The 111,529-nt window shown below is 64.5% G+C and carries 110 protein-coding genes, 1 tRNA gene and 4 pseudogenes (1 of these 115 cut by a window edge); 51 read left to right on the plus strand and 64 right to left on the minus strand.

Annotated elements, in window-relative coordinates; genetic code table 11:
- Positions 1-122: 122 nt before the first annotated feature.
- Positions 123-770: a methyltransferase family protein gene (locus LB553_RS16460; RefSeq protein ID WP_224514878.1), complete on the minus strand. Its 648-nt coding sequence runs from the start codon at positions 768-770 to the stop codon at positions 123-125.
- A gap of 156 nt (positions 771-926) precedes the next feature.
- Complete coding sequence (gene infC / locus LB553_RS16465; RefSeq protein WP_140757206.1) at positions 927-1,463, minus strand: translation initiation factor IF-3; 537 nt, start codon at positions 1,461-1,463, stop codon at positions 927-929.
- 214 nt (positions 1,464-1,677) lie between these two features.
- On the opposite strand from infC, the gene LB553_RS16470 reads away from it, so the two are divergent.
- From LB553_RS16470 to LB553_RS16485, 4 genes are all read left to right on the plus strand, one after another.
- Positions 1,678-2,451, plus strand: a complete 774-nt coding sequence (locus LB553_RS16470; RefSeq protein WP_224514879.1) for an alpha/beta hydrolase — start codon at positions 1,678-1,680, stop codon at positions 2,449-2,451.
- The gene (locus LB553_RS16475; protein WP_224514880.1) at positions 2,451-3,593 is read left to right on the plus strand and encodes a benzoate/H(+) symporter BenE family transporter; all 1,143 of its coding nucleotides are present in this window, start codon (positions 2,451-2,453) and stop codon (positions 3,591-3,593) included. Before LB553_RS16470 ends, LB553_RS16475 begins: the two co-directional genes overlap by 1 nt.
- A 115-nt stretch (positions 3,594-3,708) precedes the next feature.
- Positions 3,709-4,188 carry a DUF2852 domain-containing protein gene (locus LB553_RS16480; protein WP_224514881.1) on the plus strand — a complete coding sequence of 160 codons (480 nt, stop codon included), beginning with the start codon at positions 3,709-3,711 and terminating at the stop codon, positions 4,186-4,188.
- Between the two features lie 120 nt (positions 4,189-4,308).
- Positions 4,309-5,067: a M48 family metallopeptidase gene (locus tag LB553_RS16485; protein ID WP_224514882.1), complete on the plus strand. Its 759-nt coding sequence runs from the start codon at positions 4,309-4,311 to the stop codon at positions 5,065-5,067.
- Positions 5,068-5,169: 102 nt separating this feature from the next.
- Here LB553_RS16485 and LB553_RS16490 read toward each other — a convergent pair whose 3' ends face one another.
- Positions 5,170-5,385 carry a hypothetical protein gene (locus tag LB553_RS16490; protein ID WP_140686825.1) on the minus strand — a complete coding sequence of 72 codons (216 nt, stop codon included), beginning with the start codon at positions 5,383-5,385 and terminating at the stop codon, positions 5,170-5,172.
- A 109-nt stretch (positions 5,386-5,494) separates the two neighbouring features.
- Between LB553_RS16490 and LB553_RS16495 the strand changes: the two genes are divergently transcribed.
- The 6 genes from LB553_RS16495 (at position 5,495) to LB553_RS16520 (ending at position 11,345) form a co-directional block, all read left to right on the plus strand.
- Positions 5,495-6,154 carry a phosphoribosylanthranilate isomerase gene (locus tag LB553_RS16495; RefSeq protein WP_224514883.1) on the plus strand — a complete coding sequence of 220 codons (660 nt, stop codon included), beginning with the start codon at positions 5,495-5,497 and terminating at the stop codon, positions 6,152-6,154.
- A gap of 26 nt (positions 6,155-6,180) precedes the next feature.
- Positions 6,181-7,401, plus strand: a complete 1,221-nt coding sequence (gene trpB, locus LB553_RS16500; RefSeq protein WP_224514884.1) for a tryptophan synthase subunit beta — start codon at positions 6,181-6,183, stop codon at positions 7,399-7,401.
- A gap of 2 nt (positions 7,402-7,403) precedes the next feature.
- Positions 7,404-8,243, plus strand: coding sequence for a tryptophan synthase subunit alpha (trpA, locus tag LB553_RS16505; RefSeq protein WP_224514885.1), 840 nt, complete (start codon positions 7,404-7,406; stop codon positions 8,241-8,243).
- 96 nt (positions 8,244-8,339) lie between these two features.
- Positions 8,340-9,266 carry an acetyl-CoA carboxylase, carboxyltransferase subunit beta gene (gene accD, locus LB553_RS16510; protein WP_224514886.1) on the plus strand — a complete coding sequence of 309 codons (927 nt, stop codon included), beginning with the start codon at positions 8,340-8,342 and terminating at the stop codon, positions 9,264-9,266.
- Positions 9,267-9,513: 247 nt separating this feature from the next.
- A complete protein-coding gene (locus tag LB553_RS16515) occupies positions 9,514-10,839 on the plus strand; it encodes a bifunctional folylpolyglutamate synthase/dihydrofolate synthase (RefSeq protein WP_224514887.1) in 1,326 nt (441 codons plus the stop codon).
- Positions 10,840-10,892: 53 nt separating this feature from the next.
- Complete coding sequence (locus LB553_RS16520) at positions 10,893-11,345, plus strand: VOC family protein (protein WP_224514888.1); 453 nt, start codon at positions 10,893-10,895, stop codon at positions 11,343-11,345.
- 2 nt (positions 11,346-11,347) lie between these two features.
- Here LB553_RS16520 and LB553_RS16525 read toward each other — a convergent pair whose 3' ends face one another.
- From LB553_RS16525 to LB553_RS16590, 14 genes are all read right to left on the minus strand, one after another.
- Positions 11,348-12,109, minus strand: coding sequence for a TSUP family transporter (locus LB553_RS16525; RefSeq protein ID WP_224514889.1), 762 nt, complete (start codon positions 12,107-12,109; stop codon positions 11,348-11,350).
- 54 nt (positions 12,110-12,163) lie between these two features.
- The gene (locus tag LB553_RS16530) at positions 12,164-12,445 is read right to left on the minus strand and encodes a cupin domain-containing protein (RefSeq protein WP_224514890.1); all 282 of its coding nucleotides are present in this window, start codon (positions 12,443-12,445) and stop codon (positions 12,164-12,166) included.
- Between the two features lie 131 nt (positions 12,446-12,576).
- Positions 12,577-12,900 carry a thioredoxin gene (trxA, locus tag LB553_RS16535; RefSeq protein ID WP_224514891.1) on the minus strand — a complete coding sequence of 108 codons (324 nt, stop codon included), beginning with the start codon at positions 12,898-12,900 and terminating at the stop codon, positions 12,577-12,579.
- A 74-nt stretch (positions 12,901-12,974) separates the two neighbouring features.
- Positions 12,975-16,487 carry a double-strand break repair helicase AddA gene (addA, locus tag LB553_RS16540; protein ID WP_224514892.1) on the minus strand — a complete coding sequence of 1,171 codons (3,513 nt, stop codon included), beginning with the start codon at positions 16,485-16,487 and terminating at the stop codon, positions 12,975-12,977.
- On the minus strand, positions 16,484-19,618 hold the full coding sequence (addB, locus tag LB553_RS16545) for a double-strand break repair protein AddB (protein ID WP_224514893.1): 3,135 nt from the start codon (positions 19,616-19,618) through the stop codon (positions 16,484-16,486). The genes addA and addB overlap by 4 nt, the downstream gene beginning before the upstream one ends.
- The gene (locus tag LB553_RS16550) at positions 19,615-20,337 is read right to left on the minus strand and encodes a nucleotidyltransferase family protein (protein WP_224514895.1); all 723 of its coding nucleotides are present in this window, start codon (positions 20,335-20,337) and stop codon (positions 19,615-19,617) included. Before LB553_RS16550 ends, addB begins: the two co-directional genes overlap by 4 nt.
- The gene (gene tsaE, locus LB553_RS16555) at positions 20,334-21,845 is read right to left on the minus strand and encodes a tRNA (adenosine(37)-N6)-threonylcarbamoyltransferase complex ATPase subunit type 1 TsaE (RefSeq protein WP_224514897.1); all 1,512 of its coding nucleotides are present in this window, start codon (positions 21,843-21,845) and stop codon (positions 20,334-20,336) included. Before tsaE ends, LB553_RS16550 begins: the two co-directional genes overlap by 4 nt.
- 10 nt (positions 21,846-21,855) lie before the next feature.
- The gene (locus tag LB553_RS16560) at positions 21,856-24,435 is read right to left on the minus strand and encodes a sensor histidine kinase (RefSeq protein WP_224514899.1); all 2,580 of its coding nucleotides are present in this window, start codon (positions 24,433-24,435) and stop codon (positions 21,856-21,858) included.
- 189 nt (positions 24,436-24,624) lie between these two features.
- Complete coding sequence (ahcY, locus tag LB553_RS16565; RefSeq protein WP_224514901.1) at positions 24,625-26,025, minus strand: adenosylhomocysteinase; 1,401 nt, start codon at positions 26,023-26,025, stop codon at positions 24,625-24,627.
- Between the two features lie 167 nt (positions 26,026-26,192).
- Positions 26,193-26,489: an HPr family phosphocarrier protein gene (locus LB553_RS16570; RefSeq protein WP_041000039.1), complete on the minus strand. Its 297-nt coding sequence runs from the start codon at positions 26,487-26,489 to the stop codon at positions 26,193-26,195.
- Positions 26,486-26,887 carry a PTS sugar transporter subunit IIA gene (locus LB553_RS16575; protein ID WP_027166957.1) on the minus strand — a complete coding sequence of 134 codons (402 nt, stop codon included), beginning with the start codon at positions 26,885-26,887 and terminating at the stop codon, positions 26,486-26,488. Before LB553_RS16575 ends, LB553_RS16570 begins: the two co-directional genes overlap by 4 nt.
- 164 nt (positions 26,888-27,051) lie before the next feature.
- Complete coding sequence (locus LB553_RS16580) at positions 27,052-27,513, minus strand: HPr kinase/phosphorylase (protein WP_224514903.1); 462 nt, start codon at positions 27,511-27,513, stop codon at positions 27,052-27,054.
- A 14-nt stretch (positions 27,514-27,527) separates the two neighbouring features.
- Positions 27,528-29,312, minus strand: a complete 1,785-nt coding sequence (locus LB553_RS16585) for a sensor histidine kinase (RefSeq protein WP_318011505.1) — start codon at positions 29,310-29,312, stop codon at positions 27,528-27,530.
- 137 nt (positions 29,313-29,449) lie between these two features.
- Positions 29,450-30,151 carry a response regulator transcription factor gene (locus LB553_RS16590; protein WP_126063331.1) on the minus strand — a complete coding sequence of 234 codons (702 nt, stop codon included), beginning with the start codon at positions 30,149-30,151 and terminating at the stop codon, positions 29,450-29,452.
- A 340-nt stretch (positions 30,152-30,491) separates the two neighbouring features.
- Between LB553_RS16590 and LB553_RS16595 the strand changes: the two genes are divergently transcribed.
- The 4 genes from LB553_RS16595 to LB553_RS16610 all read left to right on the plus strand — a co-directional run bounded on the left by LB553_RS16595 (position 30,492) and on the right by LB553_RS16610 (position 34,714).
- Entirely contained in the window at positions 30,492-32,102 is a 1,611-nt protein-coding gene (locus LB553_RS16595; protein WP_224514905.1) for a phosphoenolpyruvate carboxykinase, read from the plus strand.
- Positions 32,103-32,185: 83 nt separating this feature from the next.
- Positions 32,186-32,623 (plus strand): alternative ribosome rescue aminoacyl-tRNA hydrolase ArfB, encoded by a 438-nt coding sequence (arfB, locus tag LB553_RS16600; protein ID WP_224514907.1) that lies wholly within the window; start codon positions 32,186-32,188, stop codon positions 32,621-32,623.
- A gap of 187 nt (positions 32,624-32,810) precedes the next feature.
- Positions 32,811-33,428, plus strand: coding sequence for an alpha-ketoglutarate-dependent dioxygenase AlkB family protein (locus LB553_RS16605; protein WP_224514909.1), 618 nt, complete (start codon positions 32,811-32,813; stop codon positions 33,426-33,428).
- A gap of 110 nt (positions 33,429-33,538) precedes the next feature.
- Entirely contained in the window at positions 33,539-34,714 is a 1,176-nt protein-coding gene (locus LB553_RS16610) for a glycosyltransferase family 87 protein (protein ID WP_224515114.1), read from the plus strand.
- A 45-nt stretch (positions 34,715-34,759) separates the two neighbouring features.
- On the opposite strand, the gene LB553_RS16615 is transcribed toward LB553_RS16610, so the two are convergent.
- The 11 genes from LB553_RS16615 to hisB form a co-directional block, all read right to left on the minus strand.
- The gene (locus tag LB553_RS16615; RefSeq protein ID WP_224514910.1) at positions 34,760-36,718 is read right to left on the minus strand and encodes a GtrA family protein; all 1,959 of its coding nucleotides are present in this window, start codon (positions 36,716-36,718) and stop codon (positions 34,760-34,762) included.
- Positions 36,696-36,932 (minus strand): hypothetical protein, encoded by a 237-nt coding sequence (locus LB553_RS16620; protein ID WP_224514911.1) that lies wholly within the window; start codon positions 36,930-36,932, stop codon positions 36,696-36,698. The genes LB553_RS16615 and LB553_RS16620 overlap by 23 nt, the downstream gene beginning before the upstream one ends.
- Before the next feature lie 73 nt (positions 36,933-37,005).
- Positions 37,006-37,965: a type I pantothenate kinase gene (coaA, locus tag LB553_RS16625; RefSeq protein ID WP_224514912.1), complete on the minus strand. Its 960-nt coding sequence runs from the start codon at positions 37,963-37,965 to the stop codon at positions 37,006-37,008.
- An 81-nt stretch (positions 37,966-38,046) separates the two neighbouring features.
- Complete coding sequence (locus LB553_RS16630; RefSeq protein WP_224514913.1) at positions 38,047-38,370, minus strand: phosphoribosyl-ATP diphosphatase; 324 nt, start codon at positions 38,368-38,370, stop codon at positions 38,047-38,049.
- A gap of 9 nt (positions 38,371-38,379) precedes the next feature.
- Positions 38,380-39,174: an imidazole glycerol phosphate synthase subunit HisF gene (hisF, locus tag LB553_RS16635; protein WP_224514914.1), complete on the minus strand. Its 795-nt coding sequence runs from the start codon at positions 39,172-39,174 to the stop codon at positions 38,380-38,382.
- The gene (locus LB553_RS16640) at positions 39,171-40,010 is read right to left on the minus strand and encodes an arginase family protein (protein ID WP_224514915.1); all 840 of its coding nucleotides are present in this window, start codon (positions 40,008-40,010) and stop codon (positions 39,171-39,173) included. The genes hisF and LB553_RS16640 overlap by 4 nt, the downstream gene beginning before the upstream one ends.
- Positions 40,007-40,753 (minus strand): 1-(5-phosphoribosyl)-5-[(5-phosphoribosylamino)methylideneamino]imidazole-4-carboxamide isomerase, encoded by a 747-nt coding sequence (gene hisA, locus LB553_RS16645; protein WP_224514916.1) that lies wholly within the window; start codon positions 40,751-40,753, stop codon positions 40,007-40,009. The genes LB553_RS16640 and hisA overlap by 4 nt, the downstream gene beginning before the upstream one ends.
- Before the next feature lie 3 nt (positions 40,754-40,756).
- Entirely contained in the window at positions 40,757-41,047 is a 291-nt protein-coding gene (locus LB553_RS16650) for a DUF1330 domain-containing protein (RefSeq protein WP_224514917.1), read from the minus strand.
- Positions 41,048-41,049: 2 nt separating this feature from the next.
- Entirely contained in the window at positions 41,050-41,700 is a 651-nt protein-coding gene (gene hisH, locus LB553_RS16655) for an imidazole glycerol phosphate synthase subunit HisH (protein WP_224514918.1), read from the minus strand.
- Between the two features lies 1 nt (position 41,701).
- Positions 41,702-42,175, minus strand: a complete 474-nt coding sequence (locus LB553_RS16660) for a DUF2628 domain-containing protein (protein WP_224514919.1) — start codon at positions 42,173-42,175, stop codon at positions 41,702-41,704.
- A gap of 4 nt (positions 42,176-42,179) precedes the next feature.
- Entirely contained in the window at positions 42,180-42,776 is a 597-nt protein-coding gene (hisB, locus tag LB553_RS16665; protein ID WP_224514921.1) for an imidazoleglycerol-phosphate dehydratase HisB, read from the minus strand.
- Positions 42,777-42,993: 217 nt separating this feature from the next.
- Between hisB and hslV the strand changes: the two genes are divergently transcribed.
- The 5 genes from hslV (at position 42,994) to LB553_RS16690 (ending at position 47,232) form a co-directional block, all read left to right on the plus strand.
- Entirely contained in the window at positions 42,994-43,545 is a 552-nt protein-coding gene (gene hslV / locus LB553_RS16670; protein ID WP_127303521.1) for an ATP-dependent protease subunit HslV, read from the plus strand.
- A gap of 66 nt (positions 43,546-43,611) precedes the next feature.
- Positions 43,612-44,136 carry a GNAT family N-acetyltransferase gene (locus tag LB553_RS16675; RefSeq protein ID WP_224514923.1) on the plus strand — a complete coding sequence of 175 codons (525 nt, stop codon included), beginning with the start codon at positions 43,612-43,614 and terminating at the stop codon, positions 44,134-44,136.
- A 4-nt stretch (positions 44,137-44,140) separates the two neighbouring features.
- Positions 44,141-44,740 (plus strand): DUF2585 domain-containing protein, encoded by a 600-nt coding sequence (locus LB553_RS16680; protein WP_224514925.1) that lies wholly within the window; start codon positions 44,141-44,143, stop codon positions 44,738-44,740.
- Between the two features lie 5 nt (positions 44,741-44,745).
- On the plus strand, positions 44,746-46,056 hold the full coding sequence (hslU, locus tag LB553_RS16685; protein ID WP_224514928.1) for an ATP-dependent protease ATPase subunit HslU: 1,311 nt from the start codon (positions 44,746-44,748) through the stop codon (positions 46,054-46,056).
- A 216-nt stretch (positions 46,057-46,272) separates the two neighbouring features.
- Positions 46,273-47,232 carry a DUF1402 family protein gene (locus tag LB553_RS16690; RefSeq protein ID WP_224514930.1) on the plus strand — a complete coding sequence of 320 codons (960 nt, stop codon included), beginning with the start codon at positions 46,273-46,275 and terminating at the stop codon, positions 47,230-47,232.
- A 9-nt stretch (positions 47,233-47,241) separates the two neighbouring features.
- On the opposite strand, the gene LB553_RS16695 is transcribed toward LB553_RS16690, so the two are convergent.
- From LB553_RS16695 to LB553_RS16705, 3 genes are read right to left on the minus strand one after another with little or no spacing between them, the layout of a single operon-like run.
- On the minus strand, positions 47,242-48,471 hold the full coding sequence (locus tag LB553_RS16695) for an NAD(P)/FAD-dependent oxidoreductase (RefSeq protein ID WP_224514933.1): 1,230 nt from the start codon (positions 48,469-48,471) through the stop codon (positions 47,242-47,244).
- Between the two features lie 4 nt (positions 48,472-48,475).
- Positions 48,476-48,790 (minus strand): MocE family 2Fe-2S type ferredoxin, encoded by a 315-nt coding sequence (locus LB553_RS16700; protein ID WP_224514935.1) that lies wholly within the window; start codon positions 48,788-48,790, stop codon positions 48,476-48,478.
- A gap of 42 nt (positions 48,791-48,832) precedes the next feature.
- The gene (locus LB553_RS16705; protein WP_224514937.1) at positions 48,833-49,939 is read right to left on the minus strand and encodes a fatty acid desaturase family protein; all 1,107 of its coding nucleotides are present in this window, start codon (positions 49,937-49,939) and stop codon (positions 48,833-48,835) included.
- Between the two features lie 172 nt (positions 49,940-50,111).
- Here LB553_RS16705 and LB553_RS16710 point away from each other — a divergent pair, with 172 nt between their 5' ends.
- The 7 genes and pseudogenes from LB553_RS16710 to LB553_RS16740 all read left to right on the plus strand — a co-directional run bounded on the left by LB553_RS16710 (position 50,112) and on the right by LB553_RS16740 (position 56,872).
- Positions 50,112-51,143: a LacI family DNA-binding transcriptional regulator gene (locus LB553_RS16710; protein ID WP_224514940.1), complete on the plus strand. Its 1,032-nt coding sequence runs from the start codon at positions 50,112-50,114 to the stop codon at positions 51,141-51,143.
- Between the two features lie 488 nt (positions 51,144-51,631).
- Positions 51,632-52,573, plus strand: a complete 942-nt coding sequence (locus LB553_RS16715) for a sugar ABC transporter substrate-binding protein (RefSeq protein ID WP_095768205.1) — start codon at positions 51,632-51,634, stop codon at positions 52,571-52,573.
- 181 nt (positions 52,574-52,754) lie between these two features.
- Positions 52,755-53,831 (plus strand): ABC transporter permease, encoded by a 1,077-nt coding sequence (locus LB553_RS16720; RefSeq protein WP_095768206.1) that lies wholly within the window; start codon positions 52,755-52,757, stop codon positions 53,829-53,831.
- A 2-nt stretch (positions 53,832-53,833) separates the two neighbouring features.
- Positions 53,834-54,604: an ATP-binding cassette domain-containing protein gene (locus tag LB553_RS16725; RefSeq protein ID WP_140858779.1), complete on the plus strand. Its 771-nt coding sequence runs from the start codon at positions 53,834-53,836 to the stop codon at positions 54,602-54,604.
- A gap of 78 nt (positions 54,605-54,682) precedes the next feature.
- The gene (gene iolG / locus LB553_RS16730) at positions 54,683-55,675 is read left to right on the plus strand and encodes an inositol 2-dehydrogenase (RefSeq protein WP_224514943.1); all 993 of its coding nucleotides are present in this window, start codon (positions 54,683-54,685) and stop codon (positions 55,673-55,675) included.
- Positions 55,676-55,704: 29 nt separating this feature from the next.
- Positions 55,705-56,499 (plus strand): SDR family oxidoreductase, encoded by a 795-nt coding sequence (locus LB553_RS16735; protein WP_224514945.1) that lies wholly within the window; start codon positions 55,705-55,707, stop codon positions 56,497-56,499.
- Positions 56,500-56,609: 110 nt separating this feature from the next.
- A pseudogene (locus tag LB553_RS16740) lies at positions 56,610-56,872 on the plus strand (type II toxin-antitoxin system prevent-host-death family antitoxin).
- Positions 56,873-57,272: 400 nt separating this feature from the next.
- Here LB553_RS16740 and LB553_RS16745 read toward each other — a convergent pair.
- On the minus strand, positions 57,273-57,437 hold the full coding sequence (locus LB553_RS16745; RefSeq protein ID WP_224515126.1) for a hypothetical protein: 165 nt from the start codon (positions 57,435-57,437) through the stop codon (positions 57,273-57,275).
- Here LB553_RS16745 and LB553_RS16750 point away from each other — a divergent pair.
- A pseudogene (locus LB553_RS16750) lies at positions 57,376-58,400 on the plus strand (3-deoxy-7-phosphoheptulonate synthase). The gene LB553_RS16745 and the pseudogene LB553_RS16750 sit on opposite strands and share 62 nt — an antisense overlap.
- A gap of 21 nt (positions 58,401-58,421) precedes the next feature.
- On the opposite strand, the gene LB553_RS16755 reads toward LB553_RS16750, so the two are convergent.
- Positions 58,422-59,057, minus strand: a complete 636-nt coding sequence (locus LB553_RS16755; protein ID WP_224514946.1) for a LysE family translocator — start codon at positions 59,055-59,057, stop codon at positions 58,422-58,424.
- Positions 59,058-59,183: 126 nt separating this feature from the next.
- On the opposite strand from LB553_RS16755, the gene LB553_RS16760 reads away from it, so the two are divergent.
- Positions 59,184-59,888: a helix-turn-helix transcriptional regulator gene (locus LB553_RS16760; protein WP_224514948.1), complete on the plus strand. Its 705-nt coding sequence runs from the start codon at positions 59,184-59,186 to the stop codon at positions 59,886-59,888.
- 20 nt (positions 59,889-59,908) lie between these two features.
- On the opposite strand, the gene LB553_RS16765 is transcribed toward LB553_RS16760, so the two are convergent.
- Positions 59,909-60,709 (minus strand): class I SAM-dependent methyltransferase, encoded by an 801-nt coding sequence (locus LB553_RS16765; protein ID WP_224514950.1) that lies wholly within the window; start codon positions 60,707-60,709, stop codon positions 59,909-59,911.
- A gap of 178 nt (positions 60,710-60,887) precedes the next feature.
- On the opposite strand from LB553_RS16765, the gene LB553_RS16770 reads away from it, so the two are divergent.
- Positions 60,888-62,291, plus strand: coding sequence for an FAD-dependent oxidoreductase (locus tag LB553_RS16770; RefSeq protein WP_224514952.1), 1,404 nt, complete (start codon positions 60,888-60,890; stop codon positions 62,289-62,291).
- Positions 62,292-62,360: 69 nt separating this feature from the next.
- Here the strand turns inward: LB553_RS16770 and LB553_RS16775 are convergent, their stop codons facing one another.
- From LB553_RS16775 to LB553_RS16795, 5 genes and pseudogenes are all read right to left on the minus strand, one after another.
- Positions 62,361-63,437: an NAD(P)H-dependent flavin oxidoreductase gene (locus tag LB553_RS16775; RefSeq protein ID WP_224514954.1), complete on the minus strand. Its 1,077-nt coding sequence runs from the start codon at positions 63,435-63,437 to the stop codon at positions 62,361-62,363.
- Positions 63,438-63,500: 63 nt separating this feature from the next.
- Positions 63,501-63,680, minus strand: a pseudogene (locus LB553_RS16780) (LacI family transcriptional regulator); the annotation flags it as partial.
- 24 nt (positions 63,681-63,704) lie between these two features.
- Complete coding sequence (locus LB553_RS16785; protein WP_224514956.1) at positions 63,705-64,241, minus strand: GNAT family N-acetyltransferase; 537 nt, start codon at positions 64,239-64,241, stop codon at positions 63,705-63,707.
- On the minus strand, positions 64,241-64,546 hold the full coding sequence (locus LB553_RS16790; protein WP_224514957.1) for a DUF1778 domain-containing protein: 306 nt from the start codon (positions 64,544-64,546) through the stop codon (positions 64,241-64,243). Before LB553_RS16790 ends, LB553_RS16785 begins: the two co-directional genes overlap by 1 nt.
- A gap of 90 nt (positions 64,547-64,636) precedes the next feature.
- Complete coding sequence (locus LB553_RS16795) at positions 64,637-65,743, minus strand: LacI family DNA-binding transcriptional regulator (RefSeq protein ID WP_224514960.1); 1,107 nt, start codon at positions 65,741-65,743, stop codon at positions 64,637-64,639.
- A 621-nt stretch (positions 65,744-66,364) separates the two neighbouring features.
- On the opposite strand from LB553_RS16795, the gene LB553_RS16800 reads away from it, so the two are divergent.
- The 7 genes from LB553_RS16800 to LB553_RS16830 all read left to right on the plus strand — a co-directional run bounded on the left by LB553_RS16800 (position 66,365) and on the right by LB553_RS16830 (position 73,433).
- Positions 66,365-67,327 (plus strand): sugar-binding protein, encoded by a 963-nt coding sequence (locus tag LB553_RS16800; protein WP_224514962.1) that lies wholly within the window; start codon positions 66,365-66,367, stop codon positions 67,325-67,327.
- Between the two features lie 122 nt (positions 67,328-67,449).
- Complete coding sequence (locus tag LB553_RS16805; RefSeq protein WP_224514964.1) at positions 67,450-69,015, plus strand: sugar ABC transporter ATP-binding protein; 1,566 nt, start codon at positions 67,450-67,452, stop codon at positions 69,013-69,015.
- The gene (locus LB553_RS16810; RefSeq protein WP_224514966.1) at positions 69,012-70,007 is read left to right on the plus strand and encodes an ABC transporter permease; all 996 of its coding nucleotides are present in this window, start codon (positions 69,012-69,014) and stop codon (positions 70,005-70,007) included. The genes LB553_RS16805 and LB553_RS16810 overlap by 4 nt, the downstream gene beginning before the upstream one ends.
- 195 nt (positions 70,008-70,202) lie before the next feature.
- Positions 70,203-71,045, plus strand: a complete 843-nt coding sequence (locus LB553_RS16815) for a transporter substrate-binding domain-containing protein (RefSeq protein ID WP_224514968.1) — start codon at positions 70,203-70,205, stop codon at positions 71,043-71,045.
- A gap of 85 nt (positions 71,046-71,130) precedes the next feature.
- A complete protein-coding gene (locus tag LB553_RS16820) occupies positions 71,131-71,877 on the plus strand; it encodes an ABC transporter permease (RefSeq protein WP_224514969.1) in 747 nt (248 codons plus the stop codon).
- A gap of 3 nt (positions 71,878-71,880) precedes the next feature.
- Positions 71,881-72,618, plus strand: coding sequence for an ABC transporter permease (locus LB553_RS16825; protein WP_224514972.1), 738 nt, complete (start codon positions 71,881-71,883; stop codon positions 72,616-72,618).
- Positions 72,618-73,433, plus strand: a complete 816-nt coding sequence (locus LB553_RS16830) for an ABC transporter ATP-binding protein (RefSeq protein ID WP_224514974.1) — start codon at positions 72,618-72,620, stop codon at positions 73,431-73,433. The genes LB553_RS16825 and LB553_RS16830 overlap by 1 nt, the downstream gene beginning before the upstream one ends.
- A gap of 202 nt (positions 73,434-73,635) precedes the next feature.
- On the opposite strand, the gene phnN is transcribed toward LB553_RS16830, so the two are convergent.
- The 9 genes from phnN to LB553_RS16875 form a co-directional block, all read right to left on the minus strand.
- Entirely contained in the window at positions 73,636-74,262 is a 627-nt protein-coding gene (phnN, locus tag LB553_RS16835; RefSeq protein ID WP_224514976.1) for a phosphonate metabolism protein/1,5-bisphosphokinase (PRPP-forming) PhnN, read from the minus strand.
- Positions 74,259-75,398, minus strand: a complete 1,140-nt coding sequence (locus tag LB553_RS16840; protein WP_224514979.1) for an alpha-D-ribose 1-methylphosphonate 5-triphosphate diphosphatase — start codon at positions 75,396-75,398, stop codon at positions 74,259-74,261. Before LB553_RS16840 ends, phnN begins: the two co-directional genes overlap by 4 nt.
- 20 nt (positions 75,399-75,418) lie before the next feature.
- Positions 75,419-76,126, minus strand: coding sequence for a DUF1045 domain-containing protein (locus LB553_RS16845; protein ID WP_224514981.1), 708 nt, complete (start codon positions 76,124-76,126; stop codon positions 75,419-75,421).
- A 239-nt stretch (positions 76,127-76,365) separates the two neighbouring features.
- Positions 76,366-77,181 (minus strand): 5-deoxy-glucuronate isomerase, encoded by an 816-nt coding sequence (gene iolB, locus LB553_RS16850; protein WP_224514983.1) that lies wholly within the window; start codon positions 77,179-77,181, stop codon positions 76,366-76,368.
- Positions 77,182-77,195: 14 nt separating this feature from the next.
- Entirely contained in the window at positions 77,196-77,408 is a 213-nt protein-coding gene (locus LB553_RS16855; RefSeq protein ID WP_224514985.1) for a DUF3329 domain-containing protein, read from the minus strand.
- A gap of 76 nt (positions 77,409-77,484) precedes the next feature.
- Positions 77,485-78,399, minus strand: a complete 915-nt coding sequence (gene iolE / locus LB553_RS16860; RefSeq protein ID WP_224514987.1) for a myo-inosose-2 dehydratase — start codon at positions 78,397-78,399, stop codon at positions 77,485-77,487.
- Positions 78,400-78,544: 145 nt separating this feature from the next.
- Positions 78,545-80,395, minus strand: coding sequence for a 3D-(3,5/4)-trihydroxycyclohexane-1,2-dione acylhydrolase (decyclizing) (iolD, locus tag LB553_RS16865; protein WP_224514989.1), 1,851 nt, complete (start codon positions 80,393-80,395; stop codon positions 78,545-78,547).
- 31 nt (positions 80,396-80,426) lie between these two features.
- Positions 80,427-82,361: a bifunctional 5-dehydro-2-deoxygluconokinase/5-dehydro-2-deoxyphosphogluconate aldolase gene (locus LB553_RS16870; RefSeq protein WP_224514990.1), complete on the minus strand. Its 1,935-nt coding sequence runs from the start codon at positions 82,359-82,361 to the stop codon at positions 80,427-80,429.
- Between the two features lie 153 nt (positions 82,362-82,514).
- On the minus strand, positions 82,515-83,360 hold the full coding sequence (locus LB553_RS16875; protein ID WP_224515115.1) for a MurR/RpiR family transcriptional regulator: 846 nt from the start codon (positions 83,358-83,360) through the stop codon (positions 82,515-82,517).
- A 158-nt stretch (positions 83,361-83,518) separates the two neighbouring features.
- Between LB553_RS16875 and LB553_RS16880 the strand changes: the two genes are divergently transcribed.
- The gene (locus tag LB553_RS16880; RefSeq protein ID WP_224514992.1) at positions 83,519-84,628 is read left to right on the plus strand and encodes a Gfo/Idh/MocA family protein; all 1,110 of its coding nucleotides are present in this window, start codon (positions 83,519-83,521) and stop codon (positions 84,626-84,628) included.
- A 69-nt stretch (positions 84,629-84,697) separates the two neighbouring features.
- On the opposite strand, the gene LB553_RS16885 is transcribed toward LB553_RS16880, so the two are convergent.
- The 7 genes from LB553_RS16885 to iolE (LB553_RS16915) form a co-directional block, all read right to left on the minus strand.
- On the minus strand, positions 84,698-85,636 hold the full coding sequence (locus LB553_RS16885; protein ID WP_224514994.1) for a sugar phosphate isomerase/epimerase family protein: 939 nt from the start codon (positions 85,634-85,636) through the stop codon (positions 84,698-84,700).
- Between the two features lie 33 nt (positions 85,637-85,669).
- Positions 85,670-86,662: an inositol 2-dehydrogenase gene (gene iolG / locus LB553_RS16890; RefSeq protein ID WP_224514996.1), complete on the minus strand. Its 993-nt coding sequence runs from the start codon at positions 86,660-86,662 to the stop codon at positions 85,670-85,672.
- A gap of 63 nt (positions 86,663-86,725) precedes the next feature.
- Positions 86,726-87,544 carry a carbohydrate ABC transporter permease gene (locus LB553_RS16895; RefSeq protein WP_224514997.1) on the minus strand — a complete coding sequence of 273 codons (819 nt, stop codon included), beginning with the start codon at positions 87,542-87,544 and terminating at the stop codon, positions 86,726-86,728.
- Positions 87,541-88,446, minus strand: coding sequence for a carbohydrate ABC transporter permease (locus LB553_RS16900; protein ID WP_224514999.1), 906 nt, complete (start codon positions 88,444-88,446; stop codon positions 87,541-87,543). The genes LB553_RS16895 and LB553_RS16900 overlap by 4 nt, the downstream gene beginning before the upstream one ends.
- Positions 88,446-89,759, minus strand: coding sequence for an extracellular solute-binding protein (locus LB553_RS16905; protein WP_224515001.1), 1,314 nt, complete (start codon positions 89,757-89,759; stop codon positions 88,446-88,448). Before LB553_RS16905 ends, LB553_RS16900 begins: the two co-directional genes overlap by 1 nt.
- On the minus strand, positions 89,756-90,853 hold the full coding sequence (locus LB553_RS16910) for an ABC transporter ATP-binding protein (protein WP_224515003.1): 1,098 nt from the start codon (positions 90,851-90,853) through the stop codon (positions 89,756-89,758). The genes LB553_RS16905 and LB553_RS16910 overlap by 4 nt, the downstream gene beginning before the upstream one ends.
- A gap of 22 nt (positions 90,854-90,875) precedes the next feature.
- A complete protein-coding gene (gene iolE, locus LB553_RS16915; RefSeq protein ID WP_224515005.1) occupies positions 90,876-91,787 on the minus strand; it encodes a myo-inosose-2 dehydratase in 912 nt (303 codons plus the stop codon).
- 552 nt (positions 91,788-92,339) lie between these two features.
- On the opposite strand from iolE (LB553_RS16915), the gene LB553_RS16920 reads away from it, so the two are divergent.
- Positions 92,340-93,812: a PLP-dependent aminotransferase family protein gene (locus LB553_RS16920; RefSeq protein WP_224515007.1), complete on the plus strand. Its 1,473-nt coding sequence runs from the start codon at positions 92,340-92,342 to the stop codon at positions 93,810-93,812.
- A gap of 299 nt (positions 93,813-94,111) precedes the next feature.
- Here the strand turns inward: LB553_RS16920 and LB553_RS16925 are convergent, their stop codons facing one another.
- The 3 genes from LB553_RS16925 to LB553_RS16935 all read right to left on the minus strand — a co-directional run bounded on the left by LB553_RS16925 (position 94,112) and on the right by LB553_RS16935 (position 95,859).
- On the minus strand, positions 94,112-94,495 hold the full coding sequence (locus LB553_RS16925; protein WP_224515116.1) for a GFA family protein: 384 nt from the start codon (positions 94,493-94,495) through the stop codon (positions 94,112-94,114).
- Positions 94,496-94,633: 138 nt separating this feature from the next.
- Positions 94,634-94,710 (minus strand) — tRNA-Arg (locus tag LB553_RS16930).
- Between the two features lie 225 nt (positions 94,711-94,935).
- Positions 94,936-95,859, minus strand: coding sequence for a DUF1003 domain-containing protein (locus tag LB553_RS16935; RefSeq protein WP_224515009.1), 924 nt, complete (start codon positions 95,857-95,859; stop codon positions 94,936-94,938).
- A 446-nt stretch (positions 95,860-96,305) separates the two neighbouring features.
- On the opposite strand from LB553_RS16935, the gene LB553_RS16940 reads away from it, so the two are divergent.
- A complete protein-coding gene (locus LB553_RS16940; RefSeq protein ID WP_224515010.1) occupies positions 96,306-96,755 on the plus strand; it encodes a universal stress protein in 450 nt (149 codons plus the stop codon).
- Positions 96,756-97,184: 429 nt separating this feature from the next.
- Here the strand turns inward: LB553_RS16940 and LB553_RS16945 are convergent.
- Positions 97,185-98,033: pseudogene (locus LB553_RS16945) on the minus strand (D-alanyl-D-alanine carboxypeptidase family protein); the annotation flags it as partial.
- A 312-nt stretch (positions 98,034-98,345) separates the two neighbouring features.
- Between LB553_RS16945 and LB553_RS16950 the strand changes: the two are divergent.
- The 4 genes from LB553_RS16950 (at position 98,346) to LB553_RS16965 (ending at position 102,832) form a co-directional block, all read left to right on the plus strand.
- Positions 98,346-100,154, plus strand: a complete 1,809-nt coding sequence (locus LB553_RS16950) for a methyl-accepting chemotaxis protein (RefSeq protein ID WP_224515014.1) — start codon at positions 98,346-98,348, stop codon at positions 100,152-100,154.
- 242 nt (positions 100,155-100,396) lie between these two features.
- Positions 100,397-101,503, plus strand: a complete 1,107-nt coding sequence (locus LB553_RS16955) for a hypothetical protein (protein WP_224515016.1) — start codon at positions 100,397-100,399, stop codon at positions 101,501-101,503.
- A 227-nt stretch (positions 101,504-101,730) separates the two neighbouring features.
- Positions 101,731-102,357 carry a nucleoside triphosphate hydrolase gene (locus tag LB553_RS16960; RefSeq protein WP_224515018.1) on the plus strand — a complete coding sequence of 209 codons (627 nt, stop codon included), beginning with the start codon at positions 101,731-101,733 and terminating at the stop codon, positions 102,355-102,357.
- Positions 102,358-102,508: 151 nt separating this feature from the next.
- Positions 102,509-102,832 carry a hypothetical protein gene (locus LB553_RS16965; RefSeq protein ID WP_224515020.1) on the plus strand — a complete coding sequence of 108 codons (324 nt, stop codon included), beginning with the start codon at positions 102,509-102,511 and terminating at the stop codon, positions 102,830-102,832.
- Between the two features lie 5 nt (positions 102,833-102,837).
- On the opposite strand, the gene LB553_RS16970 is transcribed toward LB553_RS16965, so the two are convergent.
- The 3 genes from LB553_RS16970 to LB553_RS16980 all read right to left on the minus strand — a co-directional run bounded on the left by LB553_RS16970 (position 102,838) and on the right by LB553_RS16980 (position 105,246).
- On the minus strand, positions 102,838-103,542 hold the full coding sequence (locus LB553_RS16970) for a glutathione S-transferase family protein (RefSeq protein ID WP_224515021.1): 705 nt from the start codon (positions 103,540-103,542) through the stop codon (positions 102,838-102,840).
- 236 nt (positions 103,543-103,778) lie between these two features.
- Positions 103,779-104,987, minus strand: coding sequence for a beta-ketoacyl-[acyl-carrier-protein] synthase family protein (locus tag LB553_RS16975; RefSeq protein WP_224515022.1), 1,209 nt, complete (start codon positions 104,985-104,987; stop codon positions 103,779-103,781).
- A gap of 4 nt (positions 104,988-104,991) precedes the next feature.
- Positions 104,992-105,246 (minus strand): acyl carrier protein, encoded by a 255-nt coding sequence (locus LB553_RS16980; RefSeq protein ID WP_041003067.1) that lies wholly within the window; start codon positions 105,244-105,246, stop codon positions 104,992-104,994.
- A gap of 235 nt (positions 105,247-105,481) precedes the next feature.
- Here LB553_RS16980 and LB553_RS16985 point away from each other — a divergent pair, with 235 nt between their 5' ends.
- From LB553_RS16985 to LB553_RS17005, 5 genes are read left to right on the plus strand one after another with little or no spacing between them, the layout of a single operon-like run.
- Positions 105,482-106,330 carry an urease accessory protein UreD gene (locus tag LB553_RS16985; protein WP_412033350.1) on the plus strand — a complete coding sequence of 283 codons (849 nt, stop codon included), beginning with the start codon at positions 105,482-105,484 and terminating at the stop codon, positions 106,328-106,330.
- Positions 106,331-106,351: 21 nt separating this feature from the next.
- Positions 106,352-106,654 carry an urease subunit gamma gene (locus LB553_RS16990; RefSeq protein WP_224515023.1) on the plus strand — a complete coding sequence of 101 codons (303 nt, stop codon included), beginning with the start codon at positions 106,352-106,354 and terminating at the stop codon, positions 106,652-106,654.
- 11 nt (positions 106,655-106,665) lie between these two features.
- The gene (locus LB553_RS16995; protein WP_224515024.1) at positions 106,666-106,920 is read left to right on the plus strand and encodes a DUF1272 domain-containing protein; all 255 of its coding nucleotides are present in this window, start codon (positions 106,666-106,668) and stop codon (positions 106,918-106,920) included.
- Between the two features lie 26 nt (positions 106,921-106,946).
- Positions 106,947-107,540 (plus strand): HupE/UreJ family protein, encoded by a 594-nt coding sequence (locus LB553_RS17000; protein WP_224515025.1) that lies wholly within the window; start codon positions 106,947-106,949, stop codon positions 107,538-107,540.
- Positions 107,541-107,547: 7 nt separating this feature from the next.
- Positions 107,548-107,853 (plus strand): urease subunit beta, encoded by a 306-nt coding sequence (locus LB553_RS17005; RefSeq protein ID WP_224515026.1) that lies wholly within the window; start codon positions 107,548-107,550, stop codon positions 107,851-107,853.
- 17 nt (positions 107,854-107,870) lie between these two features.
- On the opposite strand, the gene LB553_RS17010 is transcribed toward LB553_RS17005, so the two are convergent.
- Positions 107,871-108,356 (minus strand): hypothetical protein, encoded by a 486-nt coding sequence (locus LB553_RS17010; RefSeq protein WP_224515027.1) that lies wholly within the window; start codon positions 108,354-108,356, stop codon positions 107,871-107,873.
- Positions 108,357-108,473: 117 nt separating this feature from the next.
- A complete protein-coding gene (locus LB553_RS17015; RefSeq protein ID WP_224515028.1) occupies positions 108,474-108,851 on the minus strand; it encodes a hypothetical protein in 378 nt (125 codons plus the stop codon).
- Between the two features lie 182 nt (positions 108,852-109,033).
- Here LB553_RS17015 and ureC point away from each other — a divergent pair, with 182 nt between their 5' ends.
- From ureC to LB553_RS17030, 3 genes are all read left to right on the plus strand, one after another.
- The gene (gene ureC / locus LB553_RS17020) at positions 109,034-110,746 is read left to right on the plus strand and encodes an urease subunit alpha (RefSeq protein ID WP_412033349.1); all 1,713 of its coding nucleotides are present in this window, start codon (positions 109,034-109,036) and stop codon (positions 110,744-110,746) included.
- A 90-nt stretch (positions 110,747-110,836) separates the two neighbouring features.
- Positions 110,837-111,430: a hypothetical protein gene (locus LB553_RS17025; RefSeq protein ID WP_224515029.1), complete on the plus strand. Its 594-nt coding sequence runs from the start codon at positions 110,837-110,839 to the stop codon at positions 111,428-111,430.
- Between the two features lie 55 nt (positions 111,431-111,485).
- Positions 111,486-111,529, plus strand: partial view of a glutathione S-transferase family protein gene (locus LB553_RS17030; protein ID WP_224515030.1) — the 5' portion only. It continues 562 nt past the right edge of the window; the window shows 44 of its 606 coding nt (coding positions 1-44); the start codon lies at positions 111,486-111,488; the stop codon falls past the right edge of the window.

Genomic DNA, 111,529 nt, shown 5'->3' on the forward strand with positions numbered 1-111,529 from the left:
CGTGAACCGCTTCGACGCAAACTGAAGCGGACAAATGATGTGCTACCAAACCGGACAACTTGATTAGCTACCGACACACCTCAAGCGATACGACGCGCTGTCCTCGCCGTGCGCCGGCGTTCCTAAGGCAGCGTGAACCACACCGGCAGCATCCCCGACTGCTGCATGCTGTCGATCAGCTCGAAGGCCGGCAGCGCGACCAGGAACACCAGTCCGTCGAGCAGCGTGTTCAAGAGCAGGCGCGGCCTGAAGCTGCCGGTATCGCCTTCCTGGTAAAGCGCCAGGTTCGGGAAGAAGCGCGGCACCTTGGCGAGATAGGCCTGGTAGGGCGCATCGAGCACTTCTTTCAGATACCGCTCCTCGCGCAGGATGACGATGTGGAAGGCGCCGGCGCAGAGCAACGAGAACAGGATGATGCCGCTGAAGGAGCCGATCTGCGCCCCGACCCCGGCGGCAGCCACTGTCGAAAACAGATAGAGCGGGTTGCGGGTGATCGAATAAGGCCCGCCCGTGACCACTTCGGCGGATTTGCGTCCGCCTATATAGAGCGTCGACCACAGCCGTCCGACAATGCCGAGAAAGATCAGAAGCACGCCGAACATCTCGATCGACTCGTGCATCCAGGTCTCGGGTGGGAAGCTCGATTGGCCGAACAGCAGCGCGCAGAACAGCACCACGACCAGCACCGCCAGCACGATCCGGCGCATGTGCTGGTAGCCGCCGAGACCTTCTGTTTGCTCGGCGGACTGGGACTTCACTTCATCGGTCATGGCGAAACCCGATCGTCGATTTGCTCGCGATCGAGGAACTTGATCGTCGAGATTTGCAGGCGATCGGGGACCCGATCGCGAGTTTGAGAGCGATCGGATAGAAAACAGGCGCCCCGCCGATCGCCGGGACGCCTTGCACCATGATTTTGGCGGGATTTAGCGCGGCGCCAGAACCATCATCATCTGGCGGCCTTCGAGCTTGGGCTCCGCCTCGACCTTGGCGATCGCCGAGGTTTCCTCGCGCACCTTGTTCAGGAGCTGCATGCCGAGCTCCATATGCGCCATCTCGCGGCCGCGGAAGCGCAGCGTCAGCTTGACCTTGTCGCCTTCCTCGAAGAAGCGCCGCACGGCCTTCATCTTGGTCTCGTAGTCATGGCTGTCGATGTTCGGGCGCATCTTGATCTCCTTGATCTCGATGACCTTCTGGTTCTTGCGCGCTTCAGCCGCCTTCTTCTGGTTGGCGTATTTCAGCTTGCCGAGATCGAGGATCTTGACGACCGGCGGCACCGCATTGGGCGATATCTCGACCAGATCGAGCCCGGCCTCCTCGGCCAGCAGCAATGCGTCGTTGATGGAAACATCGCCTCGGTTCTGGCCGTCGGCGTCGATAAGCTGGACCCGGGGCACCCGGATGTCTCGGTTGGAGCGCGGCCCATCCTTGGTGGGTGCCGCTGCTTTGAAAGGTCTGCGAATGGTCGTGGTCTCCTCGGCCGTTTCGTTCAGGGGTTCTTTAGGTTCAAACAGGTGGACGCGCCTATGTGGTGAGCGCGCGGCCGGTGTCAATAGCATAGCCGCACCGGAAAATCACCTCCTGTCCGGCAATTGTCTGCACCAAGCAAAGAAACGCGCGAGCACTTTTCGTTGAACCCCGGCCTGTGCCAAAAAGACCGGCCGAAAGGACAAGCTCATGGCCGCCAGCGTTCCGGTTTTCATCGATGTGAATGGGTCGAACATCGCCGTCAGGCAGGCGCCCGGCGCGGCGCCCGGCGTGGTCTGGCTCGGCGGCTACAAGTCCGACATGCTGGGCACGAAGGCTGAGGCGCTTGCCGCCTGGGCCGCTCGCGAGCGCCACGCCTATCTGCGTCACGACTATTCCGGCCATGGCGAGTCGGGCGGCGAATTCGCCGAAGGCACGATCTCCAGATGGGTTGCCGAGAGCCTTGCCGTCTTCCGTCGGTTCAGCAAGGGCAAGCAGATCCTGGTCGGCTCCTCGATGGGGGCTTGGATCGCGCTGCGCATGGTGCAGGAACTGCGCAAGGTGGGCGACACGCGCGTTGCCGGCCTGGTGCTGCTCGCCCCGGCGCCGGACTTCACCGTCGAGCTGATCGAACCGGTGCTGACCGACGCGCAACGCCGCGATCTGGAGGAAAAGGGATTCTTCGCCGAGCCGTCGGACTATTCGGACGAGCCTTATATCTACACGCGCGCGCTGATCGAGGACGGCCGCGCCAACCGGGTGATGACCGGGCCGATCGACACGCATTGCCCGGTGCACATCCTGCAGGGCCTTGCCGATCCGGATGTGCCGTCCGGCCATGCGCTGAAGCTGGCCGCGATGCTGCCCGCCGACGACGTGACGCTGTCGCTGATCCCCGACGGCGACCATCGCCTGTCCCGTCCCGAGGATCTCGAAATGCTCACACGGACCGTCGGCGACATGGTCAGGCGGGCCGCCGCATAATGCGCATGTCCATCCCGATATCCGCCTTCGTCGCGGCAATCGTCGGCTTCGGCGGCACGCTGGCCCTCGTCATCGCCGCCGCCAAGGCAGTCGGCGCGACCCAGATCGAGACCGCGAGCGGTGTCACCGCGATCTGCCTGGCCATGGTCATTGAATGCCTGTGGCTGTCCTGGCGCACGAAAATGCCGGTCATCACTGCCTGGTCGACGCCTGGCCTGGCGCTGATCGGGGCCTCCAGTGGTTTCACGATGCCGCAGGCCGTCGGCGCCTTCATGGTCACCGGCGTCCTTCTGGTCGCCACCGGCCTGTTCAAGCCATTGACCAGGCTGATCGCGAAAATCCCGGCCTCGGTCGCGTCCGGCATGCTGGCCGGCATCCTGGTCAGCTTCGCCGTGAATGCGGTGAAGGCCATTCCCGCCGACCCTTGGCTGATCCTGCCGCTGATCGCCACCTTCTTCGTCATCCGCCTGTTCAACCCGGCTTTATCGGTGCTGGTGGTGCTGATCGGCGGCGGCCTCGCCGCTTTCCTCACCGGCCGCGTCGGCAGCCTGCCGGCGCCGGAACTGTCGACATTGACGTTCATTGCGCCGCAATTCACCGCCTCGGCGATTATCGGCCTTGCCTTGCCGCTCTATCTCGTCACCATGGCCTCCCAGAACCTTTCCGGCCTCGCGGTGCTGCGCGCCGCGGGCTATCATCCGGAGCCTGGTCCGCTGATCGGCGTCACCGGTCTGTTTTCGCTGCTCTCGGCGCCGTTCGGCGCCGTGACCACCAATCTTGCGGCGATCTCGGCGGCAATCTGCACCGGCCCCGATGTCCATCCCGACCCGGCCGAACGCTGGAAGACCGGGCCGTTCTATGCGCTCGCCTATCTCATCTTTGCGATCTTCGGCGCCTCGCTGGTGGCGATCTTCGCCGTCCTGCCGCAAAGCCTGATCGTGCTGGTGGCGGGGCTCGCCTTGACAGCACCCTTGGCCAACGCGCTGTCGATCGCGTTGAAGGACGAGGCCGAACGCATGCCGGCCACCGTCACCTTCGCCGTGACGGCTTCGGGGCTCACGCTTTTCGGCGTCGGCGCGGCATTTTGGGGGCTGGTTGCCGGAATGGCAGTGCTTTTCCTTGAAAAGCTCAAAAAGCGATAATCATGTCAGATGCTTCGCCGGTTTTGGCCGGACTTGTCTTGAATCGCCGATTTCGCCTTCCCATTTCGATTCCACGCAGCCGGTTTGGCTGTCTCCAATGGAAGGATTGCGAGAAATGAACACAAGTGCATTGATCCGTCCGGCCTGGACGCCGGCCACGATCGCGCTGATGGTCATCGGCTTCATGGTGTTCTGGCCGCTCGGCTTCGCCATGCTCGCCTACATCATCTGGGGCGACCGGTTGGAAGGCTTCAAGCGCGACGTCAACCGCGCCACGGACGGTATCTTCGCCGGTTGCCGCCGTCGCTCCGAGAAGGCGGCCCGCTGGGGCCACGGCTCAGCCCGCACCGGCAACGTCGCCTTCGACGATTGGCGCGAGAAGGAACTCGAGCGCCTCGCCGAGGAGCGCCGCAAGCTGGACGAGATGCTCTCCGAGTTCGACGAGTACGCCCGCGAACTGCGCCGCGCCAAGGACCAGGAAGAGTTCGACCGCTTCATGGCCAACCGCAACAAGTCGACTGCGCCGACCTCGACCGGCTCGACCGACAAGGCTGGTCCGGAGGGTGGCAAAGGTACCAACCTGCTCGACGACTGAGATCCCGCGACACGTCTCGGTATGATATGCGGCGTCGCGTTTAGCGGCGCCGTTTCTTTTTTGTTCTCTGTGTACCTTCCCTCCACTGGCCGTTTTTTTCGAATCGCGTATCGTCCAGCCATGACCCTCGGCTTCTTTCGCAACCTGACCAAGCCAAAGCCCACGCCTGTCGTGGAGCGAGAACATTGCGTCGCCGGCCGCACGCTGCCGCTGAAAATCGTCGAAAGCGCCAGGGCCAGGCGGCTCACGCTGCGCATCGATTCCGGCGGCCAGGGCCTGCGCGTCACCGTGCCGCCCGGCTTGCGCCGGGGCGAGGTGGAGAAATTCCTCGACCGCCACCAGGATTGGCTGGAACAGCGGCTGGCCAAGGTGCCGACGAGGCCGCAGGTCCGCCCCGGCATCAGGATCCCGATCCGCGGCGTGCCGCACCGCATCGTGCATGAGCCTTCCAAGCGCGGCACCATTACCGTCTCGCGCGACGAGCGCGGTCCGCTCTTGATCGTCCACGGCGAGCGCATCCATCTGCCGCGCCGCATCGCCGACCACCTCAAGCGCGAGGCCAAGAAGGAGATCGAGCGACTGGTGGTCAAGCACACCGAGGCGATCGGCAAGCGCGCCAAGGCGATAAGGTACAAGGATACCTCCAGCCGCTGGGGGTCATGCACCTCGGAGGGCAATCTCTCCTTCTCGTGGCGCATCATGATGGCGCCGCCGGCGGTCATAAACTATCTGGTGGCGCATGAGGTGGCGCATCTGAAAGAGATGAACCACGGCCCGAAATTCTGGAGACTATGCGAGAAGCTTTGCCCGGATACCGACCGCTGCAAGGACTGGCTGAAGCGCAACGGCGGCGCCTTGCAGGCGATCATGTTTGAGTAGCTTAAACGGCTAGGCCGCGTTCCTTCACCCCCTCTGCCCGGCAGGGCAGAGGGGGTGCTGTCCCGCCGACCTTTCTGCTATCCGCCTGAACCCATCAGACCATCAATCGTCATTCGCCGCGTTCAGCTCTTCCGGCCGCAGCCCTTCCTCGGTATGCGGCCACGGCAAAAAATCCCGGTCGAACGTATCGCTGCCGAAATAATCCAGCGCGCGGTGCGCCTCGGCGCCGTTGAAGGCGGCCTTGTCCATCAGATGCGCGATCACCTCGCGCGCCTGCGCGATCTTCTGCTTCAGTTCGGCGACGGTCCTGTCGGCCATGATTATCCTGCTCCCGCTGTGGTTCCTATATGAAGGTAGTGTTTTCCGCCGAACCGGCAACATTATGCTTTTTCTCGACTCTTTTCCCGTTTCGTGCCAAGCCCGCGCCATGACGCTCGACATCAAGATCTGCGGATTGAAGACCGACGCCGCGATGGCTGCTGCCCTCGCCGGCGGCGCCAGCCATGTCGGCTTTATTTTCTTCGCCAAAAGCCCGCGCTACGTCGAGCCCGCCGCGGCCGGGCGCCTGCGCGAAGCGGCGCGCGGCAAGGCCAAGGCGGTCGCCGTCACCGTCGATGCCGATGATGCTTTCCTCGACGAGATCGTCGCCAAGATGCAGCCGGACATGCTGCAGCTGCATGGCTCGGAAACGCCCGCGCGGGTGGCGGAACTGAAGGCCCGCTATGGCCTCCCGGTCATGAAGGCGCTGCCGGTCGGCGAGGCGGCGGATATGGAGCGGGTAAAACCCTTTGTCGGCGTGGCCGACTGTTTTCTCTTCGACGCCAAGCCGCCGAAGGGATCGCAATTGCCGGGCGGCAACGGCGTCGCATTCGACTGGCGCGTCCTTGCCGGCCTTGACGCCGGCGTCGAATACATGCTTTCCGGAGGGCTCAACGCCGCCAATATCGGCGATGCCCTGAGACAGGCAAACCCGCTCGGAATAGACGTTTCGTCCGGCGTGGAAAGCGCTCCGGGCGTCAAGGATCCGGCGCTGATCGAGCAGTTTTTCCGGGCCGCCAGGGCCGCGCGCGACGACCGCGCCGCCTGAATACAATTCACATCAGGAGATCGGCGATGAACAAGCCGGCAATGCCCAATTCCTTCCGCACCGGGCCCGACGAGCAGGGCATGTTCGGCATTTTCGGCGGCCGCTTCGTCGCCGAGACGCTGATGCCGCTGATCCTCGATCTGGAAGAGCAGTGGAACAAGGCCAAGACCGATCCCGAGTTCAAGGCCGAGCTGCAGAACCTGTCGACCCATTATGCGGGGCGGCCTTCAAAACTCTATTTCGCTGAGGGCCTGACGAAACATCTCGGCGGCGCCAAGGTCTATTTCAAGCGAGAGGACCTCAACCACACCGGCTCGCACAAGATCAACAATTGCCTCGGTCAGATCCTGCTCGCCAAGCGCATGGGCAAGAAGCGCATCATCGCCGAGACCGGCGCCGGCCAGCATGGCGTCGCCTCAGCCACCGTCGCCGCGCGCTTCGGCTATCCCTGCGTCGTCTACATGGGCGCCACCGACGTCGCCCGCCAGAGCCCGAACGTATTTCGCATGAAGCTGCTCGGCGCCGAAGTGCGGCCGGTCACCGCCGGCCATGGCACGCTGAAGGATGCCATGAACGAGGCCCTGCGCGACTGGGTCACCAATGTCGAGGACACCTATTACCTGATCGGCACCGCCGCCGGCCCGCATCCCTATCCGGAGCTGGTGCGCGACTTCCAGTCGGTGATCGGCACGGAAGCCCGCGCCCAGATGCTGGAGCAGGAAGGCCGGCTGCCCGATGTCATCATCGCCGCCGTCGGCGGCGGCTCCAACGCCATCGGCCTGTTCCATCCCTTCCTCGACGACAAGGATGTGCGCATCATCGGCATCGAAGCCGGCGGCCGCGGCCTTGACGGCATCGAGCATTGCGCCTCGATGAGTGCCGGCAAGCCCGGCGTGCTGCACGGCAACCGCACCTATCTGCTGCAGAACTCGGACGGCCAGATCCTCGACGGCCATTCGATCTCGGCCGGCCTCGATTATCCCGGCGTCGGCCCCGAGCATTCCTGGCTGCGCGATTCCGGCCGCGTCCAATACGAACCGATCCTCGACGACGAGGCGCTGGAGGCCTTCCAGCTCACCACCCGGGTCGAAGGCATCATCCCGGCGCTGGAATCGGCGCATGCCATCGCGCATGCGATGAAGATCGTGCCCAAGATGGACAAGGATCAGCTCGTCATCGTCAACCTGTCCGGCCGCGGCGACAAGGACGTGCATACGGTGGCCAACATGCTGGGCATGGAGATCTGACAATGACCACCCGCATCGACCGCCGCATGGCGAAGCTCAAAGCCGAAGGCCGCCCGGCTTTGGTCACCTACTTCATGGGCGGCGACCCGGACTACGACACCGCCTTGGCCATCATGAAGGCGCTGCCGGGCGCAGGCTCCGACATCATCGAGCTCGGCATGCCTTTTTCCGACCCGATGGCCGACGGTCCGGCGATCCAGGCGGCGGGTCTTCGGGCGCTGAAGGGCGGCCAGACCCTCGCCAAGACGCTTAAGATGGCGTCCGAATTCCGCGCCGGCGACGACGAGACGCCGATCGTTCTGATGGGTTACTACAATCCGATCTACATCTACGGCGTCGACCGGTTCCTCGCCGACGCAAAGGCCAGCGGCATCGACGGCCTGATCGTCGTCGACCTGCCGCCGGAGATGGATGAGGAGCTCTGCATTCCGGCGCTGAAGGCCGGTGTCAACTTCATCCGCCTGGCGACCCCGACCACCGACGACAAGCGCTTGCCCAAGGTTTTGGAAAACACCTCCGGCTTCGTCTATTACGTCTCTATGACCGGTATCACCGGCTCGGCGCTGGCCGACACGACGAAGGTCTCGGCTGCGGTCACGCGCATCAAGGGTCACACGGCGCTGCCGGTCTGCGTCGGCTTCGGCGTCAAAACCGCCGAGCAGGCGCGTGTCATCGGCGCCTCGGCCGACGGCGTGGTCGTCGGCACGGCGATCGTCAACGCGATCGCCAATGTGCTCGGGCCCAAGGGCGAAAAGACCGCCGACCCGGCCGAAGCCGTCGCCACTTTGGTCAGCGGGCTCGCCCAGGGCGTCCGTTCGGCTCGCCTTGCCGCCGCCGAATAGCCTGACTAATTCTTCGCCGCGCGATTCCGACCGGAAAACCGCCACAGACTTTTCCTGGACTAGCTTGAAGTCCTTTCCAGGACAGGAGCCGAAACCATGAACTGGATCACCAATTACGTCCGCCCGAAGATCAATTCGATGCTCGGCCGGCGCACCGACATGCCTGAAAACCTCTGGATCAAGGATCCCGAGACCGGCGAGATGATTTTCCACAAGGATCTCGAATCCAACCAGTTCGTCATCCCGGCTTCCGGCCATCACATGAAGATATCGGCCAAGGAGCGGCTGAAATACTTCTTCGACGACGGCAAATACGAGACGCTGGAAAATCCCAAGGTCTTCCAGGACCCGCTGAAATTCCGCGACGAAAAGCGCTACACCGACCGCCTCAAAGAGGCCAAGGCAAAGACCGGCCTGGAAGACGCTATCCTCAACGCGGTTGGCACCATCGAAGGCCTGCCGGTGGTGGTCACCGTGCAGGACTTCGCCTTCATGGGCGGCTCGCTCGGCATGGCTGCCGGCGAGGCCATTGTGCATGCCTTCGAGGTGGCGCTGCAGCGCAGGCGGCCGCTGATCCTGTTCGCCGCCTCCGGCGGCGCCCGCATGCAGGAAGGTATTCTGTCGCTGATGCAATTGCCGCGCACCACGGTCGGCGTCGACCGGCTGAAGGAAGCCGGCCTGCCCTACATCGTCGTGCTCACCAACCCGACCACCGGCGGCGTCACCGCCTCCTACGCCATGCTGGGCGATGTCCACATCGCCGAGCCGGGCGCGCTGATCGGCTTTGCCGGCCCACGCGTCATCGAGCAGACCATCCGCGAAAAACTGCCCGACGGCTTCCAGCGCGCCGAATATCTGATGGAGCACGGCATGGTCGACATGGTCGTGTCGCGGCTGGAGATGCGCCAGACCATCGCGCGGTTGCTGAAAATGCTGCTCAAGATGCCGCCGGCCGAGAAGCCACTCGAGCCGGAGATTCTGCCGCCGGCGGTGGTCAACGCGGAGGCGCGGCCGCAAGCCTGAGGCGAGGTCGGCCTGAAGCGATATCGGCTGGCGCGACATCGTTCGCCGCGAACCGCGATTGCGCCGCTTGTTGCGTGCTGTAGCCTCGGATTTGCGCATGGCCGTCGCGAAACCGATTCACGGTTTGGGGCCGTGCGCCAAAGCAATTCCAGGAAATGTGACACGGTTTCCGTTCGGAATTGCGTCAACAAAAAAGAAAGAGCGGTTCTGCATTCCGTGAGATGATGAACCGCTCTAGGATTCCATCATGACAACGCTCGCCGCCGAACGCGAAATCGAACATCTGATGACGCTGCATCCGAAAGGCTTCGACCTTTCGCTGGACCGTGTCACGCGGCTTCTCGAACGCCTCGGCAATCCACAGGACCGGCTGCCGCCGGTCATCCACATCGCCGGCACCAACGGCAAAGGCTCCTGCGCCGCCTTTTCGCGCGCGCTGCTGGAGGCTGCCGGCCACCTCGTCCACGTCCATACCTCGCCGCATCTGGTGAACTGGCACGAGCGCTACCGGCTGGCGGCCGAAGGCGGCGGCAAGCTCGTCGACGACGAGGTTTTCGCCGAGGCCATCGCGCGCGTCGCCGAAGCCAATCAAGGCCAGACGATCACCGTCTTCGAGATACTCACCGCCGTCACCTTCATTCTGTTTTCGGAGCATCCGGCGGAAGTGGCGATCATCGAGGTCGGCCTTGGTGGCCGCTTCGACGCCACCAATGTCATCAAGCGGCCGGCCGTTTCGGTGATCATGCCGATCTCCATGGACCATGAGGCCTATCTCGGCGATCGCGTCGAGCTGATCGCCGCCGAGAAGGCCGGCATCATGAAGCGCGGCTGTCCGGTGGTGATCGGCGCCCAGGAAAGCGAAACCGCGCTTCAGGTGCTGATCGAGACGGCCGAGCGGCTGGATTGCCCCACCGTGGTCTATGGCCAGGATTTCCTCGCCTTCGAGGAAAACGGCCGCATGGTCTATCAGGACGAGGACGGGCTTATGGACCTGCCCTCGCCCCGCCTGCCGGGGCGCCATCAATACGCCAACGCCGCGGCGGCGATCGCCGCCGTCAAGGCGGCCGGCTTCGAGATCGGCCACCGCGCCGCCGAGCGGGCGATGACCCATGTCGCCTGGCCGGCACGCATGCAGAAGCTGACGCAGGGCAAGCTCGTCGATCTGGCCCCGAAGGGCGCGGAGATCTGGCTGGACGGCGGCCACAATCCCGGCGCCGGCATCGTCATCGCCGAAGCGTTGGCCGAGCAAGAGGAAAAGAATCCGAGACCGCTGGTCCTGATCTCCGGCATGATCAACACCAAGGACCAGACCGGCTATTTCAGCGCCTTCAAGGGCCTCGCCCGCCATGTCTACACTGTGCCGGTGACCAGCAGCGACGCCGGCGTTCCCAACGACGAGCTGGCATTGCGTGCCGAAGAGGCCGGCCTGTCGGCGGAGCCGGTGAGCTCGGTCGCCAACGCGCTGATGCTATTGCGCGATTCTTGGGACGGCCCGGCGCCGCGCATCCTGATCGGCGGCTCGCTCTATTTCGCCGGGGCCGTGCTGGCCGAAAACGGCACGCCGCCGACCTGAGGCGAAACCGGGACAGCGTTGCGGATTTCGGCCGGGGCCGAAAGGAACCGGCCATGATCAAGGTGAAGCAGCTCGCCCATCTCTGCATCTTCGCGCATGATTTGGAGGCGACGCGCAGCTTCTACCGCGATGCGCTCGGCATGGACACCCGTTTCAATTTCCTGCGCGACGGCAGGATTTTCGGCTTCTACCTCGAGTGTGGCGGCCGCAGCCATGTCGAGGTGTTCGAGAAACGCGAAGCCAGCTACAGCGAGGCAAACCAGATCAACCACTTCTGCCTTGAGGTGGAAGACATCGAGGCGGCCATCGCTCATATCCGATCGAAGGGCGTCGCGGTCACGCCCAAAAAGCTCGCCTGCGACGACACATACCAGGCCTGGATCGCCGATCCCAACGGCGTGAAGATCGAGCTGTTCGAATACACCGCCAAAAGCGCGCAATTCACGGCGGCGACCGTGTCGCCGACTGGTAGATTGGAGCGACACGTCGCCCGCATGAGCAGTTGAAGTTAGACGGCAACATGCATCGCGGCGGGCAGCGCCAGCGAGAGCCCCGACAGGAAAAGCAGAACAAAGACGATTTTTCGCATCGTCCCTTGCGATAGTGTCGGTGGCCAGCGCCGCGCCGCATAGGTCATCAGCATTACGGCCGGTATGGCGAGGACGAGCGCGACAGGCGACATGGTCGGCAGGTTGCCGCTCGCCGCCACCAGGATAAGCCGCACCACCTGCGCGGCGCCGAAAGCGGTCACCAGCGTTTCGCGGACGCGTTCATGCGGCATTGGCTGGCGAAAGAGATGATAAACGAGCGGCGGGCCGCCGGTCGCAAACAGTCCACTCATTAGGCCCGAAATGACGCCGAAGCCGGCGAAACTCGCGTCCGATGACCGTTTTGCCAAGCCGGCAGGCCTGATGGCCAGTTGCAGGCTGGACAGCATTATGACCAGGCCGAGCCCGATTTTCAGCAGGTCGGCCCGCGTATCCGCCAGCCATTCCAACAGGGCATACCCCAAGAGCAGCGAAGGCAGGCTTGCGATCAGGATAAGCCGCAGCTCCCGGCGCGCAACCTCGCGCCAGCCGCCCTGGATCAGCATCTGCGTGGCGTTGACCAGGGTCAGCATGCCGACCATCGCGGCTGCGTCGGGCAGCGGCAGCAAGCCGACAAGCGCAATCGCGCCCATCATCACCAGGCCGAAGGCGAAGCCCGTCAGGGTCTGGACATAGGCGGCCACGGCCGCAAAACCGGCAAAGGCGAAGAGCGTTAGACCCACGATATCCCGCACGAGGCCGGAATGGAACCGTGCAAGCCGGCAATCACGGCCGGCCTACTTCAGCTCGATCTCGATGAAAGCATACTCGCCGTCATTGGCGTTGATGACGTCGTGCTCGACACCTTCCCGGCGGAAATAGGGTGCGCCCTGCTTCATCTCGGCGAAGGATTCGCCGTCCTTGGTCACCAGCTTCACCTTGCCGTCCATCAGCGGCACCACGACATAGTCGTGGCCATGGCGGTGCCAGCCGGTGTTGGCGCCGGGCGCGAAGCGGTATTCGGTGACGATGACGCGCTCATTGTCGACGTGAACTGTGGCCTTGGCTGTCCCGCTCATGGCGCTCTCCTTTTTCTGAAACAGAGAGTATGACGTGCCCGCCTGCGAGGGCCAGAACGCGTCGAGCGATGACGCCAAAGAAAAAGCCCGGCGCGATTGGCCGGGCTCGTTCTTGAACTTTTCGGATTGGCTCAGGCGATGGCGCCGTTGATCCAGTGCGACAGCGCCGTCTTCGGCGCGGCACCCACCTTCATGTCGGCCACTTCGCCGCCCTTGAAGATCATCAGCGTCGGGATCGAGCGCACGCCAAACTGCGCGGCAAGCTCGGGATTCTCGTCGATGTTGAGCTTGGCGACCTTCACCTTCGAGCCGAGCTCCTTGGCGATGTCTTCCAGCGCCGGGGCGATCATCTTGCACGGGCCGCACCACTCTGCCCAGAAATCCACCACGACCGGCTCCTTGGCGTTGAGCACATCGGCCTGGAAATTGCCCTTGTCGACCTTGACGGTGGCCATCCTGAAATCCTTTCGAAAACGCGGGTTGCACCAAATGTGGTGGTTGCGGCGGCGATCTTCAAGCAGTTCTTGTGTCACGCTCCCGTGAGTCGGGCAAGGGCGTCATCCATGGCCTTGCCCGGCAGCTCGATCAGGCGCGGCGCTTCGGTGAAGAGCAGCGCCGCCGTCACCTCGCGGCCCGGATAGAGCGGCTGAAGCAGCGCGCGGTAGAGCGCAAGCTGCAGCACATAGGCCGGGGGCACTTCCGTCAGGTCTTTGGGCGCCGGCCGGTTGGTCTTGTAGTCGACGATCGACACCTTTTCCGGTGTGACAGCCAGCCGGTCGATCTTGCCGGAGATCGAGCGCAGCCTGCCCTTCACCTCGAGGCTGCCCATCACCGCGACTTCCGCGCGTGACGACGGCGAGAACAAGGCGCCGAAGCGGCCGTCGGACAGGATCGCAAGCACGGCGTCCAGCGCCCTGTCGCGCTCGCCGTCCGGCCAGCCCGCGCCGGCGCGCGCCAGGTAGCGCTCGGCCGCATCCTGCCTTTCGTCCTCCGCAACGCCGGGCAGCATCTGCAGCAATTTGTGCAGGGCAAGGCCGCGCATGATCGCAAAGCCGGGCTCGGCCTGGGCGTCGAGCACCGGCGAGCGTGTATCGGGCGCAGCGTCTTTCGCTTCCTCGATCAGCGCCGAGGCGCCGGAAGGCGAAAGCGGCCGCGGCAGCTCCTCATAGGGCGGGAGCGGCCGGAACAGGTTTTCAGGCAGCGGCGCTATCTGCTCGAACGGCCCTGCCTCGTCGACGCTGGTCAACGCCACCGGCGGCAATTTGGTCATGTGGAACCGGTGCACGGCCACCTCGGCAGTCGCCGGATGCCGCCGCTCCGAACTCTCCGGCGCACCGAGCAGCGCCCTGCTGACGATCGAATGCCAGGTGCCGGTGCTGGGCTGCCGCTTGCCGTGATAGCCGCAGACGATCAGCCGGTCCTCGGCGCGCGTCATGCCGACATAGAGCAGCCGCCGGTATTCGTCGTCGGCCAGTTCGCGCGCCCGGACCGAGGCCGCCTTCGAGACGCCATTGGCGACATCGCTGGCCGAGCGCCACAGATAGCCCTTGCCCCTCCACTGTGTGCCCGAGCTCTCGAACGGCATCAGCCGCGGCAGATGCTGGTCGCTGAACGGTGCCGAGCCGCCATCGACCAGGAACACCACCGGGGCTTCGAGACCCTTGGCGGCGTGCACGGTCATGACCCGCACCTCATCGCGCGTCTGATCCATCTCGCGCTTGATCTCGGGGCCGGCATTTTCCAGCGTCGACAGGAAGGACTCCAACCCCGGCAGGCCGGTGCGTTCCTCGGCCAGGCAAAAGCTCAGGAACTCGTCGAGGATGTCGCCGGCCTCCGGCCCGAGCCGCGCCGTCATCTTGCGGCGCAGGCCGTCGCGTGCCAGCGCGGCGGCGTAGAATTCGAACACCGGCTTGAAGGCCACTTCGGTTGCCCAGCCGTCAAGCCGGCTAACGACAGCGGCGAGTCCCACATCCTCGGCCACATGTTGCCGGAGCGAGGCAATCAGCGACTGGCCTTTCGGCCTCCCGCCGGCCAGCGCCAGCAAAGTCTCTTCGGAGACCTCGAAGATCGGGCTGCGCAGCACCGCGGCCAAGGACAGGTCGTCCTCCGGCTGGATCAGGAAATGTCCAAGCGCGATCAGGTCCTGCACCGCGATATGGCCGGGCAGGCTCAGCCTGTCGGCGCCGGCGACCGGGATCTGCCGGTTCTTGAGGCTGCGCGACAGCGCATGTACGAAGCGATCGCGCTTGCGGACCAGGACGAGGATGTCGCCCGCGGTCAGCTTCCTGCCCTTGCCTTCGATGACCTCGCCGCTGCGCAGCCAGGTCTGGATGGTCGTGGCGACATGCTCAGCCACCCGCACCGCCGGCGCGCTGGCATGGTTGACCGGCAAGGTCCAGTCGTCCGGCTCCTCGACCATCTCGGCGCCGATCGAAGGCCACACCTCGACATAGCCCGGCGCGTCATTGCGGATCGCCTTATGGCTTAGCGGATCGGGGTCGTGGCTGATGCCGCGCCTGACACCCGGCTCGGCAAAGACGCGGTCGACGGCGGCCAGCACGTCGTCGCTCGACCGGAACGACCAGGTGAGCTTGAGATTGGCGAAGGCGGCTTCCGCGTCGCGCACGCGCCCGGCAAACAACTGCCGGCTTTCGGCGAAGGAATCAGGCGCGGCGCCTTGAAAGGAATAGATCGACTGCTTCTCGTCGCCCACGGCAAAGATCGTGCGCGTGACCGCCTCGCGCTGGCCAAGCCCGGCAAAGAATTCCTCGGTCAGCTTCTTCACCACCTCCCACTGGTCCGGGCTGGTGTCCTGCGCTTCGTCGAGCAGGATATGATCGATGCCCTGGTCGAGCTTGAACTGCACCCATGGTCCGGCATCGGGCCGCGACAGCAGGCTCACGGTGCGGGTGATGAGATCGTTGAAGTCGAGGAAGCCCCGCCCGCGCTTCAACTGCTCATAGCGCGCGATCAGCCAGCCGGCGACGGCGAGCGCTGCCGCTGTCCCTTCCAGCATGCGGAACAGCGCCAGCCGATCCGACACGTCGAGGATGGCCTTGGCTGCCGCGAGGTAGCGTTCCGGCAGATCCGGCAGCCGGTCGACAAGCGCCTTCTTGAAGATCTTTGGCGGCTCATAGGGGTCGCCGTCGGCCTTGAGAAAGGCCTTTGCCAGAAGCCGTAGCCGGCGGATCGGATCGGCTTCGGCGAATGCGCCTTGTGCATAGGGAATGACATTGTTCAGCACCTGCCGCGCGTCGGCGGCTTCGGCGACATGTGCGAATTCCGCGAACTGGCCGGGGTCGAAGCCGGGCAGCGGCCAGAGCGAAGCGGCGATGCCCTCGGCCGTCTGACCGGGCCTGAAGCCGAATTCGGCGAAGAGCGGCCGGAAGTCCCGATTCTTGCCGAGCTTGGCGATGAAGTCGCGCAATTCGTCTCGCTTGCCGACGATCTCGGCAAGCAGCGTATCGAGCCCGAACTCGCCGCCGCGCTCCAGCACGGTGGCGAAGGCTTCCGCCAAGCCTTCGACACCAGCGCCCGCGCCGGAGATCATGTCGCGGCGGGCATCGGCGAACAGCGAGGCCTCCATCTGCGGATCGAGCATCTCGAAATGCGCCGGGATGTTAGCTTCGAGCGGGAATTGGTGCAGCACGGATTCGCAGAAGGCGTGGATGGTCTGGATCTTCAGCCCGCCGGGCGTCTCGAGCGCCTCGGCGAACAGCCGGCGCGCGCGCCGCATCATGTCGCGGTCGGCGCCGCGGCCGTCCAGCGCCGCGATCCTGAGCGCCAGCTCCGCATCGGGCAGCGCCGTCCATTCCGACAGGGTCGAGAACACGCGGTTCGACATGTTGGCGGCGGCCGCCCGCGTATAGGTGAGGCAGAGGATCTTCGACGGATCGGTGCCGTTGAGCAGCAGCCGGATGACGCGCTGCGCCAAGACATGCGTCTTGCCCGACCCGGCATTGGCCGACACCCAGGCGGAATAGGCGGGATCTGAGGCGCGCGCCTGGCTGGCGGCGGTATCGGAAGGGATGGGGTATTTCATCCTTCCGCCTCGTCTTCGCTGGCGCCGCCGGCCGACCATTCCAGCACGCGCGCCAGATGATCGTAGTCGCCGTCCGCTTCGCCCTCGCGGAATGGCAGGGCGCGCGACAGATAGCCGGTGGTCGGGTCGGCATAGTGGAAAAGCAGCCGTTCCAGCCGTGCCCAGGCTTCCTCGGAGAGATCGTTGGCGGTGCGCGGCTTGCGGTTGTATTCGAGGATCGATTCCTCGAACACCTCGCCATTCGGCTTCAGCCGCACGAAGGCAAGCTGCGACGGTTCACGAATGCCGAGCTCCTTGAAGGCGCCGCGCCTGAGCAGCGCGCCTTCCAGCGCAAGCTGGGGCGACAGCAGCGTGTGCGCCTGCGCTTTCGAGGGCGAGGAGCCGGTCTTGTAGTCGAGGATGTCGGCCATGCCGCCGGCAAGCAGGTCGACGCGGTCGGCATAGCCGGAAAGCGTCACCCCGGTGCGGCCGACCACCGTCTTCTCGGCGCGCTCCTCGGCGTAGCGCCTGGCAACGGCATCGGCGCGGGTATGCTCCCATTCGATGATATTTTCAGCGAGCTTTTCGAAACGCGGCCACCAGATGGCCTCGATATCAGGCGGAAGCTTTGCCTCGGCAAAGCAGAGACGGCCGGCCTCGATGAGATTTGGCAGCGCGCTCGACGCCCTTGGATCCTCCACCCGCCGGGAGAACAAATGCAGGATTTCGTGGAACAAAGTGCCGCGTTCGGCCGCGCCCGGATCGCGGATCAATGGCTCAAGCCGCATCAGGCCGAGGATACGCCGCGCATAGATCACATAGGGGTCGCGGCGCAGCGTCTCGATCTCGGTGACCGAGAAATGCTGCGGGCGCATGCTGAGCGGCGGCTTGGGCTGCGGGCGGGAGGCAAAATCCTTCTTCTCGCCGGCATCGAGCGCGCGCCCCCAGGCAAGCAGCGCGTCGCCGCGGCCGCGAAGTGCTGCCGCCGGCTCCTTGCCGATGAAGGTCAGGATTCGCTGCAGCCAGCGCGACGGCACCGCCGGTGCGTCGCCGGAGCGTGCCGACCGCGTCAGAACCACTTCGCCGGCGCCCATCGCCATCTGGAAATCATGCGCGGCAAGGCCGATGCGCCGCTCCGGCGGCTCGAGGTCGATGCCTGTCTTCATCAGCCGCGACATGAAGCGGTCGCTCTCGGGCTTGCGCGGCCAAACCCCTTCATTGAGCCCGCCGACGACGAGCGTGTCGACATTCTGCAGTCGGGCTTCCAGCGCGCCCCAGATGGCAATGTTGCGGTCGGTGCCTTGCGCCGGCTTCACCGTCTCGGGCGCGATCAGCGCCTCCATCACGTCGGGCCACTCCGAAGCGGCGAAAGTAAAGGGCGAGGACGCGGCCACCAGTCCACGCAGCAGCTCGGCGAGTTTTTCGCCGGCGTCGCCGGCATAGAACTCCGCCAGACTGCCATCGGCAGCGCGGCCAAGATCCTCCAGCGCAACCACGCTGGCGCTGGTCAGCGTCGCGATGTCGGCATCTTTCTCGTCGCGCATCGCGGTGAGCGGCAGGAGCGCGTCGGTAAGGCGGCTAAGCATACCTCGCGCCTGCTCGATGCCGCGCACCGTCAGGCGCGAAAACCAGAAAGGCTGCCTTGTGTCGCCGCTCAGCTCCGCCAGCCGTGCCTCGAAAAGCGCGCCGAGCGATGCGACATCGGGCCGGCCGGTGCCGCCGCGCAGCGCCACCAGCTCGATAAGCTCCGCCGCCTTGCGCACAGTCGGGCGTTCGAGACCGAGCCCGAGCAGCGGATGCTTGAGCAAGGCAAGCAGGCCGACCGGATCGCCCGGCCGGAAGGCGGCGCTCAGCGCGAGCCTGAGCAAGCTGGCGGCCGGTGTGTTGATGAGCGGCGCGCCGCCGGAATCGTCGGCAACGACGCCGAAACGCAGGAGCTCGGCCGAAACCCGCCGCGCCAGCGCGCGGTCGCCGGTGACGAGCGCCGCGCGCTTGCCCGGTGCCTCTACGGCGCGCTTCAGCGCGATGGCGATTGCAACCGCCTCGTCGCGTTCGTTGGCCGCTTCCACCAGCGTCACGCCGGCCAGCGCCTGTTCGATGTTGTATGCCGTGAAGCGCGGCCGCGTCTCGGTCCAGTATTCGGTTGTTTCGGCCGGCCGCAGCGCCTCGCCGACAAGGGCCGCGCGCAACGCGAGCGGCGGTGGAGCGGCAACGATGTCCTCGACGTCTCGGCGCGGAATGCCGATGCCGCCGATCAGCTTGGCGAGGCCATATTGCGGGTGGCCGAGCGTTGCCGGACGCGCGCCGGGCGCGGTGATCGCCGCAAAGGATGCATCGTCCAGCTCGCGGTCGAGCCCGGGCAGCACGACGGCGCCGTTGGGCAGGCCGGCGATCACGGCAAGCAGTTCGGCGGTGGCGGGAATGGAACCGGTCGAGCCGGCGGCGATGACCGGTCCGGCCGGCGGATTGCGCTTCAGCCGCGCCGCTTCCAGGCGGATCAGCGCGCCGCGATGCGCGGCCGGATTGGAACGGTTGCGCTCCTTGAGCAGTTCCGGCCAATTGTCGGTGACGATGCCGAGGAAATCGAGCGTCACCTGCCACCAGCCGGCGAGGTTGCCGGTGACCAGCGTCGCGAGCTTCGCCCAATCCGTGCCTTCGGTCTCGATCTCATCCATCAGCCGGGCAAGGTCGCGCGCCAGCCAGATGGCGTCGGCGGCCGAGGTCGGCACGACGAATTCCTCGTTGAACCGGGCTCTGACATGCGCCGGGAGGCTTTCCTTCCAGGCGCGCACGAGCGGCGCCAGCAACAACAATCGCTCCTGCGCCGCGATCGGCGGCGCCAGATCTATTGCCGGCGCCGCTTCCGCGTCGAAGGCTGTCTCATCCTCGTCGAACTCGCCGAGCGGCCGCACCGTCGGCAGGATGGCGGAGCGCCTGCCCCCTCCCAATCCGGAAAGCATGTCGACGAAGGCGCCGCGCAGCGCCCGCGCGGCGCGCCGCGTCGGCACATAGATGGTGGCATCGGCCAGCGCCAGCGGCTCACCATCGAAGCGGAAGCCGGGGATCAGGCGTCCCTCGAGCAACGCCCCCGCCAGCGTCGGCAGGAACGGCGCTCCGGGTGGGATGGAAAAGACGCGGCGCGTGCCGCTCATACCGCCTTCGCGAGCGCGCCGGCGACGGCCGCTTCGGCGGCAGGGATCGCGTCCGGCGTGCCGACGGTGATCCAGCGTCCGTTCATCTTCATGCCGAACAGGCGCCCTACGGCGATCGCCTTGTCGAAATAGATATTGAGCGAATGCGAGCCTGTGGGCGCGTGCTTGAAGATGCGCGGATGGATGATGGCGGCGCCGGCATAGATCAACCCCGCCGGATCACCCTTCGAGCGCCGTAGGGCTCCATCGGGGGCAACCAGGAAATCCGTGCCGACGCAATGCCCGGTCGCTGAGTCGAGATCGGTAAGCATCAGCAGAATATCCATTCTCGCGGCGTCCCATGCAAGGGCAAGACGCTCGAGGCTAGGCTGACCGCTGTCGATCCAGAAGGTATCGGCATTGATGATATAGAAAGACTCAGTGCCCAGAAGCGGCAGTGCCTTGACGATGCCGCCCGCCGATTCCAGCAGCGCCTCGCGCTCATCGGAGATGACGATCCTCGGTGCGCGCCTATTGGCGACATGCTTGACGATCTGCTCCGGCAGATAGTGCACGTTGACAACTGCCTTGGTGACGCCAGCGGCTGTCAGGCTGTCCAGCCCCCAGTCGAGCAAAGTCTTGCCGGCGATCGTCACCAGCGGCTTGGGCATCGTATCGGTGATCGGCCGCATGCGCTTGCCGAGCCCGGCCGCCAGCACCATCGCGGTCGTCGGCTTCATGGGACCCGTTCCTCGAGCAGGCCGTGGGCCATGTAGAATTCCTTCAGGCCGGCCAGCGCCGGATGCGCCAGCGCCCGCCTCAGATAATCGCGGATGCGCGGCAGGTGCTTCAGATAGTAAGGCTTGCCGTCCCGCTTTTCGAGCCGCACGAAGATGCCGAGGATCTTCGAATTGCGCTGCGCCGCCATGATCGCATAGGCCTCGGCGAACCCGGCCTCGTCGAAAGCGCCGGCGGCGCGCCTGGCCGCGACATAGGCGGCAACCGTCCGCCGCTCGATCTCGGGCGGGACGGTGACGCGCGCATCCATAGCCAAGGAGGCGACGTCATAGGCGGCAGGGCCGATCAGCGCGTCCTGCACGTCGATGATGCCGAGCCGGTCGAGGCCGGAACGCTCCGCCCGCCAGATGATGTTGGGCGAATGGAAGTCGCGCAGCATCAGCGTGTATTCGCTGCCGGCGAGGCGGTCGAGCACCGCATTCCATACCTGGTGATAGCCGTCTCGCAATTCATCGTTAGCCGGTCCGCCGGTGATCCAAGGCACATACCAGTCGACCAGAAGATCGGCCTCGATCAACATGGCTTCCCGATCGAAAGGCGGCACCTCGTGGAACACGCCGGGTGCCGCTTCCATGCGCGTGGACCAGGCCTTGCCATGCATCATGGCCAGCAGCTCGGCCGCCGCTTCGTAGCGTTCGGCGATGGGCAGGCCGTCCTGGCCGAGAAAACCTTCCGAGCCGAGATGTTCGATCAGCAGAAAACCCTGGTCGAGGTCCTGGGCATGGATCGCCGGCACGCTGACGCCTGCTGCATAGAGCGCCCGGTCGATGGCGACGAAAGCGGTCACGGATTGCGCCGTGTGGGCGATCACCGCATAGGGCTTGCCGTCGCGCACCGGCGGCCCGAGCACCAGGCGCGGCGAATTCATCAGCACCCGTGGCGCCTGGCCGGGCAGCGAGACGATCTCGTAGGAGCGGGCGGAGGCGTCTCCGACGAAATGGCGGCGGGCAGCTTCGCCCCAGCCTGCGGCGGCCAGGAAATCGCGCATCGCCAATGATCGCGCCACGCGCTCGAAAACCGGTCCCTGCCCGGAAAGCCGCGCCACGCGGCCTTCGCCCTGCTCGGCAAGATCGACCCACAGCGCCGTTCCCGGCAACCGGTCTGCCGCCCGTTCCGGCCATTCGATGAGCGCCGCGCCTTGGCTGAGCGCGTCGTCGAGCCCGAGCTCATCGATCTCGTCCGGCGCGGACAGCCGATAGAGGTCGAAATGATGCACCGGAACGCGCGTCTCGTAGCTCTGCACCAGTGTGAAAGTCGGGCTCGGCACTTCGAGGCCGCTATCGTCGGCAAGCGCCCGGATCAGCGCGCGCGCCAGCGTCGACTTGCCGGCGCCGAGATCGCCTTTCAGCGCGATCGCGTCGCCCGCGCGCAACGCCATGGCGAGGTCCTCGCCAAGCCTTGCCGTTGCCGCCTCGTCGGCGAGAAAACGCTCCAACACCGTTCCTGCCATATAGTCCGCGCTACTCGGCCGCGTCGCGGATGCCCGCCGGCGTATCGGGGATCCCGGAAGGCTTGTCCGGGAAGGTGCAGATCACCGTGGTGCCCTTGTCCTTGCCGGTCTCGATGCGCACGGTTCCACCATGCAGTTCGACGAAGCTCTTGACAATCGAGAGCCCGAGCCCCGCGCCGCGCCGCCGCCCGCCATTGGTGCGCGGCTCGAAGCGGCGGAAGACCGATTCCAGCACATCCGGCGGCATGCCGGGGCCGTCGTCATGCACGGAGAACTCGACGCCGTCGGCCAGCCGGCGGCAGGTGAGCCGGATCGTGCTTGCCTCCGGCGCATAATTAGCCGCGTTGCTGAGCAGGTTGTAGAGGATCTGGCGGATGCGGGTCTCATCGCCATGGAAGCTCGCCGGCGCCTCCGCCGCATCGATCTCGAGCTTGATTTGATGCTCGTCCAGCCGGTCGGCGACCAGCTCGGCGGCCGCGGCGATCGTCCTGTCGACGCTCATTTCGGAGATGTCGAGCTGCATGATGCCGGCATCGACGGTCGCCAGGTCGAGGATATCGTTGACGATGGTGAGCAGCACCGATGAGGACGAGCCGACATGCTCGACATATTCGCGCTGTTTGGGCGTCAGCGGCCCGGTCGCGGGCAGCGACAGAAGCTCGGTGAAGCCGATGATGTTGGTCAACGGCGAGCGCAGCTCATAGGACACGTGCTGCACGAATTCATTCTTCAACTGGTCGGATTTCTCCAACGCCTCGTTCCTGTCCTTCAGCGCCCGTTCGACATTGACGGTGTCGGTGACGTCGACGAAGGTTATCATCACCTGGCCATTGGGCAGGTGGATCACCGCATAGCTCAGCACGTCCCCGTTCATCAGCTCGATCTGGCCGCGGCGGTCGCGGCGCTCGTCGTCGAAGCCGGTGACCGCGGCGACGAAGCCGCCCCACGGGCTGTTCGCCGCACGCTGGTCGCACAGGTCGCGGATCGCCGAAACATGGATATTCGGCTTGACCGCTTCCGCCGTCAACCCCCACAGCGCGACGAAGGCCGGATTGGACAGCCGCAGCCGCCCGTCCGGACCGAACACGACCACGCCCTCGGCGAGATTGTCCAGCGTCTCGCCCTGCACCCGCACGGCGGTCTGGTAGCGGCTTTCGAGGTCCATCTTCTCGGTCAGGTTCTCGAACACCCAGGTGACGCCGCCCTTCGGCTGTGGGTTCGCCACGACGCGGATCGTCTTGCCGTCCGGCAGGTGCCACCAATGCTCCTGCGATTCGACGGCGCGATAGGCGCTGAGCAGGTTTTCCTTCCAGCGCCGCCATTCCGGCTGCTCGGCGATCCTGCCTTCTGAGCGCAGCCGGTCGAGCAGCAGCGTGTTGGAAGGAGCGCTGAGCAGGAAGCCCGAGTCGAGGCCCCAGAGCTTCTGGAAGGCCTGGTTGAAGAAGCGCAGCTTTTCCTCGGTATCGAAGATCGCCACCGCGGTGTTCAACTGGTCGAGCGTGTCGGCATGGCTGCGCACGGTCCGCTCATATTCGGCGCGGATCGTCTCGGCCGCGCTGGTGTCGCAGGCAAGCCCCGCCGAGCCCTCGGCGCCGGCGAAGTCGGTGACCGCGAACATGCGGCGGTCGCCTTCGATCACGGTGGAAAGCGTCTGTTCGAAGACGGGTCGCGTCTTGTGCTGCTCGGCGATCTGATCGCGCGCCTGGCCGCCAAGGAATTCCTTCGCGTCGCGCACCGCCGCGGCCGGGCTTTCGGCCTCCACCGCCTCGGCATAGGCGCGGTTGACCCATTGCAATCGCCCGTCCGCGGCTCGCAGCCATGTCGGCATCTTCAACGCGTCGAGCAGGCCGATCAGGGTGTCGTATTCTGCGTTGAGCCGCTGGTTCTCGATCTTCAGCCTGGCCTGGTTGCGCAGCGTCTCCGACAGCGACACGAAGCGCACCAGCACATGCGCCGCGCTCTTGCGGCCATGCACCTCCAGCGGCACGCCGGCCTGCGTTTCGATGACGAGGTCAAACGCCTTCGCCTGTTCGCGCAGCGCGGCGACCGCGTGCTCCAGCGCCGCCGCCGAGCGCGGCATGAGCCAACGGCCGAAGGCGAGGAAGGCTGACCTGTCGTCGGGCGCGCCGCTTTCCAGCGGCAGGCTGCCGATGAGCTCGGGCTTCTTGTTGTCCATTGTCCAGACGATCAGTCGCTGGTCGCGCAGGTTGAGCAGCGCTTCGGAACGCTGCAGCGCCGCGTTGACGTCCGCGACGCGGGCCCTGAGCTGGACATTCTGCGAGGCGGTGCGGGCACGCTCGCGGATCAGGAAGATCGCCGAGACCATGGCGGCGCCCATGACGCCGACGAACATGGCGAGCTGCATGACCTCAACGGTGCCGACCGGTGCAGCGACCTTTCCCGGAATGCCCGCATCGGCGTGGGCCGCAAAGACAAGCAGCGGGCCGGCAAGCGCCGAGGTGCCAAGAAGCGAGGCCAGCCGCAAGCCGGCGCGAAAACCGCCGCCGCTCACGGCCGGGCCGATCTCGTTCGAATCCCTATGGCCGCCGGAAACGGCCTTTCCCGCGCGTGGCGGGTAATCCCCCGGCATGTCTTGGTCCTCTTCGCCGCTTGAATGCAAGACCGCCCTGAATGCGTCCCGGCCCAACATGTCCCCGGACCGCGAATCACAACAATAACGCCTGCCGGAATCGGCGTGAAGAATCATTGGCGCAAAAAATAAAGCCGGGCGGAAAGTCAACCACCCGGCTTCAATATCTGGTAGATAATTTAGCTTTGGTTAATAGCGGTAGTGTTCCGGCTTGTACGGACCCTGCGGCGTCACGCCGATATAGGCGGCCTGCTCGCCCGAAAGCTCCGTCAGCTTGGCGCCGAGCTTGTCGAGATGCAGCCGCGCCACCTTCTCGTCGAGGTGCTTGGGCAGCACATAGACCTGGTTCTGATACTGGCCGTGCTTGGTGAAGAGCTCGATCTGCGCCAGCACCTGGTTGGTGAACGAAGCCGACATGACGAAGCTCGGATGTCCGGTGGCGTTGCCGAGGTTGAGCAGGCGTCCTTCGGACAGAAGGATCATCCGCTTGCCGTCCGGGAAGGTGATCAGGTCGACCTGCGGCTTGACGTTGGTCCATTTCAAATTGCGCAGCGCCGCGACCTGGATCTCGTTGTCGAAGTGGCCGATATTGCCGACGATCACCATGTCCTTCATCGCCCGCATATGGTCGAGCGTGACGACGTCCTTGTTGCCGGTTGTGGTGATGACGATGTCGGCGGTGGGGGCGGCGTCTTCCAGCGTCACCACCTCATAGCCGTCCATGGCCGCCTGCAGCGCGCAGATCGGGTCGACCTCGGTGACCTTGACGCGGGCACCGGCGCCGCGCAGCGAGGCCGACGAGCCCTTGCCGACGTCGCCATAGCCGCAGACCACTGCGACCTTGCCGGCCATCATCGTGTCGGTGCCGCGGCGGATGCCGTCGACCAGCGATTCCTTGCAGCCATATTTGTTGTCGAATTTCGACTTGGTGACGGAATCGTTGACGTTGATTGCCGGGAAGGGCAGCAGGCCCTTCTTCTGCAGCTGGTAGAGGCGGTTGACGCCGGTGGTGGTCTCCTCGGTGACGCCGCGGATCGCTTCGCGCTGCTTGGTGAAGAAGCCCGGCGAGGCCTTCAGGCGCTTCTTGATCTGGGCGAACAGGATCTCTTCCTCCTCGCTGCCGGGATTGGACAGCACGTCCTCGCCGGCCTCGGCGCGCGCGCCGAGCAGAATGTACATGGTGGCGTCGCCGCCATCGTCCAGGATCATGTTGGAGGTGCCGCCGTCGGTCCACTGGAAGATGCGGTCGGTGTAGTCCCAATAGTCTTCCAGCGACTCGCCCTTGACGGCGAAGACCGGGACGCCGGCCTCGGCGATGGCCGCCGCGGCATGATCCTGCGTCGAGAAGATGTTGCAGGAGGCCCAGCGGATGTCGGCGCCCAGCGCCTTCAGCGTCTCGATCAGAACCGCCGTCTGGATGGTCATGTGCAGCGAGCCGGTGATGCGCGCGCCCTTGAGCGGCTGCTTGGCGCCGAACTCCTCGCGGCAGGCCATCAGGCCCGGCATTTCGGTTTCGGCGATCTCGATCTCCTTGCGGCCCCAGCCGGCAAGCGAGATGTCGGCGACCACATAGTCCTTGCTACCCGTCATGGCAGTGCTCCGGTGTGATTTTTCTCAAAGGCGCGCCGGCGCCGGGAGGCGCGTGGAAGGGGCGCGGTTGCCGCCTGACTAGCAGATCGGCCGCCATACGACAATGGGACATAAAGAAATCTTTATGCGCGCATGTCTTGGGAGCGCAACACACGAGCGTTGCGCGATCAGATTTCCTCGCCGAAACGCGAGGCGACCAGCTGCTCCAGCGCGTCCATGGCCGGCACGGCCTCAGGGCCGCTGGCGATGACGCGGATCGAATAGCCCGGGCTCGCCGCCAGCATCATCAGGCCCATGATCGACGTGCCACCGACCTTCACGCCGTCCTTCTCGACATGGATGGTGGCGTCGAAGCCGCTGGCGACCTGGACGAACTTGGCCGAAGCGCGCGCATGCAGGCCGCGCTGATTGATGATCGGGAACTCCCGCACAACCTCGTCCGTCTGCGGCGCCGATGCGTTCATTTGCTGCTCAGGAGCTGGCTGGCGACGTTGATGTATTTGCGGCCCGCCGCCTGCGCTTCGTCGAGCGCGGCAGCCATGTTGTCACCCTTGCGGATCGAGGAGAGCTTGATCAGCATCGGCAGGTTCATGCCGGCGATGACCTCGGTGCGGCCGGATTCCATCACCGAGATGGCGAGATTGGAGGGTGTTCCGCCGAACATGTCGGTGAGCACGATGACGCCGGCTCCAGTGTCGACGCGCGCCACCGCGTCGACGATGTCGGCCCGGCGCTGCTCCATGTCGTCGTCGGCGCCGATCGCCACGGTTTCGAAATTGTCTTGCGGCCCGACGACATGCTCCACGGCATGCCGGAACTCGGTGGCGAGTTGACCGTGCGTCACGAGCACGAGTCCGATCATTCTCTGGTGGCTCCCGTCATCGCCGCTTCACAGGCGTATCTTATGTTCGCCAGCCATTCCAGGCGGCGGGAGCGCTATCTTGTCGACGCACGGCCGGTTGACAAGCCCAAAATTGCGGCGGTCCGGGCCATTTTGACGCATCGCAACAAAAAACCCCTAGCGGATCACGAAAAAGGCCGGATCGACAGCCGCGCCATCAGCATGGGCAGCGCGGCGGTGACATTTTGCCGGACGACCTCGATGCGGGGCAGCCGGCATCCGCCGATCGTCTCTGCGGCTTCGTCCTGCAGACGCGCCATGTCGGCCGGTTCGACTAGCCGAACCACCAGATCGACCACAGCGGCCGGCTCGAAGGCCAGCGGCCGCGGTCCGATGCCGTGCACCTCGCAGAGCCCGGCGATGGTGGGCGGCGCGCGGCACACCAGCCGGCCGCCATGCGCGGTCGCAAACAACTGGTCGTCGCCGACCAGCCGGGAAAACACGCCGCGGGTTCGGCAATGATCGATAAGCGCCAGCGCCAGCGTCGTCTTGCCGAAGCCGGACGGGCCGGTGATCAGCACGCCATGCTCGCCGATCAGGAGGGCCGTACCATGGATGTTGCGGGGTTTCGTGGCGCTGTCCGTCATGTTCGGTTCGGCGATCAGCCTTCCGCGGGCAGCGTCACCACGAAACGCGCGCCCTTGATCTCGCCGGGCTTGGTGCCGGGGATGTTCTCGGCCGTCAGCGTGCCGCCATGCGCCTCGACGATCTGCCGGCTGATCGATAGGCCGAGGCCGGAGTTCTGGCCGAATGCCTCGCCGGCTGGCCGGTCGGTGTAGAAGCGCTCGAAGATGCGGTCGATCGTCTCGGCCCGGATCCCCGGGCCGTTGTCGTCGACGGTGATGATGTTGAACTTGCCCGCGCGAGCCAATGAGATCGCGATGTGCCCATGCTCGTCGGGCACGAAGGAGCGCGCGTTCTCGATTAGGTTGGTGATGACCTGGCCGATCCTGAGGTCGTGGCCGACGACGAAATAGCCTCGAGCGCCGGCCGGCAGCTTGGCCACCTTGAGCTCGATCTCGACCGTCTTTTTGTTGCGCGTCGTCTCGCGCGAGACCGCGATGAGATCGGTGATGAACTTCTTCAGGTCGACCGTCGCCGCGTCGTCGCGCGCAAGCTCGGCGTCGAGCCGCGATGCGTCGGAGATGTCGGTGATCAGCCGGTCGAGCCGCTTCACGTCGTGCTGAATGATCTCCATCAGACGCGCGCGAGACGTATCATTTTTCGCCAAAGGCAGCGTCTCGACCGCGCTGCGCAGCGACGTCAGCGGGTTCTTCAGTTCATGCGACACGTCGGCCGCGAAGCTTTCGATTGCCTCGATTCTCGCATAAAGCGCGTTGGTCATGTCGCGCACGGCAATGGACAAATTGCCGATCTCGTCCTGACGATCGGAAAAATCGGGGATTTCCTCGCGGCTCTTGACGCCGCGCCGCACCCTGACGGCGGCGGCGGAGAGCCGGCGCAGCGGATTGGCGATGGTGGATGCCAGAAGCAACGACAGGATCGCGGTGACGAGAGCCGCCACCCCGAACACGCGCAGGATCGCCTTGCGCTCGGCCGCGACGATCTTGTCGATGTCGCCGCCCTCTGTGGACAGCATCAGCACGCCGAGCACGGCGCGGAAGCGCTGGATCGGCACCGCGACGGAGACGATCTGCTCACCCTGCTCGCTCACCCGCACGATGGTCGAGGGGCTGCCGGTTAGCGCCTTGACCACTTCCGGGAAGGCCGCGCCATTGCCGCCAGGCTGCTCGTGATAGACCGGCAGGTCCTTGTTGCGGAAGAAGTCGAAGATGAACTTCTCGACCCGTTCCAGGAGGTCCGGCTGCTCGTCCTCGACCGGCGGCAGGTCGTAGCGCAGGATCTGGCCGCGCGAATAGAGATGCCGCGAATCGAGCAGCAGATTGGCGTCGCGGTCATAGATGCGGGCGCGTGTGCGCGTCGGCGAGATCAAGCGCCTGAGCACCGGCGCGACGCGTTCCGGATTGATCGGGAAATCGAGATTGTCGAGCTGGTCGGAGCCCGGTCCAAGGCTCTCGCCGGCTTGCAGCTCCAGCAGCTTTTCCGGGTCGATGCTGATCGAGTCGGTCTCGACGGTCGCCGAAGCCGCGATCGCGCCGGCGATGATCTCGCCCTGCGTCATCAGGCTTTCGACGCGCGCGTCGATCAGCCCGTCGCGGAAGGTGTTGAGATAGAGGATGCCGGTGACCAGCACGGCGAGGCCGGCCATGTTGAGGAACAGGATGCGCCGCGTCAGGCTGGAGAAGATATGATGGCCGAGAAACCGGCGCATCGGCACCGTGAATTTCGACACGAAGGCGGGCACGATCCGCGGCGGGCGCCTCGCCGCGCCCGCCCGTCTGCCTCGCTCTACTTCCACTGCCATCGAATAGCAGGCCCTGCTTAATTGGTGAGTAGGCAGAAGGCGGTAGGGAATAGAGAAATGGTTGCGACTATGGGGCCGCTAGCACCATTCAAAACTGACTGCCGACTGTTCCCTGCTGCGTACTCACTACTGCCTATTCATGCCTCGCGGAACCGGTATCCGACTCCGTAAAGAGTTTCGATCATCTCGAAGTCGTCGTCGACGGCCTTGAACTTCTTGCGCAGCCGCTTGATGTGGCTGTCGATGGTGCGGTCGTCGACATAGACCTGTTCATCATAGGCCGAATCCATAAGCGCATCACGGCTTTTTACCACGCCGGGGCGCTGCGCCAGCGAATGCAGGATGAGGAACTCGGTCACCGTCAGCGTGACCGGCTCGCCCTTCCAGGTGCAGGTGTGCCGCTCCTGGTCCATCACCAGTTGGCCGCGTTCGAGGGAGCGGGCCTGCTGGGTGGGCGCCTTGGCCGCCGCCTCGCGGGCGCTGGTGCGGCGCAGCACCGCGCGCACGCGCTCGACAAGGAGGCGCTGCGAGAACGGTTTGCGGATGAAGTCGTCGGCACCCATCTTGAGGCCGAACAATTCGTCGATCTCGTCGTCCTTCGACGTCAGGAAGATGACCGGCAGGTCCGACTTCTGGCGCATGCGGCGCAACAGCTCCATGCCGTCCATGCGCGGCATCTTGATGTCGAGGATGGCAAGATTCGGCGGCCGCGCCGCCAGGCCTTCCAGCGCCGACGCGCCATCGGTGTAGGTTTCGACCCGATAGCCCTCGGACTCGAGCGCGATCGACACCGAAGTCAGAATGTTGCGGTCGTCGTCGACAAGCGCGATTGTTGCCATTTCAAGCGGCTCCCTCATGAGCTGTCCCTTCTGTCGTCGAGAAGGGGCTTTTGCAGGACAAATTGGGTACAAAATGTGGCACGGCCCCTGGCCGAAGTCACGGGCGGCCTGCCGCTACACACGATTGCACCCATAGTGGGATTGGACGAACCGAGCCTGTCAATCCTTTGGGCAACCCCTATGGTTTTTGCACATATAAACGATTTAAACAACTTTCAAATTTTTTAAATCGATTAATGATTTGATATCATTCGGCTTTTCTGGTTCTGAACCTGGGCGGCCCTGTGCGGGCTCCGGGAAACCTCCCGTCACATGCGGCCAAATCCAGAGAGGAAATTTGATGTCGGAAGCCGGCAAACGCAACCCCGACTGCGCCATCGACGCGATCGGCCTGAAGACCACGGGCATGGTGCGCTATAATTTCGGCGCGGCCGAACTCTATGAGGAAGCGATCCGGCGCGGCGAGGCACGGCTGACCGCGCGGGGCGCGCTGGTCGCCGAGACCGGACAGCACACCGGCCGCTCGCCGAAGGACAAATTCGTCGTGCGCGATGACAGCACCGGTCCGCATGTCTGGTGGGATAACAACAAGGCGATATCGCCAGGTGAGTTCGAAGCGCTGCTTGCGGATTTCAAAGCCCATGCGGCCGGCAAGGATCTCTACGTGCAGGACCTCGTCGGCGGCGCCGACGCCGATCTCAAGCTGCCGACCCGGGTCGTCACCGAATTCGCCTGGCATTCGCTGTTCATCCGCAATCTCCTGATCCGTCCCGAAGCCGCGGAGCTCGAGCGTTTCGTGCCGCAGATGACGATCATCGACCTGCCCTCCTTCCGCGCCGATCCGGCGCGTCACGGCACCCGCACCGAAACGGTGATCGCGGTCGACCTGGCCCGCCAGATCGTGCTGATCGGCGGCACCTCCTATGCCGGCGAGATGAAGAAGTCGGTTTTCACCATGCTGAACTATCTGCTGCCGGCAAAGGGCGTGATGCCGATGCACTGCTCGGCCAATGAGGGGCCGGATGGCGACGCGGCGGTGTTCTTCGGCCTGTCCGGCACCGGCAAGACCACCCTTTCCGCGGATCCGTCGCGCACGCTGATCGGCGATGACGAGCATGGCTGGGGTCCGCACGGCATCTTCAATTTCGAGGGCGGCTGCTACGCCAAGACGATCAGGCTCTCGGCCGAGGCCGAACCGGAAATCTTCGCTACCACGCAGCGCTTCGGCACGGTGCTGGAAAACGTCGTGCTCGACGCCGGCCGCGTTCCGGACTTCAATGACGGCAGCCTCACCGAAAACACGCGCTGCGCCTATCCGCTGGATTTCATCCCCAACGCCTCGAAGACCGGCCGCGCCGGTCACCCGAAGAACATCATCATGCTGACCGCCGACGCCTTCGGCGTCATGCCGCCGATCGCCAGGCTGACGGCGGCGCAGGCGATGTACCATTTCCTGTCGGGCTATACCGCTAAGGTTGCCGGCACGGAAAAGGGCGTCACCGAGCCGGAGGCGACCTTTTCGACCTGTTTCGGCGCCCCGTTCATGCCGCGCCATCCGTCCGAATACGGCAATCTGCTGCGCGAGCTCATCGCCGGCCATGGCGTCGATTGCTGGCTGGTCAACACCGGCTGGACCGGGGGCGCCTATGGCACCGGCCGCCGGATGCCGATCAAGGTGACGCGCGCCTTGCTGGGCGCCGCGCTCGACGGTTCGTTGAAGTCGGCCGAGTTCCGCACCGACGCCAATTTCGGCTTCGAGGTGCCGGTGGCGGTTTCGGGCGTCGACAGCGCCATTCTCGACCCGCGCTCGACCTGGGCCGACAAGGCTGCCTATGACCGCCAGGCCGCGAAGCTGGTCAACATGTTCGCGACCAATTTCGAGAAGTTCGAACGTCACGTCGACGCCACTATCTTGGGCGCCGCGCCGCGCCTGCAGGAAGCGGCTGAATAGCAGTCACTGCTATTATCTTTCCTCCAGGGCCCGGCTTGCGCCGGGCCTTTTCTTTTTGCTGCCGCCGCGCCATGACTGCGTGCATGGCGAGCGACGACGACATCATCATCACCGGCGAAGCGGTCATCCGTCCTGGCGACCTGCATGAGGACTTCATCCGTTCCTCCGGCCCAGGCGGTCAGAACGTCAACAAGGTGGCGACCGCCGTACAGCTGCGCTTCGACGTGGCGAACGCATCCGGCCTGTCCGAGCGCGTGCGCGAGCGCGCCCTCAAGCTAGCCGGTCAGCGCGCCACCAAGGACGGCGTCATCGTCATCGAGGCCGGCCGCTTCCGCACGCAGGAGCAGAACCGCGCCGACGCGCGGTCGCGGCTGACGGCGTTGATCGCCAAGGCGGCCGAGCCGCCGCCGCCGCCGCGCAAGAAGACCAGGCCGTCCAAAGGCGCCGTGGAGCGCCGCCTCAAGAGCAAGGCGGGCCGGTCGACCGTGAAAAAGCTGCGCGGTCGGGTGGAAAGCGACTGATCCGGCCAAAGCCGCAGTTTTCGGGTCGCCGTCTTTTTTGAGGGATGGCAGGATTAGAGCATGATGCGGAAAAACGTGAATCGGTTTTCGGACGACATCAGGCTCCATCTCTTTGATTTAGAGTCGGATGATTTCAGGCCGATTCGACCTGAAATCATCCGACTCTGCGGATAAAACGGATCGCCCCATGCTCGTTCTGCCCAAAGGCGTCCGCCATATGCCGGGTTACTTCGCGCGCCCGGCGCAGGAAGCGCTGGTCGAGGAAATCAGGCGCGTCGTGCAGGCAGCACCGCTCTACGTGCCGGCCATGCCGCGCACCGGCAAGGAGATGAGCGTGCGCATGACCAATTGCGGCGCGCTTGGCTGGGTCACCGACAAGGAGGGCGGCTATCGCTACCAGCCCGCGCATCCTGTGACCGGCGAGCCGTGGCCTCCGATCCCGGAAGCCTTGCTGAAAGTGTGGCGCGAGGTCTCGGCCTATCCGCATCCGCCCGAGGCCTGCCTGGTCAACTTCTATGCGGCGGATGCCAAAATGGGCCTGCATCAGGACCGCGACGAGCAGGATTTCAACGCGCCGGTGGTGTCGGTCTCGCTGGGCGATGACTGCCTCTTCCGGGTCGGCCAGGACAGGCGCGAGGGCGGCACCAAGTCGTTCAGGCTGAAGAGCGGCGACGTCGTCGTGCTCGGCGGCGAAGGGCGCCTTGCCTTCCACGGCGTCGACCGCATCTACCCCGCGACATCGGCGCTGCTGAAGAATGGCGGCCGCATCAATCTGACGTTGCGGCGGGTGACGGTGCATGGCTGAGCAGGCCTGGCGCCGGGGCAACACGATCTTAAGGACAAAAGCCTAAGAAAAGCTCGACAGCCGGGATTGCCATGGAACCGAGCCGAATCAGGATCCGACGCCTCTTGGACGTGGCCACCGTGACCATCGTGACGGTGATCGGCTTCTGGATGGCCGAGTTTTACCTGCGCACATTGTGGGCCTATCGTCCCGATGGCTTGTCGCTGCTCTCGCACAAGCTCCCTTACTGGGATTTCACAAATCTCTGGGCCGGCTCCCGCATGGCCATGGAAGGCCACGTTGCCGTCCTTTTCGACGTGGATGCCTACCGCGCCGCGCTGCGCGCCATGTTGTCGCCCGATCTTCCAAATCAGGAATGGAGCTACCCGCCGAGCATTCTCTTGCTCGGCGTTCCGCTTGCAACCTTGCCGATCCTGCCCGCCTATCTGATCTGGACGGTTGGAACCGTTCTGTGTCTGTGGCTAGCAATCCGACCGCTGAAGCTCGGGATCGCGGTGGAACTGGCGATCGTCTTGAGTCCCGCGGTCATCTGGAACTCGGTGTTCGGCCAGAACGGCGCGTTGACCACCGCGCTGTTGATCGGAGGCCTCGCGGTAGCGCCCAGGCGTCCGCTGCTGGCCGGTACCCTGTTCGGCCTGCTGACGATCAAGCCGCATCTCGGCATCCTGGTGCCCTTCTGCCTGCTCGCCAGCGGCAACTGGCGGGCTATGTTCGCCGCCCTCGGGACCACGGTCATGATCGCCCTCACCACCGGCCTGTTCTTCGGCTTCGATGTCTGGCGCCTGTTCCTGACCGAAACCCGTCCCTTGATGACGGCGATCATGGAAGCACCTTTTCCGCAGCCCTACCATTATAACGCGGTCACGGTGTTCTTCACGGCGAGGGTAAGCGGCTTTGGGCTGGCCGCGGCCTATGGTGCGCAGGCGATCGCGACGATCGCTTCCATCGCCGCGGCGGTCTGGCTCTGGTGGCCGGGGCGCCGGGTCCCGCATCAGGAACGCGTGGCGCTTACCGCTGTCCTTGCAATCCTTGCCACGCCCTACGGCTACACCTACGACATGATCGGTATCGCGGTCGCGGTTGCCATGCTGTTCACAATGGCGTCAAGACCGCCCCGGCTTCTTCTCGCGCTATGTTGGCTCTATCCCTTTCTCGCGCATATCTTGAACAATGCCGGGTTTTTCGTTGGTGTTCTGGTGCCGCTCTCGCTCGGCGCCTGGTTGCTGATTTCGATACTGGCCCGAAACCGCAGGGCTGAAATGGGCAGGGAGCCTGCCGCGACATAGAACGATGGCCAAGGCTGGAGCAGCGTCCTGCAGCGGTTCGGTGGTTTATTTCGCCGCTTCACCGCCGGCAGCGAAATCCTTGCGGAAATACACCCTTATCCCCGGCTCCTGGTGCAGGATGCTGTATTGCTGCAATTCGAGTGCGATCCTTGGATCGCGCAGCATGAGATTGCCCCAGTCTGGTCCAGTCTCGTCGCCGTAGAGCACGATATCCGGTCTCTTGGTCGCGATCTCGTCGGCCAGTTGTCCAATCATGTGATCGCGTATATCGGCGAGCCGGCGTCTGATCTGCGGATCGTCGCCTGTTTCGGCAAGCTTGTCGGCATCGAAAACCATCGATGCCGACGGATATCGCGAGACGAAATGGCCGCCGACCCGTCGCGAGAGCGGATGTGCCACCTGCAGCCTTGCTGCAAGCGAGACGATCGTCGGGTTGCGGTCGACCTGTTGAATTGAAGCGATGGAGCGTTCCAGCGGGCTATAGTCATTGGTCAGTGTAAACCATTGAATTTTGGCCGTCAGCTGCAGCACCAGAAAGCAGCCGAAAATGGCGGCCGTTTTGCCGATGAGCTTCAATCTGCCCGGACTCTCGCCGTGCAGCAGCTGCATGCCAAACGCAAGGGTGCCGAGAACAATCATGGGCATGGCATGGTTAGGCCAGCCCTTGCCCATGATCAGGAAGGCGGGAAGCAGTCCAAATGCGGCGAGAAGCGGAATTTTTGCGTCCCAATGCATACGCTGGAAGCCGTCAGCCAGAAGCACCGTCGCAATTGCCAGAAGGATGAGTTCCCTGGGCCAGTCCAGCAGCGCCAGAAGCGGCTCCCGCGCGGGCAGGTACACGTCTCTCGCCAAAGGCAGGATCTCGGTAATGAATTGTGTCTGGAACACAACGATATAGGCAACATAGAACGCGACGATCGCCGCTCCGGCGATGTTTTCCGGGACAAGCAATGGCTTGAGGGAACGACGCTGGATGGCCAACAAGGCCGCCGGCAGGACAAAGGCGAGGGCGAAATGCGGCGGCTTGACCATGACCACGATGGCGGCGCACACGCCCGCAAGCATTTGTTCCAGTCTCGAGCCCGCCGCGAAGTCAGACGCGCGCTGGCGGGCGCATTGCAACGCAATCCAAGGCAGGATCGCTATGATGGAGAAATGCTCTCGCTGCCCGAATTCATGGGGCTGGAAACAGACGATCAGCAGAAACGCCGCAGGCAAGACCCAAATGAAACGAGGTTGAAAATAGATCGGGTCGGCACGCGCCAGGATGCGGGCTGAAAACGCAAGGCTTGCCAGCGCGAGCCCGATCACGCCCAGGATCAACCAGAGTTCGGCGCGGCCACCGGTCAGCCGCTCCAGGAACATGAACGGCATGTACATCCAGACGGAGAACGGCGGATTGATCTCCACGATGTCGGTATGCAGATGCTCGCCGTTCAGCAGCCGATCGCACACGACCAGCAACCATGAAACGTCGACATTGGTCGGCACGATGGCAACGGCCAGCCAGGCTGCGTAGACGGCCACAAGCAAGGTCAGGAGTACTGGTATCGCCGGCAGGCGCTCCTGCAACACGTTCATTCGGGGGACACTCCCCGGTTCGGCGAGAGCCTTTCCGAAGGCCCAGTGGCGAAGCACCACATAATTGATGAGCGCGACGAGCAGGCAGGTCAGCGCGATGGGGATCCACGCCGGCAGGGCGAGCCTTTCCGACAACGTGAGCGGGAGCACGAAGGACATCGCCAGGCCGACCAGCGTCAGCACCGCGAAGCGCGGTACTTCAAGGTGGCGCGCCCCGCTGGAGACGAATTTGAAGTATTTGTGCCCGGCATAGGAGAAGGTCGCGGCCAGGGCGTAGGCGAATAGCGAAGCCAAGGCCGGACTCATTGCTGTCGAAAATGCCGCGGCAAGCAGGGCATAGAGCAGCGTCGCGCCAATGCCGGTCACCAGAAACCGGATCGGTCGAGGGCTTGCTAATGGGTCAGACGCGGCCGCTGCAAACACAGTGCGCTCCTAATGACAGGTGCGAGACCCAGCTTTCGGCCGTGCGTGCGACAGCGTTGGCGAAAGGAAGCAACAGGAAGTGCCGGCCTTCGATTTCGCTAAGCCCGGCGGCCTTCAACAATCGGCCGGCTTTGTGCCTGCCGATCAGCACGGCGGCCTCGTCGAAGGCACAACAAAGGGCCTTGCGGCCGGCGGCATTGCCCGCTTTGATCACCGGTTGCCTCCCGACGCCCGCTGGAGTTTGGCTGCCAACGCTAGTCGCGATTGCCTAAGGCGCCGTTAAGGGGTCACAATTTCCTTAACGCCACTTCCTCGACCAGGTGGTTGGTGCCCTTGCGCAGGATGAGATCGGCCCGCGCCCTGGTCGGCAGGATGTTCTCGCGCAGGTTCTTCAGGTTGATATTGGCCCAGAGCCCCTCCGCGATGGCGCGCGCGGCATCCTGCGAAAGCTGCGAATAGCGGTGGAAGAAGGAATCCGGATTGCGGAAGGCGGTTTCGCGCAGCCGCATGAAGCGCTGGATGTACCATTGATGGATCAGCTTCTCGTCGGCATCGATATAGATGGCGAAATCGAAGAAGTCGGACAGGAACGGCACGATCTTGCCGTCCTTCGGCAGCTTGCCCGGCTGCAGGACGTTGATGCCTTCGAAGATCAGGATGTCCGGCCGGTCGATGGTGACGAACTCGCCCGGAATGACGTCATAGGTCAGGTGCGAATAGACCGGCGCCCGGACGCTGCCTTGCGCCGATTTGATGCCGGACAGGAACCTGAGCAGCGCGCCGACATCGTAGCTCTCCGGGAAACCCTTGCGCTCCATGAGGTTTTCGCGGCGCAGGATCTCGTTTGGCAGGAGGAAGCCGTCGGTGGTGATGAGGTCGACCTTCGGGCTCGATGGCCAGCGCGCCAGGAGCTCCTTCAGCACGCGCGCCGTGGTCGACTTGCCGACCGCGACCGAGCCCGCAATGCCGATGATGAAGGGTGTCTTGGTGACGTCCTGCGCCTTGAAGAAGGCCTGGCGCTGCCTGAACAGCAGCTGGCTCGCCTCGACATGCGCCGAAAGCAGCCGGGAAAGCGAGAGGTAGATGCGCTTGACCTCTTCGAGGTCGACCGGGTCGTTGAGCGAGCGCAGCCGGTCGATCTCGTCCCCGGTGAGCGTCAGCGGCGTGTCGGCGCGAAACTGCGACCATTGCTCGGCGGAGAAGAATCGAAACGGGGAGTACTTCTCGGTCGGAGCCAGCTGGTCCATCGGGTTTCCTGCCCTCCTAAAGCACGATGCCGAAAAGTGTGAAGCGGTTTTCGGGCGACATCATGCGCGATCCCGTTTCTTTCAATCCTTTGATCGGGCTGCCTTTTCGGCGATGCCCGAGCGGCTGGTGCGGCCCTCGAGCTCCTTCAGCACGTCGTCAAGCGGGACGTCCGCAATGCCAAGGACGACCAGCCAATGATACAGAAGATCGGCACTTTCCGAAACGAGCGCCTGCCTGTCGCCGCGGATGGCGGCGATCACGGTCTCGACCGCTTCCTCGCCGAGCTTCTGCGCCGCCTTGTCGATGCCCTTGGCGAACAGCTTCGCCGTCCACGATTCCGCGTCGCCGGAATGGGCGCGCTGGTGGATGATCGTTTCCAGATCGGCGAGCGAAAAGTCTGCCATAACAGTCGTTTAAGCCCGCTGGACGGCCGAGTCCAGCCGCATCGGCAGGCCGGCTCTGGCCATATGCGCCTTGGCTTCGGCGATTGTGTAGGTGCCGAAATGGAAGATTGAGGCGGCAAGCACGGCGCCCGCATGGCCGTCGCGGATGCCTTCGACCAGGTGATCGAGCGTTCCGACGCCGCCCGATGCGATCACCGGCACGCGCACCGCGTCGGCAATCGCCCGGGTGAGCGCAAGGTCGTAGCCCGCCTTGGTGCCGTCGCGGTCCATCGAGGTCAAAAGGATCTCGCCGGCGCCGCGCTCGACCATGCGCCTTGCGAAGTCGACGGCGTCGATGCCCGTCTTCTCGCGCCCGCCATGGGTGAAGATCTCCCAGCCGTCGGCTTCGCCTTGCGCCGACACCTTCTTGGCGTCGATCGCCACGACGATGCACTGGTTGCCGAACTTGTCGGCCGCTTCCGCGACGAAATCCGGGTTCTTCACCGCCGCGGTGTTGATCGAGACCTTGTCGGCGCCGGCCAGGAGCAGCTTGCGGATGTCGGCCACCTGGCGCACGCCGCCGCCCACGGTGAGCGGCATGAAGCACTGCTCGGCCGTCCTGGCCACCACGTCGAAGATCGTCTCGCGATTGTCGGACGATGCGGTGATGTCGAGGAAGCAGAGCTCGTCGGCGCCGGCAGCGTCATACGCCTTGGCGGCCTGGACCGGGTCGCCGGCATCGACGAGATCGACGAAATTGACGCCTTTGACCACGCGGCCGTTCTTGACGTCGAGGCAGGGGATGACGCGGGCCTTGAGCATCACTTGCCCTCCAGCGTCGAGAGCAGGTCGACCACCAGCGCGCCGACCAGCGGCGGCACGTCGCCCTTGGGATCGAAGGCCGGATCGTAGGCGGAGATGGTGAGCCCGGCGATGGCGAGCGGACCGGCGAGGCCGCACATGGCGGTACGTATCTGCTCCGGCGCCGGACCGCCGGGCGCAGTGTAGCGATTGGCCTGCAGCTTCTCGGGGTCGTGCACGTCGAGATCGACATGCATGTGGACCTGGCGTGCACCGTGGGCCTTCAGCCTTTGCGCCGCACTCTTCCAGTCCGGGCACTCGGTCCGGATGATCGGCAGCTTCTCCAGCAGTTCCTTTTCCGCGCTGTCGAGGTCGCGCGCATTGACCAGAACACAACGCGCCGGATCGACCGGCTTGAACCCCGGGATCTGCGCCGCCATCGAGCGCCAGCAGAGACCCAGCATGGTCGCCAGTGCCATGCCGTCGAGAAAGCCCGTTGTGGTGCTTTCCGGCGTGTTGAGGTCGCCATGCTGGTCGGCCCAGATGATGGCGTCGGCGCCGGCACCTGCCACGGCGCCGGCGGCCGTCAGGCAGTTGCCGGCCAGCACGATTGGAAACCGCTTCCTGTCCAGCGCCATGCGGACTTCGCCCGAAACCGCGTTGCAGACGGCAAATCCGGTACCGATCTCGCGCTTGGCTTCGTCCTCGACCACCTTGCCGATGTCGCTCACCTCGACATCGTGGCCGGCGAGCTTCAGCGCCTCGGCCAGCCCGCCCGAAATCAGCGCGTCTGGGCCCTGGCCGCAGCCGCCGTGGAAATGGCCGCTGTCATAGGAGGCCAGGATGATCGAAATGTTCACGCTCTTGCCTCCGCCCGCTCGCCGCGCAGGATCGCCAGCGCCTCGGCCGGGTCGATACGTCCGTCATATAGGGCCCGTCCGGAGATCGCGCCTTCGAGTTTTTGCGCATCCGGCATGGTCATGCGCACGATGTCGGCGATCGAGGCGAGGCCGCCGGAGGCGATCACCGGAATCGACACGGCCTCGGCGAGGTCGATGGTCGAATCCCAGTTGATGCCGGTCAGCACGCCGTCGCGGTCGATGTCGGTGTAGATGATGGCGGCCACGCCCGCGCCCTCGAATTTCTTGGCGAGCTCGATGACGCCGAGCTCGGAGGCCTCGGCCCAGCCTTCGACCGCGACCTTGCCGCCCTTGGCGTCGATGCCGACCGCTATTTTCCCGGGAAATGCCTTGCAGGCCTCCTTGACCAGGTCGGGTTCGCGCACCGCCACGGTGCCGAGGATAACGCGCGTCAGGCCGCGATCCAGCCAGTCTTCGATCTGCGGCAGGGTGCGGATGCCGCCGCCGAGCTGCACCGGGTTCTTCGTCGCCTTCAGGATGGCGCCGACCGCTGCGCTGTTGACGCTCTGGCCCTTGAAGGCGCCGTTGAGGTCGACGACATGGAGCCATTCGAAGCCCTGGTCCTCGAAGGCCTTGGCCTGCGCGGCGGGATCGTCGTTGTAGATGGTGGCGGTGGCCATGTCGCCGTGCTTCAGGCGCACGCATTGGCCGTCCTTGAGGTCTATCGCCGGAAACAGGATCATGGGTCAGGCGCCCTCGACGATGACGAAATGGCCGGTCGAGGCGGCGAGCCGGAATTTCGAGGCGTGCTGATATTCAGGCGAATGATAGCATTCGACCGCCTTCTCGTAGGACTCGAACTCCACCAGCACGTGACGGTTGCCGGTCGCTCCTTCCGGGCTCTCGTAGCGGCCCGCGCGGACCGCGAACTTCGCGCCGTATTTCGCGAAGGCGACGGCATTCGCTTCGATATACTGCCTGTAGACGTCCGGATCGCGGACATCGATCATCGCCATCCAACAGCCCTTCTTGCTCAATTTCAGGGCCTCCATTTCAGGAAATTGGTGATCAGTGCCAGGCCGAGCGCCTGGCTCTTCTCGGGATGGAACTGCGTACCGGCAAGGTTGTCGCGCGCAACCGCCGCCGTCACCGCACCGCCATAGTCGGTCGTCGCCAGCACTTCGCCCGAATTCTTCGCGTCCAGATGATAGGAATGGACGAAATAGGCGTGCAGCCCTTTCGGACCGGTCTCGATGCCGGAAAACAGCGGGTGCTTGCGTTGGAGTTCGATCGTGTTCCAGCCGATCTGTGGGATTTTCAGCGCCGGATCGGAGGGCCGGATCTTCTTGACGTCGCCGGCGATCCAGCCGAGCCCATTGGTGACGGTCTTCTCCAACCCGCGTTGTGACATCAGTTGCATGCCGACGCAGATACCGAGGAAAGGCCGCCCTTTACCGAGCGCGACCTCTTCCACCGCCTCCCACATCCCCGACACCGCGTGCAGTCCGGCGGCGCAATCGGCATAAGCGCCGACGCCCGGCAGCACGATGCGGTCGGCGGAACGCACGCGTTCGGCGTCGGCCGTCAGCTCGATCGTCGCAGCAAGGCCCGCCTCATGCGCGGCGCGCTCGAAAGCCTTGGTGGCCGAGCGCAGATTGCCCGAGCCGTAATCGATGATGGCCACCCGCATGTCAGGGCCTTCCAGGTGTATGGGTCAGGCCGAGCGCCATGCCTGTCTGCGGCGGACGTGCCTGCGATGCATCCGGCACGATGCGCGGCAGGACTGGCGGCTCCTCGCTCACCTCGCCGGTTTCCAACGCATGGCGCGTCTCGGCATCGGCGAGATTGCCGGCCTCGATCACGCCCCATTCGCGCCAGCCGCGCCGCCGCAGCGAGGCGATCCGCAAGCCCTGGCCTTCGAAGCCGACATAGAGCGAGACCAGCAGCGACAGCAGCGATCCGGTCCCTTCGAGTCCGAGCCTCTCGCCGGCCACCGACAGGAGCGCCATGATGATGAAGGTCAGGGCCGCCTCGATCCACATCCGGTGCCAGGCAAGCCAGAGCGGCGCGACCAGGAAACCCAGCCAGGTGAAGCTGTCGCGCACGAAACTTGCGTCCTCGGCTTTGTTGCCGGCCGGCGGCGCCATCACGACATAGATCGCCATAGGGCTATCCTTTCAGCGATCCCTTGGTGGACGGCACGGCATCCGGCTGGCGCGGATCGGGTTCCAGTGCCGCGCGCAAGCTGCGCGCCACCGCCTTGAAGCAGGTTTCGGCAATGTGATGATTGTTGGCGCCGTAGTGGTTGGTCACATGCAGCGTGATGCCGGCATTCTGCGCCAGCGCCTGGAAGAACTCCCGCACCAGCTCGGTGTCGAACGTGCCGATCTTCGGCGACGAGAAGCCGACATTCCAGACCAGGAAAGGCCGGCCGGAGACATCGATCGCCGCCCTAGTGAGCGTCTCGTCCATGGCAAGGTCGATCGAGGCATAGCGCATGATGCCGCGCCGTTCGCCCAGCGCCTTGCTCAGCGCCTGGCCGATCGCGATGCCGGTGTCCTCGACCGTGTGGTGATCGTCGATATGCAGGTCGCCCTTGGCCTTGACCGTCATGTCGATCAGCGAATGCCGCGACAGCTGGTCGAGCATATGGTCGAAGAAGCCGACGCCGGTCGAAATGTCGGATTTCCCCTTGCCGTCGACATCGACGGAGACCGAAATCTCGGTTTCCTTGGTCTTGCGGCTGACTTCCGCCGAACGCGTCATCGCTTTGTCCTTGTTGCCCTGCTCGAGGCGCCAGGGCTTGAAAACGAAAGCCTTCTACCAGCATGATCCGGCGATTGCCAGTTGCCATTCCGGCCGCTATCGGCGCTCGGGCGAGGGGCGGTTTGCAATCGTTGGCCTTGTGCATACATATGGCCGATCAAACTCACTCGTACCGCGCCAATCGCCTTTTCAAGGGATAGCGCGCATCGGAGCTCAAATGTCGAATGAACTCACCATGCACGCCACGACCATCATCAGCGTGCGCAAGGGCAACAAGGTCGTGATCGCCGGCGACGGCCAGGTCAGCCTCGGTCAGACGATCATGAAGGGCAATGCCCGCAAGGTGCGCCGCATCGGCAAGGGCGGCAGCGTCATTGCCGGCTTCGCGGGCGCTACCGCCGACGCCTTCACCCTGCTCGAGCGGCTCGAAGCCAAGCTCGAACAATATCCGGACCAGCTGACGCGCGCCTGCGTCGAGCTCGCCAAGGACTGGCGCACCGACCGCTATCTGCGCCGGCTGGAAGCCATGATGCTGGTCGCCGACAAGTCGGTCTCGCTGGCGCTGACCGGCAATGGCGACGTGCTGGAGCCCGAACATGGCGTCATGGCCATTGGTTCAGGCGGTAACTACGCGCTGGCCGCCGCCCGCGCGCTGATCGACACCGACAAGGATGCCGAGGAGATCGCCCGCAAGGCCATGCAGATCGCGTCCGACATCTGCGTCTACACCAACAACAATTTTGTTGTCGAAATGCTCGATGCCGCTTGAACGACCATGACCCCGAACCGAAGGACCGCGAAAGCGAAAGGTGGCCGCCGGTTTTCAGACAAGATCATGGTCGAACCAGCAGATACATATGATTTTCGGCCGGTCACGGAAAAAGACCTGCCGATGATCGCCGGTTGGCTGCGCGAGCCGCATGTCGCCCAATGGTGGGATAATCCGGAAAAGGAAATCGCCGAGATCCGCGAGCATATCGATTCGGTTTCGGTGGAACCGCTGATCGTCGAGTTCGACGGCAGGCCGATCGCCTATCTGCAGAGCTACGATCCGCATATGGAGGACGACCATCCCTATGCCGACCAGCCCTTCGGCACGCTGGGCATCGATCTCACGATCGGCCCGCCGGAACTGGTCGGCATCGGTCATGGCTCGGCCATCGTGCGCCAGTTCGTCGAGGAACTGTTCGAGGAAGGCGCGCCGTGCGTCATCATCGATCCGCATCCCGACAATGGCCGCGCCATCCGCGCCTATGAGAAGGCCGGCTTCAGGCCGATCGGGCGCAGGCACTCGCAATATGGGGACGTCGTGCTGATGGCCGTCGATGCGGCCGACGACGATGAAAATCTGGGGGACTGAGGCAATGACCGCATCTGGAGAGGACAAGACGCTTTCGGCCTACGAAGACAGCTGGCGCATGGGCCTGCTGCTCGTGCTCGCTTTGATCGTCTTCCAGGCAGGCACCCTGTACGGCATGGGCCATCCGCCGATCTGCACCTGCGGCTATGTCAAGCTCTGGCACGGCGTGGTCAACAGCTCGGAGAATTCCCAGCACATCGCCGACTGGTACACCTTCTCGCACATCATCCACGGCTTCCTGTTCTATGCGCTGACCTGGGCGCTGTTCCCGCGCTCGCCGATCGGGCTGAGGCTCGCCTTCGCCGTCCTCATCGAAGGCGGCTGGGAGATCCTGGAAAACAGCCCCTTCATCATCGAGCGCTACCGCGCCGGCACCATCTCGCTGAACTATTACGGCGATTCGATCATCAACTCGGTGTCCGACACGCTGTTCATGGCGCTGGGATTTGTGATGGCGCGAAAGCTACCTATATGGGTGATCGTGGCCCTGGCGCTCATCTTCGAGCTCGGCACGGGTTACATCATCCGGGACAATCTGACGCTCAACGTGATCATGCTGCTGCATCCGTTCGAGTTTATCAGGCAGTGGCAAAGTGGAATTTGAGTAATATGAGCACCTTTTCTCCCCGCGAAATCGTTTCGGAACTCGACCGCTTCATCATCGGCCAGAAGGACGCCAAGCGCGCCGTGGCCATCGCCTTGCGCAACCGCTGGCGCCGCCAGCAGCTGGAAGGCCAGATGCGCGAAGAGGTGATGCCGAAGAACATCCTGATGATCGGCCCGACCGGCGTCGGCAAGACCGAGATCTCGCGCCGCCTGGCGCGGCTCGCCGGCGCCCCCTTCGTCAAGGTCGAGGCCACGAAATTCACCGAGGTCGGCTATGTCGGCCGCGATGTCGAGCAGATCGTGCGCGACCTTGTCGAGGTCGCCATCGGCCTGACGCGCGAGAAGATGCGCGAGGATGTCGCCGCGCGCGCCCAGATCAACGCCGAGGAGCGCGTGCTGGAAGCGCTGGTCGGCAAGACGGCGAGCCCGGCGACCCGCGACTCCTTCCGCAAGAAGCTGCGCGACGGCGAGCTCGACGACAAGGAGATCGAGATCGAGGTGGCCGACACCGGCAATGGCGGCATGCCCGGCTTCGAGATTCCCGGCATGCCGGGCGCCAATGTCGGCGTGCTCAACATCAACGACATGCTGTCGAAGGCGATGGGTGGCCGCAGGACCAAGACCCGCAAGACCACGGTGCGCGATTCCTATGCGCTGCTGGTCAATGACGAGTCCGACAAGCTGCTCGACCAGGACGAGGTGGTGCGCAGGGCGCTGGAATCGGCCGAGAATGACGGCATTGTCTTCCTCGACGAGATCGACAAGATCGCCGCCAGGAGCGACATTTCGGGCGGCCCGTCGCGTGAGGGCGTGCAGCGCGACCTGCTGCCGCTGGTCGAAGGCACCACTGTCGCGACTAAATATGGGCCGATCAAAACCGACCATATATTGTTCATCGCGTCGGGCGCCTTCCACGTCTCCAAGCCTTCGGACCTGTTGCCCGAGCTGCAGGGCCGCCTGCCGATCCGTGTCGAGCTGCGCGCGCTGGAGAAGGCGGATTTCATCCGTATCCTAACCGAGACGGAGGCAAGCCTCATCAAGCAGTATATCGCGTTGATGAAGACAGAAGGCGTTGAGCTGACCTTCACCGACGACGCCATCGATTCGCTCGCCGGCATCGCCGTCGATCTCAACGCCAGCGTCGAGAATATCGGCGCCCGGCGCCTGCAGACGGTGATGGAGCGTGTGCTGGATGAGATTTCCTACGACGCGCCCGACCGCCACGGCACGGCCGTCACCATCGACGCCGCCTATGTCGAGAAGCATGTCGGCGACCTGTCGCGCAACACCGACCTGTCGCGGTTCATCCTTTAAGCTCTATCTGGGTTTCGGGCTGGCCTTCGCGCCGGCCTGAAACGCCCTTCCAATGCCCGGATTTCGGGCCGGCTCAGGCCGGCCTGAAACCCCTTCCAATGCAAAGTGTGGCCAAATGGAAGCATCTGGCCACGATTTTTGACGGGAGCTCGAAGCCTTCTCTCGACTCTGCCATGCGCTTTACCTAGTTTGCCGCGCACTCGAAAGCGGCGGCGTATGAAGAAACTTATCCTGCTTTTTCTCGGCATGGCCTTGGCGGCGGCGGTGGCAACCGCGGACGCCGCGACCATCGTGCCTCCAGGCAACCGCAACAGCGTGCAGCCGGATATTCCAGGCGCCTCCAGCCGGCGCACCCAGGCCACCAACACCACTTTCCAGGCCAAGTACCGCAAGGTCTACGCGCTCTTGCAGAACGATGCCGAATTGCGCGGCAAGATCAGGAAGGTGGCGGCTGCCTACGGCATCGACCCGATGCATATCGTCGGCGCCATCGTCGGCGAGCATACCTACAATGTCGACGCCTACGACCGTCTGCAGACTTATTACGTCAAGGCGATCTCGTACCTGTCGAGCAAGCTCTCCTTCGCCTATCACGGCGAGGACATCTCGGATTTCATCCAGCGGTCGGAATTCAAGAAATGCGCCGGCGCGGACGACAGCTACGACCTTTGGGAGTGCCGCGAGCAGGTCTGGAACCATTCCTTCCGCGGCAAGACGGTGGGCGGCGAGGATTTCCCCAACGACCGCTTCGGCGCCACCTTCTTCCAGCCTTATTACGCCGGCCAGACCTTCGGCCTCGGCCAGTTGAACCCGTTGACCGCGCTGCAGATGAGCGACCTCGTGCACAAGGTCTCGGGCCTGCCGAAGCTTGACGTCGATGACCCCAACACCGTCTACAAGACCATCATGGATCCCGACCTGACGCTGCCTTACGTCGCCGCGACCATCAAGAAGTCGATCGACGCGTATCGCAGCATCGCCGGCTTCGACATCTCAAAGAATCCCGGCCTGACCGCCACGCTCTACAATGTCGGCAACCCCGAACAGCGTGCCTATGCGCTGAAGGCCGAGAACGAAAAGCGCCGCGCCGAAGGCCAAGCCGAAAAGCTGCCGGAGGAAAACTATTACGGCTGGCTGGTCAACGACAAGCTGGATGAGCTGAAGGCGCTGTTTTAGCCGGGTCCATCATGCCGCCAGCAGCGACTTCAGCTTGACCGCTTGCGCGCCGAGCGCTTCCGGCGCCGGGCTCGCCCGCTTGGCGATCAGCATTTCCGCCAGCCGGATGTCGCGCGCCACCGCATTGCCGGGGCCGATGCCGCTGGCGGCGACCAGCCTGCCGTCCTCGGCCAGATGGAACAGGATGAAGGCGCCGTCGTCGAGGTCGCGCCGCACGATGCTCTTGCCTTCGTCGGACAGCCCGGCGATCTGCAGGGTCAGCCCATATTGATCCGACCAGAACCACGGCACGGCGGCATGCGCCTCGCCGGCCCCTAGCATGTTCTTGGCGGCTAAGGCGCCCTGTTCCTGCGCGTTGCGCCAGGCTTCGAGACGCACGCGCCGGCCGCCATAGACGGCGAGCGGGAACGAGCAGCAATCGCCGGCGGCGAAGATGTCCGGATCGGCGGTGCGCAAATGCTCGTCCACGGCGATGCCGTTGTCGATTGCGAGCCCGGCTTCGGCGGCAAGCGCCGTCACCGGGACGGCGCCGATGCCGATCACCACGAGATCCGCAACGATCCGCTGCCCGTCGGCCAGTGTGATGGCGACTTCCTTGCCGTCGTCGGCGATCGCCGCGATCCCCTGGCCGGTGCGGATCGTAACGCCCTCGGCCTCATGCGCCTTATGGATGATCTCGGCGATCTCGGCCGGCACGCCGCGCATCAGGATGCGCGGCTGCGCCTCGATGACGGTGACCGTTGCGCCGAGCTTGCGTGCCGAGGCGGCAAGCTCCAGGCCGATGAAGCCGCCGCCGATGATGGCGACACGGTTGCCGGCGCTGAGATGGGCGCGGATGGCCAAGGCGTCGTTGAAGGTCCTGAGATAGACACAACGGCCTCCAAGGCCCGGCATCGGCAGCTGGCGCGGCACCGAGCCTGTCGCCAGCAGCAGCTTATCGTAGGAAAGGGAGGATCCGTCCGACAGCTGCACGACATGCCCGGCACGATCGATCGCGACGGCCCGGACGGAGTGTATGTGGCGGATCGAGCGTTCGGCGAACAGCGCGTCGGTGGCGATCGCCTTGATGGCCGGCGCCGTCCCGGTCATCGCTTCCTTCGACAGCGGCGGCCGCTCGTAAGGCAAATGCGGCTCGTCGCCGACCAGCGTCACCGGCCCTTCGAAACCCAGATCGCGCAGGGCGAGCGCGGCGCGCCCGCCGCATTCGCCTGCTCCGATGATCAGCATCCCCGCCTGCATGGTCTCATCCGATCTGGATCAGGATTTTTCCGGCATCGACCTTGACCGGATAGGTCTTGAGGTTGACGCAGACCGGCGCGCCGCGCGCGTCACCGGTCTTGTAGTTGAAGCGGCCATTGTGCTTCGGGCATTCGATGATGTCATCCATCACCAGCCCGTCGGCCAGATGCACCTTTTCATGCGTGCACAGGCCGTCGGTCGCGAAATATTCGTCGTCGGGGCTGCGGTAGATGGCGAAGGTGCGGCCGCTATGGTCGAACCGCATCACGTCCTCCTCGTCGATGTCTCCGGCCGCGCAGGCCTCGACCCAGTCGCTCATCTCGTCCTCCGCGAAAATCGGTTGGTTAAGCTCTTCGGCAGATCATTCGGCCGCGGCTGCCACCGGATTGTCGTTGTGCAGCTCTTCCCGGTAGGGCTTCGCCGTCGGCGGCAGTGCACGCTTGAGGAAATAATCCTCGTTGCGCAGCTGGCGCAGGAAGGCCGGGATCATCTCGCGATAGCCGGCCAGGATCGATGGCGTCGGCGCCGGCAGATCGTGCTTGATCATCTCGTGCAGCTTCGGCAGCGCGTGATAGGGCACCATCGGGAACATGTGATGCTCCACATGGTAGTTCATGTTCCAGTAGATGAAGCGGCTGACCGGGTTCATGTAGACGGTGCGGCTGTTGAGCCGATGGTCGATGACATTGTCGGCGAGGCCGCCATGCTGCAGCAGGCCGGTCATCACGTGATGCCAGGCGCCATAGAGGCGGGGCAGGCCGACCAGCATCAGCGGCAGCCACGAATGCAGATAGAGCGCCAAAGCGATGGTCGCGAGATAGATGGCGAGCCAGATGCGGGCCACGCGGATCGCCTTCGGCTGTTCCTGCAGGGGAATGAAGGTCTTTTCCGCCGCGCTGATGACGCCCGCGGCGTTGCGGACCATGCCGACCATGGCATGCCAGGCGTCGAGAATGCCGAAGAAGTTGAGCACCACGCGCAAAAGGTCCGGCGGGCGCATGACGGCGATCTCCGGGTCGCGGCCGACGATGATCGTGTCGGTATGGTGGCGCGTATGGCTCCAGCGCCAGGTCACCGGGTTGCGCATGATCATGAAACAGGCGAGCTGGTAGACGGCATCGTTCATCCACTGCGTGCGGAAGGCCGTGCCGTGGCCGCATTCGTGCCAGCGGGAATCGGTCGAGGAGCCGTAGAGCGTGCCGTAGACGAAGAAGAACGGCACGCACCACCAGCTGCCCCAGAACCAGATGCCGCCCGCGGCGCTGACGATGAACGCGGTCAGCCAGATGATGGTGTCGCGGATCGCCGGTTGGTCCGAGCGCTGCATCAGCTCCTTCATCTGCTTGCGCGGGATCTCGGTGTGGTACCACTCGGCCGCAGCCAGCCCGTTCTCGACCGCGAGCCTAGCGTCTCGCCCGGTCAGGCTGTAATCGCGCGGCGACGCCGACGAAGACGTCATGGCAGTCATTGAGCTTCCTCCAACAGCGCCTGGCGAACGGTTTAGCAGGTCTGGGCTCGTTCATGGCCGGCTTCCACTTCACCATACCGCCGGCCCATGATAGTCTCAACATCAGGAAGATAGTTTCTATCATTTCCTATCAGAGTGAGATATCCTAAGTCGGACAAGCAATGGAGCATTCATGGCAAAGCGGCCGACCATTAGCGATCTCGCGCGCGTCTCGGGCGTCAGTGTCGCCACCGTCGACAGAGTGCTGAACAGCCGCCTGCCGGTGCGCGAGGAGACGGCGCGCCGGGTGTATGAGGCCGCCACCGAGATCGGCTACCACGCGGCGGGGCTGATCAAGCAGCGCATGCGCCAGGAATTGCCGGAATACCGGCTCGGCTTCCTGCTGCTGAGGGGCAATGACGTCTTCTATGGCGATTTTGCCAGGGAGCTCGAGCTGGCGGTTTCGCAGTCGCAACGTTTCCGCGGCACTGCCGCGATCGACTTCGCCACGTCGCTGGCGCCCGATGAGATTGCGGGCCAGATGCGCAGGCTGGCGGCCAAGTCGAGAGCCATCGCCGTCGTCGGCCCAGATCACCCGACGCTGACGGCGGTGGTGGAGGCACTGAAGGCGAGGGGGCAGCCGGTCTTCTCCCTGCTGTCCGATTTTGCCGCCGGCATCCGCGAAGGCTATGTCGGGCTCGACAACCGCAAGGTCGGGCGAAGCGCGGCCTGGATGATCGCCAAGGCCGCCAGGAAGCCGGGCAAGGTGGCGCTCTTCGTCGGCAGCCACCGCTTCCATGGCCACGAACTGCGCGAGATCGGCTTCCGCTCCTATTTCCGCGAGCACGCGCCGGATTTCACCGTGATGGAGACGCTGGTCAACCTCGAGGCGAATGACGTGACGCATGACGCCATGCTCGATCTTCTGGCGCGCCATCCCGATCTTGCCGGTTGCTATGTCGCCGGCGGCGGCATGGAAGGCGCCGTCTCGGCGCTGAGAACGGCAAACCCGGCGGTTATGCCGGTCGTCATCTGCAACGAGATCAACGCCGTCTCGCGCGCAGCACTTGCCGACAACATCCTCACCATGGTGATCTCGACGCCGCTCGCCGCGCTCTGCCGGGAACTCCTGGGGCTCATGGCCCATGCCATCGAAAGCGGCGCCGCCAATGCGCCGGGGCAGACCTTCCTGCCCTTCGACATCTATCTGCCGGAAAACATCTAGTAGCTCCGCCGCAGGAATTTTGATCGGTCGCCCGTTTGCGTTGGCAGGCGGCACGCGTTGGAGATTGGCCGAAGCGCCCATCGCGTCGATTCGCTCCTTGCTTCGCCATAGTTCGCCATAGAATGACGAGGTTTAGGGCGGCTTCAGCCAATTCCCGGCGTTTGCGATGGGTCGATGTGAAAGAATCCATCAGGCTGATGGATTCTTTCATGGCGATTTGCTTCGATTCGGGCCCGGGTTTCGACGATCGGGACCGAAAAACCGGCCAATCTCGTCGGAATCGCCCTTGACGTTTCCAAAACGAAATGGAATAAATATTTCACTAACTAGGCTTTTTGGTTCTTTCGTTCCGGAACGCCTGTGCGAACGGAGGAAGAGGCGTTCCAGTCGAGTTGGGACGCCGCATGGCCGCAGGGAGAGATTCCCCGGGCAAACCGGGGATTCCGGTTCAAATGGGTGCAGCCGGACACCAAGTGGAGGAGAATAAAATGAAGAAACTGCTTTTGGGCGTCGCGCTTTCGGCGCTGATGTGTTCATCCGCCTTCGCCGCCAAGATCGGCGTTTCGATGGCCAAGTTCGATGACAACTTCCTGACCGTGCTGCGCAACGGCATGATCGCGCAGGCCAAGGGCATGAGCGGCGTCGAATTGCAGGTCGAGGATGCGCAGAACGACGTGGCCAAGCAGCTCGACCAGATCAAGAACTTCGCCGCCTCGGGTGTCGACGCCATCATCGTCAATCCGGTCGACACCTCGGCCACCCAGGCAATGTCGGACGCGGCCGCCGCGGCCAAGGTCCCGCTGGTCTATGTCAATCGTCAGCCGGTCAATGTCGACCAGCTGCCGGACAACCAGGCTTTCGTCGCGTCGAACGAGGCGGAATCCGGCACGCTCGAGACCAAGGAAGCCTGCCGCCTGTTCAAGGAAGCCGGCAAGAAGGAAGCCAATGTCTACGTGATCATGGGCGAGCTCTCGAACCAGGCCGCGGTGCAGCGCACTAAGGACATCGAGGAAGTCATCGCCACGCCGGACTGCAGCTTCATCAAGATCATCGACAAGCAGACCTCGAACTGGGATCGTGACCAGGCGCAGAACCTGATGACCAACTGGCTGTCGTCGGGCAAGGCGTTCGACGGCGTTATCGCCAACAACGACGAAAGCGCCATCGGCGCCATCCAGGCGATGAAGGCCGCCAACATCGACATGAAGTCGGTGGTCGTCGGCGGCGTCGACGCCACGCAGGATGCGTTGGCCGCGATGCAGGCAGGCGATCTCGACGTGACGGTCTTCCAGGACGCTGCCGGCCAAGGCGCCGGTGCGCTCGATGCGGCGCTGAAGCTCGCCAAGGGCGAAAAGGTGGAACACAAGGTCTATATCCCGTTCCAGCTCGTCACTCCGGCGAACATCGACAAATTCTTGAAGAAGAACTGAGGCGCGCCGGCGCAATTCCAGGAACGGTTTTCGGTATGGAATTGCGTGAAGACAAACCGCGGGGTGGTGCCGCGACGCATCGGCCTGGCTGAAATCGGCTGCTGGCGAAGCGGCGCCGCTCTGTTCCTCTCCCGCCCGACAGGGCGGGAGAACGGGGCGCGGTCATTCGGAGGAAGAAGACGTGTCACAGACATCGCATGGCATTGGCGGGTTGAGCTATGACGCCAAGAAGCGTCCATGGCCGGCCGAGTTCAACGTGTTCCTGGCGCTGGTCATCCTCGTCGTCGCCTTCGAGCTGATCGGCCGCGTTTTCCTCGGCGACAGCTTCCTGTTCAACACGCGCGAGAATGTGTCGGGCCTCTTCAACGAGCAGCGCCTGCAGATCATCATCCTGCAGGTCTCGATCGTCGGCATCATAGCCATCGGCGTCACCCAGGTGATCATCTGCGGCGGCATCGACCTGTCCTCGGGCTCGATCGTCGGCGCCACTGCCATGATCGCCATGAGCTTCGCGCAGGTTGCGACCGTCAACGGCAATCCCAATCCCAAGGCGATGTTCATCGACTATGGCTGGACCGACCTGCCGGTCATCGTGCCGGTGCTGGTCGCGATCGGCTGCGGACTGATCGCCGGCCTGATCAACGGCCTGTTGATCGCCTATACCCGCATTCCGCCCTTCATCGCCACGCTGGGCATGATGGTTACCGCCCGCGGCATCGCAAAATGGTGGTCGAAGGGCCAGCCGATCTCGTTCCCGACCGACAGCTTCGCGGCCATCGGCAAGGGCCTGATGCCTGTCGTCATCTTCATCTCGCTGGCGCTCCTGTTCCAGCTTATCCTGAGCTATACGAAATACGGCAAGCATTGCTACGCCATCGGCTCCAACGAGGATGCCGCGCGCATGTCGGGCATCAAGATCGCCAACCACAAGGTGCTGGTCTACGCCATCGCCGGCATCCTCGCTTCGCTTGCCGCCGTGGTGCTCTGCTCCAAGAACCTCACCGCCCAGGCCGGCATGGGCGTCATGTACGAGCTCGACGCCATCGCCATGGCGGTCATCGGCGGCGTTTCGTTGTCGGGCGGCCGCGGCTCGATCATCGGCACCGTGATCGGCTCGCTGATCTTCGGCGTCATCATTTCCGGCTTCACCTTCCTGCGCCTCGACGCCTACTATCAGGAGATGGTCAAGGGCGTGATCATCGTCGGCGCGGTCGTTCTCGATCAATGGCGCCAGCGCCGCCGCGCGATAGGAGCTTGACCATGTCCGACATCGTTCTGAAGACCGAAAACCTGACCAAGCATTATGGCGGTGTGCACGCCTTGCAGGAGGCGAATTTCGAGCTGCGCAAGGGCGAGCATGTCGCCATCATGGGCGACAACGGCGCCGGCAAGTCGACCTTCGTGCGCCAGATCACCGGCGTCGAGCAGCGCACGGACGGCAAGATCTGGTTCGACGGCAAGGAAGTGAACTTCGCCGGCCCGATCGAGGCACGCGAGGCGGGCATCGAGACCGTGTTCCAGAACCTTGCGCTGGCCGACGATCTCGACGTGCCGTCGAACCTGTTCCTTGGGCGTGAGAAGGTGCTCTTCAACCTCGGGCCGTTCTCGATCCTCGACCGCAAGGCGATGCGCAAGGCGACCGAGGCGGCGCTGATCCGCACGGCGGTGAAGATCCCCAACCTCTCCAGCACCATCCGCCATATGTCCGGCGGCCAGCGCCAATGCGTCGCGATCGCCCGGACCGCGACCTTCGCCTCCAAGCTGATCATCATGGACGAGCCGACGGCAGCGCTCGGCGTGCAGGAAACCGCGCAGGTCGAAAACATCATCCGTACGCTGAAGGAAAACGGCGAGCCGCTGATCCTGGTCAGCCACAACATGCGCCAGGTGTTCGACCTGGTCGACCGCATCGTCGTCTTCCGCCGCGGCCGCATCGTCGCCAATTTGCGCAAGCAGGACACCGACGGCAACGACATCGTCGCCTACATCACCGGCGCCAAGACCGGACAGGCGGAACTGCAGGCCGCCTGACGGACGCCGCGACGGGATCAACCAATCGTCCGCGCCGGCGGCGCGGACAGCTTTCTAAACCATCTCGAAGGATATTCCATGACTCTCCGCTTCGCTCTTCTCGGCGCCGGTCGTATCGGCAAAGTGCATGCCCGCGCCGTCGGCTCAAATCCGCAGGCAAAACTGGTTGCCGTCGCAGATGCCTTCGAGAAAGCGGCGACTGAGCTCGCCTCCGCCTACGGCGCCGAAGTGCGCACGATCGATGCCATCGAGCAGGCCAAGGACATCGACGCCGTCATCATCTGCACCCCGACCGACACCCATGCCGATCTGATCGAGCGCTTCGCCAAGGCCGGCAAGGCGATCTTCTGCGAGAAGCCGATCGATCTCTCCGTCGAGCGGGTCGAAAAATGCCTGGCCGTTGTCGAGAAGACCAAGGCCACGCTGATGGTCGGCTTCAACCGCCGCTTCGACCCGCATTTCGCCGCCGTGCGCAAGGCGATCGACGACGGCGCCATCGGCACGGTCGAGATGGTCACCATCACCTCGCGCGATCCGGGCGCCCCGCCGCTCGATTATATCGCCCGCTCCGGCGGCATTTTTCGCGACATGACCATCCACGACTTCGACATGGCGCGCTTTCTGCTCGGCGAGGAGCCGGTGGCCGTCAGCGCCCATGCCTCGGTGCTGGTTGACAAGAAGATCGGCGAAGCCGGCGATTTCGACTCGGTCAGCATCATCCTCGAGACCGCATCCGGCAAGCAGGCCGTCATCTCCAACTCGCGCCGCGCCACCTATGGCTACGACCAGCGCATCGAGGTGCATGGCTCCAAGGGCATGGTCGCGGCCGAGAACCAGCGGCCGGTGTCAATCGAGCTCGCCAACGACAAGGGCTATACACGTCCGCCGCTGCACGACTTCTTCATGACCCGTTACATCGACGCCTACGCCAACGAGATCGCGGCCTTTATTGCCGCGGCAACTGCCGGAAAGAAGGCGGCGCCGAGCGGCAAGGACGGGCTGATCGCGCTGAAGCTGGCCGACGCGGCCTTGCAGTCGGCCAAGACGGGCAAGACCATCCGCGTCGATTGAAATTTGAATACGGATTGAGGAGCACAGCGATGAACGGTTTCGCCGGTCGCAATTCAGAAACGCGCGCCATCGTCACCGGCGGCGCGCAGGGCATCGGCTTCGCGGTTGCGGAAGCCTTGGCGGATGAGGGTTGCCGCGCGCTGGCGCTGATCGGCCGCTCCCAGGAAAAGGGCGACAGGGCGGTCGCGGCGCTGAAGAAGAACGGCGTCGACGCCATCTTCATCAGCGCCGATGTCGCCAAGGTTGCGGACTGCAAGCGCGCCGTCGAGACCGCGATCGAGCATTTCGGAACACTGAACGCGCTGGTCAACGCCGCCGCCACTTCCGCGCGAGGCTCGCTGGTCGAGACATCGGAAGAACTCTTCGACCAGATCTTCGACACCAATGTCCGCGGCCCCTTCTTCCTGATGCAGGGCCTCGTCGCGCATCTCCTGGAGCGCAAGGATCCGGGCTCGATCGTCAACGTTCTGTCGATGTCGGCGCATGCCGGCCAGTCCTTCCTGACGCCCTATTCGACCAGCAAGGGCGCGCTGATGACGCTGACCAAGAATGTCGCGAGCGCTTATCGGCGGAACCGCATCCGCTGCAATGCGGTGCTGCCGGGATGGATGGACACCGAGGGCGAGGCGATCGTCCAGAAGAAATGGCACGGAGCGTCGGATGACTGGTTGGAGAAGGCCGAGGCCGCGCAGCCCATGGGCCAGCTGGTCAAGCCCGCGCAGCTTGCCCGGCTGATTACCTACATGCTGAGCCCGCAGGCGGGCGTCATGACCGGCTCGCTGGTCGACTATGATCAGAACATAGCCGGGGTGATCGGGGAGTAGCGGCTGGCTTTGGCGTAACGGCGCGCGGGCCCAAGAGCGCGCATGTCTGCCGGTTGCCGCAGCATTGCCTTTCCCTCATAGTCATAAGTCCGAACACTCATGGGGGTGGAATGATGTCTGCGCCCGAACATACCAGCTGGACTGTCGCCGAGGCAGAAGTCAGGTTCGCGGAGATTATCGAGCGGCGCGGTACGCGCCGCAGAGGATCACCGAAAACGGCAAACCAAGTGTGCTTGTCGTGTCGGCCGAAGAATGGCTTCGAAGGACCGGGCGAAAGGGTACGCTTGCGGAATTCCTGTTGGAATCGCCACTGCGTGGTGCCGATTTAGACCTTGAACGTCAACACGACGAACTGCGTGATCTGCCGCTATGAATCGCTACCTTCGTCATCCACGGGCGGAGCAAGGAGCGAAGCGACGCGCGCAGACCCGAGGATCCATGCCGTTACTTTGAAGCGTCGCGGCCGCGCAGAATTTTGCTAGGGTGCATTCCTCGGCCCAAGGCACGGAATGGATTCCTTTGGTCTACGCGGTACGCTTCGCTTCCCGCTCCGCCCAAGGACGAAACCGCGAGATTCGGCCATTCCGAATTGGCTCTCATCAGCCACGTGACAAGCGCCCCCGCATCGATTATATCAGGCGCATGATCCACCTGACCGCCTCGTTTTGGTACTTTAGCTACGGTAGCTCGCTGGCGGCGGGAGGATTGCGCTCGATCTGAAAACTCTAGATCGAAAATCCGACAAGCCGCCAGACCTGGCGGCTTTTTTTGTTTCAGCCGGCAGGTCTCCTAAACCAGGAGCAGAAAGCCGTGTTGACCACCACAGACGACCTTCGGGTCACCGAAATCAGAGCCTTGAGTACGCCGGACGAGGTGATGCGCGAGATACCGCGCTCGCTCACCGCGACGCGCACCGTCGCTGCCTCGCGCAACGCCATCCATTCGATCCTCTCGGGGCCGACGATCGACTGCTTGTCATCGTCGGCCCATGTTCAATCCACGATCCGGTCGCGGCCGTTGACTATGCCAGCCGTCTGGCGGCGCTGCGCGAGGCCCTGGCCGACCGGCTCGAGATCGTCATGCGCGTCTATTTTGAAAAGCCGCGCACCACGGTCGGCTGGAAGGGCCTGATCAACGATCCCGACCTCGACGGCAGCTTCAACATCGAAAAGGGGCTGCGCATGGCGCGCAACGTTCTGTCGGCCGTCAACAATCTCGGCCTGCCGGCGGCGACCGAATTCCTCGACATGACCATCCCGCAACACATCGCCGACCTCGTCGCCTGGGGCGCGATCGGCGCGCGCACCACTGAAAGCCAGATCCATCGCGAGCTGGCCTCGGGCCTGTCCTGTCCCGTCGGCTTCAAGAACGGCACCGACGGCGATCTCAGGATCGCCGGCGAGGCGGTGAAGTCCGCCGCCCAGCCGCATCATTTCATGGCGGTGACCAAGGGCGGCCGCAGCGGCATCGCGGCGACCACCGGCAACGAGGATTGCCATGTCATCCTGCGCGGCGGCGTCGCGCCGAACTATGATGCCGCAAGCGTCGAGGCCGCCGCGGCCGAGCTAGTCCGCATCGGCATCGCGCCGCGGCTGATGATCGACGTCAGCCACGCCAACAGCGCCAAGAAGCCGGAGAACCAGCCGAAGGTCGCGCATGACGTGGCGGGCCAGGTTGCCGCGGGCGACGAGCGCATCATCGGCGTCATGATCGAGAGCAATCTCGTCGCCGGCCGGCAGGACGTCGTGCCCGGCAAGCCGCTGGTCTACGGCCAGAGCATCACCGACGGCTGCATCGACTGGGCGACCACAGAGACGGTCCTGCACGGCCTCGCCGGCGCCGTCGAATGGCGCCGGTCGGTGAAGCGCGAGATGCTCGCCAGCCGGCAGGGTGCGGCTTGAGCGAAATGGAGAGGGCGGCGATCACGCCGCCCTCAAACCTTCCCACGCCGTGAATATCGAAACGGCAAACAGCAGCAGCCCAGCCGCGCGGCCTGCAAATATGGTAGCTTGCGGATTATCGACCAGCAGCTCCCTGCTGCGCCCCGCCGTGACGGCGAGCCCGCCATAGATCGCGGCCTGCGTGGCCACCGTCAGCAATCCCATGATCGTCGCCTGCATCCAGATCGGACCGTAGGCCGGCTTCAGGAATTGCGGATAGACGGCGAGGATGAAGAGATAGGCCTTCGGATTGATCAGGCAGGTGACCAGGCCCTGGCGAAACGCCTTCCAGGCCGAGCGGCTCCCCGTTGGTCCGTTGTCGCCGACGGTGATCGAGCTGCGCATCAGCGAAATGCCGATATAGGCCATGTAGGCGGCGCCGGCGATCAGCAGCGGCGTGAACAGGATCGGCACGAAATGCATGAGCAGCCCGACGCCGAGCGCGCCGTTCAGCGTGTGCACGGCGCCTCCGAGCATAATACCGGCGGTGGCGGCCAGGCCCCTGTTGCTGCCGCCGGTCAGCGCATTGGCCAGCACGAACAGCATGTCCATGCCCGGAACGGCGATGATGCCGAACAGAAGCACGAAGAACAGCCAGAGATTTTCGCCATAGCTCATGTCAGTTGCCTGTCGCATTATCCGCCTGCACGCAAAGGAATCTGTTGATTTTCAAGCGGGTAGGCGGCCCTATAAGGCATTCCAACTGACGAGGGTGTGTCAGTTGCATTTCAGCTGAGTGAGAAAATGCGCAAGGCCTCGCGCCTGTTCGAGATCATCCAGATCCTGCGGCTGGCCAGGAAGCCGGTAACGGCGGCGACGATCGCCGAGCGGCTGGAAGTGACCGTACGCTCGGTCTATCGCGACATCGCTGCCCTGCAGGCGATGCGCGTGCCGATCGAGGGCGGGCGCGGCATCGGCTACATCCTGCGCCCTGGCTTCGACCTGCCGCCGCTGATGTTTTCCATCGAGGAGATGGAAGCGATCGTCCTGTCGCTGGCGCTGCTGGAGCGCACAGGCGACGACGAGCTCAGGCAGGCCGCCAAACGCGTCGGCGCCAAGATCGCCGGCGCCGTGCCGCCGCCTTTGCGGCAGACGCTCGACGCCAACGCCCTCCATGCCTGGGGCTTTGCAGCACCCTCCGCGTCGGCCGTCGACCTCGCTTTGGTCCGCCGCGCCATCCGCAACGAGGAGAAGCTAAGCCTCTCCTATCGCGACGAGGCGGGACGTCCGACCGGCCGCATCATCCGCCCGGTCGCCCTGATCTATTATGCCGAAACCGCCAACATCGCCGCTTGGTGCGAGTTGCGCCAGGCCATCCGCAATTTCCGCAGCGACCGCATCGAGGATTGCCGGGCGACCGGCCAATGGTTCAAGGGCGAAGGCGACCGGCTGCGGCAAGTGTGGGTCGACGGCTGGGAGATCAATGCCCCGGCGGCCGCCGGCAACTGACGCGTTGCCGGCCTTGTATCTCAGGGAACGATGCCGCGGCAGGCCCAGGCGACATTGGCGAAGGATCGCGGGCCATCGGGTCGACCGGCTTGATAGGCATCGCGGACGGCGGCCTCGACACGCTCCCGCTCGGCCGCATCCAGCGTGGTCATATATTTGCCGAGCGGGCCTTCGCCAGCGCCGATCGGCGCCCAGAAGTCGTCGAAATCCGCGTAGTCCATGCGGATCATCAGCTCGGCCTCGGTGACATCCACGAGACCCTGCTCGACAAAGGTCCGCTTCATCTCGCCCGGCTGCATCATGGGCTGGAAGCAATAGCGGTTGCGCAGCTGACGCCCGCTTTCGCTGAGCGCCGCAACTGTGTCGATCATCATGCGCATCCCGGTCATGCCGCCGTAATGGTCCCAGACCACGGCCGCGACCACACCGCCCGGCCGCGTCACGCGGCGCATCTCGGCCACCGCCTTGCCGGCCTCCGGCACGAAGTGCAGCACCAGCAGCGCCATCGCGCGGTCGAACGCATCATCGGCGAACGGCAATGCGGCGGCATCCGCCTGCTGGATGGTGACGCGCGGATCGGTGTTCCTCTCCTTCGCCGCCGCGACGAAGACCGGCGAGAAGTCGATGGCCTGGATCTCGGCAAGATCACCTGACTTCGTCAGCTCGAAGGTGAGGCTGCCGGTGCCGCAACCCACGTCGAGGACTTTTTCGCCGCCGGCCAGACCGGCGAAGTCGATGAACTTGGGCGCGAGCCTGCGGCTCCAGCGCCCCATAAGTTGCTCATAGCCGGACGCCGCGTGAACGGTGAAACTTGATGTCATCTCGCCCTCCCTTCGCTGATGTCAGCCTAGACTTCCACGGAAGCCATGCCAAGCAGCCAAAGCAGCGGATTGTTCCGTGACCGCACACAAGCGGTGGGCGCTGGCGGCCCGGCACGTTGCCGGGAGCATGTGCAGAAGCTAATATAGCGCCGGACCCTCGCGAAAATTGGGGGACGGGGTGAGCAAGATCCTGATTTGCGGTGGAGGCGTAATCGGGTTGTGCACGGCGGCCATGCTTGGCCGCGACGGTCATGACGTGACGGTCCTCGAGGCCGATCCGGCGGACCGGCCTTCGAGTTCCAGTCAAGGATGGGACTGGGAGCGCCCCGGCGTTGCGCAGTTCAGGCAGCCTCACAACCTCAGCTCGCGTTTCCGGATGGTCGCCGATCAGGAGCTGCCGGGGCTGACGGATATTTTGCTGCGCGCCGGCTGCGTCTGGATGGACTTCTTCGACCCTCGATCGTTGCCCCCGACAATAACGGACAGGGCGCCCCGCCCGGGCGACGAAGCCATGCGCTTCGTTACCGGCCGGCGGCCGGTGATCGAATGGGCCGTAGCCGAGATGGCGCAAGCTGCGCCCAATGTGACGGTCCGGCGAGGGATCAAGGTTCGCGAGCTGATCACGGGAGCCTCAGCCATTCCCGGCGTGCCGCATATTGCGGGCGTTCGCACGACGTCCGGCGAAGAGATTCGCGCCGACCTGGTGATCGATGCGATGGGGCGGCGAAGCCCTGCCTGCGAATGGATCGTTGCCGCCGGAGGCCGCAGTCCGAGCGAGGAAGCCGAGGACAGCAATTTCGTCTATTTCACTCGCTATTTCACGGGCAAGCAGCGGCCGCGCCGAAAGGGCCGCCTGCTCACTCCGATGGGGCTGTTCTCGATTCTCACACTGGATGGCGACAACGACACCTGGTCGGTCACCCTGTTCACCTCCGCGAGAAACAAGGCCATGCGCGCTTTGCGCGACACCGCCACCTTCCACCGTGTCGTAACGGCATGTCCGATGCAAGCCCATTGGCTTGACGGCGAGCCGATCACGCACGTCCTGCTGATGGCAGGCGTTCTCGACCGCTACCGGCGGTTTGTCGTCGACGGCCAGCCTGTCGTCACCGGGTTTGCGGCTGTGGCCGACGCCTGGGCCTGCACCAATCCGTCCGCCGGGCGGGGGTTGAGCGTCGGCCTTCTGCACGCGCAGGTGCTCAGGAACGTCGCTCGCCGGCACATCGGCGACCCTGCCGAATTCTCGCGGGAATACGATGTCGAGACCGAGCGCCAGGTCGGCCCGTTCTATCGCAACCAGATCGCCGCCGACCGTGCCCGGATCGCGGAGATGAACGCCTTGGCCGACGGCCTTCCTGTTCCGCCGCCGAATCCGGTCATGGCCCGGCTTTTCGCTGCCGCAAGCGAGGATGCCGACGTGTTTCGCGGCGTGATCGAGATCGCCACGTGCGTTTCGCTGCCGCAGGATGTCGTCACCAGACCGCATATCGCGGCGAAACTGGCCGAACTGGACGGTCGCCCTTTGCCGCCGAATCCCAACATCATCGATCGCGACCGTATGGCATCCCTGCTTGCCGGCTGATCTTTCGCAATCCAGTGTCGACAGGCGGGGTTAAAAGCTCATCGGGGACGTCGACGACGAAGACTTCGCTCACGCAGGCGTCGTTTTGCCGGCCGAGAGAGCGTCGAACACTTCGCCCGTTTCGGCCACGAGCGTTCGCACCAGTTGTCCGGCCGGAAGCTCCCTGTTCAGCGCCGCCGCCTGCCCATAGAGATGGAAGGCGAAATCCTTGTCGCCGCCGAGCGGAGCGCTGAGCGCGACCATTTGCGGGAAGTCCGGAAGGGGCACCCTGCTCTCCTCCATTTCCAGGGCGTAGCGGGTGCGTCTCGCGCGCGCCGCGCGGCCGGTGAAGGCATCGGTGACCATCGTGTCCATATCGGTCGCCGTGCGGATCAGGGCGCGGCGCGGTGGGTCCGTGCCGGCTTCGTCGCAGGACAGGAAGCCGGTGCCGATCTGCACGCCGCTGACGCCAAGCGCGAACGCGGCCGCTATGCCGCGGCCGTCGGCGATGCCTCCCGCGGCAATGACCGGGAGCTCGACAGCATCGACGACCTGGGGAACCAGCGCCATCGTTCCGACGCCGTCGCCAGGACCATTGGGAGCGTGCGAACCGCGGTGACCTCCCGCCTCCCAGCCCTGGGCTATGACCGCGTCGGCTCCACCGTCGGCGAGCTTGCGCGCCTCGGCGACATTCGTCGCGGTGCCGATGATTGCGATCCCGGCTTGCTTCAGCCTGCCGACGGCAGCCGCATCCGGAATGCCGAAATGAAAGCTCACGACCGGCGGCTGGATCTCGAGCAGCAGTTCAAGCTTTTCTTCGTCGAAACCCGGTCCGATCGGCGGAAGCCGCCGCGAGGGTTCGCCGAGCGACAGCTCCTCATAGTAAGGCCGCAACCTGTCGATGACTTGGGTCAGCACGGCGTCGCCGGTGTCGGGTCTGGGAAAAACAAAGAAGTTGAGGTTGAAGGGACGCCCGGTCAAGGCGCGCATCTGGCGCGCAACATTGCGCAGGCCATCCGGCAGCATCGATGCGCATCCGAGCGACCCCAGCCCACCGGCATTGCTCACTGCGGCGGCGAGTTCCGGCGTCGCCGAGCCCGCCATCGGCGCCTGGATGATCGGATGCTCGATCTTCAAGAGATCGCATAAACGCCGGTTCGGCCACATGAGCGTTTTTCCTGTTGGGAAGGAACACACGCTCACTCATCATAAGCCGGTCTCGGGGCCGGGTCATCGGAATTGTGCGGGTACGCTCTCCCACCCCACCAGCGGGCACTCCAGCTTGGTGATGGGATAGCGGCCGCGGCCGGGCGTCGGCGGCGTTTCGAGCTGCTCGATCGCCCATTGGCCCATCGCCAGATGCGGCAAGGTCGTCAGCGGCGGGAAATGATGGCGGGCGATCTCCTCGTCATGCAATGGCCTGCACAACTCGCCTCAAGTTTTCGAGAACAGCGCCTGTATCGTCTCGATCGGCATCAGCATGACGCGCTCGCCCAGCGGAGAAATAGTGAAGCCGTGACGCTGGTAGAAACCAACGGCGTCGTCGTCGATGGCGTGTGCCACCACGGCACGAACCCCGGCAATGTCCGAAACCGCGAGGCAACGCCGCAGCGCATCGGAAAGCAGGTCGCCCCCGAGGCCCATTCTCTGGAACGCCTGATCGATCGCCAGACGGCCTATCAGCAGCAAAGGAACCTGTTCAGGCATGCCCCGGCGTAGCTTGGCGCTTGGCAGCGCGACCCGTTCTTCCATCGCCGTGGAGATCGCGTAGTAACCGACAACACGATTTTTCGTGCCCGCGTCGCAGACGACATAGGTTCGGGCAGACAATCCCTCGCCGGCGAGGGCGCGGTTTCGCAGCCAGTCATCAAGGGTGGGATGCCTGCCGTTGCGAAATTCTGCGACATCATAACTGATGGTCAGCCGTTCCGGAGCGCGGACTCGCGGGCCTTGCGATTGCCCAGCGGGCATCAGCGCTCCCAGGCTGGCTTGCGCGTCATGCGGGCGCGAAGCTCTTGCGACGGCTTGTTCGGAGCATCAAGCAGGTCAAGAAATTTCTCATGCGCGTCGGCATCGAGAAAGAAGGCACGCTGGTCCAGAATGGTCTCCTCTGCCTGCTTGCGCGCACTGTCCAGCATGAACTCCGACAGTTTTTGCCCGCGCAAGCTCGCGGCGCGGTTGAGAATGGCCTTCGTCTCGGCCGAGGCGCGGATCTGAATCACGTCATCCTTGCGAACTGCGTTGTGATCGCTGCCGGCATGACTGGACTGTGCCATCGAAACCCTCCTGTGTCGGGATCAGATATCTAGCGATTGTCAATACAATGTCAATACGTTCCAAGTCTTGAAGTGGCGATCTGGGACATCCTATCCCTTCACGTCTGCCACACTCTCCCGCTCCACCAGCGGGCATTCCAGCTTGGTGATCGGATAGCGGCCGCGGCCGGCCGTCGGCGGCGTCTCCAGCTGCTCGATCGCCCATTGGCCCATCGCCAGATGCGGCAGGATGGAGGTCGTCAGCGGCGGGAAGAGATGGCGGGCGATCTCCTCATCGTCATAGCCGACCACGGAGATGTCCTGCGGGATATGCAGGCCGGCTTCCTTCAGCGCCTCGTAGCAGCCGATCGCCGTACGGTCGTTCTGGCAGAAGATGGCGGTGGGTCGCTCCTTGAGTCCGAGCAGCTTGACCGTTGCGGCGTAGCCGGCGCTGGCCGACCAGTCGCCCTCCACCACCAGTTCCGGATCGAACGGGATATCGGCGGTGGCTAGAGCGCGGCGGTAGCCCTTGAGCCGATCCTGAGCGGCCTGCATCCACGGCTCGCCGGTGATGGTGGCGATGCGGCGATGGCCGTGGGCGATCAGATGCCTGGTCGCGCTCTGGCCGCCGGCGATCTCGGAGGGAACCACGGCCGGAAAGGCATAGTCGGCGGTGTAGCAGTTGAGCAGGATGACCGGGATGTCGAGGCTGTACAGGAAATCGGGCGCGGCGATCTCGCGGGTGAAGATGGTCATATAGATCAGCGCCGAGATGCCGCGCCTTGTCAGTGCCTGGATGGCGCGCGGCTCCATCACCGCGTCGCCCATGGTCTGCGCCACCAGAAGCACATTGCCGGCATTCCACGAGGCCTGCCGTGCCCCCTCGATGGCGACCACCGCCTCGGGGCTGGTGGCGAGCTGGTCGACCGCGAAGCCAATGACGCCGTCCAGGCCTTCGAACGGCGTCACCGGCGGCCGCAACGCCGAAAAGACTGGTGGCGAATAGCCCAGCGCCCTGGCCGCCTCGATCACCCGGTCGCGTGTCTGCTGCGACAGCCTGATGCCCGGCGAATTGTTGAGCACGAACGAGACCGTCGCCTGCGAGCAGCCGGCGGCGCGCGCAATGTCGGTCATGGTGACGCGCCCCTTGGGCTTGGCACCCGGCTTGCGGCGCCTGGAAGCCCCGGGAGTATCGCGCAGTTCCGTCGGTTCGCTCATGGTCGTTTCCCAAACCCAGACGGCCCTAAAGCAAAGGCCGATGGCAACGGCAAGATGGTCGAGGCCGGTGCGCTATTGAGATTGCGTAAACTAATATATATTATCAAGCGCGGCATGCAAATCGCCGGCTGCGCCGCTTTGCGACAAAACCGGCCAGACAAGTCAACAATGCCGACGATTCCTGTATTCCTGCGCGGCTGCAAGGCTTGCTACGCTCACTCTCCTCACTCCCCGCGCGTCCTTCGACCAGCAACTCCTCCGCTTCGAAAGCGCGCGTCGTGGTCTTATAACTAATATTCTTTACTAATAGCCGGCAGCGTTCTACTGTCAACTCGTCGTCACCGTTCGGGCTTCCGTTGGGTGATGACGGGTGTGAGGGACGCTCGCTCGAAACCCGGTGGGATCGCCGGTTTGGGCTCATGTCCATTCTCACGAAAATGTCAGACAAATCGGACTATTTACGAACGCCACATGAGTGTCTAGTGTCCCCATCGCGGCCGGATCGGCACCGTTCTTAAGTCGGCGGACCTTCGCCGTACCCTTGAGGAGGAGGTTGTCCGGGCCGCAGCCGAGACATCGGCAACGAGTTCTACAGGCAAGTTCTACAAGGGAGGTTGAACTATGAAATCCATGATCCGTAATGCATCTGTCGCCACGGCGGCCTTGCTCATCGGGCTTGCGGCCACGGCGGTAACCCGCGCGGACGACAAGCCGACGCTGGCCTTCGTCGTCAACGGCGCGTCCGACTTCTGGAAGGCGGCGGAAGCCGGCGTGAAGAAGGCGCAGGGCGAACTGCCCGACTACAATCTCGAGCTCAAATATCCGGAGCAATCCTCGGTCGCCATCCAGCAGCGGCTGATGGACGATCTGGTGACGGCAGGCGTCAAGGGCATCATGGTCTCGGCCGTCGATCCCAAGACCTCGACCGACGGGCTGAACAAGATCGCGTCGGAAACCGCGCTGTTCACCACCGACTCGGATGCGCCGCAGACCAAGCGCGTCGCCTATATCGGCTCGTCCAATGTCGATGCCGGCAAGCAGGCGGCCGAGATCGCCAAGAAGGCAATGCCCAACGGCGGCAAGTGCCTGGGCTTCGTCGGCCTGCTCGGCGCCGACAACGCCAAGGAGCGCATCCAGGGCATGAAGGACGGGCTCGCCGGCAGCAAGATCGAGCTGGTCGACGTGCGCGGCGACGACATCGACCAGGCGCGTGCCAAGAAGAATGTCGAGGACGCGCTGGTCGCCAGCCCCGACATCACCTGCATGGTCGGCTTCTACTCCTACAACACGCCGCGCATCTATGAAGCGCTGCGCGACGCCGGCAAGCTCGGCCAGATCACCGTCGTCGGCTTCGACGACGATCCGATCACGCTGGGCGGCGTCAAGGAAGGCACCGTCGCCGCGACCGTGGTGCAGCAGCCGTTCGAATGGGCCTATCAGGGCATGAAGCTGATGGCCGCCTATCTCAAGGGCGACAAGTCGGGCATCCCGGCCAACAACCTGATCATCATCCCGACCAAGATCATCGGCAAGGATGATGTGGACGCCTACGCCGCCAACCTCAAGGCGATGCAGGGCAAGTAAGCTCAGCACAGTTGCGCCGGCTCAAGGTTCGCCTTGAGCCGGCGTTCGTATTGACGGACCCGCCAAGGCCCGTCAGTCTGTGGCCACCGGCTGTTGCCCCCGTGCGGTAAACTTTAGGCGCGATGACCTCTACCGACACCACTCAACCGATCACCGCTCCGTTCCTGAGCCTGGATGCCGTGCGTAAGACCTATCCGGGCGTTGTCGCGCTGGACAGGTTCTCCATGGAGGTCCGGCCCGGCGAGGTCATCGGCCTGGTCGGCGAAAACGGCGCCGGCAAATCGACGCTGATGAAAATCCTCGGCGGCGTGACGCGGCCGGACAGCGGCACCATCACCGTCGATGGCACCGCACATGACGCGCTGACCGTCGAGCACAGCATCGGCTCCGGCATCGCCTTCGTGCACCAGGAACTCAACCTCTTCGAAAATCTCGACGTCGCCGCCAACATCTTCTTCGGCCGCGAGCCGCTGCGCGCCGGACCGCTGAGGCTGGTCGACCGCGCGAAACTGCGCGAGATGGTGGCGCCGCTGCTGAAGCGCGTCGGCGCCAATTTCTCAGCCGACGCCCCTGTCGCGTCGCTGTCGCTCGCCCAGCAGCAGATGGTCGAGATCGCCAAGGCCCTGTCGATCAAGGCCCGCCTTGTGATCCTCGACGAGCCGACCTCCAGCCTGCCGATCGCCGAGACCGAAAAGCTGCTCGACGTCATTAAGGGGCTGAAGGCCGAAGGCATCAGCGTCATCTTCATCTCGCACCGGCTGCATGAGATCGAGCGCGTCGCCGACCGTGTCGTGGTGCTGCGCGACGGCACGCTGGCCGGCACGCTGGCGAAAGACCGGATCAACCACGACGAGATGGTCAGGCTGATGATCGGCCGCATGCTGAAGGAGCGCGAGAAGGCCGGCGAAGCCGCGCGGGCTCCGGGCAGCGTTGCGCTGTCGGCCGACGCGATCTGCACCAGCACCTATCCGGACAGGCCGGTCAGCATCGAACTGAGGCGTGCGGAGATCCTTGGCCTCGCGGGCCTGGTCGGCTCCGGCCGCACGGAGCTCGCGCGCGTGCTGTTCGGCATCGACGAGCGGTTGGCCGGCAGCGTCACGCTCGACGGCAAGCCGCTGAATGTGACGTCGGCCGCCGACGCGGTGGCGAACGGCATCTTCCTCGTGCCGGAGGACCGCAAGCTCACCGGCATATTGCTCGATCTCTCGATCGCGCAGAACATTTCGCTGCCCAACCTGCCGGCCCATGCCAGGCGCTCGCTGGTCTCGGTCGGCGCAGAGCTCGCGACGGCGGAAAAGCAGAAGAGGAACCTCGGCATCAAGGCGCCGTCGGTGCTCACCCGCACCGGCACCTTGTCGGGCGGCAACCAGCAGAAGGTGGTCCTGGCCAAATGGCTGGCGATGAACCCCAAGGTGATGATCCTGGACGAGCCGACGCGCGGCATCGACATCGGCGCCAAGGCCGAGATCTACGGGCTGATGCGGGCGCTCGCCGATGCCGGCGTCGCCGTGCTGATGATTTCCAGCGACATGGAAGAAGTGATCGGCGTGTCGGACCGCATCGCGGTCATGCATGAGGGGCAGATCTCCGGCATCCTCGACAAGGACGATTTCAGCCAGGAGAACGTGCTCTTGCTGGCGGTCGGCAAGAAGCCGAAACTGCTGCAAGCGGCGGGAGGAGCGCAATGAGCAAGAAAGATCTCGGCCTGCTGATCCTGATCCTGGTGGTCGGCGCAGTGGTGACGGCCATCAATCCGCGCTTCCTGTCGGCGATCAATCTCGCCAACACCTCCAACCTGGTCGCGCTGTTCGGCATCCTGTCGATCGGCCAGGCCTTCGTCATCATCACCGGCGGCATCGAATTGTCGGTCGGCTCGGTGATCGCGCTGCTCGGCACGCTGTTCATCGACTTCATCGCGGTGCGCGAGGTGAGCTGGCCGCTGGCCTTCGTGCTGATCCTCGTGCTCGGCGCCGTCATCGGCTTCGTGCATGGCTGGCTGATCACGCGGCTCAAATTGCAGCCTTTCGTGGTGACGCTGTGCGGCCTGCTGATCTATCGCGGCGTGGCGCGCTTTTACACCGCCGACGGCACGGCGGGCTTCGCCTTCGGGCAGAATTTCCCGACGCTCGAATTCCTGACCGCCGGCCGCTCCTATGGCCTGCCGAACAGCTTCATCGCGCTGATCGTCATCGCCATCGTCATGTGGGTGGTGCTGCACCGCTCGGTCTTCGGCCGCTATCTCTATGCGATCGGCAAGAATGAGGAAGCGGCGAAATATTCCGGCATCCGCACCGGCCGGGTAATCATCGCCGCCTATGTCATCTGCGGCGTCCTGACCGCGCTGTCGGCGATCTATTTCGCCATGTACACGCGCTCGATCTCGCCGGCGAGCCACGGCCAGTTCTACGAGCTCTATGCCATCGCCGCGGCGGTGCTCGGTGGCTTCTCGCTGCGCGGCGGCGAGGGCTCGCTGGTCGGCGCCGTCCTCGGCACCGTGCTGCTGCAGGAGTTGCAGAATCTCGTCAATTTGCTCGGCATCCCCTCGTCGCTCAACTTCGCCGTGATGGGCGGCGTGATCCTGATCGGCGTGCTGGTCGACCAGCAATGGGGCGCCTTCCGCGCCCGGCGCCGGATGCTGGAGGCGTCGCGCAGGGGCGTCGCCGGTGCGCCGGCGGAGTAGCCTCGCTCCCTTCCGCCCACTCCCGGACCGGGTTCCGATTGGATCGATGCTCGCGGTAAAGCCGCGGGCAAGTCCGGATTCGTGGACGAATTGCAAGAACGCGTGAACCGGAAAACAGCCCTTGTCGCAGAATCGGGGCTGGGCTAAGCAATTGGCATCTGAGGGTTCCAAGAACAAAATATGGGAGAAATGACCGTGACATCATCACGTTGGATCGCGCTCGCCGCGCTGGTCTTGACCTGCTCGACCCCGGCGATGGCCAAGGACTGGAAGACCGTGACGGTGGCGATGGAGGGCTCTTATGCCCCGTGGAACCAGACGGATGCCAGCGGCAAGATCGTTGGCTTCGAGGTGGACATCCTGAACGACGTCTGCGCCCGCGCGAAGCTCCAATGCAACATCGTTGCGCAGGATTGGGACGGCGTCATTCCCGGCCTCACCGCCGGCAAGTTCGACATCGTCATGGACGGCATGTCGATCACCGAAGAGCGCATGAAGACCATCGACTTCTCGATCCCCTATGCCTCTTCGCCGGTGGCGTTCCTGGCCGACAAGAACGGCCCGCTGGCGCACATGTCGAACAGCGGCAAGATGATCGACCTGTCCAAGGACGACGCCGAATCCAAGGCGGCGATCGACACGCTGCGCAAGGAGCTCACCGGCAAGAATGTCGGCCTGCAGGTCTCGACCACCGAGGCGACGTTCGCCGACAAATATCTCAAGGATGTCGCCAACGTCCACGAATACAAGACCACCGACGAGCACGACCTCGACCTGATGGCGGGCCGTATCGACGTGGCCTTCGCCGACACCACTTATTTCCTAGGCACGCTGGCCAAGCCCGATGCCAAGGACCTGGAATTCGTCGGCCCGCAATTCAAGGGCGGCCCGATCCTCGGACCGGGTATCGGCGCTGCCTTCCGCAAGACCGACAAGGACCTGCAGGACATCTACAACAAGGCGCTCAAGGCCGCGCTCGACGACGGCTCGGTGTCGAAATACTCCATGCAATGGTTCAAGATCGACATTACCAAGTAATGTCGCAACGGGAGCAGCCAAGGCTGCTCCCGTTTTGCATTGCAATATACGTCGATACCTATCTCGGCGCCCGCAGGAGCCGTAAGTGGAGTTTCTCAGCGATCTGAAAGACCAGGTGTCGACGGCGTATGAGCTGTTGGCTGCCGGCTGGGGTGTGCAACTGCTCTGGGGCATCGCCTGGACGCTCGCCGTCACCGTAGTCTCCATGCTGATCGGCGCGATACTGGGGTCCTTGGTGGCGGCGGCCAAGTTTTCGCATCGCGGCGGATTGAGGTTCATCGGCGAGAGCTACACCACCGTCTTCCGCGGCGAACCGGAACTCCTGATCATCTACCTGTTCTACTATGGCGGCACGCAGGTCCTGACCGGCGTGGCGCGGTCGACTGGATCGATCAGCTCGACGGACATCTTGAACATGCCGAGCTTCCTCGGCGGTGTGCTTGCGGTCGGCATCATTTCCGGCGCCTACCAGGCCGAGGTCTTTCGCGGGTCGTTCCTGGCCATCCATCGCGGCGAGCTGGAAGCGGCCCGTGCCTACGGCATGTCGGCCTGGCTGCGGTTTCGCCTCGTGGTCATGCCGCAGGTCCTGCGTCTCGCTGTGCCGGGGCTGGGCAATGTCTGGCAATTGACCATCAAGGATTCCGCGCTGATCTCGGTCACCGGCGTCGCCGAGCTGATGCTCACCGCCAACAAGGCCGCGCGTTCGACGCATCATTCGCTGCTTTTCTACACGCTCGCCGGCATCCTTTACCTGGTGATGACGTCGATCTCGACGCCGATCTTCGACAAGGCCGAGCGTTACACCTCGCGCAGTTTCACGCGGCCGAAGTGAGAGGTGGCGGTGGGGTTTGATTTCTATCTTTCGACCATGTGGAACGTGCTCAAGGCACTGCCGCTGACGCTCGAGATCTGGTTCTTCGGCATCGCCTTCGGACTCATCATCGCCACCGGCCTGACCTGGCTGCGGGCTTCCGGCTACAAATTGGGTGAATATTTCACCCGCGCCTATGTCTTCGTCTTCCGCGGCTCGCCGCTGCTAGTGCAGCTCTATCTGATCTATTTCGGGCTCTCCCAGTTCGACTTCGTTCGCCACAGCCCGATCCTGTGGGCGATCCTGCGCGATCCGATGTATTGCACGATCGTCGCCATGGCCTTGAACACAGCCGCCTATGAGAGCGAGATTTTCCGCGGCGCGCTGCGGGCGGTGCCTGTCGGCCAGATCGAGGCGGCCAAGGCGTTCGGCATGCCCGCCTTCACCCGTTTTCGCCTCGTCACGCTGCCGATTGCGCTGCGGCTCGCCTTGCCGGCCTATTCGACGGAAATCATCCTCATGACCAAGGCGACCGCGCTGGCCTCCGTGGTCACCATCATGGAGATGATGGGAACGGCGCAGAAGATCCAGCACGACACGTTCCGGCCGATCGAGGTGCTAACCTGCGCCGGCGTGATCTACCTGCTGCTCAACCTGTCGATCGCTCGGCTGTTCGCCTGGGTCGAGCACCGGCTTTCACCGCATCTGCGTCCCCCGCCTGAGCAGAGACAGCTCATCAAACCCGTCCCGGAGGTGTTGTGATGTCGGCAAATGTCGCCGCTGCCGCGAAAGCCGCACCGTCCTCCGACGGGACGCCCGCTATCAGCGTCAAGGATCTGCGCAAGTGCTTTGGCGATCATGAAGTGCTCAAGGGCATTTCGCTCGAAGCGCACAAGGGCGACGTCATCTCGATTCTCGGCTCCTCCGGGTCCGGCAAGAGCACGATGCTGCGCTGCATCAACCTCCTGGAGACCCCGGATTCCGGCGAAGTGCGGGTCGACGGCGAGCTCATCAAGATGAGGCGGGGTCGCGACGGCCACCAGGTGCCCGCCGACATTCGCCAGGTGGAGCGGATCCGCGCCAACCTCGCCATGGTTTTCCAGAGCTTCAATCTCTGGTCGCATATGACGGTGCTGGAAAACCTCGTCGCCGCACCGACGCATGTGCTCAAGCGGCCGCGCGCCGAATGCCTGGAGCAGGCCGAGGCGCTGCTGAAGCGCGTCGGCATATGGGAGCGCCGCAACTACTATCCGCCCCACATGTCCGGCGGCCAGCAGCAGCGCGCGGCAATCGCCCGCGCCCTGGCGATGAATCCCAAGGTGATGCTGTTCGACGAGCCGACATCGGCGCTCGATCCGGAACTGGTCGGCGAGGTGCTGCGCGTCATGCGCTCGCTCGCCGAAGAAGGACGCACCATGCTGGTCGTCACCCATGAAATGGGCTTCGCCCGCGACGTGTCGAGCAAGGTAATGTTCCTGCACAAGGGCGAGGTGGATTCGGTTGGCGAGCCGAAGGAAATGTTCGCCAGGCCGCCGACCCCGCAGTTCAAGCAGTTCATCGCCAACTTCAACAAGTGAAGCGCCGCTATCGCTTCGTCATTCTATGGCGGAGCAAGGAGCGAAGCGACGCAGCGAAGACCATAGAATCCATTCCGTGACTTCGATGCGTTGCAACGGTGCAGAATTCTGCTCCGCTGTGCCCTTCGGCGAAAGTCACGGAATGGATCCTCGGGTCTACGCGCCGCTTCGCGGCGCTCCGCCCGTGGATGACGACGTCGAGTCAGATCATGTCCGACAGATCCGAAAACGCCATCGCCCTGCGCAGCACCTCGGCGAAGCGTTCGCCGGCGATGTCCTTGTCGCCGCTGTTGTCGATCGAGGTCACGTCCGGTCCCGTCAGCTTGACGCTGGTGCTGCGCGCCAGGCGGGCAAGCACCTCGCCGCGCGATTCTCGGCCGCGCGCCGCCAGCCGTTCGGCGAGCATCTCCGGCGTGGCGGTGATCTCGACCACGGCCAGGTTGGCATAGCGCTCGCGCAGCGCCGGGATGACCGCGCGGGAGACATTCGCCACGGCTACATGGCCGTTCGCCACGGCCCAGTCGACATCGGCCGGCAAGCCATAGCGCAGGCCGTGCGCGTCCCAGCAAAGCGAGAAGGCCCCGTCGGCTTCCGCTTCGGCAAAGGCGGCATCGGCCAGCGTATCGTGATCCTCGCTTGCCGTATCGCTTGGCCGGGTGATGACGCGGCGCACGAATTCCAGCCGCGTCTCGCCGGCAAAGCGCGCTTTGGCGTAGCCGATCAGCGTATCCTTGCCGGCGCCGCTCGGGCCGACCACCGCGACGAAGACGCCGTTGCGGATCGGCAGGCTGTCGGCCAGCTCGCGCTCGATGAGAGCCGAGACCATCATGCGACCCGGCCGCCCTGGCGCCACACGATACGCACGACCGGCACGTGGTCGTCGACGCGCACGCGCACAAGGTCGGCCCGGCGGCCGGGCTCGATGACGCCGCGGTCGTTGAGGCCGATTGCTTCGGCCGGGTTCTTCGAGACCATGGCGACCGCCTGCGGCAGCGAAATGCGGTCGACGAGATCGCCGAGGAAGAAGGCGGACTGGATCAGGCTGAAGGGAATGTAGTCGGACGAAAGGATGTCCAGCAGGCCGTCGGCGGCGAGCGTGCGCGCCGAGACATTGCCGGAATGCGAGGCGCCGCGCATGACATTCGGCGCGCCCATCAGCACGCCGAGGCCCGCCGCCTTCGAGGCCTTGGCCGCCTCTTTCGTCGTCGGGAACTCGGCGACGCGCACGCCCTGCTCGATCGCTTCGTCGACATGGCCGGCGGTCGCGTCGTCATGGCTGGCCAGCACAATGCCGCGCTCATGGCAGGCGGCCGAGATGAAGACGCGGTTCGGACCGGAATTGCGAGCCGATTCCGCCATCCGCTTCTCGCAGAATTTCTGGAAGTCGTGGTCCGTCAGCTTCAGCTTGCGCTGGTAGTAATAGGCATAAGTCTCGAGGTTGACGAACTGGCGCTGTCCAGGCGCATGGTCCATCAGCGAGGCGAGCTTCACCCGCTCGTTGGTCTCGAAATTGGCGAAGGCCTTGAGGCAGTCCGGCGCCGAGACCTCGCAGCGCAGGTGGATGAAATGGTCGGCCCTGAGCCGATCCTGGCGCACGCTGTCCTCGATCGCGTCGGCGAGCTTGCGGACGTCGTCGGACTTCAGGTCGGCGTCATCGTCCATGCCGACGCGCAAGGCGTCGAGTACGGTGGTGATGCCGGCGGTCGCCACCTGGGCGTCATGGGCAAGCACGGCGGCGATCGGGTTCCAGCGCACTTTCGGGCGCGGCGCGTAATGGCCCTCGAGGTGGTCGGTGTGCAGCTCGACGAGGCCCGGGATGATGTAGTCGCCGCCCATATCCTCGCCGGTGCGGGCAGCACCCGGCTCGACGGCGGCAATCAGGCCGTCGCGCAACAAAAGCGAGCCCTCGATGATTTCATCGGGCAGCACGATGCGGGCATTGGTGAGAACGGTTTCGGCGGTCATCTTGGGCGGTCCTATATCAATCAAGCTGTTTTGCGGGCAGGGCCGCGGCCAAGCGCATGGTGGGAAAGCACCATGAATGGGGCGCCGGGTTCGCTTTCGACAAACAAGGTCAGCGCATCCACCGGCACCGGCTGCCGCAGCACATCGGCGAACAGGCCGTCGATCGCCGCGCGAAGACGTGGGCTTTCCTCTGGCCCGACGCGCCCCGACAGCGTCATGTGGAAGCGGAACGTGTCGAAGACGTAGGGATAGCCCCATTGGCAAAGGTTGCGAAACTCCTCCGGGTTCAGCGCATCGGGGCTGCGGCGCTCGATCTCGGCCTCGGTCAGCGGCGCGCGGAACGGGTCAAAGGCGCGCACCACCTCGCCGGCGAAATCGTGGAGCGGCGCAAACTGCGTTTCCGGCACCAGCGCGAAGAAGCCGTCGATCTGACCGACGACCAGACGCGGGATGACGACCGGCGGCGTCGCCGCGGCGAAACTGTCGAGCGCGGCGCGCAGCGAGGCTTCCGTCCCGTTCGGCGCCAGCCGGAACGGCGCCTTCAGCGTGGCATGGAATCCGTAGCGCCGGGCGGAGGCGGTGTGGAAGGCGACTTCCGCGGCCGACAGATCGCCCACGGCCTCGACCGGCCGCGTCGCCGCGCCGAACGGGTCGCGGCCCAGCCAGTTGGCGGCAATGCGCGCCAGCTTCTCGTCCTGCCCCGGGGTATAGTAGATGGCGTAGCGCATGGGCGTTCCTCGTCAAGCGCGCTGCGCCCCGAAGGATTATGCGACGCGCTTCAAGTCATTGTTTCGGCAAGTCGTGGCCCAAACGCCGGAGCGCTTGCGGCGACATGCACCGGAACCGCTGCCATAGGTGATTTCCATGACGGATTGACGAAGCTTTCATGGGTTTTCGAGGGCAAGTCCAGCACGGAGCTCGTTAGCCGACGATTTTCCGGACTGGACCAACGGCTTTGCCGGCCTGCCTATCCGGCCTTCATCAGCCATTCGTGCTCGGCCGCGTTGTGGAACTTCCACGTCCGCTTCGGTCCGGCCATGACGTTGAGGTAATAAAGGTCGTAGCCGTGGCAGGCCGCGCAGGGGTGATAGCCCTTGGGTACCAGCACGACATCGCCGTCCTCGATCGCCATCGCTTCGTCCAACTCCCGCACGCCGTTGCGGTCGGCATCGGTGTAGACGCGCTGAAAGGCAAAGCCCTGCGGCGGGTTGAGTCGATGGTAATAGGTTTCCTCGAGATAGGATTCGGCCGGCAGATTGTCCTGGTCGTGCTTGTGTGGCGGATAGCTCGACGTATGGCCGCCGGGCGTGATCACCTCGACCACCAGCAGCGAATCCGCCGGCTTGCCCTCGGGCAGGATGTTGGTGACGTAACGCGTGTTGGTGCCCTTGCCGCGCACTTCCTGGCCGAGATCGTCAGGCCCGATGACGCGCACCGGCAGGCCGCCGCTTAAGCCGGGCGCCGAGCAGACGGCGAGCTCCAGTTCGGTATCGGCGGTCACCGACCAGTCCGAGCCCTGCGGCACATAGACCGACCATGGCTTGCCTTCAAAGGGCGACATGCGCTCGCCGAGCAGGCCGAGATCCTTGCCGCCGGCCGACGCCTTGCCCTTGCCGGTGACGAACACCAGGCACACCTCGCGCTCTGCCGTCTTGCCCGACGCCGTCTCGCCCGGACGAAGCCGATGCAGATCGAAACCGACATAGGTCCAGCCGGCGCTTTGCGGCGTGACGTGGGCGACATGGCCGTGGCCCCTATCGGCCTTGACGAGCAGTTTCGACATGGGAGCTCCTTTGATCATTCCTTCGGCTCGGCCGGAGGCTTAGCCTCTTCCACCGGCTTGTAGAGGTAGAAAAACTGCCACACCGCGTAGCCGGCGAAGCCGAGGGCGATGACGCCCCAGAAGGGCGTGCCGGAGGCGAACTCGATCACCGACCAGGCCAGGCAGACGGCGACGACGGCGATACGGCGCCACAGCGGCCGGAAGAAGGGATGCTCATAATCTTTCATCGCGCCAATCCAGGATTTGCCCAAAGCGCAACGGATAAACCGCGCGCCCCGACTAATCCATCATTCAATCCACCGTTCAGGCCGGAAAACCTTGCGTCTCGACCGTATAGCCGGCGTCGGTCATCACCCGCATCAGCTCCTTGTGGCCGACCTGAGCCATCTTGAGCGGCGGGTTCTTCTTCGGATCCTGCTCGGCCTCGACCACGAACCAGCCTTCATAGCCATGATCGGCGAAACGCTGGACAATCGCCCCGAAGTCGAGCGAGCCGTCGCCCGGCACGGTGAAGGCGCCGAGCGCGACGGCATCGAGGAAGGACTGTTTTGTCCGGTCGAGCCCGTCGATCACGTCCATGCGCACGTCCTTCACATGGACATGGTTGATGCGCTTGTGGTGGTTGTCGATGGCGCGCAGCACATCGCCGCCGGCAAAGGCGAGATGGCCGGCATCGAGCAGCAGCGGAATGCCTTCGCCGGAATTGCGCATGAAGGCGTCGAGCTCCGGCTCGGTCTCGACCACCGCCGCCATGTGGTGGTGATAGGAAAGCGGCATGCCCTGCTCCGCGCACCATTCGCCGAACTCGGTGACGCGCCGGCCGTAAGCCTTCATCTCGTCGTCTGAAAGTTTCGGCTTGGTGGCCAAAGGCTTGGAGCGGTCGCCCTGGATGGACCGGCCGACCTCGCCATAGACGATACAGGGTGCGTGGACCGCCTTGAACAGGTCGATCATCGGCTGGATGCGATCCTTGTTCCGGGAGATGTCCTCATCGACCAGCGTGCCGGAGAACCAGCCGCCGCAGAGCGTGACGTCGGCCTCCTTCAGGATCGGCAGCATCACCTTCGGATCCTTGGGAAAGCGGCGGCCCATCTCCATGCCGGTGAAGCCGGCCGAGCGCGACTGGCGCAGGCATTCTTCCAGCGACACGTCATCGCTCAATTCCACCAGATCGTCGTTCCACCATGCGATGGGGGACATGCCCAGTTTGGCTCTCAAGTCGTCACTCCAATGTCGGTTTATTCCTACCCCCTTGTGGGGCGGGTCGCTGCGAAGCAACGGGGTGGGGGCGGCGCTGCCCCCACCCGGACCTTCGGTCCGACCTCCCCACGAGGGAGAGGTAGGGAGCATCGCCTCGCCGGCTTCAATCACCGACGCTCTGTTTCTGCTTCTTCTCCTCATACGCCTTGCGCGCGGCATTGACCTGCGGCCGCGACGAGACTTCCGGCACGGCGACATCCCACCAATGACCGCCGGCCTCCGTCGACACCAGCGGGTCGGTGTCGATGACCAGCACCGTGGTCTTGTCGTTCTTCTTCGCCTTGGCCAGCGCCGTCTCCAGTTCGGCAATCGACGCCACCTTCTCGGCGACGGCACCGAGGCTTGCCGCATGCGCGGCGAAGTCGACGTCCGGCATCACCTCGTGGCGGGCGTCCTTGAGCAGGTTGTTGAAGTTGGCGCCGCCGGTCGCCATCTGCAGCCGGTTGATGCAGCCATAGCCGCGGTTGTCGAGCAGCACGATGGTGAGCTTGAGGCCAAGCATCACCGAGGTGGCGATCTCGGAATTAAGCATCAGATAGGAGCCATCACCGACCATGACGACCACCTCCTGGTCGGGCTTGGCCATCTTGACGCCGAGACCGCCGGCGATCTCGTAGCCCATGGTCGAGAAGCCGTATTCGGCATGGTAGGAGCCCGGCGCGCCGGCCTGCCACAGCTTGTGCAATTCGCCCGGCAGACCGCCCGCCGCATGCAGCAGCGTGACGCCCGAACCCATGGCGCGCTGCACGGCGCCGATCACCTGCGCATCGGAAGGATAGGCGGCGTTGGTCGAAGCCGTCACCTTGGCGGCGGCGGCCTGCCACTCCCTCTTACCCTTCAGCGCGTTATCGGTCCAGGCGGCGGGCGCCTTCCAGCCCTCCAGCCCGGCGGACAGCTCGGCAAGCCCCTCGGCCGCGTCGGCGACCAGCGGCAGCGCCCAATGCTTGCCGGCGTCGAAGGCCTGGGTATTGAGGCCAATGATGGTGCGGCCGGCATTCTTGAACAGCGCCCAGGAGCCGGTGGTGAAATCCTGCAGCCTGGTGCCGACCGCAAGCACGACATCGGCCTCCTCCGCCAGGCGATTGGCGGCCGACGTGCCGGTAACGCCGACCGCCGCCATGTTGAGCGGATGGTCGTCGGGCAACGAAGACTTGCCGCCCTGCGTTTCGCAGACAGGAATGCCGGCGCCCTGCACCAGCTTGGCGAGCTCGTCCGAGGCCTGCGAATACAGCACCCCGCCGCCCGCGATCACCAGCGGCTTCTTGGCGCCCTTCAACGCCGCGACGGCCGCCGCCAATTCATTGCGGTCCGGACGCAGCCGGCGCGGTGTCCAGACACGCTCGGCGAACAGGCTTTCGGGATACTCATAGGCTTCGGCCTGCACGTCCTGGCAGAGCGAAAGCGTCACCGGGCCGCATTCGGCCGGATCGGTCAGCACCTGCATGGCGCGGTTCAGCGCCGGGATGATCTGCTCCGGCCGCGTGATGCGGTCGAAATAGCGCGATACGGGACGGAAGCAGTCATTGACGCTCGCCGTGCCGTCGGAGAAATCCTCTGCCTGCTGCAGCACCGGGTCGGGCAGGCGGTTGGCGAAGATATCGCCGGGCAAAAACAGGACAGGCAGCCGGTTTACATGCGCGAGCGCCGCGGCCGTCACCATGTTCAGCGCGCCGGGGCCGATCGAGCTGGTCGCGGCCATGAAGCGGCGGCGGAAATTGGCCTTGCCATAGGCGATCGCCGCATGCGCCATCGCCTGCTCATTATGGGCGCGAAAGGTCGGCAGCTCGTCGCGCACCTGGTAGAGCGCCTCGCCGATGCCGGCGACGTTGCCATGGCCGAAGATCGCCCAGACTCCGCCGAAGATCGGCACCGTCTTCCCGTCGATCTCGGTCATTTGCCGGCTGAGGAAGCGGGTCAGCGCCTGTGCCATCGTCAGGCGGATTGTCTTGCTCATGTGTCTCCTCCGCGGTCCTTCAGCGATCTTGTTATGCGGCCTTGCGGCCGCGCGCGGCAAGCCATGCCTCGGTCAACTGTTCGAAGCGCGCGGCCATGTCGGCGATCGCCTCGTCGTCCGACATTCTGCCGGCCAGCCATCGTTCGGCGGCGTTGACGAAGATGGTGCGACCGACGGCAAAGCCCTTGACGATCGGCGCATTGGCGGTGGCGGCAAACGCCGCGACCAGCTCGTCCTGCGGCGCCTCCAGCCCGAGCAGCACGACGCCACGGCACCAAGGATCGTTCCTGACGATCACCTGTTCGATCTTGGCCCAGGCGCCTGCGGAAGCCTGCGGCTCGAGCTTCCACCAGTCGGGCTTGATGCCCAGCGCATAGAGCTCTTCCAGCGCGCGCGGAATGGTGGTGTCGTCGAGCTTGCCGTGCTTACCGGCGATGATCTCGACCAGCAATTCGCGGCCGACTTTCCGCGCCGCTTCGAACAAAGCGCGCAGCTTCTGCTGCTGCTCAACTTTGAGCGCCTCCGGGTCGTCCGGGTGATAGAAGCACAGGCATTTGATGCAATGGTCGACCGGCCATTCGGTGAGCTGCGAGCCGATGTCCTGCGAAAACTCGAAGCGCAGCGGCCGCGATCCGGGCAATTCGACGGGGCGGCCGAGCCAGGCGAAGGGATGGCGGGCGAATTCGAACATGGCGTCGCGGCCATATTTCTCGTCGATCAGCATGCCGTAGCCATCGCGGCCGGCGGCGACCTTTGCCGCCGCCTTGACCGTCAGCACCTTGAAGTCGGGAATACGCGAAACATCGGCGCCGACCCTGGCCGCCACATCTTCCAACTGGACGCGATGGTCGCAGGCCAAAGCCATCAACGAGGGGATGTCGCGCCGCCGCGTCGTTGCCCAGTGGACGTGGTTGATCGCCTCGTCCTTGCGCAGCGCCAGGTGCTTGCTGCCATGCTTCAAAAAGAACTGCAACTCCTCGAAAGTCGGATATTCCGGCGCGCAGAGCAGGCGCGACACCGCGAAGGCGCCGCAGGCATTGGCCCAGGTCGCGGCGGTGGCGAAGCTTTCGCCGCCGAGCCAGCCGCGCAGGAAGCCGGACATGAAGGCGTCGCCGGCGCCGAGCACATTGTAGATCTCGATCGGGAAACCCTTGCCGACGATGCCGTCCTCGAGATCGTCGCTGATCGGGCCGTCATAGACGATGCAGCCCTTGGCGCCGCGCTTGAGCACGATGGTCGCCAAGGACAGGGCGCGGATCGTCTTCAGCGCGCTCAGGCAATCGTCGGCGCCCGACGCGATCATGATCTCTTCCTCGGTGCCGACGATGAGATCGCAATCGGGCAGGACCGTCTTCAACTGCGCCGACACGCGGTCGGATTTGACGTAGCGCTCGAAGCCCTCGGCATGGCCGGCAAGGCCCCAGAGGTTCGGGCGATAGTCGATGTCGAACACCACCTTGCCACCCTTGGCCTTCATCAAGCGGATCGCCTTGCGCTGCGCGGCATCGGAGTTCGGCCGGGAGAAATGCGTACCGGTGACGACGACCGAGCGCGCCGAGGCGATGAAGGCCTCGTCGATATCTTCTTCGGCCAGCGCCATGTCGGCGCAGTCCGAACGATAGAAAATCATCGGCGAGACGCCTTCGCTTTCGACCGAGAGCAGCACCAGCGCCGTCAGCCTCTCCTTGTCGGTCTTCAGCCCGTCGACCGAAACGCCCTCGCGCCGAAGCTGCTCGCGGATGAAACGGCCCATCTGCTCGTCGCCGACGCGGGTGAGCAGCGCCGAGCGCAGGCCGAGCCTCGCCGTGCCGACGGAAATATTGGCCGGGCAGCCGCCGACCGACTTGGCGAAAGAGGTGACGTCCTCCAGTCGCGAGCCGATCTGCTGGCCATAGAGATCGACCGAGGCGCGGCCGATGGTGATGACGTCGAGCGGCGGGTATTTCCCCTCCACGGCTTCGCCCATTCGAACCTCCCATCGGCCTTGTTGTGTAGAGCAGCGTCGTTTTGGACAGCACGCGCCAGCGATGGCGTGGTGTCGTCAATATGAAATATTAATTCCAATCTACAGTCAATATGGAATGAGCATTCCCAAACTGAAAAGCGCTCGTCTGGGGGCTCAGCCCCTGCGCCGGCGCCCGGTCTCGCGGCGTTTCTCGCCCACGGCGACGGTCAGCGCCATGGCCAGCGCCATGGTCGCCGAGATCGAGCGGAAGCCGCCGAAATCGGCCTCGGCGACCTCGAACCAGACCTTGGCGAATTGCGCCAGCGGCGAGAAGGATGAGTCGGTGATCGCCACGATCGGCACACCCTGCTCGGCGATCGAGCGCGTCTCCTCGATCGTCGCCGGCGCGTAAGGCGAGAAGCTGATGGCGATGACGGCATCGCGCGGCGTGGCGAAGCCGATCATCTCGGCGTTCAGTCCCGCGGCCGATTCCACCAGCTGGTTGCGGATCTTCAGCTTCCCCAGCGCATAGGCGATGTAGGACGCCACCGGGTAGGAGCGGCGCTTGGCCAGCACATAGATCGTCTCGGCTTTCGCCAGCAGCGTCACCGCCTCTTCGAAATGTGCATCGTTGAGCGAACGCGAAATGTCACCAAGCGAGGTGCTGGCGGCGGCGACGAAGCCGTCGAAGATCGCCCGGTGGCCACCGCCTTCCTCGGCTTTGGCGCGCAGCGCCGCCAGCCGCTCGTCATAGGAGGAGTTGCGCTCGCGCAGCCGCTCGCGGAAAACCTGCTGCAGGCTGGTGAAGCCATCGAAGCCGAGCTGCTGGGCAAACCGGATCAGCGTCGAGGGCTGCACGCCGGCGGAAGCGGCGATACTTGCCGCCGTCCCGAAAGCGATATCGTCGGGGTTGTCGAGCGCATAGGCGGCGATCTGCGCGATGCGCTTGGGTAGGCTCGCGCGCCTGTCCAGGATCGTCGCGCGCAGCGTTTCGAAATCGCGAGGCACCCGTTCGTCCATCGTCGCTCCGCCCACGCTCATAAGGTTTTGTCCCTCTCCTGCCTCATCATAGCGAGTTCGCGCAAGAACACCATAAAAAATGATTTAGATGTTCCATTCTTTACTAAAATGGACTAATTCATCCATACGAGCTTTCCTTTAGTCTGGAGACAATCGACATGGTCGGAGTGGGCCTCATCGGCACGGGCTTCATGGGCAAGTGCCACGCCATCGCCTGGAACGCGGTGGGCACCGTTTTTCCCGATGTCGACAAGCCCAAGCTGGTGCATCTGGGCGAGGTGAATGACGATTTGGCCAAACGCAAAGCTGCCGAGTTCGGCTTCGCAAAAGGCTCCGGCGACTGGCGCGCCGTGGTCGAGGATCCGGACGTCGAAATCGTCTCGCTGACCACGCCCAACCAGTTCCACCCGGAAATGGCGATCGCCATCCTCGAAGCCGGCAAGCATCTGTGGTGCGAGAAGCCGATGGCGCCGAGTTTCGCCGAGGCCGAGGCGATGGCGAATGCCGCAAAAAAATCCGGCAAGGTCGCCGTGCTCGGCTACAACTACATCCAGAACCCCGCAATCCGTCATATCGGCGCGCTGCTCGAGGAAAAGATCATCGGCGGTGTCAATCTCGTGCGCATCGAGATGGACGAGGACTTCATGGCCGACCCCGAAGCGCTGTTCTTCTGGAAGCATGAGGCTTCGTCCGGCTATGGCGCGCTCGACGATTTCGCCGTGCATCCGCTGTCGCTGATCAGGGCGCTGTTCGGCCGCGTCAGCCGGGTCATGTGCGACATGATCAAACCCTATGCCGACCGCAAGACCGCGTCCGGCGCTCGCCGCGCGGTCGAGACCTACGACATCGCCAGCGTCTTGATGCATATCGAGAACGGCGTTGCCGGCACGCTGCTGGTCAACCGCTCGGCCTGGGGCCGCAAGGGCCGCATCGCCATCCAGATCTTCGGCTCGAAGGGCTCGATCCTCTACGACCAGGAGCGGATGAACGAGTTCCAGCTCTACCTCACCGCCGACCGGCCGACCGAGCAGGGCTACCGAACCATCCTGGTGGCGCCGCACCACAAGCCCTACGATTCCTTCCTGCCGGCGCCCGGCCACGGCCTCGGCTTCAACGACCTCAAGATGATCGAATGCCGCGAGCTTCTGATGCGCATCGCCGGCAAGCCGGCCCGCATCATCGACTTCGACGAGGGGCTGGAGATCGAGCGCACCGTGCATGCCATGGCCCGCTCGTTCCAGGAGCAGCGCTGGGTCGATGTGAGGTGATTGGGCCGAGCGTCGGGACCGGTATGGTGGTTCACGGCGGCCGGCCAATGCAAAATCGGATCTGAGCATTCAGGCCAGGTTGATGGCGACGTTGCGCAGCAGCGCCACGGATTTGCGCATGCCTTCCATGGGCGACAGCATCATGTCCTCGTGCTCGATCGACAGCACGTCGTCGTAGCCGGCCTGCTTCAGCGCCGTGCAGAACTGCCGCCACCAGGTCTCGCCGTGGCCGTAGCCGAGCGTGATGTAATTCCAGGCCCTTTCGGCAAACTGATTTGGCGGACGGGCATCGAGCACGCCGTCGATGGCCGCCGGTATCGGTTCGACGCGCGTATCCTTGGCGTGGACATAGTAGATCGCCGAGCCAAGCTTGCGCACGGCGGCGATGGGATCGGCGCCCATCCATATCGGATGGCTCGGATCGTAGTTCGCGCCGACCGTCTCGCCGACGGCATCGCGCAGCCGGAACAGCGTCTGCACATTGTACACGGCCTGATGCCCATGCAGTTCCAGGCAAAGCTTCCTGATGCCAAGGTTGTTCGCAAAGCCGACGAGGTCGCGCCAATACGGGATGATGCAATCGTCCCACTGGTAGCGCTGGATCTCGGCGCATTCGGGCGGCCAGTCGGTGATGATCCAGTTGGGGTTGGCGTCGCCCGGGCCGCCCGGCAGCCCCGACATCATCACCACGCGGTCGATGCCCAGGAGGCTCGCCAGCCGGATCGTGTCCTCGGTCACCTGGCGGTGCTGCTTGCCCTGCGGTCCCGGATGCAGCGGATTGCCCGAGCAGTTGAGCGCCGCGATCGTCAGCCCGTGGTCGCGGACCTTGGCGACGAATTCGGCGCGGGTCGCCGCGCTATCCAGCATGGCCGCAAGGTCGATATGCGGCGCCGACGACCAGTTGCCGCAGGCGAACTCCAGCGTCTCCAGCCCCAGTTCGGCCGAGGCGCGCAGCATTTCGTCGAAGGACAGGTAGCCCAGGCTGTCGGTGATCATGCCAATCTTCATTTCGGAAACTCCCGCTTGCTTCGGACCGTCCGCTCACAGCTCTACGGGCTCAAACCTGCCGGACCGGGCCGACGCAAGCGCCGCCTCGCAAAGGATCATCGCCTTGCGACCATCGCTGGCGGTGACCGCCGGCCGCCTGCCCGTTTCGACGCAGGTGATGAAGTGGTCGATCTCGGCCGCGTAGGACTCGGCATAGCGTTCGACGAAGAAGTAATAGGGCTTGTCGCGCGATATGCCCGTGCCGCCGTATATTTCCACCGAGGTCGGCAGCCGGTTGCCGGCCTGCAGCATGCCGTCGGCGCCGTGCACCTCGATGCGCTGGTCATAGCCATAGGCAGCCCTGACGCTGTTGTTGATGTGGCATTGCCGGCCGGACGCCGTTCGCAGGATGAACATCGCGGTGTCGTAGTCGCCGAGCTTCCTGTATTGCGGCGCCACCAGCGAGGAGCCGGTCGCGAAAAGTTCGACTGGTTCTTCGCCGAGCATGTTCCGCGCCATGTCGAAGTCGTGGATAGTCATCTCGCGAAAGACGCCCCCGCCTCCCGCTAGCGCTTCCTCGGATTCCGGCTCGGGGTCGCGGCTGGTGATGATGACCTGCTCGACGGCGCCGATCTCGCCGCCATCGAGGCGCTCCTTCAGCGCCCGGAAGCTCGGATCGAAGCGGCGGTTGAAGCCGATCTGGAACGGCACGTCGGCCTTCGCGACCGCCGCCAGGCACTCGTCGGTGCGCTTCAGGTCGAGGTCGATCGGTTTCTCGCAGAAGATCGCCTTGCCTTGCGCCGCCGCAGCCATGGCTAGCTCCGCGTGGGTGCGTGTGGCCGACGCGATGAAAACCATTTTCACTGCCGGATCGTTCATAGCGGTCTCGGTGTCCACGATCTCGGCGCCGGTTACGGCGGCGACCTTCTCGGCCGCCTCGCGATTGGGATCGACGACGTAGCGCAGCCGCACCTTCGGGTGGCGCGCGAGATTGCTCGCATGCACACGGCCGATCAGCCCTACCCCGAACAGACAAACATCCATCATGCGTTCGACTTTCCCATCAGGCCGCTCCATCGCTGGCGGCCGGTTCGTGTTGCCCAAGCGGCATCATTTCACGGCGCCCATGGTCAGCCCGCGCACCAGATGCCGCTGCACCAGAAGCGCGAAGAACACGATCGGCAACGCGCCGATGACGCCGGCAGCCGCCATCGAGGCCCAGTCGGTGTCGATGCGGCCGATCAGCGTTGCCGTGCCGCGCGGCATGGTCATGGCGCGGGGCGTCGCCGTCAGCGCCAGCGCGAAGAGGAACTCGTTGAAGGTGACCAGCACGGCGAAGATCGCGGTGGCCGCGAGCCCCGGTGCCGCCAATGGCAGCGTGATGCGGCGGAAGGCGCCGAAGCGCGAATCGCCGTCGACCATCGCCGCCTCCTCGAGGTCGACGGGGATCTCGCTGAAGAAGCTCTCCATCATCCAGACGCAGAAGGTGACGTTGAAGGCGGTGTAAGTAGCGATCAGGCCGAGCCAGCTGTCGAGTAGCCCGAGGCTGAGCATCAAGAGATAGACGGGGATCAGGATGACGACTGGCGGGATGATCCGCAGGGTGAGCAGGAACAGGCCAACCTTGCGCTCCGCAGCGAAAGGCAGGCGGAACCTGGCGATCGCATAAGCGCCCATCGCGCCGACGATCAGCGCGATCGCGACCGAGAAGAAGGTCACCACCAGCGAGTTCGTCAAATAGGAGCCGAACTGCTTTTCGGTGAACAGTCGCACGTAATTGTCGAGCGTCGGCACATGCGGGTAAAGCGTGCCTTCCTGGGTGATCTCGCGGTTCGACTTGAGCGAGGTGGAGACCAGCCAGTAGATCGGCAGCAGCACGACGGCCAGCACGAAGATGGTGGTGAGGATGCGCGACAGGCGGTTGCTCATGACGCGTCCACCCTGCGCAGCAGCCTGATGGCGCTGAAGGCCAGCGCGAGCACGACGAGGCCGATCGTCACGAACAGCGCCGCCGCATATCCGGTCTGCTGGAATTTGAATGCGGTGTCGTAGCCGTAGATCGAGATCAGCCTCGTCGCTTCGCCCGGCCCGCCACGGGTCAAGACGAAAACCTGGTCGAAGGTGCCGAAGGCGTCGATGGTCCTGAGAACGATCGCCACCGCCAGCACCGGCCGCATCATCGGAAAGGTGAGATCGGCGAAGACGCGCCAGGCGCCGGCGCCGTCAACGCGCGCCGCCTCGAATGGCTCGTGCGGCAGCGATTGCAGTCCCGCAAGCAGGATCAGGAACATCAGCGGCGTCCATTCCCAGACGTCGAGCGCGACCAGGCCGATGAAGGCGTTGAGCGGATTGCCGAGGATCTGCACCTCGCCGCCGCCCGTGGCCTTCGACAGCGCGGTCAGCATGCCGGCGTCGCTGGCATAGATCAGTCGAAAGACGATGGCGACGACGACCGGCGTGATCACCATGGGAATGATCAGCACGGTCCTGAGCAGCCGGATGCCGCGGAATTCGTGCAGGCAAAACAGCGCCAGCGCGAAGCCCAGCACCGCCTCGAAAGACACCGACAGCGCCACGAACTTCACCGTGACCCAGAGTGCGTTGAGAAACTGCGCGTCGCTCCACAGATGCAGATAGTTCTGCAGGCCGACATCGGCCACCGGCGAGCCGTAACGATAGGCTCTGGTGCTGGCGCGGAGCCCATCCCAGAGCGGATAGACGAGCACGCCGAGCACGATCGTCAGGCCCGGCGCCAGCATGAGATAGGGGAGGGCGAGGTCGAGCCCCGCCCCCTGCAGGCGATATTTGCGCGCCTGCGTGCCGGTTCGCATCAGTAGTAACCGGCCGTGGTCAGATAGTCCTTGACCTGCTTGGCGGCCTTGTCGAGCGCAGCGCCCCCGCCGGAGCCGGCCTGCAGCGCCTTGTTGAGCTCGATGCCGAGCAGTTCCTCGACCTTTGCCCAGTCTGGTGTGCGCGGCCGCGGCAAGGCGCCCGCGTCGAGCTGCTGCAGGGCGACCGGGATCAGACGGTTGCCCGGCTTGGCGATGCCGAAGGCGCTGCGCTTGACGGGAATAGAGCCCGCTTCCGAGAGCTTGGCCTGGGTTTCGGCGCTGACATACCATTTCAGGAACTCGATCGAGTTCGCCTTGTTGGGCGCCGATTTCGGCACGCCGGCGATGAAGATGCCCATCTGGGCGATCGCCTTTTCCTGCTTCGGCACGACGCCGAAATCGAGCTTGCCCGCGACCTTGGTCTGGGCGGGATCGTCGGCCTTCAACGCATTGCCCGAATACTGGATGATGGCGCCGGCATCGCCGCCGAGGATTGCCGCGCCCTCCTGGTCGGAATCGAACTCGACTACGCCGCTCGGCGCGTTCTGCTTCATCGTGCCGACAAAGAAATCCGCCGAGGCCTTGCCCTCGGCCGAATTGAAGATGGGGTTCCACTTGTCGTCGAAGAAGGCGCCGCCGAACGACAGGAAGATCGGATACCAACTGGTGACGATCGGGTTGCCGGAGACACCGCGGAACACAACCGGGTATTTGATCTTGCCGGCAGCCACGCCTTCCTTGCCCTTGGCGATCACCTCGTCCCAGGTCTTGGGCGCGCCGCCGGTGAAGACGTCGTTGCGGTAGGTGAGCGTCTGCAGGTCGCCGACGAAGGGCACGCAGATCAGTGTTGGCTTGGCGTTCTCGAAGCCCTTGACGCGCGGCCCCTGCCGCGGCGGCCAGTAGCCCATGTCGATCATCGGGCCGATCCAGTCCTTGTCCGACCCATCGATGCCGCCGGCACCAAGGTCCTCAAGCACGTTGGCGGCGCCGAACTGCGGCACCCATGGATCGTCGAGCAGGTAAAGGTCATACTGGCCGGCCCCGCTCTGAGCGTCGGCGAACCACTTCTCGAGCGTCACGCCGTATTCGTCCTCGAGGAACTGGATGTCGAAGCCCTGCTCCTTGGCCAGCGGGATGATCTTTTCCTTGAACGGCGTCAGGCCGCCATCGGCGAAGGCGCCGATGATCACCTTCTTGCCGGCTGCCCTGGCCGGCATCGGCAGGCCGAGCGTGGTGAGGGCCGTGCTGGCCAAGGCGAGGCCGAGCCCGCCCTTGATGACGGAGCGGCGAGTAAGTCTGCTGGAATGCATCATTTCACTCTCCCATTGTTATTGACCCTGTGGACGGCGGTGAGGCCGCCCGAATTGAAGAAACAGGCGTTCGCCGGGTCGAAGGCGACGCCGATGCTTTCACCCACCACACCCCTGAAATCGCGTCCGGCACGCACCTGGACGTTGCCGCCTTCGAGGCGGACATTGACCAGCGTCTCGTTGCCCATGGGCTCGACCACGTAGATTTCGCCCTGCAGCACGCCCGCTTCGCCCGGCGGGGCGACGCTGCAGTCTTCCGGTCTCAGCCCGATCTCCACGATCTCCGCCAGGCGGCATGCGGCGAGCCGTGTCTGATCCACCGGCACGATCCCGGTGGCGACCGTCACGCCTTGCTCGCAAAGCGCGGCCGGCAGGATGTTCATCGGCGGATTGCCGACGAAGGTGGCGACGAAACGGTTCGCCGGGCGGTCGTAGATCTCGATGGGCGGCGCCATCTGCTGCAGCTCGCCGCCCTGCATGACGGCGACGAGGTCGGCCATGGTGAGCGCCTCGACCTGGTCGTGGGTGACATAGATGGTGGTGGCGCTGAGGCGCTGGCAGAGCCGCTTGATCTCGCCGCGCATGGTGAGCCTGAGCCGCGCGTCGAGATTGGAGAGCGGCTCGTCCATCAGGAAGGCGGCCGGGTCGCGCACGATGGCGCGGGCCAGCGCCACGCGCTGTCTCTGGCCGCCGGAAAGCTGGCGCGGCCGGCGGTCGAGCAGATGGCCGATTTCGAGGATGGCGGCTACCTCGCCGATCTTGGCCTTGCGCCCGGCCTCGGATGTGCCGCGTATCCACAGCGGATAACCGATATTGTCCGCGACCGTCATCTGCGGATAGAGCGCGTAGCTCTGGAACACCATGGCGATGTCGCGGTCGCGCGGCTGCAGCCGGGTGACGTCGCGCTCGCCGATGAACACCTTGCCGGCGGTCGGCATGTCGAGCCCCGCCAGGATGCGCAGCGCCGTCGTCTTGCCGCAGCCCGAGGGGCCGAGAAGGGCGAGGAACTTATGGTCCGGCACGGTGAGGTCCAGCGATCGCAGCACGTTGAGCGCGCCGAAATTCTTGACCACGTTCTTGAAGACTACCGAACCCATCCCGCCAGCGCCCCTGCCTTCCTCAAGCCTTGCGCTCGTGCACGTAGAAACCGGCATCTTGCGCCAGTTTCTTCAGATTGCGATAGCCCATCGTCGCATAGGTCAACGGATGCGCCTTGGCCGGGTCCTGCTCGGCCTCCACCACCAGCCAGCCCGAATAGCCCTGGTCGGCGAAGATTTTTAGGAGCGTCGGATAGTCGATCGCGCCGTCGCCGGGCACGGTAAAAATGCCCTCCATCACCGCGCCCATGAAGCTCATATCGGCCTCGCGCGCCTTCTTCAGGATGGCCGGCCGCACATCCTTGCAATGGACATGCACGACGCGCTCGACATGCCGGCGCAGCAATTGCTCCGGGTCGCCGCCGGCAAAGGCGCAGTGTCCGGTGTCGTAGAGCAGGCCGACCGCCTCGCCGGTGCTGTGCATCAGCCTGTCGATTTCCCCGTCGGTCTCGACGATCGTGCCCATGTGATGGTGGAAGGCCATGCCGACGCCGAAATCCGAAAACCGCTCCGCGAGCCGCGTGATCTTGGCTCCATAGGCCTTCCATTCCCCGTCCATCAGCTTCGGCCGCTGCGAGATCGGGTCGTGGATCGCGCCATGCCGGCCGCGCGAGGTGTCGGCATAGACGACGCGCCTGGCGCCAAGATCGCGAAGCAGCGTCAGATGCGGCCGGATCGCCTCGAATTCCTCGTCCACCTCCTTCTCGCAGATGCGCCCGTCATACCAGCCGGAGACCAGCGCCAGCCCGTAATGGTCGAGGATGGGCCGAAGCGTGCGGCTGTCGCGCGGGAACTTGCCGCCAAGCTCGGTGCCGGCATAGCCGGCCTCCGCGGTTTCGGCGAGGCAGGTCTCGAGCGGCGTGTCGCCGCCCAGTTCCGGTACGTCGTCATTGGTCCAGGTGATCGGGTTGATGCCAAGTCGAACTGTCGTCATTGCTCGCTTTCCGCCCCGCAGCCGGATCGCTGCGGGGTATCTGGTCTCGGGAGGAGATGCTGCGATTGCTGGCGGCAGGGCAAAAGCCCGCCGTTTCGTTCGGCGGGGCGCCCTCCCAGCATCTCGCCTGGCAAGTTCCCGTCTTACATGTCCTTGTCGACGTCTTGCCCCAACGTCAGTGCGCGAAGTCTACCCCGCTCTGTCTCCCTCGCGAGGGCCAGTTTTCCGGAAAATGAAGGAACCAGTTTCAAGTCGGAGGTGGGTGTGGCAGGATGGGGGAGGATGGACAATCTCGAAATCATCGATCGTCGGCGCGAGGCCCCCCTCTCTGCCCTGCCGGACATCTCCCCCTCAAGGGGGGAGATTGGCAGCTTCGCCGCCGCGCCCCCCTTTGCGACGTTGGCGATTGGCGAAAGCCGGCGCGACATCCGATCTCCCCCCTTGAGGGGGAGATGTCCGGCAGGACAGAGAGGGGGGCGAAGGAACTCGACCTTACAGCACAAGCGTGTCGCGGCACGCCATTGCCATTGCATCCATGGGTGGGGATAACCCATGCGCCCCCACCCCAAACCCCAGGCCTTCCCGCTCGACATGCTAGCCGTGAACCGCTCGAGCCCCGAGCATCTCTCGCGCCAGCTCTATCACGGCCTCGTTGCCATCATCCGCAGCCGCGCACTTCCCCCCGGCTCGGAGCTTCCCTCCACCCGCGCCTTGGCGGCCGAACTCGGCCTTGGCCGCAACACCATCGTCGCCGCCTACGACCAGCTGGTCACCGAAGGCTATCTCGCCAACCGCCAGGGCGCGCGCCCCGTCATCGTCGACCTGCCGGACGGCCCGCGCGAATCACCGCGCGAGGAGCCGCCCGTGCCGCTGCGCGCGCCTTCGCTGCGCGGCCAGCAGCTGCTCAACCAGCCCTATCACCACGGCCGGCCGGGGCACGTCGCCTTCCACCCCGGCATGCCGGATGCGCAGAGCTTCCCCTTCGGCGTCTGGGGCCGCCTCGTTGCGCGCCGCGCCAGCCATGGTGGCGAGACGTTGTTCGGCACCTATGACGTCACCGGCCACCCGGCGCTGAAGGAAGCGATCGCCGGCTATCTGTTCTCGGCCCGCGGCGTGCGCTGCCGGCCCGAACAGATCGTCATCACCACCGGCGCGCAGGCCGCCTTCGATCTTCTTGCACGCCTGCTGCTCGATCCCGACGACACGGTGTGGATGGAGGAGCCCGGCTATTACGGCGCCAAGGCCGCCTTCACCGTGGCCGGCGCCAGGATCCTGCCGATTGCGGTCGACCAGGAGCGCGGCTGGCGTCTCGATGCCCCGGATTTTTCGCCCCGCCTCATCTATGTGACGCCGGCCTGCCAGCATCCGCTCGGCATCACCATGCGCATGGAGGAGCGGCTGCGCCTGCTCGACATCGCCGAAACGGCCAATGCCTGGGTGATCGAGGATGATTTCGACGGCGAATACCGATTCCAGGGCCGCCCCGTGCCGGCGATCCAGAGCATGGACCGCTCCGGCCGCGTCATCTATGTCGGCACCTTCGCAAAGCTCCTGTTCCCGGCGCTGCGCATCGGCTTCATGGTGCTGCCGCCGGAGCTCGCCGGCCGCATCGTCAACGCGCTCTCAACCACCGGCCAGTTCGCGCCGCTGCTCCTGCAGGCCGCCTTGGCTGATTTCATCACCGAAGGCCATATGAGCCGGCATCTGAAGCGCATGCGCCGCATCTATACCCAGCGCCGCCAGCTTTTCCGCGACATCGTGACCGAGCGTCTGCGCGACGAGATCACGCTGTCCCCCGCCGAAGCCGGCATCCAGGTGGTGGGCTACCTCAAGGAAGGCATCGACGACATCAAGGTCAGCCAGGCGGCGGCAAAAAGGGCGATCAACGTCTCGCCGCTGTCGAAATATTTCCAGAACACGGCGCCGACCCAAGGGCTGGTGCTGGGCTATGCGGCGTGCGACGCGGCGCAGATGAGGGATGGGGTGGAAAGGCTGGCGCAGGCGATCGGGGAGGTGCTGGGGTGAGGCTAAGGCGATCTCAGTTGGCGGAGAGGTGGAAGGCAGGACCTGTGCCGATTGAGTATCGGACGCTGTACGTCGCCGCCATGCTGCCAGGAGCTCTCGGCAGCGCCGACGCAGCGTGCAACCGACGTGATTTCGATCTCTGATCAATCGTCCGGCTTGGGCTAGAGCTCTAGAAAGGGGCTGATGAAGTCAGATCGAAGTGGCTAATCGCCGGGGCTTCCTTACGGGTTTTCGTGCCCTGGCTTGCTCTCACCGTTGGACTTCATCTGTCGGTCCCTCACGTGCGCCTGCAGCTGAAACTAGCCGTCCTGCTCCTGCGGTAGCCCGTCGGTTAGATCGTAAAAATCGGACTTCGATCCCACGAAAATATGCTTGCTAAGGCGCAGGCCTGTCGGTGGGTCAAGGGTTCCGGCAGCGACGAAGGTTTGAAGGCCGGGAGCCGCCTTCCAGAATAGATTACCGCCGCAGCGCGAGCAGAAACCGCGCTCGACGTCGTGTGACGAGCGGTACCAACTGAGGGTAGACGACGCTAGCAGTTCAAGATTCTCCGAGCGACAGGCCGCCATAGTCGCGAAGTTGCCACTGGTGCGGGCGCATTGGGTGCAGTGACAGGCTACAGGCTGTGCAAGCTCACCCGCGATTTGGTAGCGCACTGACCCGCATAGACAACGACCCGACGACATGGAGACCTTACCCGCCAAGGGAGATTTTGTTCCATCAAGTTGCGAACGGAGTTATTGTGCTGAAGTAGCCCTCGACAAGGCTTTCAGGACGCGTGTCGCAGCTGCTTTTCGCCCTTCTGAAGCCGCGGAAACCGAAATTGGCGCACCCGACAAGATTCGAACTTGTGACCTCTGCCTTCGGAGGGCAGCGCTCTATCCAGCTGAGCTACGGGTGCTTCCCGGAGAACCGGAAAACGAACCGGCCGGTGAGCCGGCCAGCCACGGCTTCTTAGCGGAAGCCGCTGCGGGCTTCAACGGGCAATTGGCGATTGTGCGGTGGGCTGTTGGGTGATTGTCCGACCGGTAGGCCATCGGAGACGGCGCTCCCCCTCTCCGTCTCGGCTTCGCCGAGCCACCTCTCCCCCGCTCTGGCGGGGGCGAGGAACCGAAGCTCCGGTGGCCTAACCTTCTGCCTCGACCTTCGCCGTCTTGCGCCGCACCGCCCGCGCGGTGTGCTTCTGCTTCTTCGCGCTTGCCAGCTCGTGCATGGCATCCAGCTGCATCTGCTGCATCTCGGCCAGGCGCTGCCATTGGCGCGAGATCAGGTAGTCGAGCTTTTCGTGCAGGTGCCGCACTTCCAGCTCGGCCTTGAGGTTCACCCGGTAGTCGTTGAAGGAGCGCAGCCGGTCTTTGGCTTCCTGGCGCTTCTGGCTCATCATGATCACCGGCGCCTGGATGGCGGCGATACAGGAGAGCAGAAGGTTGAGCAGGATGAACGGATAGGGGTCGAAGGCCTTGGATTCGCCCTGGACGAGGTTGAGGCCGATCCAGATCAACAGCACCGCCGCGAAGGAGATCAGGAACCACCAGCTGCCGCCGAACTCGGCCATGCCGTCGGAGACGCGGTCGGCGAAGGAGCGGTGCTCCTCGAACTCCTCTTCCGAGTTTTCCGAGATCGTGTCCTGCCTGGCGATCGATTCCACCACCTGGCGGTCGAGCTCGGAGAATTCGCCATGCTCCTGCTGCAGCAGTTCCTCCATGTAGCGCATGCGGTAGCGGCCGAGCTCCTCGCGGCTGATGCGGGCGCCGCGCGGCAGGTCGGGATGGTCGGAGCGAATGCGATCGGCGAGGCTGGGCCTCAGATCGTCGATGCGCACCAGGTCGCGCTTGCGGAATTTGCGCCCCGATATCGCAGAGGGTTTCTTCTTCGGCTTGACCCTGGTCGCGCCGGGAACATGCGGTTCGGAATCCGGCACCTCCGGCGCTTCGAGGATCTCGTCGGCGGCTGCTTGCGCATCCTCCGGCACGGTTTCCGCCTCGAGATACTCGCCGGCGATGTCGTTCTCGTCGTCGGGCTGCGCGGATGCCTTCGGGTCGCCTGCCATGCTCGGTGCTCCTGTTCGAGGCTTTGCGATACGATACGCCAAGCCGGCGGCATATCCATGGTCAGTGTGAAAAGTGTGTGACGGAACAAGTTCTTGTGATGGGGCGGGCGGGCTGCTTAGGCAATTGCATAGGTCGGCGCACCCCCTCATCCACCCGTTACGCGGCCACCTTCTCCCCGCCGGGAAGAAGAGGGAAGCGCCGGCGCTGACAATCTCCTCTCCCCGCCGGGGAGAGGTCAGCCGAGCGAAGCGGAGGCTGGTGAGGGGGAGCGCCGTCGGCAATTTCTCACCACCCCTGGAGCAATCGTCTCCGCCCCCTGGCCTTGAGTGAGATCAACCTGTCCCCTGTGGCGGGCCTGATAGGCTGACTATATCGACATCGGGCCTGACCGTTCAGGTTCCCGCCACCTGGGGCGCGCAGCGCCCGCAAATGAGGGATCGCCGCCATGTACAAGAAAATCCTGATCGCCACCGACGGTTCGGAACTCGCCCAAAAGGGCGTCGCCCACGGGCTTGAGCTGGCCGAGGGGCTCGGCGCCGCCGTCGTCTTCGTCACCGTCTCCGAGCCGTTCCCGACGCTCGCCTGGGGCGGCGCCATGGCCGGTTATGTCGCCGCCGACGAGCTCACCAATTACCAGGAAAACGCGCGCAAATATGCCCGCGAGGTGCTCGACAAATGCCAGGCCGAGGCCGGCGCGAAGGGCATCGGTGCGAAGACCCTGCACATCGAGAACCGGACGCCCGCCGAGGCGATCCTCGATGTGGCTGCCGCGGAGGCCTGCGACCTGATCGTCATGGCCTCGCACGGCCGCCGCGGGCTGGGACGCCTTGTGCTCGGCAGCCAGACGGCGGAGGTGGTGTCGCTGACGCAGATCCCGGTGCTGGTGGTCAGATAAAAGATTGGTGGGACAACGCCTCCCAATGAGGTCGTCATTCTAGGGCGGAGCGACGCGAAGCGTCGCGCAGACCCTGGAATCCATGCCATTACGCCCGCCGAAAAATGCATCGGTGCAGAACGAGGACGCCTACGCCGGCGTTCCGGCGCCACTGTCTGCACCGTCGCGACGTTCACAGGTCGCGGCATGGATTCTAGGGTCTGCGCGCGTCGCTTCGCTCCTTGCTCCGCCCTAGAATGACGAGCCGACAAGGGCACCGTTCTACTGCGCCGGTAGCAGCAGCGGCGAACTGGGCGACGCTAAGTCCGGCGACGGCAGATCCGACGCCGGCTGGCCCGGCCGCGTCGACGCAGGCGTCGCCTGATTCGGCGTCGACAGGCCGGGCAAAGCCGAGTCGGGCGGCTGCAGGCCAGGCGGCGGCGAGGCCGGCTGTTGCCCGGAATACATCAGCCTGGGCTGGCCGGCATCGGCTATCGTCGGCCCCAGGCTTCGCTGGATCAGCGCCTCGACATGGTTGTTGCGCTGGCGCGCGCTGTCGGCGCCCATTACCACCACGATCAGATGCCGCCCATCGGCATTGTAGGAGGTGACGATGTTGTAGCCGGAAGCTCTTATGTAGCCGGTCTTGATGCCGTCGACCCCGCGCACGCGCCCCAGCATGTCGTTGTGGCCGCGCACCAGCCGCCCGCGGAACATGAAATCGCTTTCGGAGAAATAGTGGAAGTGCTGCGGGAAGCGCTTTTCCAGCGCCATGCCCAGCACCGCCATGTCGCGCGCCGTCGTCACCTGGCCGTCGTCGGGCAGGCCGCAGGCATTGCGGAAATTGGTGCCGGTCATGCCGAGCGAGCGCGCCTTGGCGGTCATCATGGCCGCGAACTGGTCCTCTGAGCCACCGCCAAGATATTCGCCCACCGCCACCGCCACGTCGTTTGCCGACTTCACCACCATGGCGCGGATGGCGGAATCGACGTCGATTGTTTCGCCGCGCCGGAAGCGCAGCTTCGTCGGCGGCTGCGAGGCGGCGTGGTCGGAAACCGGGATCTGCGTCTGCTTGGTGACGCGGCCGCTCTCCAGCGCCTCGAACAGCATGTAGAGCGTCATCATCTTGGTCAGCGAGGCGGGATAGCGCTGCGCCGTGGAATTGACCTCGAACAAGGTCTTGCCGGTCGAGGCGTCAACCACGATCGCCGCATATTTCTGCGGCTTGGCCGGCACGGCAAGCACGCTTTCAGGCGGCGCGGCCGTGGTGCAGCCGGCGACCAGCAGGAGCAGGGCCATCGCAGCGATGAGTTTCTGGAGGATGAGGAAGGGACGGGGCAAGACGGTTCTAAAGCTGTTGCTGAGATGCGGCGAAGCTAACGTAACGCATGTGCCGCGTCCAACTGGTTAACGGCGGCAATAAGGCATTTGCCCAGGTTTTGGAGGTTCGAGCCGTCGCCGAAGCTGCCAATCTCCCCTTGCGGCCCGCAAGGGGGAGATCGTATGTCGCGCAGGCTTTCGCCAATCGCCGGCCGCCTGCTCACCCCCGCTTTGCGTTCCGCTCCACCTTTCCGTTAATATGCGTGCGGCTTGGTTTTGGGGGGATCGGCAATGTCGGAAATCGCCACGGGTACGACCTCGCTTTTGCGAGCATCGCTCAGCCGCACCGGCAAATGGGCGGCGAGCTTCGCCTTTATCAGCGGCGCGGTCGGCGACGTGCTCAACCCGCTCGGACCCTTTGCCGCCTATATCGCGCTTGGAGCCGCGGTCGCGGCGCTGATCATCGCCGTCGCCATGGTGCTGCGCCTGGTGCTGGCGGCTAAAGCCATGCCGGCGCTGATCTTCGCCACCAGCGCCGCGGCGATCGCCGGCGGCGTCTACGGCATCCAGCAGCAAACGAATTCGCAGAACGGCGTGGTCGCCAGCCTAGTGCCGGCGGTGGCCGAGCTGCAGCAGTCGCTGGGCATCGTCTCGCAGAAAGTGGCGAAGATCGAGAAGACCGTCACAGAGACGCAGAAAACCGTCGAGGCGATCAAGAAATCCACCGACACGGTGGCGAAGACGACCGAAGAGATCGCCGCGGCGCAGAAGCAGCAGACCGCGCAAGGCGCCGAGACGCAGAAGACCGTGGATATGGTCAAGCAGACCACCGACACCTTGGCCGCGGGCCAAGAACAGCAGCAGGCGCAGGTGGAAAAACTGCAGGCGACGACCGAGCAGGTCGCCGCTTCGATCGACACGATCGCCAAGGGATTTGCGCAGCTTGCGGCGCAGGGCGGCGCGATCGCCGATCCGAAGCGCCCGGATGAGTTTTATCACAATGCCCGCGTCTACGAGCTGGCCGGCGACATGCTCAACGCGCGCCGCTCCTATCTTGCCTTTGCCGGCTTCGATGTCGACGCGGTCGACCCCTACACGCGCTTTGCCACGCTGCTCAGGGTCCAGGACGGCAAGGCCGGCGCCCGCGAAGTGTTCGGTTCTCTGGCGGAAAAGGCCAAGGCGCCGTCGCTCAAGCTCGTCCATCTCTTGCAGTTCGACGACGCCCAGCGGGTGGACAAGCTCAACGCCTTCATCGCCGCCAATCCGGATTACGCGCCGGCTTACTTTCTCCTGGCGCAGGAATTCTCCGAGGATCGTCTCGGCAGCCAGACGCTCGCCGACAAGCGCAGCGAAGCGCAGGCGTTGGCCAAGTTCGTTTCCTATGAGCAGGATGGCGGCCTGCTCAAATATTTCATCGATCAGACGCAACTGGCCGACTGGCTCGACCGCAGCCGCAGCCGGCTGGCGGCCCTCGGCGACGTGCTCGATCCCTCGCGCTTCGTGCCGACGCTGACGCCGACGCGCTCCAACGCCGGCTGGTCGATGACGATCTCGCTGCCCGAGCCGGCGACTGCGATTTCCTGGCGTCTCGGCGATAGCGGCCCGTTCACCGACACAGGCCTGATGGCCTTGAACGACCAGCGCACCGGCAAGCCGATGCCCAATCCGAGCTTCGAATTGCCGGACAGCACCGCCGCCGCCATCATCGCCATCAAATATCTCGACATCCGCGGCCGCGAGACCGGCCCGTTCGACATCCGCTTCGATCCGGATTCGGCGCTCCAGCAGGGCAACAAGCAGATCCTCGACCAGTTCTGGACGTCTTGGATCGCGTTCGACGCCGGCGGCAATCGCGGCTTGGTCTATTTCACCCAGATGCTCTCCTTCCGCTGCGCCATCAAGGCGGTGCATTACAGCCTGAACGGCACCGCGCTCGACAAGGAGATCAAGATGCCGCCCTGCGACGCCAAGGACCCCTACGCGATTCCCTCCGACTACCAGCCTTACTTCAAGGTCAAGGACGATGTGAAATCGATGGCGGTGCAGGTGACCTATACGGACGGCACAAAGTCGCCGGTCAGGGAGTATAAGCGGCAGTAGGGTTCCTTATCCTCCCCCTTGTGGAGAGGGTCGATCCGCGCAGCGGATCGGGGTGGGGGTCGAAAGGATTCTTTCTTTGAGCCCCACCCCGTCGACCGGTCTCCGCTTGCTCCGACCGCTCGCCGACCCTCCCCACAAGGGGGAGGGTGAGGAACTGATGCAAATTGCCTACCATCTCGCTTGCGTATCCGGTGCTGGACAGGCTTTGCTGCCGCGAGAAAAAGATTCGCCGGGAGGCATCCATGGACACGGTTACCATCACCGCAAAGGGCATCTCCGTCTCGCTCGATCTCGTCGTCGGTCACATCAGTGCCATGGACATCGAAGCCGACGGCCGCGTTCTGAAGCCTCTGCATCGCGCGCCCTGGGTCGGCTCGCCGCGCGAGACATTGCCTGAAAGCCTCCCCGAAGGCACGGTGCGGCTCTCAGGCGATTTCCTCTGCGCGCCCTTCTCCGCCAGCGACGTCGAGGCCGCACCCCTGCATGGCTGGCCGGCCAACAGCGAATGGGACGTCGTCGAAAGCGCCGCCATTGCCGGCGGCTGGCGGGCCGTTTTTCGGCTGCGCCGCAAGGTGATGGGCGCCGCTGTCGACAAGGTCTTCACGCTGCGCGACGGCCACCCCTTCCTCTACCAGGAGCACATCTTTTCCGGCGGCTCGGGGGCGATCTCCGTCGCCCATCATCCGATGACGGCCATGCAAGGCGGCGGCCGGTTGGCCTTCTCGCCAAAACGCGTGGCGGTGACGCCCGCCACGCCGCTCGAGCCCGATCCGGCGCGCGGCAGCTTCATGCTGGCCTATCCGGCCCGCGCCGGTGACCTTGCGCAGTTTCCGCTCGCCGCCGGCGGCACAACCGACCTCACCGACTACCGCATCGAAGACAGGCGCGAAGATTTCATCACCTTGGTCGAGGCGGATCACGGCGGGCCGGGCTGGACGGCGATTGCCCGCCGCGCCGAGCAGGACCTGGTTCTGGTGCTGAAGAACCCGGCCGAACTGCCGGTCACCATGCTGTGGTTCTCGAATGGCGGCCGCGACTACGCGCCCTGGAGCGGCCGTCACGTCGGCGTGCTCGGCGTCGAGGACGGCCGCACGGCCGTCGGCCATGCCGCTTCGCTCGGCGACAACTGGCTGAAGCATGAAGGCGTGGCGACGGCCTTTGCGCTGGCCGAGGGGCGGTCGGTCTCGTTTCGCCACGTGATCGGCGCGGTTCCGTTCGCCGAGGCCGGACCGCTAGGCGGCCTGGAAACCGCGCCTGACCGCTTGCGTGTCCTCGCTGCCGGCGGGGCAGCGCGGGAGGTGCCGTTCGACGGCGGGTTCCTGCGCATCGGCCGTTCGGTTCCTGCTTGAGAGGTCGGCCAGGATGGGTCCGCGCAGCGGACGGGAAGCCAATTGCTTGGCTTTCCGAGCGACGAAAGCCGGTAGGACAGAGGGGGTGCTGTCCCGCCGGCGTTTTGGATTTCTGCATGAACCGGCAGCATGTGACTGGCAGCTTGCGATCTAAACGACGTTCTAAGATTTGAAATTTCCGCTCGGTGCCGCCAAAATGTCGGCCGAACAGCACCGGAAAGGCGCCTATGTCCGAGATCGCTCATATCACAGCCGCCATCTTCAAGCGCGCCGGCAAGGCCAAACGCTTCGTCGTCGCCATCGCTGGTCCGCCCGGCGCCGGCAAGTCGACAATATCCGCCTCATTGCATGAGCTTTTGCCGGAGGGCAGCTCGGAGGTCGTACCGATGGACGGCTTCCACTATGACGACATTATTCTCAACCGCCGCGGCCTGCGTCCCCGCAAGGGCGCGCCGGAAACCTTCGATTTCGCCGGCTTCGAGACGCTGCTGAAGCGCATCCGCTCCGGCGAACCCGATATCGCGATTCCCGTGTTCGACCGCAGCATGGAACTGTCGCGCGCGGCGGCCGAAATCGTTTCCGCCGACACCAAGTTTGTCCTGGTCGAAGGCAACTACCTGCTGCTCGACGAGGAGCCCTGGTCGCGGCTGGCGCCTTTGTTCGATTTCACCATCTTCGTCGACGTGCCGCGGGCTGAGCTCGAGCGCCGGCTGATGGAGCGCTGGCGCGAACACGGCAAATCCGACGAGGACGCCCGCGCCTGGATCGCCTCCAACGACATGCCCAACATCGAGCGGGTGCTGGCGCGGCGCCGGCCTGCCGATATGGTCGTTGGTTCCTTGGTTATTGGTTAACCTGCTCAATTTTCAATAGTTTTGGGCGGGAACCTTAAGGTTTTCGCGCCGTTATGACCCTATCCCGAATTGTCCGGCGCCGGAGCAATTCTAGGAAGGCGGCGAACGCTTTCCCTCCGAAACTGCGAACCGAGAATGCAGGAGCCGTCAGATGGCAACGAACAGCAGAAAAACCGCGCCCAAGAAGGCCAGGGCCAGCCAATCCAGGATGACGCAAGCCCCAGCCGGCGCCGGCCCCGCGGCGGCCGAACGATCGAAGGACGCCAAGCCGGCTTTCGGTAAGGCAGCGCCGAAGAAAGTGACGCCCGGCGCGGCCCACAAGGTCGCGGCCAAAGCGCAGAAGCCGCACAAGCCAGCTGCAAGCAAATCGGGTCCGATACGCACGGTCGCAAGCGTTGCGACTGGCGCGGTGGTGGCGACTGCAAGATTGGCCGCGTCCATGCTTGGCAGGCGAACCAGCGCCAAGTCGAAATAAGAGCCCTAGCCTTTCGCTGGAATGGTGAGCCCCCGCTTCACCGCCGGCCGTGCCAAGCCGCGCTCCAGCCATTCGGCGACGGTCGGGAAATCGTCGAAGCCGACCAGGTCGCGCGCCTCGTAGAAGCCGATCAGGTTGCGCACCCAGCCCAGCATCGAGACATCGGCGATTGTGTAGTCGTCGTCCATGATCCACTTGCGGCCCTTCAGGCGCGTTTCGAGCACGCCGATCAGCCGCCGCGACTCGTCGCGGTAGCGCTCCAGCGGCCGTTTGTCGGCAATTTCGCGCCCGGCGAATTTGTGGAAGAAGCCGACCTGCCCGAAGATCGGGCCGATCGCCGCCATCTGGAAGAACACCCATTGGATCGCCTCGTAGCGGCGCGCCGGATCGGCGGGAATGAGCTTGCCGGTCTTGTCGGCCAGATAGAGCAGGATGGCGCCGGACTCGAACAGGCCGATCGGCTTGCCGCCCGGACCGTCCGGGTCGATGATCGCCGGTATCTTGCCGTTCGGGTTGAGCGACAGGAATTCCGGCGTCCAGCTCTCGTTCTTGCCAATATCGACATAATGCGGCTCGTAGGCAAGGCCGATCTCCTCCAGCGCAATCGAGACCTTCACGCCATTGGGCGTCGTGGCGGAATAGAGCTGCAGGCGCTCGGGATCCTTGGCCGGCCAGCGCTTGGCGATCGGAAAGGCGGACAGGTCGGTCATCGCAAACTCCGGATGCGGATTGGCGCGGGGCGGCGCTTATGGCGGGTCAGGGAGAATTAGGACCCCGGCCAGCCGGGATCAATACGCCGCCAGATCAGGATGACGTTTCGTTGGATCGGCATCCTGATCTAACTCTTTGTTGGAGCATGATCTTCTCCGAAAACCGGCTCCCACCTTTCGGCATCATGCTCCCACCAGCTTGCCGTGCCACACACAGTCAACCAGTAGGCGGGCGGTCAGACCGCCTTGAAGGCCAGCACCGCATTGGTTCCGCCGAAGGCGAAACTGTTGCTGAGCGCGGCGCGCACCTTGCGCTCGCGCGCCGTGTTCGGCGTCACGTCGAGGTCGCATTCCGGGTCCGGCTCGCGATAGTTGGCGGTCGGCGGCACGATGCCGTCGCGGATCGCCATCACGCAGGCGATCATCTCCAGTCCGCCCGAAGCGCCGAGGCAATGCGCATGCATCGACTTTGTCGACGACACCGAAAGCGAACGGGCATGGTCGCCGAAGACGCGCTTGATCGCCGCTGTCTCGATCTGGTCGTTGGCCTTGGTGCCGGTGCCGTGCGCGTTGAGATAGTCGACATCTTCCGGATTGAGCCCGGCATCAGCCAGGCAGAAACGCATGGCCGCTTCGGGTCCCTCGACCGTCGGCGCGACGATGTCGGAGGCATCGGCCGAAAGCCCGACGCCGGCGATCTCGGCCAGAATCGTGGCGCCGCGCGCCATCGCATGATCGTAGCTTTCCAGCACCGCCATGCCGGCCCCTTCGCCGAGCACAAGGCCGGCACGGTCGGCCGAGAACGGCCTGCAGGTGTCGGGCGAAAGCACCCTGAGCGCCTCCCAGCCCTTCAGCACGCCCCATACCAGCGGCGCTTCGGTGCCGCCGGCGACCATCACGTCGGCGCGGCCGAGCCTGATCTGGTCGACGGCCGAGGAAATCGCATGGTTGGCGGACGAGCAGGCTGAAGTGGCGCCGAAGACAGGGCCGCGCAGCCCGAGATTCATGCTGACTTGGCCGGCGGCCGCGCCCGGCATCACTTTCGGCACGGTGAAGATGGCGGCGCGGTTGCGCCCTTCGAGCAGGATTGCGCGGTAATTCTCCTCGATGGTCTCGAAGCCCGCGACACCGACGCCGACGACTGCACCCATCCGGTAGGTGTTGTCGGCATGCGCGGTCAAGCCCGATTGCCGCATCGCTTCCCGCGCCGCGATCACCGCCAGCAGGCTGAAGCGGTCCATCGACACCCCCTGCTTGCGGTCGATGCCATGGTCCGGCAATTGCTTGATTTCGCAACCGGTCTTGACCTTGAGGTCATGCAGCGACGGATTGTCGATGGGGCCGATGGCGGAGCGGCCGGCGCGCATGGCGTCCCAGATCCCCGCCGCATCGTTGCCGAGCCCGCAAATCCCGCCGATACCGGTGATGACGACGCGTTTTTGCATGCAGTCAGGCTTTTTTCGCGATCAGTTCGCGAACCGCCTCGACCATGTCGCCGACGTTCTTGAGATTGCTCCAAGCATCGACCGTGTTCATTTCGATCTCGATGCCGTATTTTTCCTCGAGATCGAAGATGATCTCGGTCAACTCCAGCGAATGGATGCCGAGCGTTCCGAGATCGGTGCTGGCGGTGATTTCCTCGCCGCCAGTGTCGGCATGCGCTTTGATCTTTTCTATGATCTCGGTCGTCAGTTGGTCAGCCATTCGGTTCCTTCCCTGTCGTTTCCCGACGCCAACTGATCAGCGCCTTTTTTATCCCCGGATCCAACAAACGCCGTTGCCCTTACCTCGCCAGACACCGCGCGACCGCTCCAGGGTGGCTTCCCTCTATAGAAACCAAAACGATGTCAAGCAACAAGCGATATATCGACAAAGCCGCCGGAGTGCTTAACCTGGAATCGTGGACACGATCGAAAACACCCTGACATCCCGGCCCGCCTTGCCTGCGGCCGCCGCTCCTTTGCCTGTCGCGCAACGTGTTGCCGGGCGAGCCAGGCTTTTCTGCGGCAAGAGCGATGGCCGGACGCGTTTGCAGCGGCTCTATCAGGACGGATCGGCCAAGATCCGCCTGCCGGCGGTGCAAGGCGATCCGCTCGAGGCGGTGCTCATCAACACGGCTGGCGGGCTGACCGGCGGCGACCGCCTTGGCTGGACGATCGAGGTCGGCGCCGATGCCTCAGCCTCCATCACCACCCAGGCCTGCGAGAAGGTCTATCGCGCCGCCGCCGACAGGGCCGAGACAAGCGTCGGCCTGCGGGTCGGTTCGGGCGGCCGCATCGCCTGGTTGCCGCAGGAAACCATCGTTTTCGACCGCGCCGCCTTCGCCCGCACTCTGGATGTCGAGCTTGGCGACGATGCCGAGGCATTGATGCTCGAAGCCACGCTGTTCGGCCGGCTTGCGATGGGCGAGCGGATGGTTCAAGGGAGTTTCCATGACCGCTGGCGGGTTCGCCATGGCGGTGCGCTGGTCCATGCGGAGGATTTCAGGCTCGGCCCGGACATCGCCGCAACGCTCCAGCGGCGGGCGGCGACCGGCGACGCGCTTGCCGTCGCCACGGTGCTCTTCGTTTCGCCGCAAGCGGAAGATCTGCTGGGCAAGGTCCGGGCCATCATCGGCGATCCTGGCACCGGCGGCTGGGGCGGCGCCAGTTTCTGGAGCGTCGGCCGATCTGGCAAGCTTCTTGCGAGGCTCTGTGCCGGCGACGGCTACCAGCTCCGCAAGCGGCTGGTTCCGCTCGTCGAACTGCTTAATGGGCGGGCGGGCCTGCCCAAATTGTGGTCACTCTGATCTGAAACACCGGGATATTGCATGAATCTTACGCCGCGTGAAAAAGACAAGCTGCTCATTGCCATGGCGGCGATGGTGGCGCGCAAGCGCCTGGAGCGCGGCGTCAAGCTCAACCATCCGGAAGCCATCGCCCTGATCACGGACTTCGTAGTCGAAGGGGCGCGCGATGGCCGCCCGGTCGCGGAACTGATGGAGGCGGGCGCCCATGTCGTCACCCGCGCCCAGGTCATGGAGGGCATCGCCGAGATGATCCATGACGTCCAGGTCGAGGCGACGTTCCCCGACGGCACCAAGCTGGTGACCGTGCACGAACCGATCCGGTGAGGAGGAAGACGATGCTGGAGCTCAGGCCCAATTGCGAATGCTGCGACAAGGATCTGCCGCCGGAGGCGACCGATGCCCTGATCTGCACCTTCGAATGCACCTTCTGCGCCGACTGCGTGGATAATGTGCTGGGCGGCGTCTGCCCAAATTGCGGCGGCAATTTCGCGCCGCGGCCGATCCGGCCGGCGGCCAAGCTGGCGAAATATCCGCCTTCGACCAGGCGCGTGCTCAAAGCCGAAGGCTGCGGTCCGCGCAAGGCCGCTTAACCGGGTCAATTGGAAAGGGCAGAAAGATGATCCCCGCTTCGACGAAACGCAGCACGCTCGCCGTCGTCCTGTTGCTGGCGGCCGCCATGCCCGCCTACGCCCATGTCGGCGTCGGCACGACCTCTTCCTTCGCAGCCGGGTTCGCGCATCCGCTGTCCGGGCTCGACCACATGAGCGTGATGATCGCCGTCGGCCTTTGGGCGGCGATGAAGGGCGGCAAGGCCGTCTGGGCCTGGCCGCTGGCCTTCGTCGGCGTGATGCTGGCCGGCGGCGCGCTCGGCATGCTGCATGTGCCGGTGCCTTTCGTCGAGCCGGCTATCCTCGCTTCCGTCGTGGCGCTCGGTCTGCTGGTGGCGCTGGCGATCGACCTGCCGGTCTCGGCCGGGATCGCCATCATCGGCCTGTTCGCGCTGTTCCATGGCCATGCTCATGGCACCGAAGTGCCGGAAAATGCCGGCGGTTTTGAATATATGGCCGGCTTCGCGATGGCGACGGCGCTGCTCCACGGCGTCGGCATCGCGGCCGGTCTCGGCCTGGGCTCGCGCTTCCGCGGCGTGGCGCGCACCGCCGGCGCAGCTTGCGCGGCGATTGGCGTCGGCCTTGCCTTTGGCATGTTGTGAGGGTGCGATGATCCCCGGCGAAGTCATTACGGCCAAAGGCGGTATCGACCTGAACAAGGGCCTGCCCACGGTGACACTCAAGGTCGCAAACAGCGGCGACCGGCCGATCCAGGTCGGCAGCCACTATCATTTTTACGAAACCAATGAGGGCCTGAAATTCGACCGCGAGCGCGCGCGCGGCATGCGGCTCGATATCGCCGCCGGCACGGCCATGCGCTTCGAGCCGGGACAGGAGCGCGACGTCACGCTCGTGCCGCTGGGCGGCAAGCGCGAGGTCTACGGTTTCCAGCAGAAGGTGATGGGCAAGCTGTGAGGTCCGGCGCGCTCACATCACTTCGGCGGCTTAGCGGCGGCATAGATGACGACCTTCCCCGGATTGTCGAACTCCACGGCAAGCACGTCCTCGGCCTGCACGCGCCGCGAATCGATTGCGTTGAAGAGCAAGGCGTTCGCCTCGATCTCCTGGCGCAATTCGGCGACATCCTCCTGATGCTGCTTCACCTTGTTCTCGATGGCCGGCGGCGGTCCGCCTTCGCTGCGCGCCGCGTCGGTCAGGAAGATGATGTCGACCGTGTCGAGCTTGGTGATCTTGCGCACCGCGCCGATATTCTCGCGGGTGCGGTCGATGGCCGTGATGACCTTTCCGGCCTCCGTCGTGGACAGCGCCTCTTCCTGCCGGACATCGGAATCGACGATTGCCGCGGCAGGCCGGCCGTTGTCCAGCGGCTGCGCCGCGGACGCCGCATGGGTCGCGGCCATGAAAAGCGTGGCGGCAGCCACGGGACTCCATTTTGCAAAACGCGGGGCAGTCGCCATCGCTCGCTCCTGAATGAACTTGTGGCGGGGCGAAAACAGCGAAACGGTCCTGTCTGGCCGCAGGTTCCCTTCAAAAGCCGGCAGGCGGACCGCAAGGCGGCCCGCCAAGGCACGCAATCAGCTCGCTTTCTTGGTGATCAGCGTCAGCGCGCCATTGGGCTGCATGCTGGCGGCGATCACCTGCGCCGAGCTCATGCCCTTGGCTTCGAGCGCGGATTTCACCTTGGGCGTGGCGTCGATCGACTTGCGCAATGTCTGCAGGCCGGCATCGCCGCGCTGCGCCACGATCTGGTTGACCTGCGTCTGCGCGTCCTTGGGCAGTTCGGTGATGTCGACGACGTTGACGCTCTGGATCGCTGGCGCCGCGGACTGGGCTTTCGGCGCGGCGGGTGCGGTGGGCGCCGGGCTAGGCTGCGGTGTCGGCTGCTGCTGAGCGCTGGCAGCTCCGGCCATCATCAGACTGGCGGTCGCGGCGAGAAGTATCGCTTTGCGCATGGATATTCCTTCCATCGGCTTGGGAGTGATTCCGCCCGCCTCAACGGCCTGATGGGAACGCTCAAATGGGCGCTCAAAGTGTCGCCGGGCGGGTCATTGCATGACCATTGGATGGCGACAATGTGTGCCCCGCGTCCAAACAACCTTACTTTTGGCGACCTGAATTTCGGGAGCAATTGCTGATGGCCAGGATAAGCCGTGCCGCCTATGCGCAAATGTATGGACCGACGGTCGGCGACAAGGTGCGGCTTGCCGACACCGAGCTCTTCATCGAGGTTGAGAAAGACCTCACCGTTTATGGCGAGGAAGTGAAATTCGGCGGCGGCAAAGTCATCCGCGACGGCATGGGCCAGAGCCAGGTCACGCGGGCCGAGGGTGCTGTCGATACCGTCATCACCAATGCGCTGGTCGTCGACGCGCTCACCCGCATCGTGAAGGCCGATATCGGCCTGAAGGACGGCCGCATCGCCGCGATCGGCAAGGCCGGCAATCCGGACACCCAAGCTGGCGTCACCATCATCATCGGCCCCGGCACCGAGATCATCGCCGGCGAGGGCAAGATCCTCACGGCCGGCGGCTTCGACGCGCATATCCACTTCATCTGCCCGCAGCAGATCGAGGAAGCGCTGATGAGCGGTATCACGACGATGCTGGGCGGCGGCACGGGCCCCGCGCATGGCACCCTGGCCACCACTTGCACGCCCGGCCCCTGGCACATGGCGCGCATGATCCAGTCCTTTGACGCGTTCCCGATGAATATCGGCCTGTCGGGCAAGGGCAATGCCTCAAAGCCCGCGGCGCTGGAAGAGATGGTGCTGGCCGGCGCCTGCTCGCTGAAATTGCACGAGGATTGGGGCACGACCCCGGCCGCCATCGACTGCTGCCTGTCGGTCGCCGACGCCTACGACGTACAGGTGATGATCCATACAGATACGCTGAACGAATCGGGCTTCGTGGAAAACACGGTGGCGGCCATCAAGGGCCGCACCATCCATGCCTTCCACACCGAGGGCGCCGGCGGCGGCCACGCGCCCGACATCATCAAGGTCTGCGGCCTGCCCAACGTCATCCCGTCCTCGACCAATCCGACCAGGCCCTACACGGTCAACACCTTGGCCGAGCATCTGGACATGCTGATGGTCTGCCATCATCTGTCGCCGTCGATCCCCGAGGACATCGCCTTCGCCGAAAGCCGCATCCGCAAGGAGACGATCGCGGCGGAGGACATACTGCACGATATCGGCGCCTTTTCGATCATCTCTTCCGACAGCCAGGCCATGGGCCGGGTGGGCGAGGTGGCGATCCGCTGCTGGCAGACCGCCGACAAGATGAAGCGCCAGCGCGGCGCGCTGCCTGACGAGACCGGCGACAACGACAATTTCCGCGTCCGCCGCTACATCGCCAAATACACCATCAATCCGGCCATCGCGCACGGCCTGTCGAAGGAGATCGGCTCGATCACCGTCGGCAAGCGGGCGGATCTCGTGCTGTGGAACCCGGCCTTCTTCGGCGTCAAGCCGGAGATGGTGCTGGTCGGCGGTTCGATCGCGGCAGCACCCATGGGCGACCCGAACGCCTCGATCCCGACGCCGCAGCCGATGCACTACCGGCCGATGTTCGGCGCCTACGGCAAGGCCTTGACCAACTCCTCGGTGACCTTCGTCTCGAAGGCGGCGTTCGATGCCGGCCTGCAGGGCAGGCTGGGTGTCGACAAGGCGATGATCGCGGTCGAGAACACCCGCTGCGGCATCGGCAAGCATTCCATGGTGCTCAACGACGCGACGCCGCATGTCGAGGTCGATCCCGAAACCTACGAAGTGCGGGCCGACGGCGAGTTGTTGACCTGCGAACCCGCGACCGTGCTGCCGATGGCGCAGAGGTATTTCCTGTTTTAGGCGGCTGATCGGTGAGTGGGCAAATATCGTTGCGGCTCGCGCGCACAGACCGCAATATGCGGCAAAGCAGCAGCCGCATTGTGATTACGCATGCCCACCGAAATCGCCTCCCCGCACGACATCTTTCCGCATATCCGCATCGTCATGGGCATGGTGATCGGCCTCGGCGTCACGCGGCTGCTTTCGGGAACTGCCCGCATCGTCCAGCATCCCGGCCAGTACCGGCTCTATGCGGTGCATCTCGCCTGGGTCGCTTCGGTGCTGTTGATGCTGGTGCATTTCTGGTGGTGGGAGTTCGGCCTCTACGCCATCGAGAACTGGACCTTCGGCAAATATCTTTTCATCATCTTCTACGCCATCACGCTGTTCCTGCTCTGTGCGCTGCTGTTTCCGGATTCGATGCTCGATTACACCAGCTACGAGGATTATTTTTACTCGCGCCGCGCCTGGTTCTTCGGGCTGCTGGCGGCGACCTATCTGCTCGACGTGGTCGACACGCTGCTCAAAGGTCCAGAGCATTTCGCCCGCTTCGGCAATGAATATCTGATCCGCACGCCGGTCTTCGTCGCGCTTTGCCTGGTGGCGATCCTGGTTCGCGACCGCCGTTTCCACATCGCTTTCGTCGCGGCCGCGCTTGTCTACCAGGTATCGTTCATCCTGCGGCTCTTCGACACCATCGTCTGAGCGCCATTGGGCTGATGCGGGCGATGGTCTAAGGTTTCGGAAAGCAAGGTTAACCATGTACAAGGCCGTCGGATCGCGCGGATCCCGGGTCAGCCGGGT

Source organism: Mesorhizobium sp. CA8, assembly GCF_020164955.1.
Lineage (GTDB): Bacteria > Pseudomonadota > Alphaproteobacteria > Rhizobiales > Rhizobiaceae > Mesorhizobium.

Excerpts from the sequence above, each read along its gene's own strand:
- LB553_RS16460 (WP_224514878.1), bottom strand. The coding sequence starts at position 770 with ATGACCGATGAAGTGAAGTCCCAGTCCGCCGAGCAAACAGAAGGTCTC.
- LB553_RS16470 (WP_224514879.1), top strand. The coding sequence starts at position 1,678 with ATGGCCGCCAGCGTTCCGGTTTTCATCGATGTGAATGGGTCGAACATC.
- LB553_RS16475 (WP_224514880.1), top strand. The coding sequence starts at position 2,451 with ATGCGCATGTCCATCCCGATATCCGCCTTCGTCGCGGCAATCGTCGGC.
- LB553_RS16480 (WP_224514881.1), top strand. The coding sequence starts at position 3,709 with ATGAACACAAGTGCATTGATCCGTCCGGCCTGGACGCCGGCCACGATC.
- LB553_RS16485 (WP_224514882.1), top strand. The coding sequence starts at position 4,309 with ATGACCCTCGGCTTCTTTCGCAACCTGACCAAGCCAAAGCCCACGCCT.
- LB553_RS16490 (WP_140686825.1), bottom strand. The coding sequence starts at position 5,385 with ATGGCCGACAGGACCGTCGCCGAACTGAAGCAGAAGATCGCGCAGGCG.
- LB553_RS16495 (WP_224514883.1), top strand. The coding sequence starts at position 5,495 with ATGACGCTCGACATCAAGATCTGCGGATTGAAGACCGACGCCGCGATG.
- trpB (WP_224514884.1), top strand. The coding sequence starts at position 6,181 with ATGAACAAGCCGGCAATGCCCAATTCCTTCCGCACCGGGCCCGACGAG.
- trpA (WP_224514885.1), top strand. The coding sequence starts at position 7,404 with ATGACCACCCGCATCGACCGCCGCATGGCGAAGCTCAAAGCCGAAGGC.
- accD (WP_224514886.1), top strand. The coding sequence starts at position 8,340 with ATGAACTGGATCACCAATTACGTCCGCCCGAAGATCAATTCGATGCTC.
- LB553_RS16515 (WP_224514887.1), top strand. The coding sequence starts at position 9,514 with ATGACAACGCTCGCCGCCGAACGCGAAATCGAACATCTGATGACGCTG.
- LB553_RS16520 (WP_224514888.1), top strand. The coding sequence starts at position 10,893 with ATGATCAAGGTGAAGCAGCTCGCCCATCTCTGCATCTTCGCGCATGAT.
- LB553_RS16530 (WP_224514890.1), bottom strand. The coding sequence starts at position 12,445 with ATGAGCGGGACAGCCAAGGCCACAGTTCACGTCGACAATGAGCGCGTC.
- trxA (WP_224514891.1), bottom strand. The coding sequence starts at position 12,900 with ATGGCCACCGTCAAGGTCGACAAGGGCAATTTCCAGGCCGATGTGCTC.
- addA (WP_224514892.1), bottom strand. The coding sequence starts at position 16,487 with ATGAAATACCCCATCCCTTCCGATACCGCCGCCAGCCAGGCGCGCGCC.
- addB (WP_224514893.1), bottom strand. The coding sequence starts at position 19,618 with ATGAGCGGCACGCGCCGCGTCTTTTCCATCCCACCCGGAGCGCCGTTC.
- LB553_RS16550 (WP_224514895.1), bottom strand. The coding sequence starts at position 20,337 with ATGAAGCCGACGACCGCGATGGTGCTGGCGGCCGGGCTCGGCAAGCGC.
- tsaE (WP_224514897.1), bottom strand. The coding sequence starts at position 21,845 with ATGGCAGGAACGGTGTTGGAGCGTTTTCTCGCCGACGAGGCGGCAACG.
- LB553_RS16560 (WP_224514899.1), bottom strand. The coding sequence starts at position 24,435 with ATGCCGGGGGATTACCCGCCACGCGCGGGAAAGGCCGTTTCCGGCGGC.
- ahcY (WP_224514901.1), bottom strand. The coding sequence starts at position 26,025 with ATGACGGGTAGCAAGGACTATGTGGTCGCCGACATCTCGCTTGCCGGC.
- LB553_RS16570 (WP_041000039.1), bottom strand. The coding sequence starts at position 26,489 with ATGAACGCATCGGCGCCGCAGACGGACGAGGTTGTGCGGGAGTTCCCG.
- LB553_RS16575 (WP_027166957.1), bottom strand. The coding sequence starts at position 26,887 with ATGATCGGACTCGTGCTCGTGACGCACGGTCAACTCGCCACCGAGTTC.
- LB553_RS16580 (WP_224514903.1), bottom strand. The coding sequence starts at position 27,513 with ATGACGGACAGCGCCACGAAACCCCGCAACATCCATGGTACGGCCCTC.
- LB553_RS16585 (WP_318011505.1), bottom strand. The coding sequence starts at position 29,312 with ATGGCAGTGGAAGTAGAGCGAGGCAGACGGGCGGGCGCGGCGAGGCGC.
- LB553_RS16590 (WP_126063331.1), bottom strand. The coding sequence starts at position 30,151 with ATGGCAACAATCGCGCTTGTCGACGACGACCGCAACATTCTGACTTCG.
- LB553_RS16595 (WP_224514905.1), top strand. The coding sequence starts at position 30,492 with ATGTCGGAAGCCGGCAAACGCAACCCCGACTGCGCCATCGACGCGATC.
- arfB (WP_224514907.1), top strand. The coding sequence starts at position 32,186 with ATGGCGAGCGACGACGACATCATCATCACCGGCGAAGCGGTCATCCGT.
- LB553_RS16605 (WP_224514909.1), top strand. The coding sequence starts at position 32,811 with ATGCTCGTTCTGCCCAAAGGCGTCCGCCATATGCCGGGTTACTTCGCG.
- coaA (WP_224514912.1), bottom strand. The coding sequence starts at position 37,965 with ATGGACCAGCTGGCTCCGACCGAGAAGTACTCCCCGTTTCGATTCTTC.
- LB553_RS16630 (WP_224514913.1), bottom strand. The coding sequence starts at position 38,370 with ATGGCAGACTTTTCGCTCGCCGATCTGGAAACGATCATCCACCAGCGC.
- hisA (WP_224514916.1), bottom strand. The coding sequence starts at position 40,753 with ATGATCCTGTTTCCGGCGATAGACCTCAAGGACGGCCAATGCGTGCGC.
- hisH (WP_224514918.1), bottom strand. The coding sequence starts at position 41,700 with ATGCGGGTGGCCATCATCGATTACGGCTCGGGCAATCTGCGCTCGGCC.
- LB553_RS16660 (WP_224514919.1), bottom strand. The coding sequence starts at position 42,175 with ATGGCGATCTATGTCGTGATGGCGCCGCCGGCCGGCAACAAAGCCGAG.
- hisB (WP_224514921.1), bottom strand. The coding sequence starts at position 42,776 with ATGACGCGTTCGGCGGAAGTCAGCCGCAAGACCAAGGAAACCGAGATT.
- hslV (WP_127303521.1), top strand. The coding sequence starts at position 42,994 with ATGTCGAATGAACTCACCATGCACGCCACGACCATCATCAGCGTGCGC.
- LB553_RS16675 (WP_224514923.1), top strand. The coding sequence starts at position 43,612 with ATGGTCGAACCAGCAGATACATATGATTTTCGGCCGGTCACGGAAAAA.
- LB553_RS16680 (WP_224514925.1), top strand. The coding sequence starts at position 44,141 with ATGACCGCATCTGGAGAGGACAAGACGCTTTCGGCCTACGAAGACAGC.
- hslU (WP_224514928.1), top strand. The coding sequence starts at position 44,746 with ATGAGCACCTTTTCTCCCCGCGAAATCGTTTCGGAACTCGACCGCTTC.
- LB553_RS16690 (WP_224514930.1), top strand. The coding sequence starts at position 46,273 with ATGAAGAAACTTATCCTGCTTTTTCTCGGCATGGCCTTGGCGGCGGCG.
- LB553_RS16695 (WP_224514933.1), bottom strand. The coding sequence starts at position 48,471 with ATGCAGGCGGGGATGCTGATCATCGGAGCAGGCGAATGCGGCGGGCGC.
- LB553_RS16700 (WP_224514935.1), bottom strand. The coding sequence starts at position 48,790 with ATGAGCGACTGGGTCGAGGCCTGCGCGGCCGGAGACATCGACGAGGAG.
- LB553_RS16705 (WP_224514937.1), bottom strand. The coding sequence starts at position 49,939 with ATGACTGCCATGACGTCTTCGTCGGCGTCGCCGCGCGATTACAGCCTG.
- LB553_RS16710 (WP_224514940.1), top strand. The coding sequence starts at position 50,112 with ATGGCAAAGCGGCCGACCATTAGCGATCTCGCGCGCGTCTCGGGCGTC.
- LB553_RS16715 (WP_095768205.1), top strand. The coding sequence starts at position 51,632 with ATGAAGAAACTGCTTTTGGGCGTCGCGCTTTCGGCGCTGATGTGTTCA.
- LB553_RS16725 (WP_140858779.1), top strand. The coding sequence starts at position 53,834 with ATGTCCGACATCGTTCTGAAGACCGAAAACCTGACCAAGCATTATGGC.
- iolG (WP_224514943.1), top strand. The coding sequence starts at position 54,683 with ATGACTCTCCGCTTCGCTCTTCTCGGCGCCGGTCGTATCGGCAAAGTG.
- LB553_RS16735 (WP_224514945.1), top strand. The coding sequence starts at position 55,705 with ATGAACGGTTTCGCCGGTCGCAATTCAGAAACGCGCGCCATCGTCACC.
- LB553_RS16745 (WP_224515126.1), bottom strand. The coding sequence starts at position 57,437 with ATGGCGTTGCGCGAGGCAGCGACGGTGCGCGTCGCGGTGAGCGAGCGC.
- LB553_RS16755 (WP_224514946.1), bottom strand. The coding sequence starts at position 59,057 with ATGAGCTATGGCGAAAATCTCTGGCTGTTCTTCGTGCTTCTGTTCGGC.
- LB553_RS16760 (WP_224514948.1), top strand. The coding sequence starts at position 59,184 with ATGCGCAAGGCCTCGCGCCTGTTCGAGATCATCCAGATCCTGCGGCTG.
- LB553_RS16765 (WP_224514950.1), bottom strand. The coding sequence starts at position 60,709 with ATGACATCAAGTTTCACCGTTCACGCGGCGTCCGGCTATGAGCAACTT.
- LB553_RS16775 (WP_224514954.1), bottom strand. The coding sequence starts at position 63,437 with ATGTGGCCGAACCGGCGTTTATGCGATCTCTTGAAGATCGAGCATCCG.
- LB553_RS16785 (WP_224514956.1), bottom strand. The coding sequence starts at position 64,241 with ATGCCCGCTGGGCAATCGCAAGGCCCGCGAGTCCGCGCTCCGGAACGG.
- LB553_RS16790 (WP_224514957.1), bottom strand. The coding sequence starts at position 64,546 with ATGGCACAGTCCAGTCATGCCGGCAGCGATCACAACGCAGTTCGCAAG.
- LB553_RS16795 (WP_224514960.1), bottom strand. The coding sequence starts at position 65,743 with ATGAGCGAACCGACGGAACTGCGCGATACTCCCGGGGCTTCCAGGCGC.
- LB553_RS16800 (WP_224514962.1), top strand. The coding sequence starts at position 66,365 with ATGAAATCCATGATCCGTAATGCATCTGTCGCCACGGCGGCCTTGCTC.
- LB553_RS16805 (WP_224514964.1), top strand. The coding sequence starts at position 67,450 with ATGACCTCTACCGACACCACTCAACCGATCACCGCTCCGTTCCTGAGC.
- LB553_RS16810 (WP_224514966.1), top strand. The coding sequence starts at position 69,012 with ATGAGCAAGAAAGATCTCGGCCTGCTGATCCTGATCCTGGTGGTCGGC.
- LB553_RS16830 (WP_224514974.1), top strand. The coding sequence starts at position 72,618 with ATGTCGGCAAATGTCGCCGCTGCCGCGAAAGCCGCACCGTCCTCCGAC.
- phnN (WP_224514976.1), bottom strand. The coding sequence starts at position 74,262 with ATGATGGTCTCGGCTCTCATCGAGCGCGAGCTGGCCGACAGCCTGCCG.
- LB553_RS16840 (WP_224514979.1), bottom strand. The coding sequence starts at position 75,398 with ATGACCGCCGAAACCGTTCTCACCAATGCCCGCATCGTGCTGCCCGAT.
- LB553_RS16845 (WP_224514981.1), bottom strand. The coding sequence starts at position 76,126 with ATGCGCTACGCCATCTACTATACCCCGGGGCAGGACGAGAAGCTGGCG.
- iolB (WP_224514983.1), bottom strand. The coding sequence starts at position 77,181 with ATGTCGAAACTGCTCGTCAAGGCCGATAGGGGCCACGGCCATGTCGCC.
- LB553_RS16855 (WP_224514985.1), bottom strand. The coding sequence starts at position 77,408 with ATGAAAGATTATGAGCATCCCTTCTTCCGGCCGCTGTGGCGCCGTATC.
- iolD (WP_224514989.1), bottom strand. The coding sequence starts at position 80,395 with ATGAGCAAGACAATCCGCCTGACGATGGCACAGGCGCTGACCCGCTTC.
- LB553_RS16870 (WP_224514990.1), bottom strand. The coding sequence starts at position 82,361 with ATGGGCGAAGCCGTGGAGGGGAAATACCCGCCGCTCGACGTCATCACC.
- LB553_RS16875 (WP_224515115.1), bottom strand. The coding sequence starts at position 83,360 with ATGGACGAACGGGTGCCTCGCGATTTCGAAACGCTGCGCGCGACGATC.
- LB553_RS16880 (WP_224514992.1), top strand. The coding sequence starts at position 83,519 with ATGGTCGGAGTGGGCCTCATCGGCACGGGCTTCATGGGCAAGTGCCAC.
- LB553_RS16885 (WP_224514994.1), bottom strand. The coding sequence starts at position 85,636 with ATGAAGATTGGCATGATCACCGACAGCCTGGGCTACCTGTCCTTCGAC.
- iolG (WP_224514996.1), bottom strand. The coding sequence starts at position 86,662 with ATGATGGATGTTTGTCTGTTCGGGGTAGGGCTGATCGGCCGTGTGCAT.
- LB553_RS16895 (WP_224514997.1), bottom strand. The coding sequence starts at position 87,544 with ATGAGCAACCGCCTGTCGCGCATCCTCACCACCATCTTCGTGCTGGCC.
- LB553_RS16900 (WP_224514999.1), bottom strand. The coding sequence starts at position 88,446 with ATGCGAACCGGCACGCAGGCGCGCAAATATCGCCTGCAGGGGGCGGGG.
- LB553_RS16905 (WP_224515001.1), bottom strand. The coding sequence starts at position 89,759 with ATGATGCATTCCAGCAGACTTACTCGCCGCTCCGTCATCAAGGGCGGG.
- LB553_RS16910 (WP_224515003.1), bottom strand. The coding sequence starts at position 90,853 with ATGGGTTCGGTAGTCTTCAAGAACGTGGTCAAGAATTTCGGCGCGCTC.
- iolE (WP_224515005.1), bottom strand. The coding sequence starts at position 91,787 with ATGACGACAGTTCGACTTGGCATCAACCCGATCACCTGGACCAATGAC.
- LB553_RS16920 (WP_224515007.1), top strand. The coding sequence starts at position 92,340 with ATGCGCCCCCACCCCAAACCCCAGGCCTTCCCGCTCGACATGCTAGCC.
- LB553_RS16925 (WP_224515116.1), bottom strand. The coding sequence starts at position 94,495 with ATGTCGTCGGGTCGTTGTCTATGCGGGTCAGTGCGCTACCAAATCGCG.
- LB553_RS16935 (WP_224515009.1), bottom strand. The coding sequence starts at position 95,859 with ATGGCAGGCGACCCGAAGGCATCCGCGCAGCCCGACGACGAGAACGAC.
- LB553_RS16940 (WP_224515010.1), top strand. The coding sequence starts at position 96,306 with ATGTACAAGAAAATCCTGATCGCCACCGACGGTTCGGAACTCGCCCAA.
- LB553_RS16950 (WP_224515014.1), top strand. The coding sequence starts at position 98,346 with ATGTCGGAAATCGCCACGGGTACGACCTCGCTTTTGCGAGCATCGCTC.
- LB553_RS16955 (WP_224515016.1), top strand. The coding sequence starts at position 100,397 with ATGGACACGGTTACCATCACCGCAAAGGGCATCTCCGTCTCGCTCGAT.
- LB553_RS16960 (WP_224515018.1), top strand. The coding sequence starts at position 101,731 with ATGTCCGAGATCGCTCATATCACAGCCGCCATCTTCAAGCGCGCCGGC.
- LB553_RS16965 (WP_224515020.1), top strand. The coding sequence starts at position 102,509 with ATGGCAACGAACAGCAGAAAAACCGCGCCCAAGAAGGCCAGGGCCAGC.
- LB553_RS16970 (WP_224515021.1), bottom strand. The coding sequence starts at position 103,542 with ATGACCGACCTGTCCGCCTTTCCGATCGCCAAGCGCTGGCCGGCCAAG.
- LB553_RS16975 (WP_224515022.1), bottom strand. The coding sequence starts at position 104,987 with ATGCAAAAACGCGTCGTCATCACCGGTATCGGCGGGATTTGCGGGCTC.
- LB553_RS16980 (WP_041003067.1), bottom strand. The coding sequence starts at position 105,246 with ATGGCTGACCAACTGACGACCGAGATCATAGAAAAGATCAAAGCGCAT.
- LB553_RS16990 (WP_224515023.1), top strand. The coding sequence starts at position 106,352 with ATGAATCTTACGCCGCGTGAAAAAGACAAGCTGCTCATTGCCATGGCG.
- LB553_RS16995 (WP_224515024.1), top strand. The coding sequence starts at position 106,666 with ATGCTGGAGCTCAGGCCCAATTGCGAATGCTGCGACAAGGATCTGCCG.
- LB553_RS17000 (WP_224515025.1), top strand. The coding sequence starts at position 106,947 with ATGATCCCCGCTTCGACGAAACGCAGCACGCTCGCCGTCGTCCTGTTG.
- LB553_RS17005 (WP_224515026.1), top strand. The coding sequence starts at position 107,548 with ATGATCCCCGGCGAAGTCATTACGGCCAAAGGCGGTATCGACCTGAAC.
- LB553_RS17010 (WP_224515027.1), bottom strand. The coding sequence starts at position 108,356 with ATGGCGACTGCCCCGCGTTTTGCAAAATGGAGTCCCGTGGCTGCCGCC.
- LB553_RS17015 (WP_224515028.1), bottom strand. The coding sequence starts at position 108,851 with ATGCGCAAAGCGATACTTCTCGCCGCGACCGCCAGTCTGATGATGGCC.
- ureC (WP_412033349.1), top strand. The coding sequence starts at position 109,034 with ATGGCCAGGATAAGCCGTGCCGCCTATGCGCAAATGTATGGACCGACG.
- LB553_RS17025 (WP_224515029.1), top strand. The coding sequence starts at position 110,837 with ATGCCCACCGAAATCGCCTCCCCGCACGACATCTTTCCGCATATCCGC.